The following is a 115,343-nucleotide window of genomic DNA, read 5'->3' on the forward strand; positions in this document are numbered from 1 at the left end:
GACCGAAGTCGTAGCTGCGGGCGGCGAGCAGCGGCTCGTACTGCGCGGCGAGATCCGGCGCGGCCCGCAGCGCGGGCACTGCGGCATAGGTCATCGAGACCGGACAGCCGTGGCCCGCCTCGGCCTGCGACCAGACATAGAACTTCGCGGCGCGCACCAGATGCGCCCCGGAGCGGCCGTCCGTCCAGGGGGCGGCGTGCAGCCCGTGCTCCACCGCGACCGTCATCAGCTGATGCCAGGCCGGATGGAAGGTGACCTCGTCGACGCGGTGCCCGAAACGGTCGTGGGTGTGCAGCCGTGGCGGCTGCTCCTCCGCCCAGCGGGCCTGCTCCTGCACCGCGGCGGAACCGGCCAGCGCGCCCAGCTCGGTCACCTCCCGCACGCCCCACTCGGCGCCCTCCCGGCGCAGCGCCTCCAGCAGGGCCGGCTCGTCCGCCGCGCTGAACCCGGTCAGCGGCGGGGCCTGATTCACGACTTCATGGGTGACGGTCATACCGTTGACGTTACAGAACCCATACAGCCGCGTGAAGGCTGTAATGCCCGATGGGGCCGCCCTCGCTAGAATTTCCTGCACATATGAACGACGACCCCACCCGCACCCTCGACGACGCCGAGGCCGCCGCGCTCGCCCTGCGCCCGCTCACCGCCCGCTCCATCGTGCTGAGCACCCTCCTCGGCCACCACCCGCCGCGGCTGCCCGCCCGCGCCCTGGTGCGGGTCGGTGAACTCTTCGGCATCGCCGAGGGCACCGTCCGGGTCGCCCTCTCGCGGATGGTGGCCGCCGGCGACCTGCGGCAGGCCGACGGCTCGTACGCCCTCACCACCCGGCTGCTGGCGCGCCAGACCCGGCAGGACGAGAGCCGCACACCGCGGACCCTCCCCTGGGACGGGGACTGGGAGATCGCCGTCGTCGCCACCCCGGAAGGCCGCCCGGCGGCCGAGCGCACCGCACTGCGCCAGGCCATGGCGACGCTGCGGCTGGCCGAGCTGCGCGAGGGCAGCTGGCTGCGCCCCGCCAACCTCGACCGGCCCCGCCCCGCCGTCGTCACCGACCAGTGCACCTGGTTCACCGGCGCCCCGGACGGCGACCCGGCCGCCCTCGCCGGCCGGCTGTGGGACCTGTCCGGCTGGGCCCAGCGGGCCCGCGCTCTGTCGGCCGCCCTGGAGCGCGCCGCCACCCACGCCGACCGCTTCACCGTCGCGGCGGCCGCCCTCCGCCATCTCCTCGCCGACCCCCTGCTGCCCGCCGCGCTCCTGCCGGACAACTGGCCGGGCGACCGACTCCGCCACGACTACGCGGAGTTCGAGACCGAGCTCAGCGATCTGCTGCGGCAGTACCTGGGCGGCTAGGTGTTCTGTCCCGGCGGGTTCGCCGCCGGGCCGGCTCAGCTGCCGGACAGCTTCTCCTGCAGCCAGTCGAAGACGACCTCGCAGTGCTGCTGCGGGGCCATCGGGGAGCAGTGCAGCTGCGCGCCGGTGGCCGCGGTGAGCTTCACATAGTCCTTGGGGGCCGTCAGCTTCTCGAACATCTGGCGCGGCTGCCCGGGGTAGAACTGCTCGAAGTCGTAGTCGAGCACCAGCGTCGGCATCGTGATGCGGCTCACCACGTCCGTGATGTCCAGCGACTTGATGAGGGTGGCCGGGGTCCAGAAGTCGGTGAACATCTTGCCCTGCCGGGCCGCGAGCATCGCCGGAACCGAGAACGGCTCGATGCGCTTCTTCATCGTCGCGGCCTCGGACGGCGACAGCCCGGGGACGACCTCCTTGTTCCAGATGCTGTTGGTCTTCGCCTTGTCCGGGGTGAGGATCTCCCGGATCTCCGGAGGGAAGCCCAGCCAGGGGGAGAGCACACCGGGCATCGCCACCAGCGCGGCGATCCGGCGCTCGAAGGCCGCGGCCCGCGGCGCCAGGTCCCCGGCCATGCTCAGCCCGGTCAGGGCGATCTTGCCGGTGTCCACGTCCCGGCGGGCGGACAGCCAGTCGACGAGCGGGGTGACGACGTTCTCCCAGCGCGGGGTGAAGACCACCTGGTCGACGAAGAGCAGCTGGCCCTGGCCGGGCCCGTCGTACACCAGGGCGTTCCAGCCGCGCTGGAGGGCGGCCGCCACGCCGTAGGTCCACATGTCGACGTTCTGCCCGTCGCTGCCGTTCGTGAGGATCACGGTGGGGCGCCGTTCGCCGGAGTCGTCCGGCCGGAAGAACCACACGGGCATCGGGGTCTTCCCGTACGGGACGCGCGCCGTCACCGGAACCGGGTCGCACCGTTCGCAGAACGCGTCCCAGGAGTCGCGCCCCGCCTGGTACAGCGCCTCCTCGCTGCCGGGGGAGTCGGAGCCGAGGACGAAGAACAGCGCCTGTGCGTAGTACTGCGCCGCCCGCAGCGCGCGGAAGCGGGTGGTCTCCTTCCCGGGCGTGCCGCTGCTGGGCGGCTGCCGCAGCCGGTCGCCGAGCTTCTTGAAGGTCTCGGTGTAGGTCTGCGCGGAGAGACCGGCCTCGTTCACCGTGTTCACGGCGGTGAGCACCTCGCCCACCTCACCTGCGCCGTAGCCGGACCCGCCGAGCGCCATGAGCGCGCCGAAGTTGAAGGCGGGGTCCTTGAAGAGCGTCATCACTCCGGGCGTGGGGTCGCTCGCCGTGGCGTAGGCGCGGGCCGTGCGACGTGCTGTGGGCTCCTTGGCGGGCGACCCGCTGCACCCGGCGGCCAGGAGGGCTCCCGCGCCGCCGACGAGCCCGGTCAGCGTGGTGCGGCGGGTGGGGCCGGAGGTGCGGTCAGCCGATACGTACGTCATGCCGCCCGAACGTACGAGCCGGGCACCCCGGCCCCCCTCTGCGACACCCGGGCTTCCCCCGAACGCCACGCCCCGCGGCCCCGGTTGCCGCCGGGCCGGGCGGACACCGGAACCCGCTCCCGGTCCGGGAGACCGTCGAGTACGATCAACGGCCCGGACGGCCCGAGTTGGCGCCCAGCGGGACGCGCGCCGCATCGGCAGGGGAGCGTTGGCGCCCAGGACCGCTCCGCCCTCCCGCCGTCCACTCTGGAGAGACACCCATGACCACTCCGCCGCCCCAGGGCGCGCCCCACGGCCAGGCACCCATGTACCCGACGGGTCAGCCCGCGGGGTATCCGCCGGGTCAGCCCATGGGGCAGCCTGCTGGCTATCCGGGGCAGCCCCAGGGCCAGCCGATGGGTCCGCCTGCGGGTCATCAGGCAGGGCAGCCCATGGGCCAGCCCGTGGGATACCCGGCAGGCCAGCCCCAGGCCTACGGGCACCCTGGCTACGCGCAGCCCGGCTATGCCCAGCCCGGCTACGCACCTCCCGGCTACGCGCAGGCCCCCGGATACCCGGCCGCCCAGGTCCCCGCCCCCGGGTGCCGGGGCTGCGGCTCACCGGCCGCGGAGAACTTCTCCGTCCGCGCCCACAAGGGGCTGCTCGTGGTGATGCACTTCCACAAGCTGGACGGCCCGTTCTGCCGGAGCTGCGGCCGCTCGGTCGTGCGGCAGATGACGACCAGGACCCTCTGCCTGGGATGGTGGAGCCCGCTCTCCCTCGTGGCGTTCACGCCGTTCACCCTGCTCTGGAACCTGATCGCCCACCTGAAGTTCAGCAAGCTGCCGCAGTCCGCGCCCGCGCCTGGCCGGCAGCCGATGGACGAAGGGGCGCCGGTGCTGCGCCGGCCGTTGGCCTACGTGGCGCTGATCCCGCTGGCCTGGGCGCTGTGGGTCATCATCGGGGCGATCATCTACTCCGGCTGACCGCCCGGAAGGCATCTGCGACAACCGGAGCAAACCTCGCAGGGTACCCAAAGCCGTTCAAAGTGCCCATTCGCGACGTCACCGACTTCACCGATTTGTCGCCATAGGTCGCCGCGAGAGTCCGGCGTTGGGCCGGAAATGCCGGGCTTGAGCAGGGTCGACTCGGGCCTGGCCAGGGCGTTCGAACGGCGGTTTGTATCCTCGGCAGGCAGCACGAAGCCCCGGGCGCCGTCCCGGGCGCCACCGGCCCGAGAGGAAACACCATGACCACCGAGCTGAGCGCCGATGCCCTGAGCGGGCTCCTGGAGAGGGCCCGCAAGGACTACCAGGACCTTGCGGGGCGCGGGCTCTCGCTGAATCTCACCCGGGGCAAGCCGGCGCCCGAGCAGCTCGACCTCTCCGAGGACCTGCTGAGCCTGCCGGGCGGGCGGCACACCGCCGCCGACGGCACGGACGTCCGCAACTACGGTGGTCTGCAGGGCCTGTCGGAGATCCGGGAGATATTCACCGAGGTGCTCCAGGTGCCGGTCGGGCAGCTCCTCGCGGCCGGCAACTCCAGCCTTGAGCTGATGCACGACTGCCTGGTGCACGCCCTGCTGAGCGTGCTGCCGGGGGCCGGGTCGCGGTGGGCGGACCAGGAGCGGATCGCGTTCCTGTGCCCGGTCCCGGGCTACGACCGGCACTTCGCGCTCTGTGAGCGGTTCGGGATCGACATGATCCCGGTGCCGATGACCGCCGAGGGCCCGGACATGGACGTCGTGGAGCGGCTGGCCGCCGAGGACCCGGCCGTCAAGGGCATCTGGTGCGTCCCGAAGTACAGCAACCCGGACGGCGTCTGCTACAGCGACGCGACCGTGGCGCGACTGGCCTCGATGACCGCAGCGGCGCCCGACTTCCGGATCTTCTGGGACAACGCGTACGCCGCCCACCACCTCACCGACGAGCCCGCCGAGATCGCCGACCTGCTCGCCGCCTGCGCGGACGCCGGGAACCCGGACCGCGCGTTCGTGTTCGGCTCCACCTCGAAGATCACCGCGGCGGGTGCGGGCGTCGCCTTCTTCGGCTCCTCGCCCGCGAACGTGGAGTGGCTGCTCGCCAACAACTCCAAGCGGTCCATCGGCCCGGACAAGGTCAACCAGCTGCGGCACGCGCTGTTCCTCCGGGACGCCGACGGGGTGCGGGCCCACATGGAGCGCCAGCGCGCGCTGCTCCAGCCGAAGTTCGAGGCGGTCGCCCGGATTCTGGAGGCGGAGCTGGGCGGCACCGGTCTCGCCCGGTGGACCGACCCCAAGGGCGGTTACTTCGTCACCCTCGAAGTGCCGGACGGCTGCGCCAAGGAGGTCGTCCGCCGGGCCGCCGAGGCGGGCATCGTGCTGACCCCGGCCGGCGCCACCCACCCGTACGGCGACGACCCGCGCGACGCCGTCATCCGGATCGCGCCCAGCTACCCGGGCCTCGCGGAGCTGGAGCAGGCCATCGAGGGCCTCGCCGTCTGCGTCCGTCTCGTGGGCTACGAGCAGCAGGCTGCCTAAGAGGTCCCCGCCGGCCGGCGCGGCTCAGACCGCGTCGGCCGGCCCCCTCCGCCGCCGCACCTCGTACCCGGCCAGCACCACGACCACCGTCAGCAGGCTCAGCCAGAACTGCGGCCGGCTGTCCGGCAGGAACGCCATCGCCCCGATCACCACGGCCAGCAGCGCGATGGTGAGCCGGCTGAGCCACGGGAACAGCCACATCCTCAGCGTCAGCCGCTCCGGCTCCGTACGCTCCAGCTTCCGCCGCATCCGCACCTGGGCGACCGCGATCGCCAGATAGACGAACAGGGCGACCGCGCCGTAGGAGTTGATCAGGAACTCGAAGACGACATCGGGCGAGATCCAGGCCGCGATCACCGACAGATAGCCGGCCGAGGTCCCGGCCAGCAGCGCCCGGCGCGGCACCCCGCTCGCGCCGACCACGGTGAAGGCGCGCGGCGCGTCCCCGTTGCGGGTAAGCGCGAACAGCATCCGGGAGGACGTGTAGAGCGCGGAGTTCAGGCAGGACAGCACGGCGATCAGCACCAGCGCGTTCATGACCGTGCCGGCCGCGGGCACCGCGAGCCGCTCCAGCACCGCCGCGTACGGACTCACCTCGATCGCCTTCGACGTCCAGGGCACCACGGCGACCACCAGGAACACCGACAGCACGTAGAAGGCCACCACCCGCAGCACGATCGAGCGGATCGCGTCCGCCACCGCCCGCTCCGGCTCGGCCGACTCGGCCGCCGCGATCGTCACGATCTCCGCGCCGGTGAAGAACCCGATGCAGGGCACGACGGCGGCCAGCACCGCGCCGACACCCTCGGGCGCGAACCCGCCGTGTGCCGTCAGATGGCCCAGCCCGCCGGGGGAGTGCGGCCACAGGCCCAGCACGAACAGCGCGCCGAGGAAGAGGAACACCACGATCGCCAGGATCTTGACCGACGAGAACCAGTACTCGAACTCGCCGTAGGAGCGCGCCGAGACCAGGTTCGTCGCGGTCAGCAGCGTCATCAGCACCAGACTGACCGCCCACAACGGCGCGCCGGGAAGCCACAGCTGGACGATCCGGCCGCCGGCCACCGCCTCGACGGCGACCACGATCACGAAGAAGTACCAGTACAGCCAGCCGACGGTGAACCCCGCCCGCAGCCCCAGCGCCTCGCGGACATGGGCGTAGAAGGACCCCAGCGCCGGACGCGCCACGGTCATCTCGGCCAGCATTCGCATGATCAGTACGGTGAGCACGCCGGCCGCCAGGAACGACAACACCGCGGCCGGACCGGCGGACCGGATGACCACCCCGCTGCCGACGAACAGCCCCGCCCCGATGACCCCGCCCAGCGCGATCAACCGCATGTGGCGGCGCTTGAGGCCCTGCCGCAGCCCTCCCGGCGCGGCCGGTGCCCCGTCCCGCGCCGTCCCGTCGTGCCGTACCGTCTCCGTGCTCGTGCTCATGCGGGCCGACGCTAGCGGGCCAATCCTGCGGCGCTGTTGCGGCAGTGTTTCCGCATCCGGGACGGTGGCCTGCCGCGGTCAGCGCGGCAGGACGCACACCGGGACCGGGGCGGTGAACGGCGCACCCGCGCGGCGCAGCGCCCCGGTCCTGGCGTCCACCGCGAACACCGTCACCGACCCCGACTTCTGGTTCGCCGCGAACAGCCACCGCTGGTCCGGCGAGAACGCGATCTGCCGGGGGAAGTCCCCGCCCACGGGCACGGTGTCCAGCAGCCGCAGCCGGGCCCCGCCCGCCTCCACGGCATAGCGGGTCAGGCTGTTGTGCCCGCGGTTGGCGAGATAGGCGAAGCGGCCGCCCCTGGTGACCAGGATCTGTGCGGGAAAGCTGGTGCCCGGACCGGTGCCGGTGGACTGCGGCGCGCCGGGCGTCAGCCGTCCGCTGCGGCGGTCGTAGCGGCAGACCACCACCGTGTTGTCGACCTCGTTCGCGAGGTAGGCGAAGCCGCCCGAGGGATGGAAGGTCAGGTGCCGGGGTCCGGCGCCCGGCCGCAGCGCCGCGTGCGAGAGCCGGGTGAGCCGTCCGGCCGAGGTGTCGAGCCGGTAGGTGTAGACGGTGTCGTTGCCGAGGTCCACGGCCAGCACATGGCGGCCGTCCGGGGCGGTGAGGATCTGGTGGGCGTGCGGCCCGTCCTGGCCGGGGCCGGGCGGCGGGTCGGTGTGGGTGACGAGATCGGTGCGCTCGCCCAGCGCGCCGGTGGCCGGGTCGACCGGATGCACGGCGACGCTGCCGGAGAGGTAGTTGGCGCTGAGCAGCCAGCGCCCGCCGGGGTGCACCGACAGATGGCAGGGGCCCGCGCCGCCGGTGGACCGGGTGCCCAGCACCGCCGGCCGGCCGTCCGGCCGCAGCGCCATCGCGGTCACCCCGCCCTCCTCCCGCTCATTGACCGCGTAGAGCGTCCGGCCGGACGGCGCCAGGGCGAGATAGGACGGGTCGGCGACGCCGGTGACCACCCCGCCGGCGGTGATCCGCCCGGTCAGGGTGTCGTACGTGCCGTAGCCGACGCCGGTGCCGCCGCGCCCGTCGGAGGTATAGGTGCCCAGGAAGAGCGGCCGGGTGCGCGGCGGGCGCGGCCCCGGGCGGCGGGCGGCGGTCTCGGCGGGCGGGGGGTCCTCCAGCGACCGCAGCCCCGTTCCGGCCGCCGCGGCCGCCCCCAGGCCCGCGACGGTACCGAGGAAGCGCCGGCGGCCCGTACCGGTCCCGGTCTGCTGTCCCGTGCCTTCTGCTCCCATGTCACACCTCGGTGCTCGTGGTCAGTGGTCCGTGCTCGGGCGGTCGTCAGCAGGGTGTCCCGTCCCGCCCCGCTCGGGCAAGCCGGGCACCCGCGGGGCGCGGCGCACGACGCCCGCGGGGTCTCTCCTCGGAGGGAGGACCCTGAGACTCCCGTACATCCTCAAGATGACCATGGACCCCCTGCGTAGCACTCCAGTCGTACGGCAACACCCATACGCGGACGGATTCGCCGCCCCCGTTTCCACTCGTAGGTTGTTGATCAAGGCACGGAGATGACGTGAGAGGGCCAGGATCTTATGTACGGCAAGGCATTCGCCCCGGAATACCAGGGCGAGTTGGGTGCGGCCCTGGGAGTGAACTCCTCCTACGAGGAGGTGCTGGAGAAGGCGAGCCGGGCACACGCCGACGCGGGCACCCCACTGGAGCGGTCCCGGGCGGCCCTCGCGGTCGCCGAGGCCAACCGCCGGCTCGGCCGGGTGACGGAGGCGGGCGACGCCTGGCGGGAGAGCTACCGCAGCGCCCGCACCGCCGGTGACGCGGGCGCCATGGCCTGGGCGTTGTGGAGCGGCGGCACCCTGGCCCGCCAGTGCGGCACCCTGCCGCTCGCCCGCCGGCTGCTCACCCACGCCGTGGCGCTGGCCGACGGCAGCGGCGACCGTCTCGCCCACGGCTACTCGCTCGCCGGGCTCGCCGAGACCGGCCGCATACAGGGCGACTACGCCGCGGTCGCCGAACTCCACGAGCAGCTGCTCGAACAGGGCCGGGCGCACGGCGAGGCCCGGCACATGGTCTGGGCGATGTCCGGCATAGCCCAGATGCACCGCAACACCGGCGGCTACGACAAGGCCCTGGAGCTGTTCGAGGAGTCCGCCCGGATCGCCGCCGAGGCCGATGACTTCCGCGGGCGCGCCTGGTCGCTGCGCGGCGTCGCCGATGTCCTGTCCGTCCAGGGCGAGACGGACCGGGCGCTGGATCTGCTGTCCGAGGCGGAGGCCATCTGCCGCGCCATGGACCTGGCGAGCGCGCTCGCCTACAACCACAAGATGCGGGCCAACGTCCTCTACCGGGCGGGCCGTTACGAGTCCGCGCGGGAGACCTACACCCTCTCGCTGCGGGAGTTCCGCGAGATGCAGGAGCCCCGCGGCATGGCCCTCTCCCGGCTCGGGCTCGTCAAGTCCCGCTCCCGCCTCGGCCGCGACCACGACGAGACCCTGGCCGAACTGGCCACCCTCGAAGAGGACTTCACCCGCATCGGCCTGCGCCACGCACGCGAGATGGTCATCGCCTTCCGCGCGGAGCTGACCGGGCCACCGGCGGCAGAAACTCCCGCTCCTCGACGCGATGCCACCACGCCCCGGTATCCCGCAGTTCCCGCCAGGTCGTGAAGCGGTAGCGGAAGACCCGGGCCCTGATCCGGGCCGGCGGCAGCTCCGGGAAGGGGTTGCCGCGCAGCAGTCGCAGCGTGTCCCGGTCGTTCTCCAGCAGCCGCGTCACGAACGGTACGAACCAGGCCCGTGCGTAGGCCGGTGACAGCGCGGCGAACCACATCAGCCAGTCCAGCCGCAGGTGGTACGGCGCGAACTGGCGCGGCAGCCGGCGCACCGCGCCCGGCTTGCCGTGGAACTCGTACGCGAGCCAGGTGGTGTCAGGACCGGTCACCGCGTCCGCCGTCCCCTCCACCACGATCTCCCGGCGCACCCGCGTGATGCTGCCGAACGCGCCGTACGAGTTGACCAGGTGCAGCGACTCGTACGACGTGTTCATCAGCTGCTGACGGGCCAGCAGATTGCGGGCCGGCCGGTAACTGAGCACCAGGACCCCGGCGGTGGCGAGGAGGACCAGGACCTCGAACCAGACGGGCGGCGCCGGGAACGGCGGGGCGTGCCGCGCCCACAGCGGGGCGGCGGCCGACATCGCCAGCGCGATGGTCACCCAGTTCAGCCAGGCGAAGTTGCCGGACAGCACCAGCCACAGCTGGGTGACGACCATCGCCACCGCCGCCCACCCGGCGATCGGCTGCGGGGTGAACAGCAGGACCGGCACGGCGAGTTGGGCCACATGGTTGGCAGCCACCTCGACGCGGTGCAGGGGTTTGGGCAGATGGTGGAAGTACCAGCTCAGCGGCCCCGGCATCGGCTGGGTCTCGTGGTGGTAGTAGAGGCAGGTCAGATCCCGCCAGCAGCTGTCGCCGCGCATCTTGATCAGCCCGGCCCCGAACTCCACCCGGAACAGCACCCACCGCAGCAGCCACATCACCGTCACCGGGGGAGCGGTCTCGGCATTGCCGAGGAACACCGCCAGCGAGCCCGCCTCCAGCAGCAGCGACTCCCAGCCGAAGCCGTACCAGGTCTGCCCGACGTTCACGATGGACAGATACATCGCCCACAGCACGGCCCACATCACCATCGACGCCCACAGCGGCACGGCGTCCGCGGCCCCCGCCGCCACCGCGGCGGCGAGCAGCGCCCCGCCCCACGACCACAGCGCGAAGAAGCGGTCCGAGTAGTGCCAGTGGAAGACCGAGGGCGCCGCACGGAACGGCACCCGCGCCACATACGCGGGCACCGGCAGCATGCCGCGCGCACCGACCAGCGCCCGGAACTGCCGTGCCGCAGCGAGGAACGCGACTACATAGAGAACGGCCAGCATGCGCTGGAAGACCAGCCGCCCCAGCCAGTAACCGGAATCGGAGAACCATGCCACCCGCCCATGGGTAGCACCGTGGCCGCGCGCCCTACGGCATGGCGCGCGGCCCCAGCGGCTGCATTGCTCGCTCACTTTCCAGCGTAGGGAACGGGGCGAATGCAGCAACCGCAGGGCCGTTCGGGTGAGTGAGGTGCATCACAAATTGCACCTCTTTCCCCGTCATTCACGGGCGGCGGTATTCGCACTTTCCGAGGACTTGACTTTCCCACCGGAAAACGTCGAGCGCGCCGCGTGCGGCGTCGTTACTCTGAGGGGCGACGGACGACCTTTCTGGGAGACGCCAACACCATTGGCCCGTCGCGGGAACGCCACAAACCTTGGCTGACCTCCCGGTTTGTGAAAGAGGCGCCACCGCGTCGGAACCAATACCTCGATGAAGGAGTGCGTGGTGGCTTTGCACAAGGCTCAACACAAGCAGCCCCGTCTGAAGCGGGGCGAGCGGCCAGGCCGGATCAAGGAAGTCCGCAACCTGGAAGTCTGGGACCGATGTGCCCCGGTGCGCCTGGCCGGCTGTGAGGACGATCCCGCCGAGCCGAACATCTTCCGCGGTATCGACTGATCGGCTGAACGCAGGTGTGACGCCGGCCCTGACCCCGGGGCCTCCTCCTCCGGGTCAGGGCTGGCGCCCGAGCAGGCACAGCAGCCGGGTGAGGTCATCGGCGTCCGCCGGGGCCTCCACCGCGGGGGCGAACAGCCCGGAGGCGGCGAGCCCGGGGGCGTACGGCTCCACCTCGCGCAGCGCCGCTGTCGCCAGCGGGCCGGGCAACCGCTCATCGGCGCCGATCGCACGGGACAGGTCCCAGGTGTGCACCACCGCGTCGGCCGTCATCTGCGTGCAGTACCCGGCAGCCGGGACCGCGCCGTAGGACAGCTGGACCGGGCGGTCCAGGGTGCCGCGCTCCGCGAACGCCGCCACGGCGGCCACCGCCGCGCGGTCCCAGGCCGCGGCCGGATCGTCGCCGAGCACCTCGCCGTCGTAGTCCGCTCCGACGTCCGTGATCGCGGCGCCGTCCCGCACCAGGCGGGGCACCCACAGCTGTTCGGCCGTGAGGTGGTTCACCAGCGCGCGCACCGGCCAGTCCGTGCACGGCGTCGGGGCGTCCCACTGGTCGTCGCGGACGGCGTGCACCCGGGTCCCGAAGAGCGCGAGAGCCTCCCCGTGGATGCGCCGGATCTCGTCGTGGTTCATGCTCCCCGAGCATAGGAGCGGGCACCGGCAACGGCGCCCCGGCGCGGGGCCGGTCACCTCGGGCGAGTGGTGACCCGAACGGCCCAACGGGGTGGACGATTTCGGGTTTCCCGGAGGTCGACCGGGCTGAGCTGATTCGGTACTTCACGTCGACCGGTGCGGACGAGGCGTTTGTGCGCCGGTTCCGTACGGGCCGCAACGCGAGTACGTCGAAAGAGCGGCCCTCCACGAAGGCGGGCAGCTGCAGGGATGCGAGCAGGTGCCCCGGACGGGCGGGAACGCGTTCCACGCGTCGCTGCACCCGACCGTCGTCGTACGCCTGTCACGCTGATCGCGGAATCACCCTGTTCGCCAGACGCCGGCCCGATTCACTGGATGCCGGCTCGTCTGCGATCGATGTGCCGGCGCGGTCGCCGGTGCCCGGCAGGTCCTTGGCGACCCGGCCTGCGAGTGCGCTCACCGGGCATCGACCGGGTGAGGACGCCGAGTGTGAGCAGAGCGAGCGCCGGCAGCGCGGCGACGATGATTCCCATCGGCAAGGCGTCGGTGGCGCCACCCGCGCCGGCCAGCGGAGCAAGTGCCCCGCCGAACATGAACTGGCTGAAGCCGAGCAGAGCGGCGGCCGACCCGGCGTGTCCGCCGTGGTCGGCCAGGGCCTGGGCCGCGGCGTTCGGCATGACCAGGCCCACGCTGGAGACCAGGACGAACAGGCCGATCAGGAGCACGGGCAGGGGTGCCCGTGTCAGCACCGCGCCCAGGACCGTGGTGCCACCGGCTGTCGCGCCCAGCAGACCGGCGAGCAGCAGCACGCGGGCGCCGGCCCGGTCCACCAGCCGGCCGCTGATCTGGGCGGCCGCAATGAGTCCGGCGGCGTTGACGGCGAACACGGCGCTGTACTGCTGCGGTGACAGGCCGTGGATTTCCTGCAGGACGAACGGCGAGCCGGAGATGTAGGCGAACATCGCCGCGAAGACCAGGCCGTTGGCCAGGACGTACCCGGTGAAGACCCGGTTGCTGAGCAGCTGCCCGAAGACAGCCGGCAGCGGCCGGCGTGACGTGGAGGACCGGGTCTCCGGCAGTCCTGCGGCGGAGGCCGCCAGCATCACGGCGCCGAGTACGGCCAGGCTCACGAAGATCCCCGGCCAGGCCGTGACGCGCAGTAGCTGGCCGCCGAGGACCGGCGCGAACACCGGCGCCAGGCCGGTGATCAAGGTCAGTGCGGAGAAGAGACGTGCGGTGCGGGTTCCGGAGGTGCGGTCGCGGACCATGGCGTTGGCGATGACGATGCCGAACGCCCCGCCGATGCCCTGGACCAGGCGTAGGCCGACGAAGGTCCGGATGTCGGGCGCCACCGCGCAGAGCGCGCTGGCGATCGTGTAGAGGGCGAGGCCCGCCAGCAACGGACGCCGCCGGCCGTAGGTGTCGCTCAGCGGCCCGGCGATCAGCTGCCCGATGGCCAGCCCGGCCAGGCAGGCGGTGATGGTGAGCTGGGTGGCCGCGGCGCCGGCGCGCAGGTCGCCGGCGAGGTCCGGCAGTCCGGGCAGGTAGCCGTCGATGGACAGTGGTCCCAGGGCCACGAGCGCTGCGAGCAGGACGATGAATCGGGTGTGCCGGCCGGCGGCGTCGTTGCTCATGGCTCAGTACGCCACGGTGATGCGGCGGCGGATCGCGGTGCCGCTCTCGATCGTGTCGGCCAAGGCGATCGCGTAGTCGGCGTACGAGATGCGGCTGTTGCCGTCGTCGTCGGTGAGCAGGGTGTCCCCGGCGCTGCGGTAGGCCCCGGTCCGCTCGCCCGCTCCGATGACCGCGGCGGGCGACACGTACGTCCAGTCGAGGTCGTGCACGCCGCGGTAGAGGTCGAGCGCTTCGGACTGGGCCTCGGCGTTGGCCTTCCACAGCGCGGGGAAGTCCGGGTCGTCCATGACCCGGGCGCCGGTCGGCGTGCGCAGGCTACCGGCACCGCCGATGGTGACCAGGCGGGTGACGCCGGCTCGGCGGAGTCCGTCGATCAGCGCACGGGCGGCACCGACGATCGTGGCGCGGTCGTTCTCCTGGCCGATCCGGGGGCCGACGGCCGACAGTACGGCGTCGTGGGAGGCGGCGAGGCCGGCGACCGCGGCGGCGTCTGTGACGTCACCGGTGGTCACGGTCAGGGCCTGGTGCTTGAGTCCGTCGACGTGGCCGGCTCGGGTGACCGCGGTGACGGTGTGGCCGCGACGCAGTAGTTCCTCGGTGGTGGGCCGGCCGATGTTGCCGCTGGCACCGAACAGGACGATCTTCATGTGTTGCTCCTTGTTTCTGATGGTCAGAGGACGGGCCGGCCGTCGGCGATGAGGGCCGCGGTGATGCCGCGCTCGTCGGCGGCGTGCTGGAAGCGCTGCTCGATGTCGGGTTGTTCGGTGTAGAACGGCGGGTTGTGGAACAGGCCGTAGTGCATGGCGCAGACGGTGCCGACGCCGAGTGCGACGGCGGCCTCGACGCCCTGCTCGGGGGTCATGGTCGCCGGGACGTTGGCCGCGTAGCCCTCGAAGTGGGCGATGACGCCGTTGACCGGGACGAACGCGACGTCGAACGGGCCGTGGTCGCGGGCGATCTGCCACCAGCTGCCGTGCCACTGGGTGTCGCCGCAGTGGATGACCCGCCGGCCGGCGCCTTCGACGACCCAGGCGACCTGGTCACAGTCGTTGCCGCGCCAGTCCAGCGAGGTCACCGGGGTGACGGTCAGCTTTCCGATGCGGCGTGACTGGCCCAGGTCCTGGGCAACGGGGGTGATGCCCACCTCGTGCAGCGCCGCCGCGCTCGGGGTGTGGCAGCCGATCGTGCCGGTGGCCGCGATCCGGGCGATCAGGTCGTGGTCGTAGTGGTCGGGGTGCAGGTGCGTGATGAGGGCGTGGGTGCCGGGCGGGGTATCGACCGGGTCGACCGGCCGGTGCGGCGGCCCCATCACCGGCGCCAGCGGAGCGACGTTCTCGAGCGGGTCGATCAGCAGGCAGGTGTCGCCGAGACGGATCTCGACGCCGGCCCAGGCCAGCCGACGCACGGAAAGGGTGGAGGTCATGGGCAGCGACGCTAGACCGCCGTTGTTGAGAAAGTCAACAAGGGAGTTTTGAATCTCAATACCGCGATGTAGGGTGGTGGCATGCGCACCTACGGGCAGTACTGCGGCATCGCGAAAACACTGGACACCGTCGGGGACCGATGGACCCTGCTGATCGTCCGTGAACTGCTCGCCCTGGGGCCGTGCCGGCACACCGACCTGCGCAACGGGCTGCCCGGGATCGCCAGCAACCTGCTGGTCGACCGGCTCCGCGAACTGGAGGGAGCCGGCCTGATCCACCGCGAGGCCGCCCCGCCGCCGGTGGCCACCACCCTGTTCTCCCTCACCGAGCGTGGCCGCGCGCTGGAGCCGGTGCTGCGGGAGCTGAGCCGGTGGGGCATGCCGCTGTTGCGTGAGCCGGGCGGCAGCGACACCTTCCGCACCCACTGGCTGGACATGCCCGCCCGGGCACTGACCGACCACCGCCCCGACCAGCCGGCAATCGCCCTGCAACTGCACGCCGACGGCAACGAAGACCTGGTCATCGAAGTCAAGGACGGCTCGGTGCACACACACGCCGGCCGGGTCGACCACCCCACCGCGTCACTGACCGGACCGCCGCACCTGCTGGCCGCGACCCTGCTCGGCGACCTCGATCTGAGCGCCGCAGTACAGCAAGGCCTGCGGCTCAGCGGCGAACGCGAGGCAGTACTGCGCATCCTGCCCCGCTGATCCGGGTGTGAGTAGTTGCCGGACAGAAAGTGCCGCTGCTCGTGCTCGATCCACAGCCGCACGGTGTCGTCCGAGACGGTGGTGAAGGTGTACATCTCGTCGTGGCGCGGCTGGATGCTGCCGGTCCAGCGGGTGCTGAAGCGGCCGGCGGGGGTCTCCGGGTCCGGTGAGCCGTCGAAGCGGTAGGACTTGTCACCGTCGGGTCGACGGTGGTTGCCACGGGCGGCTGTGCATCGCTCGCTCCTCGGGTCAGTTGGTCACGTACGTGCCTTCTGCGCCATCCCGCATGGTGCAGTCCCGGCACCCCTACCGGAAGCCCCAGGCGTAACAAACAGCGGAGCACCTTGGGGGCGCAGGCGCGGAATCGGGGGAGTTGGCGGGTGGCGGCCGGGGAGACCTCGGATCTAAGGCGGCCGGGGGGAAGGGCCGGGAAGGGAACCCCCGGTGGCCGAGGGCGTACTGACGTCGCATCAGCGCCCTGGCGGGGACCGCCGCTTGCCGGTTCAATGAGCCATCCGGTCGCACTCAATGGAGGCACCATGGAAGCCGTCGCCCGATCCGCCGCCGGTGCCCCGGCCATCCGCTGCGCGGGCCATGAACGCGACTATCCGGCCTTCCTCGAACGTGCCGCCCGGATCGCCACCGGACTCAAGGAATGGGGAGTTGAGCCCGGCGACCGGATCGCCGTCGTGCTGCGCAACGAGCCCGCCCACCTGGAGATCACCGCCGGCGCCGCCCTCCTCGGAGCCTCGGCGGTACCCGTCAACTGGCACTTCCGGCACCACGAGCTACGGCATGTGCTCACCGACAGCGGCAGCAAGGTGGTCTTCGTGCACACCGACCTGCTCGCCGCGGTGTCCGCCGCGCTCCCCGAGGGCGTACGGATCGTCGAGGTGGCCCTCCCGGCCGGGGTCGCGGCCGCCTGCGGGATCGCCCCGCCGCCGCCCACCGGCCGCCACCCGCTGCTCGACCACTGGCTGGAAGGCTGCGCACCACTGCGGGAACCCGCCGGGCAGCGCCCGCCCACCATCATCTACAGCTCCGGAACCACCGGACGCCCCAAGGGAGTACTCCGCGAACCCGTCGCCGCGGACCGGCTGGAGCAAGCCGTACAGCGGTTCCTGGAGTACTTCGCCGTCGCCCCCGGCGGCCGTACGCTCATCCCCGCCCCGCTTTACCACGCCTCGCCCAGCCAGCACGCCGTCCTCGCTCTCGCCGCCGGACTGGACATCACCCTCATGCCGCGCTTCGACGCCGAGGAGTTCCTCCGGCTGATCGAGCGGCACCGCATCGAGCAGGTCCAGGTCGTGCCCACGATGTTCGTCCGGCTGCTGCGGCTGCCCAAGGATGTCCGTGAGCGCTACGACCTGTCCTCGCTCACCTCGGTCGTACACGCCGCTGCGCCCTGCCCGCCGCACATCAAACACGCCATGATCGACTGGCTGGGGCCGGTGCTGCGGGAGTACTACGGCGGCAGTGAGACCGGCGCCGTGACCTGGTGCGACAGCGCGGAGTGGCTGGCCCACCCCGGCACCGTCGGCCAGGCCACCGGCACCTGCGGCATCGCCGTCCTCGGCCCCGACGGGACACCGCTGTCCACCGGCGCCACCGGCGACATCTACTGCAAACCCGGCGACGACTGGCCCCGGTTCACCTACCTCGGCGACCCGGACAAGCGTGCCGCCATGGAAGCCCCGGGCCTGCCCGGCTACGTCACCATCGGGGACATCGGCCACCTCGACGCGGACGGCTTCCTCTACCTCAGCGACCGCCGCAACGACATGGTCATCTCCGGCGGCGTCAACATCTACCCCGCGGAGATCGAGGGCTGTCTGCTCGCCCTCGACGGCGTCCGTGACGTGGCGGTCTTCGGCATCCCCGACGAGGAGTTCGGCGAGGTCCTCGCCGTTCACCTGGAGACCGAACCCGGCGTACTGCTCAGCGCGGAGACGGTACGCGCCCATGTCGGCGCGCGGCTCGCCGGCTACAAGGTCCCCCGGGCCGTGGTCTTCGAGGAGCGGCTGCCGCGCGACGAGTCGGGAAAACTCTTCAAACGGCGGCTGCGCGACCCGTACTGGGCGGGGCACGACGGCGCGATCTGAACACCGCGGTCCGAAAAGGCGTGCCCCGCCCGGCGGCCGCTGCCCTGGCTCAGCAATTCCCTCCGTCGAGGACCGGAATCAACTGCTCCTCCTCATAGGTGAGATGGTTTTCCACCTCCTCCGTGAGCCGCTCGACTTCGGAGAGCACCCGTTGCCGGTCCGCGTTCTCCTCGGAGATCACCCTTTGCAGGGCGGCGAGAAGGTCCGCGAGTTTCTCGTGCTCCTGACGCATACGCTCCAGGGCCGGCGCGAGTTCCGGATGATTCTCGCCGAGCATCGGAAACATTCCGGCGTCCTCACCGGTGTGGTGGTTGTGCAGGCCCTGGCACAGGGCGAGGCAGTTCATTCGGAGCTGGGCGCCGAGGCCGGGGCCGGAGGTGGCGATTTCCTCGCGGATCAGGGCGAGTTCCCGGCGGAATCCGTCGTGCACGGCCTTCAGCGCCGCCCCCACCGAGGCGGCGCTGATACGCGGCGGCCCGGCCGGAATCTCCTCCAGCGCCACCACGGGCAGCAGGCGGTCCGTCCTCTCCTGGTACTCCGACCATCCCGGATCGGCCTCGGCAGCCCGGGCGAAGGCACGGTCACGCGCGGCGCCCTCCAGCACCACGGCCTGCGCCTCGTAGGTGAAGACACCCGACTCGACGGTGACCCGGGGATGCGCCACCAGGTTGTGGTACCAGGCCGGATGCCTCGGTGCGCCGGCTGCCGAGGCGATGACCAGGACGCGTCCGTCGCTGTCGGGAAGGTAGCCGAGCGGGGTGGTGTGCGGGGCGCCGGACCGCGCCCCCGTAGTGGTCAGCAGAAGCAGCCGGCCGCCCTCGAAGGGGCCGCCGACCCGTCCGCCGTTGGCGCGGAACTCCTCAATGACCTGTTGGTTGAAATCGATTGGCATAGGCGGTGTTTTCTCCAGGCTGGAAGTACGGGTGAGCCCACGGAAGGAGCGTTACGCGGGCAGGATGAATTGACCACGGAGGAAAGACAGTCGTCGACCGTGGCGCGGAGCGCCGGAGCGCGGAAGAAGGAAACGGAAAGGGCGCGGAGACGCGAAAGAGGCACGCGTGCGGGGGTGGCGCGCGCAGAGAAACCCGTGCGCGGCGCCGATGATGCCGCAGGCGGAAGAAGAACGCGAAACGCGCGAAGACTGAAAGAGCGGAGGGGCGGGCCTCGTGTCACCCGCCGGACGGTCACGTGGTGACCGGGAACCTCACTCGCTCATGGCACATGGCCGACCCGGTAGTCACAGCGCTAAAGGTAATGCCACAAAGGGGCCGAGGCAATGGTGAATTGAGATTCGGTCAGGAGGGGGAGGTCAGGTTGTCTTGGGGAAGGCGGTGCGGAGCCAGCCATGAGATGCGGCCGAGCCGAGTGCGCGGCCGAGGAGCAGCGGCAGGCCGTCGGAGGGTCACCTGGTGACGGGCCCATCGCCCCGAGGGCAGCAAGCGTCCCAACTTGCTGGTCGAAGAGGTCGCCGTGCCGTCGCCGTGCCAGATGCCGGCCAGACCATGCGCCTATGAGGACACTGTGACGTCAGTGATCTTGGCGGTCACCTTCGTCGAACGGCTGGCGGTGGAGATGGCGACCGGGGTGTAGGTGAGTTGATCCCGGTCGGAAAGCTCCATCGTCTGGATGACGGGTCCACTCTCGTCGCCACGGATTTCGTAGGTGAGGGAGAGGGTCTTCTCCGGGTCCAGAGATGTTGCGCTGACGTACGACAGTTTCGGTTCTACCGTGATGTTGCACCCGGCACTGCCGAAGCACTGCTTCCTCGTGGTTTTCAAGGACAGCTCGAAGTCCGTGAATGTGGGGCTGTCGTTGTAGGTCTCCTCGGCGTCTTCGATCGACTCCGTGGGCTCCTCGGAGGGCGCCGCAGGTGCCGACGTGGCCGACTTTGACTTGGGGCCCGCGGCCTCCCCGCCAGAGCTGGAGACGAGCATTGCGGTGGTTCCGGAAGAGATTGCCGCGATGATCACAGCCCCCACGATTGCCCTGATCGCGGGGCGTCGGCGTGTGGATGTGGCCGGAGAAGGCGGGACTGGCGGCATCGGCGGCACCTCGGGGGTGGCTTCAGTCTTTTCGTCCACGGCATGGTTCCTTTCGACTCACGAGGCGCCATCTGGCTTTGGCATGTCGCTTGGACTCAGGACGACGCCAACAGGCTTGTCTCACTCGCAATCTGACGGGCCGGCCGTTCCATAGCCCGGCGTTCGGCGCTCCGGCCCGAGTCTCGTTGCCCTTCTCGGCTGCCCGTCGGTCACCACCAGCCGCCGCGACTGCGCCAGATCGGTGTGCACCGCCCCGTTGCTTTCCGGTGAGCCAGCACTCCGACGATGTAGAACGGCTTGAGGAGCCACCAACCCGCCCACACTTCGAAGACGAGGCACCACCACAGCAGCATGAACGGCGCGGCGACGCAGCCGGCTCCGCCGCCGCTGCTGTGCCCCCGCCCGCCGGTCAGCGGAATGCTGCCGCCGATGGAGAACGGCCCGGGAAGCGGGATGCGCCAGCGCAGTCGCATGGGCATGTTCCTTTCGTGGCTACTTGCCGATGTGGATCTTCTCGCTGTCGAGCAAAGCGGTGTGCGTCGTCGCGACCAGCATCAGCAGAACGAGCAGCAGCCCGGTCCAGTTCTTCGGGTCGTTGCCGGATACGGCGGTGGCGAAGACGAAGATGCCGACCTGGATCACCACGTAAACGGCCGCCAGCCACGGCTTGATGACGCCCTTCACGGCGGCCACGACGAATGGCACTGCGGCGAACAGACTGAGAGGCTGCGGGCGGGTCTCTGTGTCGAAGAGGTCCGGGGCCCGGCGGCAATGGCAGGCCGTGTCTTACCCCGGAGGTAATCGCCCCCACCCCCAACAACTGAAACCGTGGCATCCACCGGATCACCCACGCACCGGAAGGAAGCCCCATGACCGCGTACGCCGTTGCTCATCTCCGTCCCGCCGGGCCGCACCCGGAGGTCTTCGAGTACATCGAGAGGATGCAGGGGACGCTGGACCCGTTCGGGGGGCGGTTCCTTGTGCATGGTGCCGAAGTGGAGGTCAAGGAGGGGAGCTGGCCCGGGGCGCTTGTGGTGATCGGGTTTCCCGATATGGCGCGGGCCCGTGGGTGGTACGAGTCGCCGGCCTACGCGGAGATCCTGCCGTTGCGTACCCGTCACATCGACGGTGATGCGGTGCTGGTGCCGGGGGTGCCCGAGGGGTACGACCCGGCCGTCACGGCGGCGAAGCTGCGGGCGGCGGCGGGCTGACGAGGCGGGGCCGGGCCCGGGAGGGTGGCCGGTCCGGCTTGTGCAGGAGTCCCGTGATGAGGGCGGAATTGTCGTACCGACCGTGACCGGCCGCTCGCTCCCCCGCTAAGGTCTCAGCACCAGCGCAGGTGAAACCGCTTCCACAGGGTTCTGGGGGCCAGCCGCCCCGGGGGGAGGACACAGAGCGACATGAGCCGCCGTTCCCATGGGTTGATGGCCATCTGGGCCGAGGCGCAGCGGCAGCAGCAGCGCCGGGAGGAAGCCCAGCGCCGCGCGCGGGCCCAGCAGCAGCGCGACCAGGAACGGCAGGCCCGGGACGCCGAGCGCGCGATGGCCCGGATGCACCGCGAGCGGCAGGCGGCCTACCGGCAGCAGCGCGAGGCCGACGCCCGGCGCCGTACCGAGGAGCTGGACGGCCGGGTCGCCGTGCTGACCGGCCTCCTCGCGGAAGGCTGCCGGACCCCCGCGTTCACCCCCGACGCGCTGCTGCGCCCCGAGCACATCGAGGAGTTCGCGCCCGGCGCCCTCGCCACCCCGGTACCGATGCCCGACCCGGCGCGCTATCAGGCGCCGCCGGGCGACTGGCAGGTCGGCGACCGCCGCGACCGCGCCGAGGGCGAGGCCCGCGCCCGCTACGAGCAGGACCGGTATGCCGCACAGGCCGCCGAGAGCCGGCGGCAGACCCAACTCGCGGCCTACCGGCAGCAGTACGACCAGTGGGCCACCGGCACGCTCACCGGCATCCGGCAGCACAACGACGGGATGGCGGAGCTGCTGGACGGCCTGCGCGACGGCGACCCGGACGCCGCCGTGGAGTACTTCTCCGCCGCGCTCTACTCCTCCACGGCCTGGCCGGAGGGCTTCCCCCGGCAGCTCGCCGCCGCCTATGACCCGGCGGCCCGGCAGCTCGTCCTGGACTGGGAGCTCCCCGGCTACGACATCGTGCCGGCCGCCAGATACGTCCGGTACCTGCCCAGCGTCGACCAGGAGAAGGAGACCGCCCGGCCGGCCGCGCAGCGCCGGGCGCTCTACCGCGATGTGCTGGCCCAGAGCGTGCTGCTGGTGTTGCGCGACCTCTTCGCCGCCGACACCTACGGCACGCTGGACTCGGTGGCCCTGAACGGGTTCGTGGACGAGGTTGACCCGGTGACCGGCCGTCCGGCCCAGGTGTATCTCGCGAGCGTCATGGCGCCCCGCAGCGCCTTCGACGCCTTCCACCTCGCGCAGGTCAGCGCGGTGGAGTGTCTCACCGAGGGGTTGCGCGGGCAGCTCGCCGCGCGTCCCGACCAGCGGACCCCCGTACGCCCCGCACGCCTTCCGGGCGAGGTCGGGGGCGAGGTCGTCGCCCACGGCACGGACGGCGCACCGGATCTGTACGAGATGGACCCGGTCGCGTTCGAGAACCTGGTCGCCGAGCTGTTCCGCGCGATGGGCATGCAGGCCGTGACCACCCAGCGCTCCGGTGACGGCGGGGTCGACGTGGACGCGCTGGACCCCGACCCGATCCGGGGCGGCAAGATCGTGGTGCAGGTGAAGCGCTACCGGCACACCGTCCCGCCGACTGCCGTCCGTGACCTCTACGGCACTGTCCAGGCCGAGGGCGCCAACAAGGGCGTACTGGTGACGACCTCCCGTTTCGGCCCCGGCTCCCACACCTTCGCCAACGGCAAGCCGCTCAGCCTGATCGCCGGCTCCGAACTCGTCAACCTGCTCGGCCGGTACGGGCTGCGCGGGCGGCTCGGCACGGACGCGCCCGCCGGTCCCGCCGCGGCCGACGAGGCGCCGGACCACAACATCCTCGGCATGAACTGGTCCGGCGAGGTCGCCCTCGATGTCTGCGCCCTGGTGTGCAAGGGGACCAGCGTGCTGAGCGAGGACCAGTTCGTCTTCTACAACAACCCGCGCAACCCGGACGGCTCGGTCCGGATGCTGCCCGGTTTCGCGCCCGACCGGGCCGCGATGCAGGTGCGGTTCGAGGCGCTCCCGCCGGACGCCGACCGGCTGGTCCTGGTCGCAGCGATCGACCCCCAGGCCAACCCCGACGCCGATCTCTCCGGCTTCACCGACGCCCGTATCCGGCTGCTGGACGCGTCGGGGGAGGAGCTGGGGCAACTGGCGGTCTCGGAGGGGCGGCGCGGTGAGACCGCGCTGGTGCTCGGCTCGTTCCGGCAACGGACGGGTGGCGACTGGGACTTCGTGGGGGGCGGCAAGGGCTTCCCCGGTGGCCTGGAGGCGCTGGTGCAGGAGTACGGCATCGAGGTCGCCTGAGGGCGGACGCATCGAGGTCGCCTGAGGGCGGCCGCCACGGACCGCCTCCCGTCCCGCCCCGGTCCCGGCCGCCCGGTCAGCTCCGCCACAGCCGGGTGAGCAGGGCGTTCACCTCCGCGGGCCGGTCCTGGTGCGGCGCGTGCCCGGCGCCGCTCACCCGCACATGGCGGGCGCCGATCGCCCCGGCGAGGTACGCGCCGCAGGCCATCAGCGCCCGGCCGGAGAACTCCCGGTGGCCGGGGTGGGCGGTCTCCCAGGTCCCGTTGAGGACGGTCTTGGGCAGGGTGGCCGCCGCCAGCGGGCCGAGCGGCAACTCCGCGTCCCACACGGGACGTTCACGCATCGCCGACCGCACCGCGCGCAGCAGCCGCGGGGTCGGTTCGGGCACCGGCAGCCCGTACGGCTCGGTGGAGCGCCGCAGGTACTCCTCGGGGCCCAGCTCCTCGTCGAGGTCGCCGAACGCGGCGCGGATGCGCTCCAGCGCCGCCGCCACGGTCGGGTCGGCGGCCGCGGTGCGCAGCGGGGACGGCTCGATGAGGGTGAGCGACCGCACCGCCTCCGGGCGGGCCGACGCGGCCAGCATGGCGGCGGCCGCACCGTAGGAATGGCCGACCAAGTGGGCTCCGTGGTACAGAAGTCGGCCGATATCCTCGGCGTCGACCGTGTAGTCGCTCCGTTCGATGTCCGGGCTGTCACCGAAACCGCGCCGGTCGACGAGTTCGAGCCGGAACATCCGGGCCAGCGGCCGCTGTGCCGCGAAGCACTCCGTGCCCCAGCTCATCGTGCCGTGCACCAGCACCGCCCGCGGCGCCCCGGGCCCCGCCTCGTCCCACACCGTCACATGAACCGGCGTACGGCCCTGCGGGGAGTCACCGCTCACCGGGCCCGGGGAGTCACTGCTCATACAGCTGAGGCTAGGGCCTGTCCGGCGGTCGGTGTCGGGTTGACCGGACAGGCCCCAGCAGGCCGGACACTCGCCCCCCGGGTGGCGGCGTGGCCTCGACGGACTACCCGCATGGCGGTCGCTGGCGGCCGTGGTGCTGGTCAAGGCTGGCCGCAGTCTGACGGTGGTGGCCTGCGGCCGGGGTGCCGGTCGCGTTCCTGCTCCCGGGCGGCCCGGCCGGGGCGCGGCGGTTCCGGTCCGTGGCGCCGGGCCCGCCGGCCACCCACGCATGCGACGGACGGAGCGCGGCCGGCGGGCCGGTTCCGGGAACGGTGACGTGATGGTGCGGAGAGAGGGACGCCGATGGGGCGCGATGCCGGCGAGGCTGCGGTGGGGCGGACAGCTCCGGGCGGCCAGGAAGGCCGTCGCCACCTACCGCGGCCGGGCGGAGACCGACCCGGACCCGCGCTACCGCCTCGCGCTCGCGCGGTCCCTGTGCACCCTGGGCGAGCTGCTGGCGAAGGTGGAGCGCCCGGCCGAGGCCCTGCCGCACGCCGAGGAAGCCGTCGACCTCTGCCGTCCCCTGGCAGAAACCGAACTCGCCCGCCATCGCACCGTCCTCGCGGAGTGCCTGGGCACGCGCGCCGCACTGCTGACGGCACTGGTCCGGCCGGCCGCGGCGCAGGCCGCACGGGACGAAGCCACCGCCCTGACGGCGGAGCCCGGGGACCTCGTCGCCTTCTACCGTGACCTGGCCGGGGCCGACCCCGGCCGCCGGCGCCCCGCCCTCGCCGCCGCCCTGCACTACCAGGCCGTCCGGCGGAAGCAGGACGACCGGCGGCAGGAGGCCCTGGCCCTCGTCGAGGAGGCCGTCGCGCTCCGCCGCGAGGTGGCGGAGTCCGACGCGGACCCGCTCCGCCGGATCGCCCTCGCCCGGTCGCTGGGCTTCCTCGGCGAGCTGCTGGGCCAATTGGACCGGCCGGCCGACGGGCTGCCGCCCGTCGCGGAAGCCGTGGCCCTCCGCCGTGACCTGGCGGCGGCCGACGCGGACCCGCGCCGTGGCGTCGCACTGGCTCTGCTCCTGCGTGCCCGCTGCCGGCTGCTGCTGCAACTGGACCGGCCGGAGGAGGCACTGCCGTTCGCCCGGGAAGCCGTCCGCCTCTGGCGGAGGGTCACGGGGTCCGAAGCCGGCGACCTTCGCTACCGGGCCGGCCTCGCCGTGTCGCTGCACACCGTCGGTGAGCTGCTGGCGAAGCTGGACCGCCCGGCCGAGGCGCTGCCGCAGGCGCAGGAGGCCGTCGACCTCCACCGTGCCACCGTCGGCCTCCTCGGCAGCCACCGCCTCGCCGGTGCCCTGCGCACCCTCGGTGACGTGCTGGCGGCGCTGGACCGTCCGGCCGAGGCGCGGTCCGTACGGGACGAGGCGGCGGCCCTCGGGGACGCGGAGCCGGAGGCACCGTGAGCGGTCCGGCCCGCGGGCGGCAGCCGTGAGGCCGTATGGGGGAGAGCCACGGACATCGGCGTAGCGGGGCATTTCCGGTCATGTCCCTGCTGATATCTGTCGGGGATGAGCGCGTACACCCGGTATGCGGCAGCCGCCCTGCTCGCGGCGCTGGCCGTGGGCTGCACCCGACCGCACTCCGTCCCCCGGCCCGCCCCGCGGGCCACCCCGGAACCAGCCCCACGGGCCCATGCCGGCGCCCCCGTCACCGGGGCCGCCGGCCGGCCCTTCACCCTGGTCGCCGCCGGGGAGGTGCGCCCCGCCGACCCCGAGGTCCTCGCCACGGCCCGGCGCGACGCACCGCACGACGGGTACGACTACCGGCCGATGCTCAAGGGCGTGCGGCCGGTGGTCTCCGCCGCCGATCTGGCGCTGTGTCATCTGGACGCGCCACTGGGACCGCTGGCGGGGCCCTTCCCCGGTCACCCCGCCCCGCAGGCGCCCCCGCAGATCGCCACCGCGCTGAAGGCGACCGGCTACGACTCCTGTGCCACCGCCTCCCGCCACACCCTCGACCGCGGCGTGCCGGGCGTACGGCGCACCCTGGAGGCCCTGGACACGGTCGGGCTGCGGCACACCGGCTCGGCCCGGGACGCCGCCGAGGGCGCCCGTCCGGCGCTGCTGCGGGCCCCGGGCGGCGCCCGGGTGGCGCAGCTCGCGTACACCTTCGACGCCGGGGGCGGGCGCCGCCCGGCCTTCGCGCCGTGGACGGTGAACCGGCTCGACGCGCGGCGGATCGTCGCGGACGCCCGGGCCGCCCGCCGGGCCGGCGCCGATGTCGTGGTCGTCAGCCCGTACTGGGGCACGGAGTTCCGGACGGCCCCCGACGCCCGGCAGACCGGGCTGGCGCGGGCGCTCACCGCCGCCGGGACCGACGGCCGTCCCGACATCGACCTCATCGTCGGCACCGGCGCGCACACCCCCCAGCCGTACGAGAAGGTCAACGGCACCTGGGTCGTCTACGGCCTCGGCGACCAGCTCTCCGGCGCCGCCCAGCAGCCGCGCGGCAACGGGGGCACCCTCGCCCGCTTCCGGTTCGCGCCGCCGCACCACCCCGGCGGACGCTGGCGGGTCACCGCCGCCGAGTACCTCCCGCAACTCGTCACCCAGGGGAAGCGGGTACGGGTACGCGATCTCGCCACCACCCATGGGCACGACCGGGTGCGCGAGGACATCGGCAGGGCCGTGCTGAGCCGGGGCGCCGCGGCCGACGGGCTGACGGCGGGGCGCTGACCCCGCCGGTGCACGGCTACGGCGGGCCGTGCCCGATCATGGAGGGATGGCCGACTCGTACGTACGGGTGCGCGGCGCCCGTGAGCACAACCTCCGCACCATCGATGTGGACATCCCGAGGGACGCGCTGGTCGCGTTCACCGGGGTGTCCGGATCGGGCAAATCCTCCCTCGCCTTCGGCACCCTCTACGCCGAGGCGCAGCGCCGCTACTTCGAGTCGGTGGCCCCCTACGCCCGGCGCCTGATCCACCAGGTCGGCGCGCCCAAGGTCGAGGACATCACCGGACTGCCGCCCGCCGTCGCCCTGGAACAGCGGCGCTCCGCGCCCACCTCCCGCTCCTCCGTCGGCACCGTCACCACCCTCTCCAACACCCTGCGGATGCTCTACTCCCGCGCCGGTGACTACCCGGAGGGCACGGCGGAACGGCTCGACTCCGACGCCTTCTCGCCCAACACCGCGGCCGGCGCCTGCCCGGAGTGCCACGGCCTGGGCACCGTCCATCGCGTCACCGAGCAGTCCCTCGTCCCCGACCCGGCGCTCACCCTCCGGGAAGGCGCCGTCGCCGCCTGGCCCGGCGCCTGGCAGGGCAAGAACCTCCGCGACATCCTCGCGGCCCTCGGCCACGACCTCGACCGGCCCTGGCGCGAGCTGCCCCGGGCCGAGCGCGAGTGGATTCTGTTCACCGACGAACAGCCCGTGGTCACCGTCCACCCCGTGCGCGACGTGGGCCGCATCCAACGCCCCTACAAGGGCCAGTACATGAGCGCCAGGCGCTATGTGCTGCACACCTTCGCGGACTCCAAGAGCGAGACCCTGCGCAAGCGTGTCCAGGGCTTCATGGTCGCCGAGCCCTGCCCGGTGTGCGCCGGGCGGCGGCTGCGCCCCGAGGCCCTGGCCGTGACCTTCGCCGGCCACGACATCGCCACCCTCGCCGCCCTGCCGCTCGACGCCCTCGCCGCCCTGCTGCGCCCCACCGCCGCACGGGCCGACGACGAGGTGGCCCCCACCCTGGCCCGCGACCTGGTGGCGCGGATCGAGGTGCTCACCGAACTCGGGCTCGGCTACCTGAGCATGGACCGGCCCTCGCCCACCCTGTCCGCCGGTGAACTCCAGCGGCTGCGGCTCGCCACCCAGCTGCGCTCCGGCCTCTTCGGCGTCGTCTACGTCCTCGACGAGCCGTCCGCCGGACTGCACCCCGCCGACACCGAGTCCCTGCTCACGGTGCTCGGCAGGCTCAAGGCAGCGGGCAACACCCTCTTCGTCGTCGAGCACGACATGGACGTGGTGCGCCGCGCCGACTGGATCGTGGACATCGGACCGCGCGCCGGCGAGCACGGCGGACAGGTGCTGCACAGCGGGCCCGTCGCCGGGCTCGCCGACGCCGCCGACTCCGCCACCCGCCGGTACCTCTTCGACACCGCACCGCCCGCCGCACGCACGGTGCGCCGCCCCGCGGCCACCCTCACCCTGCGCGGCGTCACCCTGCACAACCTGCGCGGCCTCGACGCCACCTTCCCGCTCGGCGTCTTCACCGCCGTCACCGGCGTCTCCGGGTCGGGCAAATCGACGCTGGTGACCCGCGTCCTCGCGGAGGCCGTACGGGAACATCTCGGCGACCGGACGCCCGACACCGGTGAGGAGACGGCCGAGACCGGGCCGATGGCCCGCGCCCAGCTCGTCGGCGCCGAGGGACTGGCGGCGATCGACCGGCTGGTGCGCGTCGACCAGAAGCCGATCGGCCGGACCCCGCGCTCCAACCTCGCCACGTACACCGGCCTCTTCGACGCCGTACGCAAGGTCTTCGCCGCCACCGACGCGGCCCGCGCCCGTGGCTACACCGCCGGACGGTTCTCCTTCAATGTCGCCGGCGGCCGCTGCGAGACCTGTCAGGGCGAGGGCTTCGTCGCCGTCGAACTGCTCTTCCTGCCCGGTACGTACGCGCCCTGCACCGACTGCCACGGCGCCCGCTACAACCCCGGCACCCTGGAGATCACCTACCGGGACCGCACCGTCGCCGATGTCCTCGCGATGACCGTCGACACCGCCGCCGGCTTCCTCGCCGACCTCCCGGCCGCCGCCCGCAGCCTGCGCACCCTCCAGGACGTGGGCCTCGGCTACCTGCGGCTCGGCCAGCCCGCGACCGAGCTGTCCGGCGGCGAGGCCCAGCGCATCAAGCTCGCCACCGAACTCCAGCGGACCCGCCGCGGCCACACCCTCTACCTCCTCGACGAACCCACCACCGGACTGCACCCCGCCGACACCGAGGTGCTGCTGCGTCAGCTCCACGGCCTGGTCGACGCCGGGCACACCGTGGTGGTCGTCGAGCACGACATGGGGGTGGTGGCCGGCGCCGACCACGTCATCGACCTCGGCCCCGGCGGCGGAGCGGACGGCGGCCGGATCGTGGCCGCGGGCACACCCGCCGAGGTCGCGGATGTCCCGGGGAGCCGCACCGCCCCCTACCTGGCCCGTCGGAGGGCGCAGCCGGACGCCCGTTGACGGTCCGCTAATGTACGCAGGTCAGATCACCAGGTATCACCACCGCGCAGCACTGCGCAGCACCACGAAGGGGGCACCTCTCATGGCAGACATGGAGAAGGCCAGGGCGGCGTTCGACCGGTTCGACGCGGACGGCGACGGCCAGGTCACGCCGGAGGAGTTCAAGCACGCGATGGCCGAGATGGGCGACCCGTTCGTCACCGGCCCGGTCGCCGAGGCCGTCATCAACGCCAAGGACGCCGACCACAACGGCAAGATGTCCTTCGACGAGTTCTGGCAGGCCCTGCAGGCCTGACCCGCACCGCTCCTCAGGCCCCCTTCGCCTCCCGTTCGCCCGCGGCCGCGCGCAGCGCCGCCAGCCCGCGGGCGATCGGGGGCCGGCCCGCACTGCCCCGCCGGACCGCCGCCAGGAACCGCCGCACCGGCAGCGGCTCCCCGCGCAGCGGCACCCGGACGACCGGACACCGCTCCGGCACCGGCGCCAGCCGCGGCACCAGACAGATCCCGAAGCCGTGCGCGACCAGGGCCGCGACCGCGGACCAGTCCACCGCGTGATGGCGCACCCGCGGGGTGAAGCCCGCCGTGGCACAGGCCGTCAGCAGCAGCTGGTGCTGATCGTCCGGATCGCCCGCGCGAATCCAGCTCTCCCCGGCCGCCTCCGCCAGGGTCACCCCCCGCTCCGCCCGTCCGGCGAACCGGTGCCCGGCCGGCACCAGCAGATCCTGCGGCTCCGCCAGGACCGGGTGCTGACCGAAGCGCACATCGTCCGGCGGAGGGCCGCCCGGCGCCGGAATCACCACGGCGATGTCCGCCCGCCCGGCCAGCAGCAGCTCGAAGCGGTTCTCGCCCGGGTCCTCACCGATCTCCACCTCCAGCCGCGGCAGCTCCTCGCGCAGCCGCGCCGCCGCCGGTGCGATCACCCCGGCGATCGCCGTCGCCACCCCCGTGATCCGCAGCCGCCCGGCCACCCCGTCCACATGGCCCGCGAGATCCGCACGCGCCTCCTCCCAGCGCACGAACAGCGCGTCGGCGTGCCCGACCAGCGCCAGCGCCGCCGGAGTCAGACGCACCTTGCGGCCCGCCGGCTCCAGGAGCTCCAGCCCCAGCCGGGCCGACAGCTGCCGCAGCTGCTGGGAGACCGTCGACGGGGTCAGATGCAGCGCCTCGGCGGTCGCCGTGACGGTGCCCCGCTGATGGAGGACGCGGAGGGTCTGGAGCCGGGGATCGATCATGCGGGGAGCGTAGACGCACGGGCCCGCACCAACTGTGCGGATTTTCCGCACAGTTCCCTGCGGAAACATTCGATGGACCCCCACCACGGACCCGCCCGAAGCTGGGCGGCATGACCGAGATCCTCACCGATGCCTTTCTCCCGGGCCTGTGGGCGGGCTATGCGCTGGCCCTCCCCGTCGGCGCGCTGGCCGTTTCGCTGATGAGCCTGACCGCCCGTACGTCGTTACGGGTCGGTGCCGCGGCGGCGCTCGGGGTGGCGACCGCCGACGGCCTCTACGCGCTCGCCGCGGTGGCCGGCGGCGCCGCCCTCTCCCACGCACTGGCCCCGGCCGTGGTCCCGCTGCGCGTGCTCGCCGCCGTCCTCCTGCTCGGCATGGCGCTCCGCACGGCCGTACGGGCACTGCGCACGGGCGGCACACCGGACGGCCCCGGCCGGGACGTCCTGGGACGCCCCGGCCGGGCCTGTCTCGCCTTCCTGGGGCTGACATTGGTCAACCCCTGGGCGGTCCTCTACTTCTCGGCGCTGGTGCTGGCCGGCGGTGCGGACACCGCGGGCGCCGGTGTCGCCGGCCCCGCCGCCTTCGTCGCCGCCGTGGTCACCGCCTCCCTGAGCTGGCAGCTGTTCCTGGCCGCGGGCGGCGCCGTGCTGGGCAGGGCGCTGACCGGTCCACGCGGGCGGGCCGTCACCGCGCTGCTCTCCGCCGTGGTGATCTCAGGGATGGCGGCCGGGCTGCTGCTGGGCGGCTGAGCGGGTGCCGACCGGTGGGGCCCACGGGGGCGAGCGCCGAGATCGGTCCCTGCCATCGGTGCACCCGGCCCCGTCGAGGAGCCGGACGCACCGAATGGCGGGGGAGACGGCTCAGCGGGCCGCAGGCGCCGCGGAGGTGGCCGGTGTGTCCACGGGCCGCCGGTAGAAGTCGAGTTGGGTCACCCCGTGGTAGCCGTAGCTTTCGGGGTGCAGTTCGTGCAGTGCCACACCGGACCGGGGGAGCGGGCCCAGGAGGTCGGACAGCAGGGTGTCGGCCGCGGCGAGGAACGCGGCCTTCTCCGCGGCGCTGTTGGTGCCCGCGGTGAGACTCCCCTCCACATGGGCGTCGCGGCCCCCGGCCAGGGGCTTGCCGTCGACGTAATAGCGGCCCGGCGGCACCAGGTTGAGGTGGACGACGGTGCGCGCGGCGGACTTGCCCAGCTCCGTGACCGCCAGCCGGGTCAGGCCCTCGGCGAGGGCGCGCTGGACGTCGGTGGGGAGGTCGGGGTCGGGGACCGTGACCCGGAAGTACGGCATGGCTCTCCTCGGTCGGTGCTCGGGGCCGCCGGAGCCGGCGGCACGGAGCAAGCGTCACCGAGCCTGGCACCATGAGGCCAACACATCACCGTCATAGGGATATGAGGCCGGCGCATGCCCCTGAACCTGCCCCAGCTGCGGGCCTTTCTCGCCGTCGTCGACGCGGGCGGGTTCAGCGCGGCCGCCGACGAACTGGGCATGAGCCAGTCGGCGGTGTCGCACGCCGTCGCCTCCCTGGAACGCGAGCTGACCGCCCCGCTGCTGATCCGTGCCACCCCGGTGCGGACGACCGTGCTCGGCGAGCGGGTCCTGCCGCACGCCCGGCTGGCGCTGTCGGCGGTCCGGTCCGTGGAGCAGCTCGCGGCCGAGGCCGCCGGGACCATGACCGGCACCGTGCGGCTGGCCGCCACCCCGACGGTCTGCCAGGGGCTGGTCCCCGGCCTGCTGCGGCACTGGCGCGAGGACCAGCCCCGGATCACCGTGCGGGTCTTCGAGGGCGACAGCGGTGAGGTCGAGTCCTGGCTGGTGGAGGGGACGGCCGATGCCGCCGTCCTGATCGACCCGCCCCCCGGCCCGGGAATCCAGCTCGCCACCGACGGATACCGGGCCCTGCTGCCCCGGGACCACCCCCTCGCGGGCGAACCCGCCGTGGACATCGGCGACTTGGCGGACGACCCGCTCCTGATCTCGCCCAACGGCTGCGAGGCCCGGGTCCGTACCCTCCACCGCCTGGCCGGGCTGCGCTTCTCGCCCACGCACCGGGTACGGGACCTGGCGACGCTGATCAGCATGGTGCAGGCCGGTATCGGCGTGACCGTGCTGTCCGAGGTCTCCCGCGCGCTGGTCCCCGCCGACCTGGTCCTGCTTCCGCTGCGGCCCCGGGCCTCGCGCCGCCTCGTCCTGACCGGCCCGCCGGACCGCCCCTGGCACCCGGCGCTCCGCACCCTCGCGGAGTCGGCCGCCGGCCACCTGGCGCGGAACGCTGCCCGGCCGGCGGAGGGACAGCCTCTGCTCAGCGGCGGCGGCCGCTGAGCCGTCCCCGCGTCCCCGCCCGTCCCCGTTCCTCGCCTGTCACGGCCGGACGGGGCGGCGGAACAGCGCCGTCCACAGGAAGGGTTCGCCGAAGGACGGGGACTCCGGCGGCTCGTCGTGCATCCGGCGCAGCTCGATCTGGGTCAGGCCGGAGAAGATCCGGCGCAGCGACTCCGGGGTGTAGGCGAGGCCACCGTGGAGACCGGACCGGCGGTAGAAGTCGCGGTCGGGGAGTTCGGAGCCCATCGCGCCGGCCGCGAAGCAGGTGAGGGCGAGATGGCCGCCGGGGGCGAGCACCCGGTCGAGGAGGGCGAGGTAGCTGATCCGGCGGTGCGGCGGCAGATGGTGGAAGCAGCCGGAGTCGTGGACCAGGTCGTACGGCCCGTCGAGTGCGGTGTCCGGGGCGAAGGCGTCGCCGCAGCGGAACCGGATCTCGGCTCCGGCCTCCCGGGCGCGCTCCCCGGCCCAGGCGACGGCCGCCGGTGAGAGGTCGACGGCGTCCACCTCGAAGCCCAGCGAGGCGAGGTGGAGCGCGTTGCGGCCCGGCCCGCAGCCCAGGTCGAGGGCCCGGCCCGGGGTGATCAGCCCGCGTGCGAGGTAGCTGACCAGGTTCTCGTCCGGCTTCGCCACGAAGAACGGCACCGGCCGGCCGCGGTCCGCGTAGAAGCCGTCCCACCACGAGGCCGCCTGACCCGTCCAGCGGTCGTCCTCCGGCGCGAACAGCCCGTCCAGGAGCCTGAGTACGTCCTCCACGGTGCGGATGTGCCGGTCCATCCGGTCCCCCTTTCTCCTGCGGTGATCCTAGGGTCGGAGAGCGCAAATGCCCATCTCCGCAAGGGTGTTGGGATTTCCCTGGTGCCCGTCACGCCGCCGCCGTCGCCCGCCCGCGCCGGGCGGTGATCCGGAGCGAGGCCCCCGGACCTGCATCCTGGCCGGGGGCTGCTCGCCGTGCGGGGTCAGCCGGTCTGGAGCCACCAGATCAGCCAGGAGACGAGGGCGCCGCCGGAGGCGTAGGCGGCGCCCTTCAGTGCGTTGTCGAGAGCGAGGCGCAGGTAGCGACGGCTACGGCGGCGCCAGGTGGTCGTAGGGTGGGGAGCCGGACGTCCCGTGTCGGGAGGTTCGGGGGAGTGCTTGTTCAAGGGGTACTCCAGAAATCCAGTGAGTGTGCTGGTGAGGTCGCACCGCTCCGCCCGGGCGCCAACCACATGCGGAGCGGTGCGGCTCTCATTCCTTCGGGCCGCAGCCCCGGAAAGCCTCGATGGCGGCTCCTTCGCCGGTGGCCGGCTCGCCGAGCGCACGCGGGGTGAACGGCGGGCACAGGCTGTAGACCGGCCGGGAGCCCCGGCCCGACCGGGTCTTGAGGGTGTCGAACCACTCGTCCTCCAGGTGCACGAGGATGCCGTGCCGCGACAGTTCGCGGATGCCCTTGCCGACGCTGTCGGCGGAGATGCCGTACCAGTCGGGTATCCGCTCCTGGGGCAGGGTGAACGTGTGCTTCCGCTGAGCCGAGGCGATCAGGAGCATGGCCTTCCCCGGCAGGGAGAGCGTGTGGTGCCAGCCGTTGTCCCAGTACTCGTAGGGGAGTTGGAAGTAGGGGTCTCCCAGGCCTTCACCCGGGGACGTGTACGGCCGCCCGGAGCCGTCTTCGTGCAGCTTGGTGAGGGTCGACTTGCCGCCCTCGCCGCGGGCGCGGGTGATGAGCCGCAGCTCCCTGAGCACCTTCCAGGCGCGCGAGACGGCGGCCGTGCCCGCCGTCTCGTCGAAGATGCCCACCGACCGGGCCCAGGTCGTGGACCACTCGGTGACGGAGAAGTCCCCGCCGCTGGTGACGGCGCTGAGCAACAGGTAGAGGTCCAGGGGCCGTTTGGCGGAGCGCCGCACCAGCGCGGCCAGCGCGCCGGGGGACTTCGTGCCGTCGCGCTCCTCCCTCTGGAGGAAGGCCCGGCGGACGGGCACCGTACGGTTCGGGCGTCGGGAACGGTTGAGGAGGAGTCCGATGGTCTCAGGCTGCCCGAGCGGCGTAGGGCCTTGTACGGGAGGCGAGTTGAGACCGTGGTGCGTGGTCGTCATGCCGTCATCGTGGCACGGGGCTGATGCCGTTCGCCGGTTTGAGGAGACGCTGGTGGGGGCGTCGACTTGCCGTTTCGGCGGGTGCCTTACGATGCCCGGATGATGTCTCGTAGGACACCAGGTGAGATGTCATAGTGAGGACGACACCTCACTGTGGTGAGTTGCTGTGTGCCGGTGAACCGGCCGACCGTCGGGGAGAGCCTGACTCGTGAGCCGCTTGCCGCGGACTTGTCTTTGTCGGGAGCGCCCCCGCAGGCGGCGCCGCGTTCTTGAAGCCACCGTGCGGCCCGCGTGATGCCGTGCCGCAGCCCGCGCCCCCGGACCGGCCGGGCACCCCGAAAATCATGGGGGTCTGCCTTGCTCTCTTCAGGGGCCCGTGCCTCAATGGACAGCGATTCAGGTCACTGACTCACCGTCAGTTCCTGGCGTGAGTCGGCACGGGGGCCGTCGGCGGCCCCCGGGTGGCTGCCTGTCGTACCTCCCGCACCCTTCGACGGCCGGTGCCATGGACCTGCACCCCCTCACGAAGGCGGACCCCCCTCATGAAGCACCTCAGACCCGGCAAGCCCGGCTTCCGTACGGCACTCTGCGTCGCCGCCGCCACCGCGGGCACCCTCGCGATGGCCCCGGCCGCCCCCGCGGTGACCCCCGGCACCGCCACCCTCTCCTTCGACTGCGGCTTCTACGGCTCCGGCAAGGCCACGCTCACCGCGACCCAGAACGGCACGGCCGCGACCATCAGCCTCTCCACCTCGGCGATCACCTCGCCCATACCCCTCGGCGCGAACTCGGTGGCCTCCACCCTCACCCTCACCAAGAACGGCTCCGGCACCGCGGTGTTCAGCGGCAACGCCAACCCGGCGATCCCGGCCGGCAGCCCGGTCTCCACCGGACCGCTGAAAGGCACCGTCGCCAGTGGTGACAAGCTGTCCGCCACCTCCCTGAAGGTCGTGGTGCTGGGCATCACGGCCACCTGCAAGGCCACCTCCGCACAGTCCCCCGGCCCCTTCGTCTTCTGAGCGCGGGCGGGGACCGGCGGACGCACCCCCGCCGGTCCCCGCCGTGCCGGCCGCGCCCGGTCAGCGGGCGCGGCTCACTTCGGCCCCCGGTCGTCGCCCGCGCCGGACACCTCGTCCTGCGCCCGCGCCAGGTTCGAACGGCGGTAGGAGTAGGCGAAGTAGATGACCAGGCCGAGGAGGAACCACACCGCGAACCGGACCCAGGTCTGCCACGCCAGGAACGTGATCAGCCAGATCGAGAAGCACACCCCGATCGCCGGCACCACCGGCATCCCCGGCGTACGGAACGTCCGCGGCAGGTCGGGACGCTTGTAGCGGAGCACGATCACCGCGATGCAGACCACCACGAAGGCGAGCAGGATGCCGATGTTCGTCAGCTCGGCGGCCTCACCGATCGGCAGGAAACCCGCGATGGCCGCGGAGGCGAAACCGACGATCCAGGTCACCCGGGTCGGCACATGGTGTTTGGGGCTGGTCTTCGCGAACCACTTCGGCAGCAGACCGTCACGGCTCATCGAGAACCACACCCGGGTCACCCCGAGCATGAAGGTGAACATGACGGTCAGAATGCCGATGATCGCGCCGACCGCGATGACATCCGCGAGGCTGCTCAGCCCCACCGACTTGAACGCCGACGAGAAGCCGCTCTCCGGGTCGATGTCCTTGTAGTTCTGCATACCCGTCAGCACCAGGCAGGCCAGCACGTACAGCACCATCGAGATCGCCAGCGAATACATGATCGCCTTCGGCATGTGGCGCTGGGCGTCCTTGGACTCCTCCGCCGCGGTGCTCATCGCGTCATAGCCGAAGACCGCGAAGAAGACCGTGGCCGCACCGGTGAAGGCGCCGCTCGCCCCGAACGGGAAGAACGGCGTGTAGTTCGCGGTGTTGATGTGGAAGAAGCCGACCGCGATCACCACGACGACCACCAGGACCTTCAGGCCCACCACGACCGTCTCGAACCGCGCGGCGTTCTTGATGCCCAGGGTCAGCAGGTAGGCGATCAGCAGACAGAGCACCGCGGCGAACAGGTCCACCCGGTGCCCCGCCCCCGTGCCCGGTGCGCCCAGCATCCAGGCGGGCAGATCGACGCCCATCTCACCCAGCAGAAAGCCGAAATAGCCGGAGATCCCGATCGCGACCACCGCCACGATCGCGGTGTACTCCAGCAGCAGGTCCCAGCCGATGAACCAGCCCGCCACCTCACCGAGGACCGCGTAGCCGTAGGTGTAGGCCGAGCCCGCCTTCGGGATCAGTCCGGCGAACTCGGCGTACGAGAACGCGGCCGCCGCGCTCGCGATACCCGCGATGAGAAAGGAGACCAGCACCGCCGGGCCGGCCTTCTCGTTCGCGACCGTGCCGGCCAGCGTGAAGATTCCCGCGCCGATGATGCCGCCGACGCCGATGGCGGTCAGCTGCCACAGGCCGAGCGCCCGGGTGAGCTGCTCGCTCGCGGTGCCCTCCGCCTCTTCCATGTGTTCGATCGGTTTACGGCGCAATACGCCCTGTCCCGCGCGCAGGCCCATCGTCATCCCTCCGTACGCTCCGTCGTGGTCCGACGGCGGATCATCATGGACCCTCAGGAGCGACTAAGGAAGGCGACTCCCTAGTACTGCCGGGACTCGCCGGGAGACGTACACGGGAGAGGTGTTCAATCGGCGTCCTCCAGCCGGAACCCGACCTTCAGGCCGACCTGGTAATGGTCGATCTCGCCGTCGACGATATGGCCGCGGACCTCGGTCATCTCGAACCAGTCGAGGTTGCGCAGGGTCTCCGAGGCGCGCTTGATGCCATTCCTGACCGCGGCGTCGATGCTCTGCTGGGACGTGCCGACGATCTCGGTCACGCGATACGTGCGGTCGGTCACGGTGGTCTCCCTCGCCGGGGCGGCGGTCCGCCCGTCCACTTTCCACCGTGCCTCAGGGCGGCGCGCCCCACCAGCGGAGCGGCGGGGGACGGCCGGCGCCCTACGGAACCACGGTGACCGGCCAGCGCCCGGCCTTGACCAGCCGCACCGCGACCGAGCCCATGATGCGGTGCCCGGCCGACTCCGAGGCGCCGACCACCACTGCGTCGGCCTTCAGGTCGTCGGCCATCTGCACCATGCCGTTGTACGGGTCGCCCCGCAGCGTGTGGAACTCCCAGCGCACCTGGTAGATCCCCTGCAACCGCTCGGTCGCCCGGCGGATCTCGGTCATCAGCTCCTCGGCCACCTCGTTCGTGGCGTCCACGACGGGAGCGCCCATCGCCGCACCGGCCGGCAGCACCGGCTGGACGTAGACCAGTACCAGCTTCGAGCCCTGGCGCCGGGCCAGCCCCGCCGCGTAGGCGGCCGCGCGCCACGACGAGTCGGAGCCGTCGATGCCGACGACGATGACCTTCGGGCCGTCCGTTCCGCGCTCGAACCGCGCGGCTGCGTTCTCCTCCACACCCGTGAGGTTATCCGCACGGATGTACGGGCGGGTGTCCGGGCCGCGCCGCCGCCCGGCCCCGGTCAGGCGGGAGCCGGCGGCCAGCTGTCCGCCGCCAGCACGCCCAGCACGTACGCCCTCGCCACCAGCGCCGTACGGCCCTGCACCCGCCAGCGCCGGGCCAGCCGGGTGAGGTGGTAGTTCACCCCGTCGACCGTCAGCCCGAGCGCCGTACCGATCGCCGCGGTGGTCGCGCCGCCCGCGGCCAGCGCCAGGATGCGGGCCTCCACCGGGCTCGCCGCACCGCGCGGCACCGGCGGACCGGCCTCAGCGACCCGCAACAACGCCAGCAGCGCGGGCGGATGCACCGACGGATCACCCACCGGATCGATCGTCAGCTCCCCCTCCCGCTCACTCCCGTCCGAGCTGTCCCGCCAGCGCACCTCCACCGGATAGCGCGACCGGCGTCCCATCCGCAGCGCCTCGGTCAGCCGGTCCAGCTGCGCCTTCGCCCGCGGCTCGAAGAGATCCAGCAGATTGCGGCCCCGCAGCTGCCCCGGCGCGGCGCCCCACTGGGCGGCCATCGCCGGGTTGGCGATCAGCACCTCGCCATGGGCCCGGCACACCGCGATCGGGGTGGGGATACGGTCCAGCAGGATCAGGAAGTAGTTGCGCCACGGGCCGTCCGCGTACGGCCCGGCCGGGTCGGGCTCGGGGCGCTCACAGGCCGGCTTGACCACACCGTCGGCACCGGCACCCGACGTGCCGTCGGCAGTCCCGTTGTCCATTGACCTTCCTCCGGTCCGCATGCAAGAGCGAGCAGCGAGAAACCACTGCACAATCATGCAGTTGTCCGGGCGTGACCTGCGCGTGGGGGCCCTCACGCTGGAGACATGACCGACACCATCGCGCTCCACAGCGACGAACGCGCCGCCGATGACGGCATTCCGGTGGCCGACCTCACGGACGCCGGGCTCACCCAGACGCCCATCCAGCAGTCCATGGACCTCGCCCGCCTCCACGGCCCGGTCTTCAAGCGCAAATTCGGCGAGCGCGAGACGCTGTTCCTCTCCTCGCTCGACCTGGTCACCGAGCTCGCCGACGAAGCCCGCTTCAGTAAGGGCGTGTCGGTCGTCCTGGAGAACGTCAGAGAGTTCGCCGGTGACGGTCTGTTCACCGCCTACAACGACGAGCCGAACTGGGCCAAGGCACACGAGGTCCTGATGCCGGCCTTCGCGCTCGGCTCGATGCGCACCTACCACCCCGCGATGCTCAAGGTCGCCCGCCGGGTGACGGCCGCCTGGGACCGCCGGGTGGCCGACGGCACGCCCGTCCAGGTCGCCGAGGACATGACCCGGATGACGCTGGACACCATCGGGCTCGCCGGCTTCGGCTTCGACTTCGAGTCGTTCTCCCGCGGCGACGGCGCGCACCCGTTCGTCGAGGCGATGGTGCGCTGCCTCGAATGGAGCATGACGAAGTTCTCCCGCGACCCCGACGCCGACCACTCCGCGGCGGACGCGGCGTTCCAGGCCGACGCCGACTACCTCGCCTCGGTCGTCGACGAGGTCATCACCGCCCGGACGGAGAGCGGCGAGACCGGGGACGACGACCTGCTCGGCCTGATGCTCGGCGCCGGCGCCGACGGCGGGCCGGCCCTTGACCTCGCCAACATCCGCAACCAGGTCATCACCTTCCTCATCGCCGGCCACGAGACCACCTCCGGCGCGCTCTCCTTCGCCCTCTACCACCTGCTCAAGGACCCGCTCGCGCTGCGCATGGTCCAGCGCGAGGCCGACGAGCTGTGGGGCGACCAGACCGACCCCGACCCCACGTTCGAGGACATCGGACGGCTGCCGTTCACCCGGCAGGTCCTCAACGAGGCGCTGCGGCTGTGGCCCACCGCCGCCGCCTTCAGCCGGCAGGCCAAAGAGGACACCCTGCTCGGCGGCCGCTACCCGGTGAAGGCGGGCGAGCTGGTCACGGTGCTCACCCCGATGCTGCACCGCGACCCCGCCTGGGGCGACAACCCCGAGCTGTTCGACCCCTCCCGCTTCAGCCCGGAGGCCGAGGCGGCCCGCTCCCCGCACGCCTACAAGCCCTTCGGGACCGGTGAACGCGCCTGCATCGGGCGGCAGTTCGCGCTCCACGAGGCGACCATGCTGCTCGCCCTCCTCGCCCACCGCTACCGCCTCACCGACCACGGCGACTACCAGCTGCGCATCAAGGAGACGCTGACCCTCAAGCCCGACGGGTTCACCCTCACCCTGGCCGCCCGCACGCCCGCCGACCGGGCCGCGGTCCGCGCCGCGCTCGCCGTACTCCCCGGCGGCGCCGCGGCCACCGCGGACGACGCGGCCACCGACGAGGGGCTGCCGACCCGCGTCCCCCAGGGCACCGGCCTGCTGCTGTTGCACGGCAGCAACTACGGCACCTGCCGCGAGTTCGCCGAGCGGCTCGCCGACGAGGCCACCGGGCTCGGCTTCGCCGCCGACGTGGCACCGCTGGACGCCCACGCCGGCACGCTGCCCGCCGACCGGCCGGTCGTCATCGTCGCCGCCTCCTACAACGGGCAGCCCACCGACGACGCGGCCGCCTTCGTCACGTGGCTGAACACCGCGCAGGACGGTGCCGCGACGGACCTGCCGTACGCCGTCCTCGGTGTCGGCGACCGCAACTGGGCCGCCACCTACCAGCACATACCGACCCTCATCGACGACCGGCTCGCCGCACTCGGCGCCCACCGGCTGCTGCCGCGCGCCGAGGCCGACGCCTCCGGCGACCTCAGCGGCACCGTCAAGGAGTTCGCCGCGGCACTGCGCACCCAGCTGCTGACGCGGTACGGCGACCCGGCGACCCTCGGCGCCGGCGCACCCGCCGCCGAGGACACCGGCTACACCGTCACCGAGATCACCGGCGGCCCGCTGGACGCCCTCGCCGCCCGCCACGACCTCGTCCCGATGACCGTCACCGAGGCCCACGACCTCACCGCCGAGGGCTGGCCGCGTCCCAAGCGCTTCCTGCGGATCGCCCTCCCGGACGGCGTCGGCTACCGCACGGCCGACCACCTCGCGGTGCTCCCCGCCAACGCCCCGGAAGCCGTCGAGCGGGCCGCCCGGGCCCTGGGCGCCGACCCGGACACCGTCCTCGCGCTGCACGCCGGCCGCCGCGCCGGACGCGACACCCTGCCCGTCGACCGGCCCCTGACGGTGCGCCAACTGCTCACCCACCACCTGGAACTGGGCCGGCGGCCGGCGCCCGGCCAGATCGCCGTGCTCGCCGCCCACAACCCCTGCCCGCCCGAGCGCCTGGCCCTGGAGGCGCTCGCCGAGGACGACCCGCGCACCCTGATCGAGCTGATCGAGGCGCACCCGGCGCTGCACGGCGCGCTGCCCTGGCCGGTGCTGCTGGAACTGCTGCCGCCGCTGCGCACCCGGCACTACTCGCTGTCGTCCTCGCCCGCCACCGACGCCCGGCACGCCGACCTGATGGTCTCGCTGCTGCCCGGCGGCACCGGCTCGTCCTACCTGCATCGCGTACAGCCCGGTGACACCGTGCTCGCCCGCGTCCAGCCCTGCCGCGAGGCCTTCCGCCTGGATACGGCCGATGACACCCCCGTCATCCTGGTCGCGGCCGGTACCGGCCTCGCGCCGTTCCGCGGTGCCGTGGCCGACCGCGTCGCCGCGGGCCTGCGGTCCCCCGCACGGCTCTACTTCGGCTGTGACGACCCCACCGCCGACTTCCTGCACGCCGCGGAGTTCGCCGCCGCCGAGGCCGCCGGAGCGCTCTCCGTACGCCCCGTCTTCAGCGAACGCCCCGAGCACGGCCACCGCTTCGTCCAGCACCGGATCGCCGCTGAGAGCGCCGAGGTGTGGGAGCTGCTCCAGGCCGGGGCGCGGGTGTACGTCTGCGGGGACGGCAGCCGGATGGCGCCCGGTGTACGGGCCGCCTTCCGCGAGCTGCACGCCGCGCACACCGGCGCCGCACCCCAGGAGTCCGAGGCCTGGCTGCGCGAACTGACCGCCTCCGGCCGCTACATCGAGGACGTGTACGCGGCGGGCTGAGGCCTCGGGGCGCCACCCAGCGGGTGCCGCCCGCGCTTCCCCCTCCCCCTCTCCCCCTTCGGGGGAGGGGCGGGCAGTGGGGGACGTCTTACTCCTTCGCCGTGCCGCCCGCGCCGGAGGCTCCCGTGGTGTGGACCACGAGCAGCGCGATCCCGGCAAGGGTCACGTTGCGGGTGGCCGCTTCCAGCCCGTTCCAGCTCTTGGACTGCCACATGGCGAACCACTCACCGCCGATGGCGAGGAAGCCCGCGCCGAAGAGCAGCAGCAGCATCAGCAGGCCGACGGTGCTGACCAGCCGGGCGCGGGCGATCCCGCGTCGGCGTCGCATGCCCAGGAACCACAGTGCGGTGCCCCCGGCCAGCACCAGCGCGGTGAGCGTCTCCCAGGCGATGATGCCCATGTACGCGGCGTCCTGCCACCTCCGTGAGGTGATGGCCCGCCCCATCAGGTCCGGGTCCTTGAACGTGGTGTCCATGGCCAGGACGTGCCGGACGAACTGCTGGTTGGTGCCGAAGTCGGTGATGTTGCCGAAGGCGACGAGCGCGATGTAGAGCGCCACGATGCCCGTGAGCGTGGCGGCCGCGAGCGACAGTCCGGTGCGCGGTATCCAGCGGATGGAGCTTTTGTCGGACATGGGTCCTCCCCGGGTCGGTTGTGTGGTCTGATCTTTGCTTATCCGCCCTCACCCCGTGGTTCGCGCGGTCCCGAACTCCCGTACGCTGCTGCCCGGTCGACCGGGTGACCGACCGGCCGGCCGGCTGTCGGGCGCCTGGCCGGGCGGCCGTGGACCTAGGGGAAGCGGGGCACATGAACGGAAAGCGGTGTGTGGGAACGGTCGCCGTCGCGGCGGCCGCGGTGCTCGCGGCGACCGGACCGGCGGGCGCCGAACCGGCCGGCACGACATACGGCACCAGCACGTCCGTGGGCGTCCACAACGCCTATGAGAAGGAGAAGTACCCCTACTTCGCGGATGCCCTGGACTCCGGCGCCGCACTGCTCGAACTCGACCTCTGGACCAACGGACTGGGCAAGTCCTTCCGGGTCTCGCACAGCAACCCGCTGGGGAACAGCAGCAATTGCGAGGGCGCCGCGAACGCCTCGGAGCTGCGCACCAAGGACCGCAACCAGGACTTCGCCGGCTGCCTCGCCGATGTGCGGGCCTGGCACGAAGCGCACCCCGGCCACCGGCCGATCCTGTTCAAGATAGAGATGAAGGACGGCTTCAACGCCAAGGGCGGCCGTGGGCCCGCCGAGTTCGACGCGCTGGTGCGCGAGAAGCTGGGCGACGCCGTCTACGGCCCGGGCGCTCTCACCGCCGGGCACGCCACCCCCGACGAGGCGGTGCGGGCCGGCGGCTGGCCCTCGCGCGCCGACCTGGCCGGCAAGTTCCTGATCGAGCTGATACCCGGCACGGTCGAGGAGAAGAACCCGTTCGACAAGCTGTGGACCGACGTGGAGTACGCCGGCCACCTCAAGGACCTCGCGGCACAGGGGAAGCTGGACCGGGCGACGGCCTTCCCCGCGGTGCACGGCGCCGCTCCCGGCGACCCCCGCGAGCGCTACCAGGACCCCGCGTTGCGCCCCTGGTTCGTGGTCTTCGACGGTGACGCCGCGACCTACCTGAACGGCACCATCGACACCGCCTGGTACGACACCCGGCACTACCTGCTCATCATGACCGATGCCCACAACGTGCCGCCGGCCATCGACGGCACCCGCCCGACCGAGGCGGAGGCGCTGGCCCGGGTGAACCAGCTCGCCGCCGCCCACGCGAGCTTCGCCACCGCCGACTGGTATCCGCTGCCGTCCGTCCTCAAGACCGTGGTGCCACGCGGCGCCTGACACCGGACGCGGCGGCGGTCCCGGAGCCGGGCCGCGCGGCCCGTGGTCCCGGCTCCGCGATGGCCCGCCGGTAGAGCGCCGCCACATCGGTGCCGAACCGGCTGCTGTACGAGACGAGGTCGTCACCGCCCTCGTCGAGACCGCCGATCACCCCGATCAGCGCACCGGTGCCGGTGACCGGGTCGAGGTCGGTGAGCAGCGGTCCGCCGCTGGTCCCGTTCGGGAACCCCGGGCAGAGGAAACGGAGTTGGGCCGGGCCCTGGGCGTCCACCGTGTGCCGGCAGCTGACCGGTGCGTCCCGGTCCTCGGGATAGCCGGTCAGCTGCGCGGCGCGCCCGGCCGGGGCGTCGAAGCGGATGCGTTCGGCGCCGGTGAGGTCCGCTATCCGGCCGCCGGCCCCGCCCGCCCGGCGCACCCGTAGGAACGCCACATCGTGGTCGGGGTCCCGGTCGCTGATCCAGCGCGGATCGACCTGTATCTGGGTGGGCACCCACAGGCCGTACGGTGCGATGCCGTCGTGCAGACCGGGGGCGAACACCAGCCGGGTCCGGAAGCCGCCGTCGTGCACACAGTGCGCCGCGGTGGCGAGGAGATCGCCCCCCGGGGACTGCACCACGCTGGCCGTGCAGTGGTGGACGGGGGAGCCGTCGCCGTCGGGGGAGAAGAGCGCGCCGATCGCCGGCGAGGGCGCCGCCGGGGCCGCCAGCAGTGGCCGGGACGCGGACAGCGGGGCCGCCATGACGCTGCCGTGCCGTGCGGTCACCGGCGGGCCCGGCTGCTCCTCGTAGGGCCCGGCGAGCACCGCGGCGGCGGCCTGGTCACCGTCGGCCCGGGTCGCCAGATACGCGCCGGTGGCGGAGTCCCCGGCGGCCAGGAACGGATCGCGGGCCGGGGAGCCGAGCGCCAGCACCGTGCCGCCCATGACCACGGTCAGGACGCCGAGCGCCAGCGTCCACCGCAGCGGAACGCCGGGCCGGCCGCGGCCGGTGCAGGGCGTCCCGCCGGGACCCGGGCAGACCTCGGGCACCGGGGCTCCGGTGTCCTCGGCCGTCCCGCCGGCGTCGTCCGCCGGTATGGCCCCGCGTTCGCTCGTCTCCACCAGCCGCCGCCTCGCCGCATCAGCCGGTGCCACCCCGTCGGATGCAGGAGTGACACCGATCCAGACATTTCACCCAGTCTGATGCAGGGGTGGCCGCTGTGGTTCGCTCACCCGGGCGCTTCATTCCGGATCGGCCGCGCGGCCCACCGCGAAATCCCGTACCGGGCGGCCCGCCACGCCCGCTCTCCGGGGCCCGGCGGGCCGGGTGCGTACGGCGAGGCGACCGCGCCGCCCGGCCGTCTCCCGCTGGGCCGGTCAGGTGAACGGGGGAGTGCCGACGGGACCGCCGGCCGCGCTCACGCCGCCGGCCGCAGCCGCCGCCCCGCGAGGTTGTGCCCGATCAGCGTCCCGGCCAGGCCGGTCTCGTTCGGGAAGTCCATCGGCACGATGCCCAGGCCCCGCCAGCCGCTCCCTTCCGAGCCCGTCAGCAGTTTCTTGACCTGCGGGTTGAGGCGGTCCGCGTTGGAGCGGGGCGGGAGCAGGGCGGCGGTGCTGACGTAGTTGACGAACAGCTTGCCGGGCTGGGTGACGGCCTTGCGGAACTGGGCCTCGATCTTCGGGTACTTCCCGAACGGCTCCGCCATGTAGTCGTCCTGGATGTCGAACAGCTGCGGATCGCCGTAACGGACACCGCCCAGGCCGTCGGAGTCCGCCAGCAGCACGACCCTGCCGCGGGCCTCACCCAGCGTCGGCAGGCCGGCATCGAGCCGGAACAGCGACCGGTAGCCCTTGTCGTCCAGGTAGACGCCGAAGATCCGGCGGAACTCCTCGGCGGAGACCTCCGAGTACTCCTGCTTGACCCGCATCAGCACCGTCTCGGAGGGGTGCGCCCGGAGGAACGCCCGGCAGGCGTTGAGCACGTCGCCGAACATCAGCTCCTGGTAGAAGGCGCCGTGATGGATGGCGAAGACGTTGTCGATGGCTCGGCAGCGGACGTCCAGGAACCGTATGCCGGAGGCGAGTTGCTCCGCCACGGAGGTGTTCTGGCAGGCCACCCAGGGGCCGCCCCGCCGGGCACCGGAGTCATGGGTGCCGGGGATCGTCAGCCGCTGCACCGGGGTGCCGTCGCCGAGCGCCGACATCCAGTCCGTCACGGACACCGCGGACGCCCGGCGTTCCGCAGCGCCGGCCGTGAACTGCCCGCTGGCGGCGCCCGCCAGCAGCCCGGCGGCCGACAACCCGGCCGCGCCTCTGAGGAATCCCCGCCGATCCAGCACCGCTCCCATGCCGCTTCCCCTGCCCGTCGAGTCTGCGTGCGTGCGCACCGGCTGTCCGGCGCGTACGCGCGGTCGAGGCATGGAACCACATCGGGCGCGGACGCGGCACCCGGCCGGCGGACCCTGGGGTCACACCGGCCGGGGAGCGGGGGAGATCAGGCCCGGAAGGACAGCGACAGCGCGAAGCGGTCCGTGCTGTCCGTCCACCAGTTCTTCAACTCCAGCCCCGCCGCCGCGAGTTCGTCCCGCACGCGGTCCTGGCGGAACTTCGCCGAGACCTCGGTGCGCATCTCCTCGCCCGCCGCGAAGGGCACCGCCAGGTCCACTCCGGGAATCTTGACGGTCAGGTCCTTGCGGGCCCGGAGCCGCATCTCGACCCACTCCTGTCCGGCGTTCCACAGGGCGACGTGGTCGAAGTCCGCCGGGTCGAAGTCGCCGCCCAGCTCGCGGTTGATGACCTCCAGGACGTTCTTGTTGAACGCGGCGGTGACGCCCTGCGGATCGTCATAGGCGGCGACGAGCGTGGCCTCGTCCTTGACCAGGTCGGTGCCGAGCAGCAGCGCGTCGCCCGGGGACAGCATGGCGTGCACGGAGCGCAGGAACGCGGAGCGCTCCTCGGGGAGCAGGTTGCCGATGGTGCCGCCGAGGAAGGCGAGCAGCCGCGGGCCGGGTGTCCCGGGGAGTTCGATGCCCTGCTGGAAGTCGGCGACCAGCGCGTGCACGGTCAAGCCGGGGTGCTCGGTGAGCAGCGCCTCGCCCGCCGCGGTCAGCGCGGATTCGCTGACGTCGACCGGGAGATAGCTGTGCAGCCCGGTGAGCGCGCCGATGAGGTGGCGGGTCTTGTCGGACGATCCTGACCCCAGCTCGATCAGGGTGCGGGCCTGGGTGGCCGCGGCGATGTGGTCGGCGCGGGTGAGCAGGATCTCCCGTTCGGCCCGCGTCGGGTAGTAGTCGGGGAGCTTGGTGATGTCCTCGAACAGCTCGCTGCCGCGGGCGTCGTAGAACCATTTGGGCGGCAGTTGTTTGGGGGTACGGGACAGGCCCTGGGTGACGTCGGCGCGCAGCGCGGCCGCGGTGGCGTCGGCGGGGAGGGTGCGGGTGATGTTGAGGGGGCTCACGTGGCGGGCTCCTTGAGCGGGGTGAGGTGGACCTCGGTTCGGGTGGCGCGCAGCAGGGTGCGGTCGGGAACCTCGGTCCAGTGGGGGGAATCGTCGTACGGTTCGGAGGCGACCACCGTGCCGCCTTCGGGAAGGGTCCGGTGGCACAGCGTGTCGCCCCAGGTGGTGGCGGCGATGGTGGTGCCGTCGGTGAGCAGCAGGTTGAGCCGGGAGCCGGGCGCGGCACCGGCGACCGCAGCGACCGTGCCGGCCAGTGCGTCGCCGAGTTCGTCGCCGCGCGCCAGCCGGTGCAGGACCAGTGCCCACAGGAACGCGGCATCGCAGCGGGCCGGCAGCCGCAGCAGCTCCGCGGGTGGCAGCTCGGCGGCCAGTGGGGCGAGGGCGTCCGGCCAGCCGGCCACCGCGCCGTTGTGGCTGAAGAGGTACCGGCCGGTGGCGTACGGCGCGGCCGCGGCCTCGGCGTCCGCCCCGGCCACGGTGGCGTCCCGCACGGCGGCGAGCAGCGCGCCGGTGCGCACCACCCGGGCCAGGTCGGGCAGCAGATCGTCGCCCCAGATCGGCCCGGCCCGCCGGTAGCGCGCGGGCACCGGGTCGTCCGGCGCGTACCAGCCGACGCCGAACCCGTCGGCGTTGACCGTGCCGTGGCGCTGGCGGCGGGGTGCCCAGGACTGCCGGTAGAGGCTGTGCGGCGGGGTGAGCAGTACCTGTCCGAAGGGTATCTCCGGTCCCAGATAGGCAAGATGACGGCACATCAGACGCGGGCCTCCCGGTGCGGCGATGTCGCGGGCCTCATGCGCCCGCCGTCGGGTCGGCGTCCCGTGCGGTGCGGAACCCGGAGAAGATCTGCCGGCGGACCGGCAGGTCCCAGTTGCGGAAGGTGCCCCGGCAGGCGACCGCGTCGACCGCGAACGAACCGCCGCGCAGCACCTTGTACGCGTCGCCGAAGAACACCTCGGAGTACTCCCGGTAGGGGAAGGCGGCGAAGCCCGGGTACGGCATGAAGTCGCTCGCCGTCCACTCCCACACGTCGCCGATCAGCTGCCGCACCCCGAGCGGCGACTGTCCGTCCGGGTAGCCGCCGATGGGGGCGGGCCGCAGATGCCGCTGGCCGAGGTTGGCGTGCGCCGGTGTGGGGTCCTCGTCGCCCCAGGGGTAGCGACGGGACCGCCCGGTCGCCGGGTCGTGGCGGGCGGCCTTCTCCCACTCGGCCTCGGTCGGCAGCCGCCGGCCGGCCCAGCGCGCGTAGGCGTCGGCTTCGTACCAGCTCACATGCAGCACCGGTTCGTCCGGCGGCACCGGCTCGGTCACCCCGAACCTCCGGCGCAGCCACTGCCCGCCGTCGCGCTTCCAGAAGAGCGGTGCGCGCAGCGTGTGTTCCTGTACCTGCGCCCAGCCGGCCGGGGCCCACCAGCGGGGCTCGTCGTAGCCGCCGTCCTCGATGAACCGCTGGTAGGCGCCGTTGCTGACCGGTGTGGTGTCGATCAGGAAGGCGGGCACCAGCCGGCGGTGGGCGGGCCGCTCGTTGTCCAGTGCCCAGGGCTCGGCGGTGGTGCCCATGGTGAACGGGCCGCCGGCGACCAGGACTTCGGCCGGCAGGATGTCGTCGTCGGCGGCCGGCGGCTCGGGCGCGGTGAGCACGGCCGGCCCGTCCCGCAGCTGATGTGTGATGAGCATGGTCTCGTCGTGCTGCTGCTCATGCTGCGCGATCATGCCGAAGGCGAATCCGGAGTCGAGCAGCGGACCGCCGTGCAGGGGGGCGCTCTCCAGGATGTCCAGCACCCGGCCGCGGACCTCGTCGACATAGCCGTGCGCCTCGTCGGGGGCGAGCAGCGGCAGCGAGGGGCGCTTGGCGCGCGGGTGCTCGAAGGCGTCGTAGACGGAGTCGATGTCCGGGCGCAGCGGGTCACGGCCGCCGACGGTGCGCAGCAGCCACTGCTCCTCCTGGTTGCCTATGTGCGCCAGGTCCCAGACCAGCGGGGACATCAGCGGGGAGTGCTGGGCGACGAGGTCGGGGTGCTCGACGCAGGTGGTCAGCAGGCGGGTGCGGTCGCGGGCGGTGAGCAGCGCCGAGACCGCGCGCGCACGGAGGAGCTCGGGATCGGGGGTCACTGGCTGTCCTTCCCAACGATGAGGTCGCCCTCCGCGGCGTACAGGGCGTCGAGATGGTCGTCCGCGGGACAGCGGCCGCGCGCCACATAGCGCTCGGTGAACGCCGCGACCGCCGCGCACACCTCGGGGGAGGCCCCGAGGCGCGGCAGGGCTTCCTGTGCGGCGGCGAAACAGGCCACCGCGGCGCCGTGCAGCTCCGGGTCGGTCAGCGCTCCGCGGGCGGCGTGCCGCCACAGCGGGTTGCGCGGCGCGGGGCGGGAACCGGCCGTCTCCGTCAGCGACTTGACGATGCGGTACGCCCGCTCCGTCGCCTCCACGTCGTCGAACAGCGCGGCCGTGACCGCCAGCGGCACGATCCAGCCGGCGTCGCCCGGCTGCGCGTCGATCATGCGCAGCTCCAGATGGCCGCGCGGCCGTACGGGCGGGAAGAGCGTGGTGACGTGGTAGTCCAGGTCCTCCTGGGTGGGCGGCCGGGGGGCGCCGGTGCGGACCCACTCGCGGAAGGTCAGCCCCTCCGGGGCGTCCCAGTGTCCGTCCTCGGAGCGGATGCACATGACGGGGGCGTCCAGGACATAGCGCACCCAGGCGGTGCGCGGATCGGGTCCGGGGGGCGGGGCGAGGGTGCGGTCCGGGTCGAGCTGGGACCAGATGACCTGGCGGGTGGTGCGGTAGCCGGTGGGGCAGCCCTCACTGACCGGTGAGTTGGCGAACGCGGCGGCCAGCACCGCCCCCAGCAGATGGGCCAGCAGCCAGCGCCGTCCGTACCCGAGCGGCCCCGGTTCCTCGTGACCGGCGTCCACACACACCTGCACGGACGCGGTGGCGCACATCATGGACCGCCCGGCGGAGCCCCAGCGGTCGAAGTACGCCTCCATGGCGTTGTAGCGCGGGTCGGTCAGGACCCGGCGCGGCGGGTGCCAGGGATTGTGGCCGTGACCGGCCAGGCCCAGGCCCATGGCCAGCATGGCGGGCCGGACCAGCGCGAGGTCGGCGGTGACCGCCTCGATGCACTCTGTGAGGGAGGTGGCGGGCAGCGAGCTGAGCTCCAGCTGGCCGCCGGGTTCGAAGGTCAGCAGGGAGCTGAGCGGGAGGCCGCGCAGGGCGGTGACCGCGCTCCGCAGCCGGTCCGGTTCGACCGGACATCGGGGGTTGCGCGCATCGTGGACCAGCCATTCGATCTCCACACCGATACGGCGCGGCGGGCCCGTCTTGAAGCATATTCCGCGCAGGTGAGCTTCCAGCTCCGCTTCCGATACCGCAGGTCGTACGGGCATGGAATCCCTCCCTGGTGGGGTGCCGGCAGGTGTGCCGGTCTCCACCTAATCTGCTGCGCGCGGTGTGCTCAAGAGCGCCTGCGCACTGCGGACGGCGGGACGGGTCCCCACCGGGCGGGAGGGGCGGCCGGGCCCGGGGGCCCCGGGACGGTGCCGCGCCGCCTCCTCGGCGCCAGGACGGCCTTCCGGCCCGTCGCCCCGCCCCGGGACCGCGGCGGCGGGCGGCGGACGGGGCCCGAGCAGGGGTACGCCCGTTCGAGTGAGTGCGGCGCGGGGCGCCGTTTGCCGCCCCGGCGGCCCACGCACGAGGTGTCCGGCGTACGAGGTGCCCGGCGCACCCGGCCGCCGGTGTCACTGGCGGTAGCCCGCCAGGAAGCGTCCGATCCGGCTGATCGCCGCGTCCAGGTCATCGGCGCGCGGGAGGGTGAGGATGCGGAAGTGGTCCGGGCGCGGCCAGTTGAAGCCGGTGCCCTGCACCACCTGGATCTTCTCCCGCAGCAGCAGGTCGAGGACGAACTTCTCGTCGTCGTGGATCTTGTGAACGGCGGGGTCGAGGCGGGGGAAGGCGTAGAGCGCGCCCTTGGGCTTGACGCAGGAGACGCCCGGGATCTCGTTCAGCCGTTCCCAGGCCCGGTCGCGCTGCTCGTGCAGCCGGCCGCCCGGCAGCACCAGGTCCTCGATGCTCTGCCGCCCGCCGAGCGCGGCCTGGATGGCGTACTGCGCGGGTGCGTTCGGGCACAGCCGCATGGAGGCGAGGGTGTCCAGGCCCTCCAGATAGTCGGCGGCGTGCTGCTTGGGGCCGGAGACCACCAGCCAGCCGGAGCGGAATCCGGCCACCCGGGACGACTTGGACAGGCCGCTGAACGTCAGGCAGACCAGGTCGGGGGCGAGCACCGCGGCGTGGTGGTGGACCGCGTCGTCGTACAGGATGCGGTCGTAGATCTCGTCGGCGAAGACCATCAGCCCGTGGCGCCGGGCGAGGTCGAGCATGCCGTCCAGCAGCTCGCGCGGATAGACCGCGCCGGTCGGGTTGTTGGGGTTGATGATGACCATCGCCCGGGTGCGGTCGGTGATCTTCGAGGCGAGGTCGTCGAGGTCCGGCAGCCAGTCCGCGGACTCGTCGCAGAGGTAGTGCACGGGCTTGCCGCCCGCCAGTGAGGTGACCGCCGTCCAGAGCGGGAAGTCGGGGGCCGGGATGAGGACCTCGTCGCCGTCGTCGAGGAGGGCCTGCACCGCCATCGAGACGAGTTCGGAGACGCCGTTGCCGAGGTAGATGTCATCGACGCCGACCTGGGGCATTCCGCGCTGCTGGTAGTGCTGGGCGACCGCGCGGCGGGCGGAGAGGATGCCCCGGGACTCGGTGTAGCCGTGTGCGCGGGACAGGTTGCGCATCACGTCCTGCAGGATCTCGTCCGGGCACTCGAAGCCGAACAGTGCCGGATTGCCGGTGTTCAGCCGCAGCACGCTGTGGCCCGCCTCCTCCAGGGCGTCCGCGTGCTCGATCACCGGCCCGCGGATCTCGTAGCAGACGCCGGCCATCTTGCTGGACTGCTTGAACTGCATGCGGTGGCCTCCCGGTCCCTCGCTCACCGCGCGGCGCGGCAGCGCTCGTTGACTCCCTGCTTGGTTTTACCAAGCTGGCACTTGGAAAGTCCAACTTCTGTCTATGCTGGTGTCATGCCGCGCCGAAGCTATGACCAGTACTGCGCCGTCGCCCGTGCCCTGGACGCCGTCGGTGACCGCTGGACGCTCCTGATCGTCCGGGAACTGCTGGGCGGCGCCCGGCGCTACACCGATCTGCACGCCGACCTGCCGGGCGTCAGCACCGACATGCTGGCCTCCCGGCTCAAGGACATGGAACGGGACGGCCTGGTCACCCGCCGCCGGCTCGCCCCACCCGGAGCCGCCTTCGTCTACGAACTCACCGGCCGCGGGCACGCACTGCTGCCCGCGCTCACCGCCCTCGCCGACTGGGGCGCCCCCGCCCTCGACGAGCGGCGCCCGACCGACGCGGTGCGGGCCCACTGGTTCGCGGTCCCCCTCATGGAGCGGCTGGCCCGGCACTTCACCGACGGCGTCGACGTGGTCGACATCGCCCTCGACGAGGGGGAGTTCCATGTCGTCCTCCGGGGCGACGGACCGGACTCCGGCGCTCCGGACGGCGGGGCCCGTTACGCGGACGGCCCGGCCGAGCGCCCCGACATCCGGCTGCGGATGGACACCGCCGCCTGCGCCGCCCTCGCGTACGATCGGCTCTCCCTCGCACGGGGGATCGAATCCGGCCGGATCGCGGTCACGTTGCCCGAGGGGTCCGGTGAACGGCAGCGACGGAAGAGGACGACAACGGCATGACGACGCGCCCCCTGGCGGTCTTCGACCTGGACGGCACGCTCGCCGACTCCACCCACCGCCAGCATCTGCTGCAGCGCACCCCGCGGGACTGGCGGGCCTTCTTCGCGGCGGCCACCGAGGACCCTCCACTCACCGAGGGGGTGGCTCTGGCCCTGCGCAGCACCGAGGACTGCGAGGTCGTCTACCTGACCGGCCGTCCGGAGCGCTGCCGCCGGGACACCGTGGCCTGGCTCGCCCGGCACGGCCTGCCCGAGGGCAGGTTGTGGATGCGGCCCGACAGTGACCGGCGCCCGGCGCGGCACACCAAGCTGGAGATCCTCCGCCGCATCGCCCGCGACCGGGAGATCCGCCATGTCGTCGACGACGACGAACTCGTCTGCGACGCCTGCGAGAAGGCCGGCTTCCGGGTCGTCCGCGCCCGCTGGGCCGCCCCGTCCGACACCCTGCGCGACGCCCAGCAGCGGGCCGGGCGCACCTGACGCCCGGGGCCCCGCCCGGCCCGGCCGTGCGCAGAGCCCCGGCCGCCCCGCCTCCGGTCGCGTCCGTTCAGCCGAACTGACGGTACGTCAGGAACCGGACCGGGTAGCGCTCGGGAAATGGATCACGCATCAGGAACCCGGGCGCGTACCGGGCTCGCACTCCTGCTGACCGTGGCGCTGCTCACCGGGCTCTGGGTCCCGGCGCACGCGGCGCCCCAGGAACCCCGGAGCTCCGGGCGCACCGGCTCGGCCTGGCTCCCCTACTGGGGCGATGTCGACGCCGCCTACCGCGACGCCGTGCGCCACGCCTCCCAGCTGCACACCGTCAGCCCCTTCTGGTACGAGACCTCCGGCGACACCACCGTCAAGGGCCACCAGGGCGCCGGACGGCACGACATCATCGACGGACTGCACGACGCCGGGATCGAGGTCGTGCCCACCGTGACCGAGACCCTCGGCGCCCGGAAGATGGCCGCGCTGATGCACGACCCGCAGCGCCGCCAGGACCATGTCGACACCCTGCTGGACCTGGTCGACAGCCGTTCCTACGACGGGCTCGACCTGGACTACGAGGCGATGGCCCTCACCGGCGACCGGGAGGACCGCGACCGGGTGCGGACCGGCTACAACAAGCTCGTCAAGGAGCTCTGCGCGCGGCTGCACGACCTGGACAAGCAGTGCGTGGTCACGGTGCTCGCCCGGGTCCGCGGCAGCGGCCAGGCCTTCGACTACGAGCGGCTCGGCGGGTACGTCGACCGGTTCCGCATCATGGGCTACGACCTGCACTGGTCGGGTGGCGACGCGGGCCCGCTCTCCGCCCGGGACTGGTACGAGGAGTTCCTGCGCTACGCCACCGGCACCGTCCCCCGGCACAAGATCGAGGTGGCCTTCCCCGGCTACGGCTGGGACTGGGTCAGCGGTGTCACCGGCCATGCCGCGCATCTGACCTGGAAGGAGGCCGAGGCGCTGCGCGAGCGGGAGGACGCGGAGTACCGCTTCGACAAGGTCTCCGGCACCCCGCACTTCACCTACCGCAAGGACGGTGCGGAGCACGAGGTCTGGTACCAGGACGGACGCGGGGTCCGCGCGCAGCTGCCGCTGCTGCGGAAGTACGGGGTGCGGGGCACCGGCCTGTGGGCGCTCGGGTTCGAGGACCCGGAATTCTGGTCCGCGCTCCGCGACGCGTAGCCGCCGCACCACTACGGGGCCCTGGCGGGATCGTGCCGGGGCCCCGTAGTGGTGTGGCGGAGACTGTTCCCTGGGGGATACCGACCGCTTAGTATGTCGCTGGCGAGGGGGCCCCGTGCCCTCCGTCCCACCCGCGTATCCAAGTCTGTGGAGGCACCAGGTGAAGGCATGGCGCGTACACGCGAACGGTGAGCCGCGAGCGGTGATGCGGCTGGAGGAGGTGCCGGACCCGCAGCCGGGACCGGGGCAGCTGCTGCTGCGGGTGCGGGCCGCCGACGTCAACTTCCCGGACGCGCTGCTGTGCCGCGGCCAGTACCAGGTGCGGCCGCCGCTGCCGTTCACCCCGGGCGTGGAGATCTGCGGCGAGGTGCTCGCCGCGGGGGAGGGCGCGGACGCCGCGGCCGGGGCACGGGTGCTGGCCCAGCCGCCGCTGCCGGACGGCGGCTTCGCCGAACGCGTGGTCGTCGACGCGGCGACGGTCCGCCCGGCCCCCGAGGCCCTGGACGACGCCGAGGCCGCCGCGCTGCACATCGGCTACCAGACCGGCTGGTTCGGACTGCACCGCCGTGCCCGGCTCCAGGCGGGCGAGACGCTGCTGGTGCACGCCGCGGCGGGCGGGGTCGGCAGCGCCGCCGTACAGCTCGGCAAGGCGGCAGGTGCGACGGTGATCGGCGTGGTGGGCGGCGCCGACAAGGCCCGGACCGCCCGTGAGCTGGGCTGTGATCTCGTCCTCGACCGGCGCTCCGACGACCTCGTCGCCGCCGTGAAGGAAGCCACCGGCGGCCGCGGCGCAGATGTCGTCTACGACCCGGTGGGCGGCGAGGCGTACGCCAAGTCCGTCAAGTGCATCGCCTTCGAGGGCCGGATCGTCGTCGTGGGCTTCGCCGGCGGCGCCATCCCCACCCCGGCCCTCAACCACGCGCTGGTGAAGAACTACGCGATCCTGGGCCTCCATTGGGGCCTGTACAACACCAAGGACCCGGCCGCTGTCGACGCCTGCCACGAGGAGCTGACCAAGCTCGCCGCCCAGGGCGTCATCAAGCCGCTGATCGGCGGGCGCGTCCCGCTGGAAGAGGCCGCCGACGCCGTCCAGCGGGTCGCCGACGGCACCTCCGTCGGCCGGCTCGTGGTGGTCCCCGGAGCGGAGGAGACCCGATGACCGACGCCGACGACCTGCGCCGGCGCACCGCCGAGCTGCTCGCCGCACGCCCCCCGGCCACCACGGGGCGGCTGGACTTCCTGCGCGCCCGCTTCGACGCCGGGCTCGCCTGGGTCCACTTCCCCGAGGGCCTCGGCGGGCTGGACGCGCCCCGCTCCCTCCAGGCCGTCGTGGACGCCGAGTTGGCGGCGGCCGGCGCCCCTGACAACGACCCCGGCCGGATCGGCATCGGCCTCGGCATGGCCGCGCCCACCCTCCTGCGCTTCGGCACCGACGAGCAGAAGCAGCGCTTCCTGCGCCCCCTGTGGACCGGCGAGGAGGTCTGGTGCCAGCTGTTCAGCGAGCCCGGCGCCGGCTCCGACCTGGCGGCGCTGGCGACCCGGGCGGTGCGTGAGGGCGCGGGAGCCGACGGGACCGGGGGCGACTGGATCGTCGACGGCCAGAAGGTCTGGACGTCCAGCGCGCATCAGGCCCGCTGGGCGATCCTGATCGCCCGCACCGACCCCGACGTCCCCAAGCACCGCGGCATCACGTACTTCGTGTGCGACATGACCGACCCCGGCGTCGAGGTGCGGCCGCTGCGGCAGATCACCGGCGAGGCCGAGTTCAACGAGGTCTTCCTCACCGGCGTCGGCATCCCCGATGCCCACCGCCTCGGTGCGGTCGGCGAGGGCTGGAAGGTCGCCCAGACCACGCTGATGAACGAGCGGGTCGCCATCGGCGGCTCCCGCATCCCCCGTGAGGGCGGCATGATCGGCGTGGCCGCCGCCGACTGGCGCGCCCGCCCCGAACTGCGCACCCACGACCTGCACCAGCGGCTGCTGACGCTGTGGGTGGAGGCCGAGGCCGCCCGCCTCACCGGCGAGCGCCTGCGCCAGCAGCTGTCCCAAGGCCAGCCCGGCCCCGAGGGCAGCGGGATGAAGCTCGCCTTCGCCCGGCTCGCGCAGGAGATCAGCGGCTGGGAGGTGGAATTCCTCGCCGAGGACGGACTGACCTACGACGACTGGACGATGCGCCGCCCCGACGGCGTCGACTTCACCGGCCGCGAGGCCGGCTACCGCTATCTGCGCGCCAAGGGGAACTCCATCGAAGGGGGCACCTCGGAAGTGCTGCTCAACATCGTCGCCGAACGCGTGCTGGGGCTGCCGCCCGAGCCGCGCACCGACAAGGACGTCGCGTGGAAGGACCTCCCCCGATGAACGACGGGACCACCCTGCCCGGCGCCGACCCCGACCTCCTGTACTCCGAGGACGAGGACGCGCTGCGCGCCTCCGTACGGCAGCTGCTCGCCGACCGCAGCGATCCGGCCACCGTGCTCGCCGGCCTGGAGTCGGACGCCGCCTACGACACCGGCCTGTGGCACGCCCTCGCCACGGAGATCGGCACCGCGGGCCTGCTGGTGCCCGAGAAGCTCGGCGGGGCGGGCGCGAGCGCCCGCGAGGCCGCCGTCGTCCTGGAGGAGACCGGCCGCTCCGTCGCGCCCGTCCCCTATCTGACCAGCGCGGTCCTCGCGGTGACCGCCCTGCTCGGCTGCGACCACGACCGGCAGGACGTCGCCGCGGCGCTCACCGCGCTCGCCGAGGGCCGCACCGTCGGCGTGCTCGCGGTGCCGCTGCCCACCGCGCCCGGCGGGCTGCCCGGCCGGGCGTCCGTACGGGCCGACGCCGACGGGCGGCTGACCGGCCGGGTGACCTCGGTCGCCGACGCCGCTGCCGCCGGACTCCTGCTCGTCCCGGCCCAGGGCCCCGACGGCCCGGCCCTCTACGCGGTGGCGGCCGCGGCGGACGGGGTGCGCACCGACACCGTCACCCCGCTCGACCTCACCCGCCCTCTGGGCCACCTCAGCTTCGACGGTGCCCCCGGCCGCCTCCTGGCCCACGGGGACCGCGCCCGCGCCGCCGTCGACCGTGCCCTGCTCACCGGTGCCGGTCTGCTCGCCTCCGAGCAACTGGGCCTCGCCGAATGGTGTCTGGCGGCGACCGTGCGCCATACCGCCGAGCGCACCCAGTTCGGCCGCCCCGTCGGCTCGTTCCAGGCGCTCAAGCACCGGATGGCCGCCCTCTGGCTGGAGGTGGCCTCGGCCCGCGCCGCCGCCCGTAACGCCGCCGACGCCCTCGCCACCGGCAGCCCCGACGCCCCGGTGGCGGTGGCCGTCGCCCAGGCGTACTGCGCGCCGGTGGCGGTCCGGGCCGCGCAGGAGTGCGTCCAGCTGCACGGCGGCATCGGCATGACCTGGGAGCACCCGGCCCATCTCTTCCTCAAGCGGGCCAAGAGCGACGAACTCGCCCTCGGGTCGCCGGGGCGGCACCGGGACGCCCTGGCGGGGCTGGTCGGCATCCCCGCACCGTAGGCCGGGCAGGGTGGCCGCCGGCCGGCCGCGGCCGGCGGCCACCGGTCACTCGGTGATGGCGAAGGTCCGGGTGATGTCGCTGACCGCGCCGTCGCCGGCGGTGGCCACCTCCAGGAAGTAGCGGGGGCCCGGCGGCACCCTGGGCAGCGTCACGAGCGCCTCGCCGGTCCGCCCGGCACCGGCCCGGGTCGCGACCAGCGCCACCCGCTCCGATTCGACCTCGCCGGTCGCGGTGTGCAGCCAGATGTCCACCTGCTCGCCCGTGGTGTTGATCCAGGCCACCGCGAAACTGCCGTGCGCCTTGTAGTCGACGCCGGGCTCCGGAGCGGTCACCTCGATCCGCCCCGTCGTCGGCGAGGCGAACTCCTCGGGCCCGGAACTGGCGGCGGCGGTCGCGCCGAGGGCGGAGGTGGCGGCCCGCGCGGCCGAGCCGGCATGGCCGGATGCCGCGGCCATCGCCGTGCCGGCCGCGGGAGGGCGCTTCCCGGTGTCCGGGTGTGACGGTGCCAGGGAGATCACCAGCATGCAGCCGACGGCGGTGGTGGCGACGGCGACGGCCAGATTGGTGGCCATCGAGGTGGCCCTGCACATCGTTCCTCGTTTCCTCGGGGGGCGTGGCGAGCCCAACATCCCCGGCACTCCGGGCGCCAAAAACGACGCGCTGAGCGATCACCTGGATGGCCATCCCCGGCGCGACAGCACCCCCGGAGCAGGGGAGAATCCACCGCTCCGGACCACATCGGGTGGGGCTCCGGTGATGTCCTGAAAGTGCAGTTCGGGTAGCGTCGAACACATGAAGACCGCAACTCGTCGTGCGCTGATCGGACCAGTCCTCCTGCTGGTGGCCGCGCTGCTGGCGGTGGCCGCCGCGATGGCACCCCGTGCCCAAGCCGCCGGCGGACTCGACGAGGCCGCGGCGGCCCTGGAGAAGGGCCCGGTGTACGTCGATCCGCGCGCCGCCGACCAGCTCTCCGACGCCCAGGCCGACGCCCTGGCCAAGAAGATCAAGGACGCGGACAAGCCGATCTTCGTCGCGGTGCTGCCGCGGGCCGCCGAGTACCCGCCCGCCACCCTGCTCCAGAACCTGCGCACCAAGGTCGGCGTCAGCGGCGTTTACGCCGTCGAACTCGGCAACGGCTTCAACGCCGGCGCCGACCCCCGGGTGATGTCGCGCAACGCGGTGCAGAACCTCGTCGGATCGGTCAAGGGCTCCGCCTACCCGACCGTCAATGAGCGCCTGAACAGCTTCGTCGACACGGCGGCACGGTCGGCGCACGGCCGGGCCCCCGCTTCCTGGGGCGGCACCGGCGACAGCGGCTTCGGCACCGGCACGGCGATCGGGCTCGGGGTGCTGGTGGCCGTCGGCGGCGGTGGCGCCTACGCCATCGCGCGCCGCAACCGCAGGCGCCGGATCGAGGAGGAGCGGGCCGCGCTGGAGGACCTGCGGATCGTCGTCGACGAGGACATCACCGCCTTCGGCGAGGAGCTGGACCGGCTCGACTTCCACCCCGGTGAGACCGGCGCCGACGAGGCGATGCGCGCGGACTACAGCCGCGCGCTGGACTCCTACGAGAACGCCAAGTCGGCGATGGCGGGGGCCCAGCACCCCGGCGAGGTGCAGGCGGTGACCCAGGCCCTGGAGGACGGCCGGTTCTCGCTGGCCACCCTCGCCGCCCGCCGGGAGGGCCGGCCGCTGCCCGAGCGCCGGCTGCCCTGCTTCTTCGACCCGCGCCACGGCCCGTCCGTCGTGGACGTCCGGTGGGCGCCGGAGGGCGGCGCCGAGCGCACCGTGCCGGTCTGTGCCGCGGACAAGAGCCGGATGGACGACGGGCGGGAGCCGCTGGCCCGTACGGTCAGGACCGCGAGCGGCGACCGCCCCTACTGGGACGCGGGCCCGGCCTACGGCCCCTGGGCCGGCGGCTACTTCGGCGGCGGCCTGCTGCCCGGCCTCCTGGTCGGCACCCTGCTCGGCAACATGATGATGTCGTCCGCCGCCTATGGCGCCGACTTCGGCGGTGCGGGTGCCGAGGGCGGTGACTACTCCGGCTCCGACTTCAACGCCGGTGACTTCGGCGGCGGCTTCGGTGACGGCGGCGGTTTCGGCGACGGCGGTGGCTTCGGCGGGGGCGGCTTCGACGGCGGAGGCTTCTGAGGCTCAGCGCTCCCGGGGCGGGTCCGCGAAGTCCCGCCCGGCCCGCCCCGCCCGCTTGACGCCCAGGAGCCGCCGATAGCGCGCCCGTGCCGCGAAGTCCGGGTAGCGCCACACGACGGGCCGGCCGGCCTCCCGGCACAGGTGCAGGACCTGATCGGGGCCCAGGTGGACCCCCACGTGCGCACCGTAGCCCGGTGGCCGGTCCTCGGCCGGGCCGCCGTCGAACAGCACCAGGTCCAGCGGTCGCGGACACTCCACCCGGTGCGTCGCGACGGTGTCGGCCCAGAGCTCGGCCGAGCGCAACGGAGGGATCAGCAGGCCGAAGTGGCGCAGCACGGCGTAGGCGTAGCGCTGGCAGTTCGCGCCGCCGGCCAGGTCGTCGAAGGGGTCCGGCACGGGGCGGCCGGGGGCACCGGCCGCCCCGTCCACCGCGTGTGACGGGCATTCAGGTGTCGCCGCTCCCGGATGGCGGGCACCCGAGTAGGTCACGTTGCGCAGGGCCTCCGGGAGCTGCCGGAACGCCACCGTGCCGTGGGCGGTGGGGACTTGGCGGCCGTATTCGTCGAACACCCGGACATGATGCCCAAGGCTCCCTCGTGCCGCACGCCCCGGTGTCGAGCACCCTCACCACATCGGTCCGACGTGCACTCGACACCGCGAGGAGATCCCCGATGCAACGCCGCTTTCACAAGGCAGCTCTCTGGGGCGCGACCGTCGCCGCCGTCGCGGCGGCCCTCGGGCCGTTCAGCCCGGCGCACGGCGATCCCCGGCCCGGCCCGGCGTCCCGTCCCTCGCCCCGCGGCATGCTCGACGCGATGCGCCGCGACCTCGGGCTGACCGCGGTGCAGGTACGGACCCGGCTCGCGCAGGAGACGGACGCGCACCGCGCCGCGGCGGCCGTGCGCCGGGCGCTGAGCACCCCGCCCGCCGGGATGTGGTTCGACCGGACCACCGGCAAGCTCGTCGTCGCGGTCACCGGCGCCGCCGACGCCCAGGTGGTGCGCGCCGCCGGAGCGGTCCCCAAGACGGTGCCGCACAGCTGGGCCGCGCTCACCGCCCTGGTGCGGCAGATCACCGGCCGGGCCGGTGACGGTGTCCCCGGCGTCACCGGCTGGGGGGTGGACGAGCGCGCCAACGGTGTCGTGGTCCGCATCGACCGCACCCGGCACACCCTCCGGACCGTCCGCTTCGAGCACAGCGTCCGTGCGATGGCGGCGCGCTCGAAGATCCCGGTCACCGTCGAGCGCACCGACCAGACACCGCGTCAGCAGGGCGGCACGGTGGTCGGCGGGGAGCGCTGGATGCCCGGCAACGACGGCATCTGTTCCATCGGCTTCTCGGTGACCGGCCCGGGAGACTTCCAGGGCTTCCTGACCGCCGGCCACTGCACCCTCACCGCCGACCAGCCCGCGTACGGCAAGGACGGCAGCCGGATGGGGACCTCCAACGAGGGCGGCGGGCACAGCATCAACGGGCACGAGGGGGACTTCGGGCTGGTCGGGGTCGACCGGCCGGACTGGACGGTCAGCGCGAACGTGGCCGGGCAGGGCGGTGCGCCGGTCACCGTCACCGGCGCGCAGGAGGGCCTGGTCGGCATGTCGCTGTGCCACTCCGGGCAGAGCAGCGGCTGGCACTGCGGGGAGATCACCCGGGTCGAGCAGACCGTGGACTACGGCAACACGGTCATCGAGGGCCTGTCGTTCACCAACGCCTGCTCTGCGCCCGGCGATTCGGGCGGTTCGTATGTCACCCAGCCCAACGCCCCGAAGGCGCTGGGGGTGCACTCGGGCGGTGGTGCCGCCGGCTGCGGTGCCTTCGGCGGTGCCACCCTCACCATCTTCCAGCCGGTCGGCGAGGCCCTGGAGAAGTGGAACCTGCGGCTCAAGACCGGCAGCCCCTGACGTGTCCGTCCCCTCGCTGCCACCGGGCCCCGGTCATCGCCTCCGGGCCGGGGCCCGGTGGCAGCGAGCAGGCCGCCGGCCCCTTGACCACCCCACCTACGATGTGAAGCCAGTGGCCAATGAGGCCCGGGGGCCCGAGGGGGCGAACCGGTGTCTGCGGGGAGCGGGAGGCAGCACGTGACAGAAGCGGCGGAGCCGGCGGCCGGTACCGACGCGGCGGAGCCGTTCACCGTGGAGATCACGGTGCGCGGCTACGAGACGGACACCCAGGGCCACCTCAACCAGAGCGTCTATCTGCAGTACGCCGAGCACGCCCGCTGGTCGCTGCTCCAGGCGAGCGGCATCCGCCAGAGCACCATGGTGGAGCGCCGGGTCGGCCCGGTGACCGTCGAGACCACCATCCGCTACCTGCGGGAGCTGCGGGCCGGTGACGAGGTCGCCGTGAGCTGCGCGTTCGTCTGGGGCGCGGGCAAGACCTTCCGGATCGAGCAGACCGTACGCAAGGCCGACGGGACGGTGGCCGCCGAGGTGAGCGCCGTCTGCGGCCTGCTCGACCTCACCGAGCGCAAGCTGCTGAAGGACCCGCGGGCGGCCTTCCGCGAGCTGGCCGAGGAGCCCGCGCTGCTGGGGCTCGCCGACGGCTGACCGGCGCGGTCCACGGCGCCGCGCCGGCCGCGGCGCGGGGACACGGGGGCACCGGGCGCCGCCGACCCGAAGGGGTGAATCCGTTCATCCATTGCGATGCCAGGACGTCACCGCGGGCAGCGGGCTGATCCAGGTTGGAGCCGTCGGGGGGATCACCCGCGCCCAGCGAAAGGCTCCTCGATGGACACGCAGATCGTCCGGATCAAGATCCATCCCGCGATCGGCATAGCCCGGGTCGGCAACAGCGACCAGCCGCCGTTCATCGGCCCGGAGTCCCCGGACCAGCCGCCGCTGCCGCCCGGCTCGTACAAGGACGGCTCGGGCAGGGTCATCCGGCAGGCCGCCCGGTTCCGGGTCTACGGCTACAACCAGGCGGGGGAGGCCGTCCGGGAACTCAAGCTGGGCGAAGCGGGCGTGACCGAGATCAAGTGGTCGGTGCACCTGGCCAACAAGAAGGCCGCCTGGTACCAGTTCCACCTCGCGCTCGACATCCGTGAGGCCCTCAACCTGACCACCACCCAGCTGCGCCGGCGGAACTTCGACGTCACGGGAGCGAACCGCAAGAAGCTCGTCATCGACGCCGGGCGCAAGCAGATCCGCGCCTCCCTGCACGAGAGCGTCGCCCTCACCGGGAAGATCATGAACCGCGCGGTCCCGCTGGGGTCGATCGCCACCCAGACCGACGGCCGTCTGCTGGTCGTCGGCGGCGCCGGCAAGTCCGCCTCCTACGCCAACCCCGAGAAGCCGATCTCCGGTGTCGTCAACAACGACACCTGGTACGACGACGTGTCCGACGGCCCGGTCACGGCGGAGGTCACCATCGGGGGCGTCACGAAGACCGCCAGCCCGGCCTGGGCCGTGGTCGCCCCGCCGCACTTCGCACCCGGCGTGAAGACCGTCCGCACCCTCTACGACCTGCTCCACGACGTCTTCGTCACCGACCGGACCCTGCCCGCCGTGCAGCAGGTCTCGTACCCGGAGCACATCGAGCCGCTGCTCGGCCGGTTCTGCGATCTGCAGTGGGTCAACCACGGCTTCGCCGCCCAGTACGGCTGGGCGGGCCCGCACGACTTCCGCGACCCGGCCCTGCGCAAGCGGCTCAACGACCCGGGCGAGGCCGGCCGGGAACTCCGCCGCCAGGTCTATGTCCAGATGCGCGACTACGAGCGGGACGGCACCTCCCCGCTGCCCTGGCCCTGGCTCTATGGCGACGCCATGTCCAGCGGCAAGCCCACCTCCGTCCGCCAGCACATCAAGATCTCCGGCGAACAGGACCGGATGCTGGCCCGCTGGGCCGACGGCCGGTTCACCCCCGGCCCGCCCCGCAAGGGCCACCCGGACGTGGACGCGGCGCCGGTCGCCGCACAGCCGGGGCTGCTGGACCGGGGCGCACTGGAGAACTGCGCCGCCGACGCGTTCCACCCGGGCTGCGAGGTCACCTGGCCGATGCGCCACAAGACCCTCTACTCCGAGCCCTTCCGCATCCGGCACCGCGCCCCGAACACCCCGGAACCCGACTACGGGGACGTGCTCACCGTCCAAACCGCCCTGGGCAGCAACGGGCCGCTGCACGCACAGGAGCCGGGCGGCCTCACCCGCTGGATGGCCGCCCCCTGGCAGTGCGACGCCGCGAGCTGCCGCTCCGGCTACCAGGTGCGGTCCGGTCTCGGCCCCCGCTACAGCCCCTATCTGCCCACCTTCTGGCCCGCCCAGGTGCCCAACCACGTGCTCAAACACACCGACTTCAGCACCGTCAACACCCCGCCGAGCGGCTCCGACGACAGCGCCAGGGAGAAGGCCTTCGAGAACCGGGCGGTCTGGCTGCGCGGCCTGCGCGGCACCGACGTCAACAAGCAGCGCCGGCAGATGATCGACGACTGGTACAAGTTCGGCATCGTCGAGACGCACGAGTACACCGTGGGCGACGCCAAGTTCCCCCGCTACCTCCAGGTGGAGTCCGAGCCCGGCTATCCGCCCGCCCTCGACCGCGCCAACCTCGTCACCCTCCAGGTGCCCGAGGCGGGCGCGCCCCAACGGGCGGGCGTGGCCGAGGTCTGGACCGGCGAGGTCGCGGCCGAGTCCGTCGAGGCGATGCTGGTCCACCAGGCGCTCCAGGAGGTCAAGGAGGCGACCGGCCGGGACGAGTCGGAGTTCGCCGCCGGATACCTGGAGAAGCTCGATCCGTTCCACGGCGCCCCGTGAGCCCCGGCGCCGCCTACGACGTCGTGGTCGCGGGCGGCGGCCCGGCCGGCTGCGCCGCCGCGCTCACCCTCGCGCGGGCCGGCCGGACGGTCCTGCTGGCCGATGCCGGCACCGGCCCGCCCAAGGCCGGCGAGGCACTGGTGTCCGTGGGCCGGCTGCTGCTCGCCGACCTCGGTGTCGCCGGGCCCGTCCTGGGCAGCGGCCATCTGCCCTGCCACGGCACCCTGTCCGCCTGGGGCTCGCCCGCGCTGCAGGCCGTGGACTCGCTCCACGACCCGTACGGCCACGGCTGGCACCTGGACCGCCCGCTCTTCGACCGGCGGCTGCGCGCCGCCGCCCGCACGGCCGGCGCCGAGGTCGCCGAGCACACCGCCGTACGGAGCCCCGCCCGGCAGCCGGACGGCACCTGGCGGCTCACCCTGCGCGAGCGCGCCGGCGGGAGCGAGCGCACGGTGCGCTGCCGCTGGGTGGTGGACGCCACCGGGCGGGGCGCCGCGATCGCCGTCCGCTCCGGCGCCCGGCGGCACACCGGAGACCGGCTGACCGCCCTCCACCTCACCCTCGATCCGGCCCCGCGCATCCCCGCCGACGGCCGCTCGCTCGTCGAGTCCGACCAGGACGGCTGGTGGTACACCGCCCTGCTGCCCTCCCGGCACCGACTGGTCGCCTACTTCACCGACCCCGACCTGCCCGTCGCCGCGGCCCGTGGCGGCGAGCGGTTCCGCGAACGGCTGCTGGCCACCCGGCACCTCTCCGTCCGGGTACGCCCGCACGGCCTCACCGCCCCGCGCCCGCCCCGCCGCGCCGCCGCGTACAGCGCCCATCTGGACCGGGTGCACGGCGACGGCTGGACGGCGGCCGGTGACGCCGCAGCCGCCTTCGACCCGCTCAGCTCCCAGGGCATCCTCACCGCCCTCTACACCGGACTGAGCGCGGGCCGCGCCGTCGACGCCCGGCTGCACGGCGACCGGACGGCCCTGGACGACTACGCGGCCCAGGTCGGCACGGCCCGCACCGCCTACCAGCACGGCCACCGCGCCGTACACGCCCAGGAAACCCGCTGGCCCGACCGGCCCTTCTGGTCCAGGCGACAGCGGCAGCTTCCGGGCGGCCCGGCCCGCTGACGGGCGCTGTCCGCCCGGCTCACCCAGAGCTGGGGCACCCGGCACACCCGCGGGGGCAAGACCATCTGGTGCGAACAACTCCTCACGGCGGCCTGAGCCCGCCGCCCCGGGGAGCGCGTTCCGGGGAGGCCCGCACCATGCAGAACTCCCGGCACCCCAGGCGGAGTTCCCGGACAGGCTGTGACATTCCCCCACCCCTGCGCGCCTTCCCGCCGGGGCCGTCACCTGCGCATACTCCAGGACCGCCGCGCCGCGGACCGCCGTGCGGCGGGGGAGGTCGCAGGCGGACCGAATCGCAGGAAGACCGATGGGGGAGCTGATGAGGGACATGGCGTCGGACACGGTGCCGGCGGCGGCTGCGGGAACCTGGGCGCTCGGTGACCTGGTGGTCAACCGGCTCGGTCTCGGCGCCATGCGCCTGACCGGCAGCGCTGCCTTCCACCAGGGCACTCCCCGAGACCGGGACCAGGCGATCAGGGTGTTGCGCCGCGCGGTCGACCTCGGCGTCAACCACCTCGACACCGCGGACTTCTACTTCTCCCGGCTGCGCTCCGCCAACGAACTGATCAACTCGGCGCTGGCGCCCTACCCGGACGGCCTCGTCATCGCCACCAAGGTCGGCCCGGCCAGGGACGCCGCCGGCGCGTGGACCGCCCCCGCACGGCCCGACCAGCTGCGCGGCCAGGTCGAGGCGAACCTGCGCCACCTCGGCCGCGACCACCTCGACGTGGTCAACCTGCGCCTCATGGGCCAGGACTCGCTCGCCGAGCACTTCGGGGCCCTCGCCGAACTGCGCGAGGCCGGGCTCATCCGCCACCTCGGGATCTCCCAGGCCCGCCCGGAACACCTCGCCGAGGCCCGGACGATCGCGCCGGTGGTGTGCGTCCAGAACCGCTACGGCATCGACGTGCCCGGCGGCGCTGCGATGCTGCACGCGTGCGCGGCGCAGGGCATCGCGTTCGTACCGTTCTTCTCGATCGCCGGGGACGGACGCGAGGCGGGAGCCGTCCGTGCCGAGCACGACGAGGTCCATGCCGTCGCCCGCGCCCACGGGGTGTCACCGGCGCAGGTGCGCCTGGCGTGGGTGCTGCACCAGGGCCCGCATGTGCTGGCGATCCCGGGGACCGGCGACCCGGACCACCTTGCCGACAACGTGGCGGCCGGCGCGCTGCGGCTGACGGAGGACGACCTCACACTCCTCGACGCGATCGGCCGCCCGGCGGCCTGAGCCGTTTCACCGGCCCGGTACCACCGAGCTGTTGCGCCGCTCCCGCATCGTCTCCCCGCACGCCCGGGTCACAGCCAACCCCGGGGCACAGCGAGTCGGCTGAGGCACCGGGGGGTCGGGTTTCGGTCGCCGCCGTGGCGGCGGAGGGGCCCGGCGGGGCCGGTTCGTGGGCGGCGGGGAGCGGAGAGCCGCAGGTCGGCGCGGGGGTGTGCGGGGCACGGGGCGGTCCGGGGGGCGTCGTCGTGACCTTGGCGCAATCAACTACCGCCTGTTGCAGCTGCGTTGACAGTGCACGGGGGTGGCCTCACGATGCAACGCGGCATCAGCGGGCTACCCGCTGGTACCACAGGTGGCAGTGGTCAGCGTGTTCGCCCCCCGGCAGAAGGAGCGCCCGTGGTCCCCCGGCCCCCGTTCCCCGGCACCCCCCTCTCCAGAACGTCCGGCCCTGACGCCCCGCCCGCCGGCCCCGGGTCCGGCGGGCCCGCCGGACCCGGGCCCGCCGCTGCCGCCCGGACCGCCGGGAGCGCCCGCCCGGAGGACGCCGGCCGTGATCTGGTCGTGGCGCTCTCGCCGTTCGAGGAGCCGGGCGAGCGGATCGTCCTCGCGGCCGCCCGCGCTGGCGCGCTCGGCCTGCTGGACCTCGGCCGGGACCCCGGCCCGGCGCGCGCCGCGCTCGCCCGGCTCACCGGGGTCGCGTACGGCGTCCGGGTACCGGTCGGGTGCCCGCTGACGCCCGCCGATCTGCCCGAGGCGGTCGACACCGTGCTGCTCGCCGACCCGCGCGCCTGCGCCGCCCCCGAACCGCCGCCCGCTCCCGGCGGCGGACCGGCCCCGGGGCGTCCGGAGGACTGGTCCGGCGGTGGGCGGCGCCGCGTCTGGGCCGAGGTCACCACGCCCGGGGAGGCCGCGGCGGCGTGTGCCGCCGGGGTCACCGCGCTCGTCGCCCGCGGCCACGAGTCGGGCGGCCGGGTCGGCGAACTCACCACCTGTGTCCTGCTCCAGCGACTGCTGGCCGACCCGGCCGTGACCGTCCCGGTCCTCGCCGCCGGGGGCATCGGCCCGCACGCCGCCGCCGCGGCCGTCGCCGGCGGAGCGGCCGGGGTCCTGCTCGACTCCCAGCTCGCGCTGACCACCGAGGGCGTGGACCGGCTGCCCCCGGCGGTCGCCGCCGCGATCCGCGCCATGGACGGCAGCGAGACCACCCTCGTCGCGGGCCACCGGGTCCTCACCCGCCCCGACCTCCCGCCGCTCGCGGCCGGCGACGGGACCGGGGGAGCGGAGGACGGGACCGCCCGCCCGGCCCTCGACCCCGCTCGCCTGGGCGCCCGGAGCCTGCGGGACCAGCTGCTCCCCATCGGCCAGGACGGCGCGTTCGCCGCCCGGCTCGCGGCCCGCCACCGCACCACCGGCGGCATCGTGCAGGCCGTACGGGCCGCCCTCACCGGCCACCTCGACACCGCGGCCCGCCTCCGCCCGCTCGCCCCGCGGCCCGGCGCCCGCCATCTGCCCGTCGCCCAGGGGCCGATGACGCGGGTCAGCGACGAGGCCGGGTTCGCCGCCGCCGTGGCCGCCGAGGGCGGGCTGCCCTTTCTCGCCCTCGCCGTCATGGACGGCGCCCAGGTACGCCGGCTGCTGGCCGAGACCGCCGAGCGGCTCGGCGACCGGCCCTGGGGCGTCGGCCTGCTCGGCTTCGCCCCGCCCGAGCTGCGGCGCGAACAGCTCGCAGCGGTGGCCGAGTTCGCCCCCGAGTACGCCCTGATCGCCGGTGGCCGGCCCGCCCAGGCCGCGCCCCTCGAAGCCGCCGGGACCCGCACCTATCTCCACGTCCCGGCGCCCGGACTGCTGGAGCGCTACCTCGCCGAGGGCGCCCGGCGGTTCGTCTTCGAGGGGCAGGAGTGCGGCGGCCACATCGGCCCCCGGGCCAGCTTCCCGCTGTGGGAGGAGCAGACCGAGCGGCTGATCACCCATGCCCGCGCCCACGGCGGGACGGCCGAGGGGCTGGACGTGCTCTTCGCGGGCGGCATCCACGACGCCCGCTCGGCCGCCATGGCCGCGGCCGCCGCCGCCCCGCTCAGCGCACTCGGCGCCCGCGTCGGCGTCCTGATGGGTACCGCCTACCTCTTCACGGAGGAGGCCGTGGCCACCGGCGCCGTCCTCCCCGGCTTCCAGGACACCGCTCTGGCCTGCGACCGGACCGTGCTGCTGCGCACCGCACCGGGCCACGCCACCCGCTGTGCCGACACCGCCTACACCGAGGACTTCGCGGCGGCCGAACGGCGCCTGGCCGCCGACGGCACGGACTCCCGGGCCCGGTGGGAGGAGCTGGAGCGGCGCAACCTCGGACGGCTGCGGATCGCGAGCAAGGGCCTGCGGCACACGGACGGCGGCCCGCCCGCGCCCGTGGCCGAGCCCGAACAGCTCCGGGAGGGCCTGTACATGCTCGGCCAGGCCGCCACCGCCCGCCGCGCCACCACCACCCTCGCCGCCCTGCACACCGCCGTGACCGACGGCGCCACCGCACAACTTGCCGAGCGTGCACGTGAGTTCTCGCCACCCGCGGCGGACCGGGGCCCGGACGAGGCGCCACTGGACATCGCCATCGTCGGGATGGCCTGCTGCTATCCCGGCGCGGCGGACGCGGCCCGCTACTGGTCCAATGTGGTCACCGGCGTCGATTCCGTCACCGAGGTGCCCGCCGAGCGCTGGGACGCCGCGATCTACCACGACCCGGACCCCGCACGGGCCGGCGAGCGCACCCCCTCGCGCTGGGGCGGCTTCCTGCCCGACGTGCCCTTCGACGCCCTCGCCCACGGCATCCCGCCGGCCTCCCTCACCGGCATCGAACCGGTACAGCTGCTCGCCCTCGACGCCGCCGCCAAGGCCCTGGCCGACGCCGGATACGCCGGCCGTGACTTCGACCGGGCCCGCACCAGCGTCGTCTTCGGCGCCGAAGCGGGCACCGAACTCGCGGGCGCCTACGGGCTGCGCGCGCTGCACCCGTCCTACCTCGGCGACCTGCCGCCCGCCCTCGACGCCGAACTGCCCCGGCTCACCGAGGACTCCTTCCCCGGCGTGCTCGCCAACGTCATCGCCGGACGCATCGCGAGCCGACTCGACCTGGGCGGCGCCAACTGCACGGTGGACGCCGCCTGCGCCTCCTCGCTCGCCGCCCTCGACCTGGCCTGCCGCCAACTGCGCGACCACGACAGTGACATGGCGCTGTGTGGTGGCGCCGATCTGCACAACGGCATCAACGACTACCTGATGTTCGCCTCCGTACAGGCCCTGTCGCCCACCGGCCGCTGCCGCCCCTTCGACGCGGCCGCCGACGGCATCGCGCTCGGCGAGGGAGTCGGCTGCCTCGTCCTCAAACGCCTCGCGGACGCCGAACGGGACGGCGACCGGATCTACGCCGTCGTCAAGGCCGTCGGCACCTCCAGCGACGGACGGTCCCTCGGGCTGACCGCGCCCCGGCCCGAGGGCCAGCGGCGGGCCCTGGACCGCGCCTACCGGCGCGCCGGGATCAGCCCCGCCCAGGTCGGCCTCCTCGAAGCCCACGGCACCGGCACCGTCGTCGGCGACACCACCGAACTCGCCGTCCTCACCGAGCTGTTCGAGACCGCCGGAGCCGCCCCCGGCAGCTGCACCCTCGGCTCGGTCAAATCGCAGATCGGGCACACCAAATGCGCCGCCGGACTGGCCGGGCTGATCAAGGCCGCCCGCGCCGTGCACACCGGGGTGCGCCCGCCGACCCTGCATCTGACCCGGCCGGCCGAGCCGCACACCGGCCCGTTCCGCTTCGACACCGGACACGCCCGGCCCTGGCCCCTCCCGGCGGCGCGGCGCATCGCCGGAGTGAGCGCCTTCGGCTTCGGCGGCACCAACTACCACGCCGTGCTCGCCGGTTACGACGGTGCCCCCGAACCCGCCCACGCCCTGACCGAGTGGCCCGCCGAACTGTTCTGCTTCCGCGGCGCCGACCGCGCCGCCGCCGTACGGGCCATCGACCGCCTCGCCGCCCGCCTGGCGGAGAACGACCGGGCCGGACGCCCGTGGCCGCTGCGCGACCTCGCCGCCGAGACCGCGGCGGCGGACGGGCCGGTCCAGGTCTGCGTGGTGGCCGACGACCTCGACGACCTCGCCGCCAAGCTGACCCCGGCCCGCCGGTGCACCGCCGCCGAGGGCGTGTACCCGCGCGAACGGGACACCGGCCCCGGCCTGCTCGCCTTCCTCTTCCCCGGCCAGGGCAGCCAGCGCACCGGCATGCTCGGCGAGCTGTTCCTCGCCTTCCCGGCGCTCCGCGGCCTCCTGGACGCCGCCGATCCGGACTGTGTCGCGGCCATGTTCCCGCCCGCCGCCTTCACCGCCGAGGACCGGGCCGCGCAGCAGGCCGCCCTCACCGACACCCGCGTCGCCCAGCCCGCCCTCGGCCTCGCCTCCGCTGCCGCCCACCGGCTGCTCACCACGCTCGGGGTGCGCCCCGACTGCACCGCCGGACACTCCTACGGCGAGCTGACCGCCCTCTGGGCGGCGGGCGCCTACGACACCCGGGCACTGCTCCGGCTCAGCGCCCGCCGGGGCGAGGCGATCCTCTCCGCCGCCGGCGACGACCCCGGCGCGATGGCCGCCGTCGTGGCCACGCCGGACCGGGTACGGGAGCTGACCGGCGGCACCGGCGTGGTCGTCGCCAACCACAACGCGCCCGAACAGAGCGTCATCTCGGGCCCCACGGACGCCGTGGAAGCCGCCGTGGCGGCGCTGCGCACGGACGGCATCGAGGCGCGCCGACTGCCGGTCGCCTGCGCGTTCCACAGCCCGCAAATCGGCGCCGCCCGCGACACACTCGCCGCGGAACTCGCCGCGACCGAGGTGACCGCCCCCGCCTTCCCGGTCTGGTCCGGCAGCACCGCGCGCCCCTACGTCCGCGACGCGACCGCGGTGCGGGACACCCTCGCCGGCCAGGTCGCCGCACCGGTGCGCTTCGTCGAGCAGATCGAGGACATGTACGCCGCCGGCGTACGCACCTTCGTCGAGGCAGGTCCCGGCCGGGTGCTCACCGGCCTGGTCGGGCGCATCCTGGACGGACGTCCGCACACCGCGCTGGCCCTGGACGTACCGGGCGAGTCCGGACTGGCCCGGCTGCCACACGTCCTGGCCCGACTCGCCGCGGCCGGCGTCCCGGTCGACCCGGAAGCACTCTTCCACGGCCGTACGGAACCCCTGCCCGCCACGGCGCCCCGCCGCCCCGGCTGGCTGGTGAACGGCCACACGGTACGCACCGCCGACGGCGCCTGCCTGCCCGGCGGACTGCGCCCGGCACGACGGGTGGAGACCCGGACGGGCGATACGGGCGTGGTGCAGGCGGCGGGTGTGCCGTCCGGGGCGGGCGCGCCGCCGGACGGAGGTGTGGCCGCGGGAGAGACCGCTGCCCGCAACGCCGCCGTGCTGGAGTATCTGCGTACCACGCGCGAGCTGGTGGCGGCGCAACGGGACGTGGTGTTGCGGTACTTGGGGGAGGGCGGTGGGGGCGCCGGGACCGGTGAGGGCGTACGGGCTGCCGATGCCGCGCTCGTTCCGGGGGAGCGGACGGCTCTTGCCTACAGCGCACCTGGTGAGGCTGGGGTGGGGGCGGCCGGGGACGGATTCGGGAGCGGTGCCGGGGCCGGTGCCGGTGGCGGGTCTGTCGTCGCTGCCGACGCCACGGCCGGGCAGGCGCCGCCCGCCGGCGTGCCGCGGCCGTCGCTGAGTGCCGCCGAACTCCTCGACGCCGTACGGGAGATCATCCACCAGCGGACCGGGTACCCCCACGAGATGCTCGACCCCGGGCTCGACCTGGAGGCGGACCTGTCGGTGGACTCCATCAAGCGGGTGGAGATCATCGGTGCGCTGGCCGACCGGATCGGGCTGCCGCAGGACGCGGACGGGGCCTCGGAGTCGGCTGTGGAACAGCTCGCCCGCGTCAAGACCATCAGCGGCATCGTCGACTGGATCGCGGCCACCCGCGCCGAGCCCGCACCGGGGGAGCCGGTCACCCCGGTCACCCCGGTCGCACCCGTCATACCAGTTACGCCAGTCGCGGCCGCGCAGCCCGCGAGGCCCGCACCCGCGCCCGCTACGGGCCACCCGCCCACCGCCGGCGCACCGGCTGCCCTGGAGGACCCCGGTCCCGGTGCGGCCCCGCTGCGCCCCACCCGCTCCCTGGTGCGGGTCACCCCGCTCGGGCCGCCCGCCGCCCGGCCGCCCGCCGAGGTGGTGGCGGGCCGCGACGTCGTCGTGGTGGAGGACGGGCAGGGCGTGGCGCTGGCGCTCGCCGCGCTGCTGGAGAGCCATGGCGCGCGGGTGCGGACCGTTCCCGCCGAGCGGCTGGCCCGGTGCGTCGCCGACGGGGTCGGCGGAGTGGTGGACCTCAGTGCCCTGCGGGCGGGCGGCTCCGTACTGCCCGGACAGTTCGAGGGGTGGCGCACCGCCCTGACCGGCGGGGTCCGCAGCCTGCTGCTGGCCACCGCGGCCGGCGGCACCTTCGGCCAGGACGCCACCGCGGACGCCCCCGACCCGCTGCCCGGCGCCGGACTGCGCGGCTTCGCCCGTACGGCCGCCCTCGAATACCCCGACGTCCTGATCCGCGCCGTGGACCTCGACCCCAAGGACCGCCCCGAACGGATCGCCGCCCACCTCCTCGCCGAACTCTGCGCCCCCGGCGAACCGGTCGTCGTCGGCCGCACCAACGGCACCCGCACCACCCTGCGCACCGTCCCCACCCCGCTCACCGCCGGCCGGGCCGACCTCGGGCGGCCGCCGCTCGGCCCCGGGTCCGTGGTACTGCTGACCGGCGGGGCCCGCGGGATCACCGCCCGTACGGCCCTCGCCCTGGCCCGCGCCCACGGGTGCCACATCGAACTCCTCGGCCGGACACCCCTGGCGGAGGGTCCGGAGGACCCGGCCCTCGCCGACGCCCACGACCGCATCGCGCTGCGCGCCGCGCTCCTCGCCCAAGGACTGCGCCGACCCGCCGAGATCGAGGCGGCCGCCGGCGCAGTCCTGGCCCGCCGCGAGATCGCCGCCACCCTCGCCGCCCTGGAGCCGCCGGCCGCCTCGGTGCGCTACCACGCGGCCGATGTCGCCGACGAGGCCGCCGTGCACGCCGTGGTGCGGGACATCCGGGCCCGGCACGGCCGCCTCGACGGGATCGTGCACGGCGCCGGCACCCTGGCGGACAAGCTGCTGCGGGACAAGGACCCGGCCTCGTTCGCCCGGGTCTTCGCCACCAAGGTGGACGGCGCCCGCCATCTGCTGTCCGCGGCGGGCGACGACACCGGCTTCCTCGTCCTCTTCGGCAGCGTCGCCGGGGTCTTCGGCAACCGCGGCCAGGCCGACTACGCCGCCGCCAACGACGCCCTGGACACCCTCGCGACGGCCTGGTCGGCCCGTACGTCCCGGCGCGTCCTGGCCGTCGACTGGGGCCCGTGGGCGGCCGAGGGCGGCGGCATGGTCACCCCCGAGCTGGAGCGGGCCTACGCGCGGCGGGGCATCCCGCTCCTGGACCCCGACGCCGCGGCGGCCGCCCTCCTGGACGAACTGGCGCACGGCACGGCGGCCCAAGTCGTACTGGCGGCGGAGGCCGGCGGGAAGGCGGCCGGCGATGAGTGAGGCCCGGGCCCGGCGGACCGGCCCCCGGCCCACGGACGCCGCGATCGTCGGCATGGGCGCGCTCTTCCCCGGCGCCGAAGACCTCGCCGCGTACTGGCGCAACCTGGTGGCCGGCACGGACTGCATCACCGAGGTGCCGCCCGGCCGCTGGGACCCGGAGATCTACTACGACCCGGACGGCGCCCAAGGTCCCGCCCGCAGCGACCGGTTCTACTGCCGGCGGGGCGGCTTCCTGGACGACCCGGCCGACTTCGACCCCACCCGCTTCGGCATCATGCCCGCCGCCGTCCACGGCGCCGAACCCGATCAGCTGCTCGCCCTGCGCACCATCACCGACGCCATCGCCGACGCGGGCGGTCAGGAACGGCTGCCCGCCGACCGCTCCCGCATCGGTGTCATCCTCGGCCGCGGCGGCTTCATGGGCGTCGCCACCGCACGCCTCGACCAGCGGGTCCGTACGGCCCACCAGCTCGCCGTCACCCTGCGCGAACTCGCCCCGGAATGGGACGAGTCGAGGATCGCGGCGGTGCGGGAGGCCTTCCAGTCGCGCCTCGGCCCCGAACGGCCCGAGGCCTCCATCGGCCTGGTCCCCAGCTTCACCGCCGCCCGCACCGCGAACCGGCTGGACTTCCGCGGCCCCGCCTACACCCTCGACGCGGCCTGCGCCTCCTCCCTGCTGGCCGTGGCGCAGGCGGTCGACCTGCTCGCCGCCGGCCGCTGTGACCTCGTGGTCGCCGGAGCCGTGCACCACTGCCATATCGCCACGCTGTGGAGCGTCTTCACCCAGCTGCGGGCGCTCAGCCCCACCGAGCGCATCCGCCCCTTCGACCGCCGGGCCGACGGCACCCTGCTGTCCGAGGGCACCGGGGTCGTCGTCCTCAAACGCCTGGCCGACGCCGAGCGCGACGGCGACCGGGTCTACGCGGTCATCCGCGGCACGGGAGTGGCGGGGGACGGCCGCGCCGCCGGACTGATGAGCCCGCGGGCGGAGGGCCAGGCCGACGCGCTGGAGCAGGCCTGGGCGGCCGCCGGGCTGGACCCGGCGCACCCGGCGGCGCTCGGCCTGCTGGAGGCCCACGGCACCGGCACCCCGGTCGGCGACGGCGTCGAACTCGACACCCTGGCCCGGGTGTTCGGCCCGCCCGGCGCGGGTGTGCCGCCGGTCGGCCTGGGCTCGGTGAAGTCGATGCTCGGCCACACCATGCAGGCCGCCGGTATCGCCGGACTGATCAAGGCGGCCCTCGCCGTCCACCACCGGACGCTGCCGCCCACACTGCACCTGGACGAGCCGCACGAGGCCCTGGGACGGACCCGGATGCGCCCGGTCACCGAGGCCGAGCCCTGGGAGGCCGGCCCGGCCCCGCTGCGGGCCGGCGTCAACGCCTTCGGCTTCGGCGGCATCAACGCCCACGCCGTCCTGGAGGAGGCCCCGGGGCGCGGCGGCTCGGCAGCACCACCTCCGGCCGGGGGGTCGGCGTGGGGGAGGGCCTCGGGGGCGGCGGGCCCCGCGGCGGTGGTCCCCGCGCGGACGGCCTCGCTGCGGACGAGCGAGCCGGAGCGGACCGTCCTTCTCGCTGCGGATTCCCCCGGCCAACTGGCGGAAGCCTTACGAGACATGGCGGAGCACGGCACCACGGCGGCCACCGCCGGGACGCCCGGCCCCGCCGCCCCCGGGCCCGTGCCCGACGGCCCCTGTCGGCTCGCCCTGCTCGATCCCACCCCGCGGCGCCGTGCCCTGGCCGCCAAGATCCTTGCCCGTGCGCTGCCCTGGCGGGGCCGTGGCGAGGTGTGGTTCACCCCGAGCCCGCTCTTCGGCCCGTACGCCCGGGAAGGAGGCGCACGGCTCGCCTTCCTCTTCCCGGGGCTGGAGGCGGAGCCACCGCCCCGGGTCGACGACATCGCCGACCGGATGGCGCTGCCCCGCCCCCCGGTCTCCGGCGGCAGCGGCCTGGTCGAACGCGCCGTGGACACCCTCGCCGTCGGCCGGCTGCTCGCCCGCGTACTGGACGAACTGGGCGTGTCCGCCGACCTGTTGACCGGTCACAGTCTCGGCGAGTGGACCGCCATGGTGGTCGCCGGCATGTATCCGCCGCAGGCCGTGGACGCCTTTCTCGGCTCGCTGCGGCCCGGTTCCCTCGCCGTACCCGACCTGGTCTACGCGGCCCTGGGCTGCGGGGCCCCGCAGGCGGCCGACGCGCTCGCGGGCCTGGAGCGGATCGCGGTCAGCCACGACAACTGCCCGCACCAGTCGGTGATCTGCGGTGCGCCGCAGCCGCTGGCCGAGGCCGTACGCCGACTCGCCGGACAGGGCGTACGGGCCCAGGAGATGCCCTTCCGCTCCGGCTTCCACACCCCGATGTGGGCCCCCTACCTGCACCAGACCGGCACCGCCTTCGAGGCTCTGCCCCTACGGGACCGGCGGCTCCCCGTTTGGTCGGCGACGACCGCGGCCCCCTTCCCGGAGAGCCCCACCGCGATCCGCCGGCTGGTGCTGCGGCACCTCCTGGAACCGGTCCGCTTCCAGGAGCTGACCAGACGGCTGTACGGGGCCGGCGTCCGCGGCTTCGTCCAGGTGGGCGCCGGCAGTCTCACCGGCTTCGTGTCCGACACCCTCCACGGGCGGGACCACCTCGCTGTCGCGGCGGCCGACTCCCGCCGCGACGGCCCCGCACAACTCCGCAGACTGGCCGCCGCGTTATGGACCGAGGGCCTGACCCCACGCTGGGACCGCCTGACGGCCCCGGAGCGGCGCGGGTCCGGTGCGGTGCTGGGGGGCGTGGTGGGCGGCCCCCAGGATCGCGCCACCGGCCGCTCCATGGGCCTCGCCACGGACCGCCCCGCAGCTCGCGTCCTGTCCCTGGCCCCGTCACCGTCACCGTCCCCGGCCCCAGCCTCAGCTCCACTCCCGGCCCACCAAGGCTCCGGTGCGGCGATCTCGCTCGACCTCGGCTCGCCGCTGATCAGCCTGGGCGAGCGGACGCCGGGGAGCCCGTTTTCTGTGCATGCCGCTCCACCCCCACCCCCGAACCCACCCCCCGCCCCCTCCCCCGAAGGGGGAGGAGGGGGAGGGGGCGGGGGAGCGCTCCCGCACCCTTGGCCAAGCATCGCCGAGCCCCTGCGGCAGGCCCTGGACACGGTCCTCGCCGAAACCCGGGACGCCACCCGCACGGTCGCTGCCGCTGCCGCCGCCGCAGACCTCCGCAGCACCGCCACAACCGCACCTCGCACGGCCACCGCACCCCACGCCCCCGCGCCCGCGCCCCACCACGCCGCACCCTCCCCAGCGCCCCACAACGCCATCACCGCTCCCACCCCTCACCCCGCAACTCCCACCACAACCACCACCCCCCACCACACCACCCGCACCCTCTCCCTCGAAACGCTCCCGTACGTGCGGGACCACTGTGTGTACCTCCAGCCCGAGGACTGGCCCGAGCCGGCCGACCGCTTTCCCGTCGTCCCTATGACGACGCTGCTGGAACTCGCCGCCGAGGCGGCCCGGGAGACATGTCCCGGTCGTGTCGTCACCGGCTACTCCGAGGTGCGGGCGCTGCGCTGGCTGGCCGTCGCCCCGCCCGTCGAGCTGACCGTCGACGCCGTCCCGGGCGGGGACGGGCGGGTGCGGGTGCGTCTCGGTGACTACGCCACGGTCACGGTCCACCTGGCGGCACAGCACCCGGCCCCGCCGCCGCCCGACCCGACGGGGCTGGCGTCCGGCCGGGCGGCGCCGGTCAGTGCGGAGGCCCTGTACCGGGACCGGTGGATGTTCCACGGGCCCGCGTTCGCCGGGGTCCACGAGGTCCGTACGCTCGCCGCGGACGGCATCCGCGGCACCCTGCGCGCCCTGCCCGCGCCCGGTGCCCTCCTGGACGCCGCCGGGCAGCTCCTCGGCCACTGGATGCAGCTGAAACTGAGCGGCGACCGCCTGGTCTTCCCCGCGACCCTGGACCGCGTACGGCTCTTCGGGCCGCCGCCCCGAACGGGCGCGCTCCTGACCGCCACCGCCCGGATTCGTGAGGTCACGGCCGGATCGGTGCGCGGCGAGGTGGAGCTGTGCGCGGCGGACGGCGGTGTGTGGGCGCGGCTGGAGGGCTGGACGTACCGGCGCTTCGGGGCCGATGAGCGGGTGTGGCCGATGAAGTTCACCCCGGAGGTGTGCGGCATCGGCGAACCCCGGCCGGGCGGCTGGTGCCTGGCCCGGCGCCGCTGGTCGGACCCGGCCTCGCAGGAGCTGGTCATGCGCCGCTATCTTGGCGCGGCCGAGCGTGCCCACTACGAACGGTGCGCGCCGCGCGCCCGCACGGCCTGGTTGCTGGGCCGGATCGCGGCCAAGGACGCCGTACGGGAGCTGTTGTGGGAGTCGGGGGCCGGGCCGCTCTTCCCCGCCGAGATCCCCGTCGGCACCGACCGGGACGGCCGTCCCTGCCCTGAGGGCCCGCTTGCCCAGGGCCTGCACCTCTCGCTCGCGCACCAGGACCGGATCGCCGTCGCCCTCGCCCATCGCGCGGGACCCGTCGGGATCGGTGTCGAGCGCGTCATGGACGATCCGGAGACCCCCGGCCGGATCGTCCTCACCCCGGCCGAACGCCGCCTGGCGGACGACCTCCACGCCCGGCACACGGCCGGGGACACCGGCCGCGGCTACTGGCTCACCGCGCTGTGGTGCGCCAAGGAAGCCGCGGCGCAGGCGACGGGCGGCGGCCTCGGCGACCGTCCGGAGGCGTGGGCCGTCTCGTCCGCACCGGGCGGCGCGCTGCGGGTGGTCTCCCCGGACGGCGGACGCCATCTCGTCCGCCTCGACTCCGTCGACGATCTGTCCGGGCGTCATGTCGTCGCCTGGACCGGGCCGTCCGAGGACCGTACGGACACCGACACCCCCACTCCCACGGAGGCCACCCATGGCAGCTGACCCGCTCCCCGAGCGCACCGGGACGATCCTGGCCGAGATCACCGACATGCTGGTGAGCGTCGTCGGCGACGAACTCCTCGTCGTGGGTGACGTCACCTGCGCCACCACCTTCAACGACGATCTGGCGCTGGAGAGCATCGAGTTCGTGGCACTGGCCGAACTGCTGCAGCAGCGCTACGGGACCGGGGTGGACCTCCTCGGCCTGCTCGCGGAGAAGGACATCGACCAGATCCTGGCCATGACGGTCGGCGAACTCGTCGCCCATGTCGACCGGGTCACCGCCGCCGACCGGGCCTGCGCGGGCTGACCGCGCCATGGCCCTCACCCCCGCGGGCGGTCTGCGCCTGCACACCCAGCGGCTGCCGGGCCACGGCGGCTCCCGGCCCGACGCCCCCGCCGTGGTGTTCCTGCACGGCCTGGTGATGGACAACCTGTCGAGCTTCTACTGCACCCTGGCCGGCCCCGTCTCGCGCGCCGGGCACGAGGTGCTCCTCTACGACCAGCGCGGGCACGGCCGCAGCGACCGCCCGCCCAGCGGCTACGACCGGGACACCTCGGTGGCCGATCTCGTCGCCCTGCTCGGCTCCCTGGGGCTCGACCGCCACCCGGTCCATCTGGTCGGCAACAGCTACGGCGGCGCCCTGGCGCTGCACACCGCCCTCGTCCGGCCGGACCTCGTCGCCTCCGTCGTCCTGATCGACTCCCATCTGACCGGTGACTGGACCGAGGACATGACCGACACCCTCACGGTGGCGGCCCTCGGCCTCGAACACCGGCGGCTGGGCGAGCAGCTGGCCGCGGCCGGGCGGCGCAAGGAGGCCAAGCTGACCGCCGCCGCCGACGCCCTGCTCAACGGCACCAGCCTCATCGAGGACATCGCGGCGGGCACCCCCTTCACCTCCCGCGACTTCGCCCGGCTGCGCCGCCCGGTCCTCGCCGTCTACGGAGAACACTCCGAACTCCTGCCAGGGGCACGGGAGTTGGCGGCGGTGGCGCCGGACTGTGCCCTGTGTGTGCTGCCCGGCGTCGGGCACACCGTGCTCAGCGAGGCCACCGGGGCGCTGTGCGACGCGCTGCTGGACCGGCTCGGCGCACCGGCCGGGGCGGTGGCGGCCCGATGAGAGTGCTGTTCGTCGTCCCGCCGCTGACCGGGCACGTCAACCCCACCCTCGCCGTCGCCGCCGAACTCACCGCGCGCGGCCACCAGGTCGCCTGGACCGGCCCCGCCGCCGCCCTGGCACGGTTGCTTCCGCCGGGCTCCCGGCTGTACCCGGCGGGGGATCACGGCCCGGCCGGCGGCCCCGACCTGGGCGGCGCCCGGTGGCGTGACCTGCGGGGCATCGCCGCCCTGCGCTTCCTGTGGGCCGAGGCCCTCATCCCGCTCGCCCGCGCGATGCTCCCCGGCGTGCACACCGCCGTCGAGGACTTCCGGCCCGACGTCGTGGTCGCCGACCAGCAGGCCCTCGCCGGACCCGTGGTGGCCCGCAGGCACGGCCTGCCCTGGGCGACCTCGGCGACCACCTCGGCGGAGATCGTCCGGCCGTTCGACGACTTCCCGAAAGTGGGGGAGTGGGTGACCCAGCGCATCGCGGCACTGCTCGCTGAATGCGGAGCACCCGGCGGCTGGGACCCGCGCTTCTCCCCGCACCTCGTCCTGGTCTTCTCCACCCCCGCGCTCATCGGCGACGCCGGCCCGGGACCCGCCGCGGCGGGCGCGCGGGACACGGTCGGCGGGCCCGGCGGCGCCGCGGGGCGGTATCCGGCGCACTACGCCTTCGTCGGCCCCGCCTTCGGCGCCCGGCCGCCCGCCGGCGACTTCCCGTGGCGCCGGCTCGACCCCGGGCGCGCCCGGGTGCTCGTCTCGCTGGGCACCCTCAACCGCGCGGCGGGCGCCCGCTTCTACCCCGCGGTGCTGCGCGCCGCGGACGCCCTCGCGGACCGGGCGCAGCTGATCCTGGCCGCCCCGGGCGACCTCGCCGGGGACATCCCGCCGCACATGCTGCACCAGGAGTACGTCCCCCAGCTCCGCCTGCTGCCGCACCTGGACGCGGTGGTGTGCCACGGCGGCCACAACACCGTGTGCGAGGCGCTCGCCCACGGGCTGCCGCTGGTGGTGGCGCCCGTACGCGACGACCAGCCGATCGTCGCCCGCCAGGTCGCAGAGGCCGGCGCGGGGGTGCGGGTGCGCTTCGGCCGGGCGCACGCGGACGAGGTGCGCCGGGCCCTGACCGCCGTGCTGGACGACCCGGCACACCGCCGCGCGGCCCGCCGGATACAGGCGTCGTTCGCCGCGGCGGGCGGCGCCGCCACCGCCGCCGACCGCCTGGAGAAACTGCCGCCCGGACCGCGCCCCGCCCGGTCCGCACCCGGCACCGCCCTGTCCGAGAACGAGAAGGGACCGTGAGCCAGATGACGCGAGCGCACCGTTCGGGACACCGCACGCGATGGGCGGCGGCCGCCGCCGTGACGGCCCTGGGCGCGGGCACGGTCCGTGCCCGCCGCAGGCTCGCCGCGCTGCCGGTGCTCGACCCCGCCGGGCCGCACGAGGCGGCCGGGCCGCAGGACCCGGCGCTCCCCGGCTGGCAGCTGCTCACCGCGCCCGGTGTCGTGGCCGACGAGGCGACCCTGCACGCCGCGGTCGCCCACGCCACCCGCGAGGGACTGCGCGTCGTGGACCTCGTCCCGGCCCACCTGGACGCCGAGAGCGTGCTCGGCCTGCTGCGGCTGCTCGACCCGGCGGCGCACCGCGCGGACCGGTGCGCTCCCGGCCACGGCGCGGGCCACGCCCTGCTGGTGGCCGACGACGTCCACCGGCGGGCCGGGCTCGACGCCGGGGAGCCACCGCAGTCGGTGGCCGGCCTGATCCGCCTGCTCCGCACCCTCAAGGAGTACGCCCCGGACGCCACCGGCTGGGCCGTCGCCCCCGGCCTGCGCGCGCCGCACCCCGACCCCGCCCGGCGCGCCGAGGAGCTCCGCGCCCGGGGCCTCCCGCCCGCCCTGCTGTCCGCCGCGCAACTGGCGGGGCTGGCCCTGCTGGCGAAGTGCGTGCTCTCGGAGCCGCGTTGGGGCGCGGCGGCGACCGCCCTGTACTGGCTGCAGCCCGCCGCCGTGCTGAGCCCGGCCCGCGGTCTGCGCCCCGCCGGACTGGCCCGCGCCACCGCGTCCCGTCCGCTGCGCTCCCTGTCCGCCGCCCTGCGCACCCTGGCCACCCCGCCCGCCGAGCCGGCCCGGCCCACCGGCACCCCGGCCCGGCACGCCGCGTACACCGCCGAACTCGCGGCCGGCACCGACCGCTTCTTCGAACCCCGCCGCGCCGACTGCCCCTGGTGCGCGGCCCCCGACCCCGTCGTACGGGTCCGGATGCCCGACCTGCTCCAGGCCAAGCCCGGCCGCTTCACCCTGGAGGAGTGCCGGCACTGCGGCCATGTCTTCCAGAACCCCCGCCTCACCCTGGAGGGACTCGACTTCTACTACCGCGACTTCTACGAAGGCCTCGGCGGCGAGGGCGCCTCACTGGTCCTCGGCCGGATGAACGCCACCTACCGCGACCGCGCCGAAATGCTCCGGCCCTTCACCACCCCCAGGGCCTGGCTCGATGTCGGCACCGCAGCGGGGCACTTCTGCAACGCCGCCCGCGGTGTCTGGCCCGGTACCCGCTTCGACGGACTGGACATGGGCGGCGGGGTCCACGAGGCCGAACGGCGGGGCTGGATCTCCACCGCCTACCAGGGCCAGTTCCCCGATCTCGCCGACCGCCTCGCCGGACGATACGACACCGTGAGCATGCACCACTATCTGGAACACACCCGGGACCCGCGCACCGAACTCGACGCGGCCGTCAAGGTCCTCGCCCCCGGCGGCCATCTGCTGATCGAACTCCCCGACCCCGAGGCGCGGATCGCCCGGCTGCTCGGCCCCCACTGGCTGCCCTGGTTCCAGCCCCAGCACCAGCACCTGATGCCGGCCGGCAACCTCAAACAGGCCCTGGAGGCCCGGGGGTTCACCGTCCTCGCCGAGCAGCACGGCCCCTCTCACCAGAGCAACGACTTCCTCGGCGCCGTCGCCCTCACCGCGAACCGGATCGCCCCCGACCCGTACGCGCCGTGGGCCACCGTCCCCGCCACCCGCGGCCGCGCCGCCGTCCGGAGCGCCGTACAGGCCATGGCGGTTCCCTGCTACGCCGCCGCCCTCGGCCTGGACGCCGTGCGCTCCGCGGTCGCGCGGGCCACCGACGGCGGCAACGCCTACCGGCTGCTCGCCCGCAAAGAGCTGGGATGACCGAGATGGACCTGGCCCGCCGCACCGCGGCGGACCCCCTGCTGCGGCTGCTCGCCCACGGCTTCGCGACGGCGTACCACCGCCGGCCCGCGGCCGTGTGGCGGGCGCCGTACGCCTTCCGGCTCACCGCACCCGCCGCCCCGCCCGGCACCGGTACGGCACCCCGGACCGGCTGGGTCGCGGCGGCCAACTGGCAGGTCGCCGCGGCCGTCGCCCCGCGCGAGGACGGCATCCTGCGCTGCGGCTCGCCCCAGCACCCGGCCGAGACCGCCGAGCTCCCCCTCACCGGACCGGCCGCCGAAGCCCCCGGCTGGGCGGCCCGCCCGTACGCCGCGCTGCGCGCGCTCGCCGCCACCGGAGTCGGCCGGGACGGCGCCGATCTGCACCTCGACGCCACCCTCCCGGAGAGCGTGGGGCTGTCCGTCGCCGAACCGCTGGAGTGCGCGGCCGCGCTGGCGGTGGCGTCCGTGCACGCCGACCGCGGCGGCCGCCCGCCGGCCCGGGTCCAGCTGGCGCGGCTGCTGGCCGCCGCCGTGCCCGGCGACGACGCGCTGCGCCGGGCCGTGCTCTTCGCCCGGGCCGGGCAGCTGCTCGCCGCCGACGGCCGGACCCGGCCGCTGTGCGCCCCGGACGGCGGCCCGCGGCCGAGCCTGCTGCTGGTGACCGCCCGGCTCGCCCCCGGCGGCCCCGCGGCCGGTGACACCACGGCCACCGCGCTCGCCACCGCGGTCCACGACGCCCTGCGCGCCGGTGCCTGGTCCGCCTCGTGGCCCGGACGGCGGCCGGGCCGCAGCGTCCTGCTGCTGATGCCGCCCGGCCGGCGCGCCGCGGTCCGCGCCGCGGTGGTCGCCGCCTGCCGCCGAAGTGACCTGCCCGTACCGCGCTTTCTGCGGATCACCGTCGCGGACGCGGCCCGACGCGAGGACTGACACCCGGCACCCACCCGCTCCGCACCCACCCTGCTCCGCACCCCCGACCGGGCCCGCCCCCACCGGGCCCACACCCCCCTCGGACAAGGAGCTGACCCCTGATGAAACGACCAGCGATCCACCTGCGCAGAGCGCTCGTCGCACTCCTCGGCACACTCGGCCTGCTCGCCGTCGCCTCCGCCGCCGACGCCCGGCCCGCCCGGACCGCGCTGCCGGCCTACGACCACGTCGTGATCGTGGTCTTCGAGAACAAGCAGTACGGCGAGATCATGGGCAACTCCCAGGCGCCCTACCTCAACCAACTCGCCCGGGACGGCGCCGAACTGACCTCGATGAAGGCCCTCACCCACCCCAGCCAGCCGAACTACTTCAACCTCTTCTCCGGCGCCACCCAGGGCATCACCGGCGACGGCTGCTACACCCCGCAGTCGCTGTCCGCGCCCAACCTCGCCCAGGAGCTGACCGCGGCCGGCAAGACCTTCGCCAGCTACAACGAGGGGCTGCCCAACGAGGGCTCCACGACCTGCTCCAGCGGCCGGTACGCGCAGAAGCACAACCCCTGGTTCGCCTTCAAGAACGTCCCCGTGAACACCGGCAAGACCTTCGCCCAGTTCCCCAAGGACGACTTCACCCAGCTGCCGACGCTGTCCTTCGTCATCCCGGACATGTGCAACGACATGCACGACTGCGCGGTCGGCAGCGGCGACACCTGGCTCCGGAACAACCTCGACTCCTACGCCCGGTGGGCCAAGGACCACAACAGCCTGCTGATGGTGACCTGGGACGAGGACAACTACCTCGGCTCCAACCGGATCGCGACCGTCTTCCACGGAGCCCATGTCAAACCGGGCGCGGTCAGCGGCGACTACAACCACTTCAGTCTGCTGCGGACCTTCGAGGACATGTACGGCACCGGCCACGCGGGCAACGCCGCCACCGCCACCCCCGTCACCGCGGTGTTCGACACCGGTGACACCGAACCGCCCGGCGACGGCCTCGAACTCGCCACCCCCGGCCCGCAGACCTGCGCCTTCGGCCGGTCCTGCAGCATCCAGCTGACCGCCACCGGCGGCACCTCCCCGGTCACCTATCGCGCCACCGGCCTGCCCCTGGCCCTGAGCCTCGACGCCTCCGGCGGCCGGATCACCGGCAGGTCCTGGCAGACCGGCAGCTTCCCGGTCACCGTCACCGCCACCGACGCCAGGGGCGCCACCGCCACCGCCACCTTCCCGCTCACCGTCAACTGGTTCTGAGCCCGCGAGACTTCCCCGGCCGGCCGCCGCCGGGGGAGGGGACAGCCGGAGTTGTAGCGGAGATCGACTTCCGCACGGAGCGAAGCGGAGGGGAACGATACGTTCAGGTGGCCATCGGAGCCGGGCCGGCGATCCACAGGTGATCACCGCCCGGCTCTCTCCGTCACCACCAGAAGGCAAGTTCTTGGCTCACCACCCACTCCACCGCCTGATACCGGCGTCCCTCGCCCTGACGACGGTGTGCGCGGCGCTGCCCACCGGGACGGCGTACGCGGCGGACACCCCGCCGACACCTCACCTGGACTCCATCGAGCGCTCCCTCCGCGACACCTCACCCGGCCTCGAAGGCTCGGTGTGGGAGCGCACCGACGGCAACCGGCTGGACGCCCCGGACGGCGACCCGGCCGGCTGGCTGCTGCAGACCCCCGGCTGCTGGGGCGACGACCGATGCAAGGACCGTACGGGCAGCAAGCGGCTGCTCGACAGGATGACCCGCAACATCGCCGACGCACAGCACACCGTGGACATCTCCTCGCTGGCCCCGTTCCCCAACGGCGGGTTCCAGGACGCGATCGTCGAGGGCCTCAAGGCGTCCGTCCGGGCGGGACACTCGCCCAAGGTGCGCATCCTGGTCGGCGCCGCCCCCATCTACCACCTCAATGTGGTGCCCTCCCGCTACCGCAACGAGCTGATCGACAAGCTCGGCCCCGCGGCCGGGAAGGTCACGCTCAACGTGGCCTCGATGACCACGTCCAAGACGTCGCTGTCCTGGAATCACTCCAAGCTCGTGGTGGTCGACGGGAAGACGACCCTCACGGGCGGGATCAACGGCTGGAAGGACGACTACCTCGACACCACCCACCCCGTGTCGGACGTGGACATGGCGCTCCGCGGCCCGGCCGCCCGCTCGGCCGGGAAGTACCTGGACACGCTGTGGGACTGGACCTGCCGCAACGTGACCGACCCGGCCAAGGTGTGGCTCGCCACCTCGAACGGGGCCTCCTGCATGGCGTCCCTGGAGAAGGACCGGGCCGCCGCCCCCGCCGAACCGGCCGGTGACGTCCCGGTCCTCGCGGTCGGCGGTCTCGGCGTGGGCATCAAGGAGTCCGACCCCTCCTCGGGCTACCACCCGGACCTGCCCACCGCCCCCGACACCAAGTGCACGGTCGGGCTGCACGACAACACCAACCACGACCGCGACTACGACACGGTCAACCCCGAGGAGAACGCGCTGCGTTCCCTCATCGCCAGCGCGCGCAGCCACGTCGAGATCTCCCAGCAGGACCTCAACGCCACCTGCCCGCCACTGCCGCGCTACGACATCCGGACCTACGACACCCTCGCGAAGAAGCTCACCGACGGGGTGAAGGTCCGCATCGTGGTCAGCGACCCCGCCAACCGCGGGGCCGTCGGCAGCGGCGGCTACTCCCAGATCAAGTCCCTGGACGAGATCAGCGACACCCTCCGCGCGCGTCTGGTGGCCCTCACCGGCGACAACGAGAAGGCCTCGCGGGCGATGTGCGGCAACCTCCAGCTCGCCTCGTTCCGCAGCTCCGACAGCCCCACCTGGGCCGACGGCAAGCCGTACGCACTGCACCACAAGCTGGTGTCGGTGGACGACGCGGCGTTCTACATCGGTTCCAAGAACCTCTACCCGGCCTGGCTCCAGGACTTCGGCTACATCGTCGAAAGCCCGGCCGCGGCGAAGCAGCTCAAGACCGAACTGCTCGACCCGGAGTGGAAGTACTCCAAGGCCGCGGCAGCCACCCCGGCCGGGTGCTCCGCCCACGGGACGAACTGACCGCCGGCGCCCGCGCACGACAGGAGGCCACCCCCGCACCATGGGGGTGGCCTCCCGCCGTCGCGCGCCCGCCGTGACCGGGCCCGGATGCCGTCAGCGGCGCCGCACCAGCGGGAACGGCAGCGTCTCGCGGATCGACAGACCGGTCAGGAACATGATCAGCCGGTCCACGCCGATGCCCAGACCACCGGTCGGCGGCATCGCATACTCCAGCGCCTGGAGGAAGTCCTCGTCCAGCTCCATCGCCTCCGGGTCACCGCCGGCCGCCAGCAGCGACTGGGCGGTCAGCCGCCGGCGCTGCTCGACCGGGTCGGTCAGCTCCGAGTAGGCGGTGCCCAGCTCGGTGCCGAACGCCACCAGGTCCCAGCGCTCGGCGAGCCGCGGGTCCTTGCGGTGCTGCCGGGTCAGCGGCGACACATCGGTGGGGAAGTCCTTGTAGAACGTGGGGAGCTGGGTCTTCTCCTCCACCAGACGCTCGTACATCTCCAGCACGAGGTCACCGCGGCCCATCTCCGGCTTCACCGGCACCGCCGAGGCGGCGCACAGCCGCCGCAGCCGGTCCGGCGCGGTGTCCGCGTCGACCTCCTCGCCGAGCGCCTCGGAGAGCGCGCCGTAGACGGTCTTCACCGGCCAGATCCCCGAGATGTCGTGCTCGACGAGCCTGCCGTTCTCGTCCGCCTTACGGGCGGTGGCGCTGCCGAACGCGGCGACCGCCGCGCTCTGGATCAGCTCCCGGGTCAGGTCGAGCATCACGTCGTAGTCGGCGTACGCCTGGTACGCCTCCAGCATCGTGAACTCGGGGTTGTGCTTGTAGGAGATGCCCTCGTTGCGGAACGTCCGCCCCATCTCGAAGACCTTCTCCATGCCGCCCACACACAGCCGCTTGAGATACAGCTCCGGCGCGATCCGCAGATACAGGTCGAGGTCGTAGGCGTTGATGTGGGTGTGGAACGGCCGGGCGTTGGCGCCACCGTGGATCTGCTGGAGCATCGGCGTCTCGACCTCCAGGTAACCCCGGTCGACCAGCCCCTGGCGCAGCGCCTGCACCGCCCTGCTGCGCGCCCGTACGTTCTCCCGGGCGTCCGTCGAGACGACCAGGTCCACATACCGCTGGCGGACCTTGGCCTCCGGGTCGGACAGCCCGCGCCGCTTGTCGGGCAGCGGCCGCAGGCACTTGGCCGTCAGCCGCCACCCGCTGACGAACACGGTCAGCTCACCGCGGTCGCTGGTGCCGACCTCGCCCTCCGCCTCGACATGGTCACCGAGGTCGATGTCCGAGCCGAAGCGGTCCAGCAGTTCCTTGCCGCTGCCGTCCCGGGTCAGCGCGATCTGCAGATCGCCCGACCAGTCGCGCAGCACCGCGAAGAGCACCCCGCCGTGGTCGCGGGTGAGCAGCACCCGCCCCGTGATGCTGACGGTCTTGCCGCTGCGCGCCCCGGGCGTCAGGTCCGGGTACTCGTCGCGGACCTGGCCCAGGGTGTGCGTCCGCTGCACGCCCACCGGATACGGGTCGGTGCCGGCCTCCCGCAGCCGCTCCAGCTTGCGGTGGCGCACCCGCACCTGCTCGGGCAGCGCGGCCAGCTCCTGCTCGTGGCGCTCCTCCTCGGTGGCCGGGGCGGTCTGCACCAGGCCGAGTTCGTCCAGCGACGGCAGGCCCGCGGTACTGGCCGGGGCCAGCACCCGCTTCTTGTGCCCCTTGCCCCACAGCTTGCCCAGGCTCGGCACGGCCACGAAGCCCTCGGCGATACCGGAGGCCAGACCGATCCGGGCCAGCGCGCCGGCGTCCGCGTAGCACAGGAACCGCGGGTACCACTCCGGGTTGTACTTGGCGTTGGAGCGGTAGAGGGCCTCCAGCTGCCACCACTTGGAGAAGAACAGCAGCAGCCGGCGCCAGAACTTCAGCACCGGACCGGCACCGATCCGGCCGCCCTCCTCGAAGGCGGACCGGAACACCGCGAAGTTCAGCGAGATCCGCCGCACGCCCATCGCCCCGGCCTGCGCACAGAGCCGGGCCACCATGAACTCCATGACGCCGTTGGGCGCGGAGCGGTCGCGTCGCATGACGTCCAGCGAGATGCCCTCCTTGCCCCAGGGCACGAAGGACAGCAGCGCGATCATGTTGCCGTCGCCGTCGAACGCCTCGGCCAGCAGGCAGTCCCCGTCCTCCGGGTCGCCCAGCCGGTCCAGCGCCATCGAGAAGCCGCGCTCGGTCTCGGTGTCCCGCCAGGCGTCCGCCCGGTGGATGACCTCCTGCATCTCCTCGTCGGTCAGCGCGGAGTGGCGCCGTACGCGGAAGGTCGCGCCGGTCCGCTCGACGCGGTTGACGGCCTGGCGGGTGACCCGCATCTCCCGGCCGTCCAGGTCGAAGTCCTTCACGTGCAGGATCGCCTCGTCGCCGAGCTGCAGCGCCCCGAGGCCGCTGCGGGCGAACGCCTTGGCGCCGCTCTCGCTCGCGCCCATCACGGCCGGCTGCCAGCCGTACCGTCCGGCGACCTCCAGCCACGCCTCGATGGCCTGCGTCCACGCCTCCCGGTCACCGACCGGGTCACCGCTGGCCAGGCAGACGCCGGCCTCGACGCGGTAGGTGACGGCGGCCTTGCCGCTGGCGGAGAAGACCACCGCCTTGTCGCGGCGGGAGGCGAAGTAGCCGAGCGAGTCCTGGCTGCCGTAGCGGTCCAGCAACGCCCGGATGCGGGCCTCCTCGTCGCCGTGCAGCGCGGCTTCCATGCGCTGCGAACGGAAGAGGGTGGCCGCGGCGTTCAGCAGCGCCAGCGCACCGAGCAGGCCGAGGACGGCACTGATCCAGTGCGGCGGATGGCCCTCGACGAGATGGCCGCCGACCAGCCCGCCGCAGACGCGGTTGGCGGTCCACAGCAGCCGGTTGGCGGCGCCGGGCTCCAGAGTGCCGGGGGCCAGCGCCACCAGTCCCCAGCCGATCAGCACCGCCGCCACGAGCCCGCCGCCCAGCACCAGGAGGGCGCGCAGGAACGCACCGCGCCGGGTGATCGCGTAGAACTCGCGGTGCGAGACGAGCAGCAGCACCAGCGCCGCGGCACACAGCACCAGGGAGAAGGCGAACTCCCAGTACCCGGCGGCCAGGAACAGCGCGTCGGCGAGGGTGACCAGCACCATGTAGGCCACCACGAACCACAGCGCCACCCGTTTCCTGGCGGTCATCGCCGCGCCCAGGAGGAAGAGGAACGCCGCATACGCGAAGTTCGGCGCCACCGGGATGGTGAGGGTGTCCAGCCAGTAGATCACCGGGTGGAGTCCGCGCCGGAGCGGCCCGATCAGCGCCGTCAGGGCACAAAACAGCCCCAATACGCTGAAGATGATGGCGAAGCCATTGGGGACACGGCGCCGGAAGCGCCGCCACCCCGTGAGTTGATCCTGGTCCTGCACGGTGCTCATTCCGTCACACTAGGCTCTGAAAGGGGTCAGCTGCTCGACGCGCGGGCGCTGTTTCTCTGTCCCGGGGATCAGCCGTCATGCCGGTCTCCGATCCCGGTGGTGTGCTCGTCTTTCCCTCGTACGGAGGAGGTGAGGACCCCGGCGGGGTCACCCACGTGGACCTTGCCACAAACCCGTCCCGGGTCCGAGTCGGTGCAACTCCGGCTGATGGTGAAGTTCAGGTCATAGTCGCCGGAGAAGTAGCGGCCGCCGCCGGAGTCCACCCCGTCGAGCTCCGCCCGTAAGGTGACCTCGGTGCCCGGCTTCCAGCGCTGTGCGGGTGCCCAGGTCACCTGGTCCTTGCCGTTGCGGTCCGTCGCCCAGTCCCACGAACCGGCCGGCCGGTCGCCGGCGGTGACGTTCAGCCGGCGCTGCACCGCGGCCCGGTCGGTCACCGGGTGCTCGAAGGTGAGGGTGAGCAGCCGGTCGACGGTAACCACGGCGTCCCGGGGGCCGGGGTCGAGCACCACCGTGTTGAGCCGGGCCGGCCGCGCGGTGGTGAGCGACTCCTTGGTCGCGGCGACGCCGCCCTGGTCGCTCCTGGTCCTGGCGACGACGGAGTACTTGGTGGCCGGGGCGATCTTGGCGCTGGAGGTCCAGACCGTGCCGCCGTCCCCGAGCCCGCCGGGCAGCCGCCGGCCCCTGGGGTCGGTGACGGTCACCTCGGTCAGTACCCCGCCCTTCGCGGTCACCGTGAGCTTGTCGCCGGCCTGCACGGTCCTGGTGCCGTCGGACGCGCCCAGCGCGACCTTCACCGGGTCGGCCACGGGGGCCGGCGCCGCGAAGCCCGCGCACCCGCTGAGGGTGCCCGCGCCGACCGCCGAGGCCAGGGCGAGCGCGGCGCGCCGTGGCCGGAACGGCCCGCGGCGGGGGAAGGGGAACTGGCTCATCTCGGGCTTTCCGTCTGCGGTGGGGGGCGGCGGTGTCGGCCGCTAAGACGGCCGGGCGACACAGTTCGTTGCAGGGAGTGATGTGATCCACGCCACGGCGGCGAGGGTGTGTCCTCCGGCTCGTGCCGCCACCGGCGTCCGGCGCCGCACCACCGGCCCGTGACCCGCAGTGATCACCCGATCGGAGCACCCGGGCCAGAACCGTACATACCCTGAAATACGCCAAACTGGCCACCCCTTGCCGCCCGTTCGGGCGGCGGTAGAGGAGGTGTGCGTCCCATGGCGATTTCCATCTCGGTCGTGCTGCTGCTGGTGGTCCTGACCGTGATCTTCCTGCGCAGCGGCAAGCTCAAGTTCTCGCACGCCCTGGTGTGTGCGCTGCTCGGCTTCTACCTGGCGAGCAGCAGCCTCGCCCCGGACATCCACCAAGGGCTGTCGGGCGCCGCCGACGTGGTGAGCAGCCTGCGGCCGTGACGGCGGCGGCCCACCGGGCCGGGCCGCTCAGGCGGCGGAGAACACCCCGAGCGCGTTGGGCACCGGCCGCTCCGCGCCCCCCGACGGATGGTTGCGGACCGTGGCCCCGTACGCGTCGCCGGTGACCAGCGTCGAGGACCCGCCGCCGTCCAGATCCATCGCCTCCCGCGCGCCCAACTGCGCCATGACCTCCGCCAGTTCCCGCACGGTCAGGCCGGTCCGGCCCGGCGCCCCGTCCAGTGCCATCAGATACAGCACCCGTCCGCCGGCCCCGATCCCGGCGGACGTGCGCACCGCCACGGCGCCGGTGTCCAGACCGGCCACCGGCGCACCGCCCCGCACGATCGGGAAGCCGCCCACCGCGCAGCGCAGCCGTCCGTTCCCCCGGCCGGTGAGGTACGAGCTGACGCTCACCGGCTCACCGATCCGCAGCGCGCGCAGCTGCCGCGCCCCCTCCTCCCGGCCCACCAGCACCACGCTGCCCGCCGGCACCCCGCCGGCGCCCGGGACCTCCCCGACCGCCGTCACCCGGCCGTGCCGGACCGTCACCTCCGCGGTCTCCGCGCTGCACGGCGCCGCCCGGTCGGTGTCCGTGCCGCAGGTGGCGCGCACCCGGGACGCCGGACCCCACTGCGCGGTGTAAACGCCGATCCCGCCGACCGGCAGCGCGTACTGGTTCAGTCCGCGCAGCGGTAGCGTCCCCTCGCCGGTCAGCACCGCGCCGCGCAGGGTGAGCCGGTCCAGCCGGGCGCGGCGGTCGTAGCCGACGCCGAGCACGTCCTCGGTGGTCGCGCCGGGCGGCAGCACCGGTCCGAACCGCTGGCCGTCGGGCACCGCGCCCTTCAGGTGCCGCCCCGCGGCCACCGCCGGGCCGACCGCGGCGCCGGTGGGCTGCACACCCGGGTGCTGGGTCTCGGTGATGTTGAAGAAGTCCCCGTTGACCGCCCCCACCGCCCGGCGCTCCGCGGCGAGTTGGGAGACCGGCGACCGCGCGCCGACCGCGCCCGGGTAGAGCAGGTCCACCGTGACCCGCGGATCGGCGAGATCGACGGTCAGCAGATGCCCGTGCGCGGTGCCGCGCGGCAGCGTCAGCCGGAACTCCCCGTACGCCACACCGGGCGCCACGTCCGCCGCACCGAAGCGGCGGAGGAGGCTGTCGGCGGCGGTGGCCGCGGCTCCGCCCGCCACCCCTCCACCGGCCAGCACACCCCACGCCACCAGCACCGTCAGCACCGCGCGCACCCGACCGCATCGCCGCTTCACGATCCCTCCTGACGTCCCGTCAACTCTCCCAGATACGGGAGGCGTTCACCATGGCCCGGAGGCGTCATGAAGCGGTACACCGGCGGAACGGCCGCCGTGTCGCCGCGCCGGGTCATCCGGCGTGCTGCCACGAGACGTCGTTGACCAGCTGGAGATAGCGGGCCCAGTCCCAGAACTCACCGGGGTCGGTGTGGTCGGTGCCGGGGACCTCGACATGGCCGATGATGTGCTCCCGGTCCTTGGGGATGCCGTACCGGTCGCAGATCGCGGCGGTGAGCAGCGCGGACTGCGTGTAGAGCACGTCGGTGAACCACGTCGGGTCGTCGATCCAGCCCTCGTGCTCGATGCCGATGCTGCGGGTGTTGTAGGTCCAGTTCCCGGCGTGCCAGGCGACGTCCCGCTCGCGGACGCACCGGGCGATGTGGCCATCGGCGGACCGTACGACATAGTGCGCTGCGGCCTTGTGCTTCGGGTCCTGGAACAGCTTCAGGGTGTCCTGGTAGGTCTCCTGGGTCACATGCACCACGACCCGCTCGACCGGGTACTGCGCCGGCCGGTCGGCGGCGGTGAAGTTGCCCGGGCTCGCCGGGACCCACTGGACCGGGGGGTAGGTGCCGCCGAGCGGGGTCCGCCGGTGTGTGGCGGCGGCGGTGGGGGCCGTGGTGAGGGGGGTGAGGGCGGCGGACGCGGCGAGCGCGGCCGCACCGGTCAGCAGCCGCCGGCGAGCCGGGCGGTGGGGGGCGGGCTCCATGTGAACTCCTGACAGGGACCGAGGGGTGGTCGCGTACATGTCACGCACATGTGGTGCGTTCATGATGCGCAACAGGGCACGCCCTGCCAAGGGAATGGCCGTTCTGCCAATGGCTTGACCAAAGGCAGAACGGCGCAGGTCAGAAGCGACGGGATACCTGATCGGACGTCACCCGGGTGCCACGCCAGCGACCCTGACGGCCGTTCGGGTCCGGCACCCGGGTGCGTCACCCGCCGGTCAGTGACCGATCTCGACGTCCTCCAGGATGCCCAGCGCGTCCGGCACCAGGACCGCCGCCGAGTAGTAGGCGCTGACCAGGTAATTGATGACCGCCTGGTCGTTGATGCCCATGAAACGCACCGACAGTCCCGGCCGGTACTCGTCCGGGATGCCGGTCTGGTGCAGCCCGACCACGCCCTGGTTCTCCTCGCCGACCCGCAGTGCCAGGATCGAGCTGGTCTGCTCCGGGGTGACCGGGATCTTGTTGCAGGGGAGCAGCGGAATGCCCCGCCAGGCACGGACCGCGGTGCCCTCGACCTCCGCGGTCGTGGGGTAGATGCCCCGGGCGTTCCACTCCCGCCCGATGGCCGCGATCGTCCGCGGATGCGCCAGCAGGAACTGGGTCTTGCGGCGCCGGGAGATCAGCTCGTCGAGGTCGTCGGGGGTGGGCGGACCGCTGCGGGTGTGGATGCGCTGCTTGAGATCGGCGTTGTGCAGCAGGCCGAACGAGGGGTTGTTGACCATCTCGTGCTCCTGGCGCTCCCGCAGCGCCTCCACGGTCAGCCGCAGCTGCTGGTCCAGCTGGTTCATCGGGTCGTTGTAGAGGTCGGCGACCCGTGAATGCACCTTCAGCACCGTCTGCGCCACGCTGAGTTCGTACTCCCGCGGCGCCAGGTCGTAGTCGGCGAAGGTGCCCGGCAGGGCCGGCTCACCGACATGGCCGGCGGCCAGCTCGATGGCCGCCTCGCCGTGCTTGTTCTGCGCCGGCACCAGCGCCGCGCCGACCTCCGCGAGATGGGCCCGCAGCGGCTCCGAACGGCCCAGCACCTCTTCGAGATCGCTGCGGTACAGCGTCAGCGCGGTCACCCGGGTCACCGCCCGTACGGAGTGCTCCCACTCCGCGTCCGCGGTCACCAGCGCCGCCGCACCGATCGCGTCACCGTCGGCCAGCACCCCCAGCACGGTCTCGTCGCCGTACTTCCCGGCGCCGACACGGTCGAGCTTGCCGTGGGCGATCAGCACGATCCGGTCCGTCGGCCCGCCCGCCCGGGCCAGTACATCGCCGGGTGCGAACTCCCGCTGGACGAAGCGGTCCGCCAGCGCCTCCAGTGCCGCGGTGTCAGCGAAGCCGCGCAAGGGCGCCAGCTCGCGCAACTCCTCCGGAATCACCCGGACTTCGGAGCCGGTCGAGACGAACTCCACCCGGCCGTCGCCGAGGGTGTGGGTCAGCCGGCGGTTGACGCGGTACGTGCCGCCGGAGACCTGCGTCCAGGGCAGGACGCGCAGCAGCCAGCGGGAGGAGATCCCCTGCATCTGCGGCACGGTCTTGGTCGTGGTCGCCAGCTTGCGCGCCGCCGCGGTGTCCAGGCTGGAACGGGTCTGCTCGGACGCCTGCGGGCCGGACGTCGGGTCCACCGATGTGGTCATGAGGAAGGCTCACCTGTTCTTGTCTGTGCTGTGCTGAGACCGGTGCGGCGCGGAGCAGGAGTCCGCGCGTCGGGGCGGCGGGAGAAGCCGCTCCCGGGGCGCACCGGTATTCCGCCGGTCGTCGTTCAGTGGCCGATCTGTACGTCGTCGAGAACACCCAGGGCATCGGGCACCAAAATGGCCGTGGAATAGTAGGCGCTGACCAGATACTTGATGACCGCCCGGTCGTCCAGGCCCATATAACGCACCGAAAGGCCCGGCTCGTATTCATCGGGAATTCCGGTCTGGTGGAGGCCGACGACGCCCTGCTTCTCCTCTCCGGTACGCATCAGCAGAATGGAACTCGTCCGCTCCTTCGTCACCGGGATCTTGTTGCACGGGAAAATCGGCACCCCGCGCCAGGAGGGCAGCGAATGCCCCATGAAATCCACCGCCGTCGGATACAGCCCGCGGGCGCTGCACTCCCGGCCGATGGCGGCGATCGCCAGGGGGTGGGCGAGCAGGAAGCCTGGGTCCTTCCAGACCGTCGCGAGCAGCTCGTCGAGGTCGTCGGGGGTGGGCGGGCCGGTGCGGGTGTGGATGCGCTGCTTGAGGTCGGCGTTGTGCAGCAGGCCGAACGAGGGGTTGTTGATCATCTCGTGCTCCTGGCGCTCCCGCAGCGCCTGGACGGTCAGCTTGAGCTGCTCCTCGACCTGGTTCATCGGGTCGCTGTAGAGGTCGCCGACCCGGCTGTGGGTGCGCAGCACCGTCTGCGCGACGCTGAGTTCGTACTCCCGGGGCGTCACGTCGTAGTCGACGAAGGTGGCGGGGAGGGACGGCTCACCGTGGTGGCCGGAGGCGAGGGAGACCGCCGACTCGCCGCTTGCGTTCACCGGCTGCGCGGTGCCCTGACGGGCCGTCGTCAGATGCTCCCGGAGCCCGGGGGAGCGGTCGGCGACCTCCTGCGCGGCCTGCCGGGGCAGCGTCATCACGGTCACCCGGGTCACCGCGCGGTAGCTGAACCGCCAGGTGGCCTCGGGGTCGGTCAGCGGCTCGTCGCCGAGGTGGTCCCCGCCGGCCAGCGCCTCCAGCACCGTGTCCTCGCCGTATTTGCCGGTGCCGACGCGGTCCACCCGGCCGTGCACGATCAGCACCAGCCGGTCGCCGGGACCGCCGGCCTCGCAGATCAGCTCACCGGGCGCGTACTCCTGCTGGGTGAAGCGGTCGCCGAGCGCCGTCAGCACCTCGGTGTCGGTGAACTCCCGCAGGGCGGGCAGCTCGCGCAGCTCATCGGGGATGATCGCCACATCGCTGCCACTGGTGTCGAAATCGATCCGCCCGTCGCCGAGGGTGTAGGTCAGCCGGCGGTTCACGCGATAGGTGCCACCGGACACCTGCACCCAGGGAAGCAGCCGCAGCAGCCACCGGGACGTGATGCCCTGCATCTGCGGTGCGGTTTTGGTGGTGGTCGCCAGATTCCGCGCCGCGGTGGTACTCAGGCTGGAATTCTGAGCTTCTTCCGCAGTGCCGTGCAGCGATTCGTCGGCAATTGTCACCGTGCCACCTATCTCTTCGAAGAGTGCGATGCGGCCCGCCCCGAAACCCCGTCTTAGGGCGGTTCCGCGGCAACCCGCCGAACCGAAGGTAGTCGTGCTGTTTTTATCGGCACAATCGCTCGATGGGGTGGCATGGAATTCCCGCACCCTGGAAAGGTTTAGCGGGTTCAATTCCGGGGAGAGTGTGCCGGGGTGCGGGAATGGAGGGGATCGTCCAGGACGGCCTGGAGCGCGGCGTGCGCCGCCCCGAGCAGCGGCCCGTCGGCGCCCAGCCGGGACACCGTCACCCGTGGCCCGCCACCCCGCCCGGCCCCCGGCGGCAGGCCATCGCCCGCGACCGCCGTCCGCAGCGCCAACTCCCGCTCCAGGGACGGCAGTACCCAGGGCGCCAGCCCGGCCAGCGCACCCCCGAGGACCACCGCCTGCGGATCGAGCAGATTCACCGCCCCGGCGAGCGCCACCCCCAGCGCCGCCCCCGCCTCGTGCAGCGCGCGGACGACGGCGGCGTCCCCGTCGGCGGCACGGCGCGCCAGCAGACCGATACGGGCACCGGGCCCCGGATGCGCCGCCGCCTGCCCGGGAGTGAGCCCGCCCGCCCGCAGCACGGCCGGTTCCCCCGCGTACTGCTCCAGACAGCCACGGCCGCCGCAGTCGCACGGCACGCCGTCCGGATACACCGGCACATGCCCCAGCTCCCCGGCGAACCCCCGGGCGCCCCGCAGGAGTTGGCCGTCCACGACGACCGCCGCACCGATCCCGGCCTCCGCCGACACATGCACGAAGTCCGGCGGCGGGGCCGACCCGCCGTCACCCCCGCCCAGCCGGAGTTCGGCCAGCGCCCCGAGGTTGGCCTCGTTCTCGACGGTGAGCGGGAGGGCCGGGCCGCCGCCGCCCGGGGCCGTCGCCCCGGCGAGCCCCGGCGCCAGATCGGCCGCCCGCCAGCCGAGGTTGGGGGCGTGCACCACCGTCGTCGTCCCACGGGCCACCAGACCGGGCACCGCGACCGTCAGCCCGGCCGGCCGCAGTCCCTCGGCCGCGATCTCCGCGGTCACCTCGGCCAGCAGCGCGGACAGCTGCCGCAGCACGGGCCCGGGAGCGCTGTGCCGGTTCGCCGCGTCGGCCGCCACCCGGGCCCGGACCCGTCCGCGCAGATCGACCGCGCACACCGCCAGGTGGTCGACGCCTATCTCGGCCCCTATCCCGGCCGGGCCGCGGTCGCTGACGGCCAGTTCACTGCCCGGCCTGCCCCGGCCGCCGGTCGCCGTCCGCCCCGCCTCGACCAGCAGCCCGGCCCGCAGCAGCTCGTCGACGAGCGGGGCTACCCCCGCCCGGGTCAGCCCGATACGGGCCGCGACCGCGGCCCGGGACAGCGGCCCGTGCCCGGCCACGGCCCGCAGCACCCGGGCCAGATTGCGCCGCCGGATGCCGTGCTGGGTGTCACCTCCGGCCGCGGTCACCGCAGCAGCGGCGCGCCGTCGGCCAGCGTCGCCGTCAGCCGCTCCCAGGCGGCTTCGTCCCGTGACCGCGCCTCGTACTCCGCACCGCGCGCCGTGCCCCAACGACGGGCCACCGTCGCCGGGTCCTCCTCCAGCAGCAGCCCCGCCGCCTGCGCCGCCGCCCCGAGCGCCACCAGCTCCCGTGCCTCGGGCACCACCACCGGACGGCCCGACAGCCGGCGCACGGTCTCCCGCCAGGCCCGGCCGCGCGCCCCGCCGCCGATCAGCAGCAGCGGCGCATCGGGCGCGGCGTCCGCGTCCAGTACCCGGTCCAGGGCCTGCAGCAGGGTGAACACCGCGCCGTCGTAGGCGGCCTGGAGCAGCTGGCCGGCCGTGGTGTCGTGCCGCAGCCCGTGCACCAGGCCGGAGGCGCCGGGAAGGTTCGGGGTGCGCTCGCCGTCGAGGAACGGCAGCATCACCACACCGCCGCCCTCCGCCACGTCCTCCCGGTCGCGCCCCAGCAGCGCCGCCACCCGGTCCACGGCGAGCGTGCAGTTCAGGGTGCAGGCCAACGGCAGCCAGTCGCCGCGGGCATCGGCGAAGCCCGCCACCGTCCCGGTCGGATCGGCGGGCCGGCGGGCGGAGACCGCGTAGACCGTCCCCGAGGTGCCCAGGCTCAGCACCGGCCGGCCCGGCGGCAGCCCCAGGCCGAGCGCGGCGGCCATGTTGTCCCCCGTGCCGGCGGCCACCAACGCGCCCTTGGGGAGCGGCAGATCACCGGCGTGCACGGTCCCGGCGGCCTCGCCGGGCAGCGCCACCCGGGGCAGCAGCGCGGGGTCCAGCCCGACATGCGCCAGGACCTCCGCGTCGTAGGACTCGGTGGACGAGGCCCACCAGCCGGTCCCGGACGCATCGCCGCGATCCGTGACGGCCTCGCCGGTGAGCCGCTCGGTCAGGTAGTCGTGCGGCAGCCGCACCGCGGCGGTGGCGGCGGCCGCGGCCGGCTCGTGCTCCCGCAGCCAGGCCCACTTGGCCACCGTGAACGCCGGGCCCGGCACGCTCCCGAAGCGGTCCGCCCAGGCCCGCGCGCCGCCCCGTTCCGCGATCAGCCGCTCGCTCTGCGGTGCCGCGCGTACGTCGTTCCACAGCATCGCCGGACGCACCGGCGCACCGGCCGCGTCCAGGGCCACCAGCCCGTGCTGCTGCCCGCCGACGGACACCGCCGAGACCTGCCGCGCCGCCTCACCGCACTGCGCCAGCGCCTCACCCAGCGCCTGCCACCACTGCCGCGGGTCGCTCTCCTTGGCGCCGGCCTCGCCGCTGACCGTGTGCGGCGCCTGGCCCCGGGCGAGGACCGCACCGGTCACCGCGTCCACGACCAGCGCCTTGGTGGACTGGGTGGAGCTGTCCACCCCGACGACCAGCGGTCCCGCTGCCTGTGCGCCCATCGTGTGCACTCTCCCTCGGCGGCCCGTCATCCAGGTCTCGTTCCAGGGGGTTCCCCGGCGTGCTGTCGCATATTAGTTTGGCCGCGGCAGAATTTGTAAAGTGCCCTGACGAAATGATCGAGGGAGCCGCGATGAGCCGTCAGCCCACGCCCGGGGACAAGTTCAGCTTCGGCCTGTGGACCGTCGGCTGGCAGGGCCGGGACCCCTTCGGCGACGCCACCCGCCGCGCCCTGGACCCCGTCGAGACCGTGCACCGCCTCGCCGACCTGGGCGCGTACGGCGTCACCTTCCACGACGACGACCTGATCCCGTTCGACGCCGGCGGCACCGAGCGCGAGGCGGCCGTCAGCCGTTTCCGCCGGGCGCTGGACGCCACCGGCCTGATCGTCCCGATGGCCACCACCAACCTCTTCACCCACCCCGTCTTCAAGGACGGCGCCTTCACCGCCAACGACCGCGACGTCCGCCGCTACGCCCTGCGCAAGACGCTCCGCAACATCGACCTCGCCGCCGGACTCGGCGCCCGCACCTATGTCGCGTGGGGCGGACGGGAGGGCGCCGAGTCGGGCGCCGCCAAGGACGTACGGGCCGCCCTGGACCGGATGAAGGAGGCCTTCGACCTCCTCGGCCAGTACGTCCTGGAGCAGGGCTACGACCTGAGGTTCGCCCTCGAACCCAAGCCCAACGAGCCGCGCGGCGACATCCTCCTGCCGACCGTCGGCCACGCCCTCGCCTTCATCGAGCGGCTGGAACACCCCGGCCTCTTCGGCGTCAACCCCGAGGTCGGACACGAGCAGATGGCCGGGCTGAATTTCCCGCACGGCATCGCCCAGGCACTGTGGGCGGACAAGCTCTTCCACCTCGACCTCAACGGCCAGAGCGGGATCAAGTACGACCAGGACCTCCGCTTCGGCGCGGGCGATCTGCGGTCCGCGTTCTGGCTGGTGGACCTGCTGGAGACGGCCGGCTACGACGGGCCGCGGCACTTCGACTTCAAGCCGCCGCGCACCGAGGACCTGGACGGTGTCTGGACCTCGGCGGCCGGCTGCATGCGCAACTATCTGATCCTCAAGGAGCGCGCGGCGGCGTTCCGGTCCGACCCGGCCGTCCAGGACGCGCTGCGGGCCGCGCGCCTGGACCAGCTGGCCCGCCCCACCGCCGAGGACGGCCTGGCCGGTCTGCTCGCCGACACCACCGCCTACGAGACCTTCGACGTCGAGGCGGCGGCCGCCCGCGGGATGGCCTTCGAGCATCTGGACCAGCTGGCGCTGGAGCATCTGCTCGGGGCGGTGTGAGGGCCGTACCCGGTCCGCTCAGCGGAACAGTCCGCGCAGGAACGCGATCTCGGCGGCCCGCTGCTCACCGCCGCCGCTCTCGTGGCCGTTGAACCGCCATATCTTCAGTTCCTTCGCGCCCGTGTAGTGATGGAACGCGGCGAAGCCGGTGGACGGCGGCACCACGTCGTCGCGCAGCGCGGTGCCGAAGAGCGCCGGGGCGGTGGCGCGGGCCGCGAAGTTCAGGCCGTCGAAGTGGTCCAGGGAGTGCAGCGCGGTGTCGGTCCGGCAGCGTGCCCCCGCGAAGTAGCGGGTGAGTTCGCCGTAGGGGCCGGCGTCGGTGATCTCGATCGCGCGGCGGATGTGCGTCAGGAACGGCGCGTCGATCAGCGCCCCCGCCAGACCGGGGACCAGGCCCGTCATCGCCAGGGCCAGGGCGCCGCCCTGGCTGTGGCCGGCGACCACGATCCGGTCGGTGTCCACCGCGTCATGTCCCCGCGCCGCCTCCACGGCCCGTACCGCGTCGGTGAACAGCCGCCGGTAGTAGTAGCCGTCGGGGTCGAGCAGCCCCTGGGTGAGCTTGCCGGGTACGCCCGGGTTGCCGGAGCCGACCGGATCGGGGGTGTCACCGGGCCGGTTGGGGCCGCTCTGGCCGCGGGTGTCCATGACCAGCGTGGCGTAGCCCGCGGACGGCCACAGCAGCCAGTCGTGCGGCAGCAGCCGTCCGCCGCCGTAGCCGAGGTACTGCACGACGCACGGCAGCGGCCCGGTGGCCGCGCGCGGGAGCAGGAACCAGCCGCGGACGGGGTGCCCGCCGAAGCCCGCGAACGTCACGTCATGGGTACGGAGCAGGGCGAGTCCGGCATCGACCTCGGTGAAGCGCGCGTCGAGGTCATGGGTGCGGGCCTCGACGAGGGTGCGCCGCCAGAACGCGTCGAAGCCGGCCGGCTCGGGACGCGGCGGGCAGTACGCGTGCAGCTCCTCCAGGGGAAGGTCGGTGAACAAGGAAAACCTCCGAGCCGTAGGCTGGCTTGTTGTCTGTCGCCAACGGTGCCCAGGGTCCGGACATTTCAGACGTGAATTGTTCCAGGTTGGTCACCGAGTCCCGTAAATCCGAGTGAAGAAGCGATCATTTCCGCCATGAGCTTTCCGCCGCCGCCCAACCAGCCGAACCAGCCGCCCCACGCCGCCCCGGGCGGTTTCGGCCCGCCGGCCGGCGGCTACGGGCCGGGCGGTCCGGCACAGGGCGGCTACGGCCCGGGTGGCTACGGTCCGCCCCCGGGCGGCAACCAGGCGCCCGGCGGCTACGGCCCGCCCGCGGGCGGCTACGGCCCTCCCGGCCCCGGCGGCCCCGGTGGTCCCGGCGGCTGGCAGCAGCCGCCCGGCCCGCCCGGCGGCGGCAACGGCAAGACCATCGCCGCGATCATCGGCGGCGGCGTGATCGTGCTGGCCGCCGTCATCACCCTGGTCGTGGTGAACACCGGCGACGACAACGGCAACCACCGTGCCCAGCCGTCCGGTTCGAGCGCCGCCGCCAGCCCGTCCGAGAGCACGTCCCCGACGCCCTACGACGAGCCCACGCCCACGGACGAGCCCACCGGCGCCCCCACCGACGGTGACTTCGCGAGCAGCCTCCCGTCGCCCCCCGCCGGCAAGATCCCCTTCTATCTGCTGAAGGTCGGCGACTGCTACGACCGCCCGGCGGACAACAGCGCCAACAACGACGAGGCCTCCTGCAACGGCCCGCACGACGCCGAGGTCGTCTCCCTCCACCGCCTGGGGTCCGGGCTCACCACCGAATCGGACATCAAGAACAAGGCGGCGTCGCTGTGCCGCAAGGAGCTGGGGCGCAAGGCGTCCCAGCAGCCCGCGGGCACCGCCGAGGGCACCCACATCGAGTACCCCAACCTCAACGGCTACCGGCTCGGCATCAAGTCCGTCAGCTGCAGCCTGACGGGCAACAGCACCGGCACCAAGAAGCTCACCAAGCCGCTGTCCTGAACCACCGCTGAGGCCGGCGGACCACTACGGGGCGGCCGGCGCCCCGTAGTTCCGTCCCGTTCAGCGGTCCACCCGCTTGCCCGCCGCGCCGCTGTCCGGGGCCTCGCCGACCTCGGCCGCCGCCGGATCGAGCACCCGCGCCAGGAACGTCCTGGTCCGCTCGTGCTGCGGGGCACCCACCACCTGCTCCGGAGTGCCCTGCTCGACGATCACCCCGCCGTCCATGAACACCACCCGGTCGGCGACCTCCCGGGCGAAGCTCATCTCGTGGGTGACGACGAGCATCGTCATCCCCTCCTGCGCCAGCGACCGCATCACCGCCAGCACATCGCCGACCAGCTCCGGGTCCAGCGCCGAGGTCGGCTCGTCGAACAGCATCAGCTCCGGGTCCATCGACAGCGCCCGCGCGATCGCCACCCGCTGCTGCTGCCCGCCCGACAACTGCGCCGGATAGGCCGCCGCCTTGTCGCTCAGCCCGACCCGTTCGAGGTTGGCCCGGGCGATCCGCTCCGCCTCGGTGCGGTCGCGCCGCAGCACCCGCCGCTGGGAGATCGTGAGGTTCTCCAGCACGGTCAGATGCGGAAAGAGGTTGAAGGACTGGAAGACCATCCCGATCCGCCGCCGGACCCGGTCGATGTCCACGTCCGGGTCGGTGACCTCGGTGCCGGCCACCACGACCCGGCCCGCGCTCGGCTCCTCCAGCAGGTTCACACAGCGCAGCAGGGTCGACTTCCCGGACCCCGAGGGCCCGATGACACACACCACCTCGCCGCGCGCCACCGAGAAGTCGATCCCGCGCAGCACCTCCAGCTCCCCGAAAGCCTTGCGCAGGCCCTGGACGTCGATGGCCTTCGTGCCCACCGTCTCCGGTGCCGCCTGCTCGGTCGTCACGCCGCTCACCTGGCCTTCGCCGTACGGGCCTCCAGCCGACGGACCAGCTGTCCGAGGGGGAGGGTGATCACGAGATAGAGCAGCCCGGCGATCAGGATCGGGGTCAGGCTCTTGTGCTCATTGAGCGCGTCCCGGCCGAAGTTGGCCAGCTCGAACTGGGTCAGGGACAGACCCAGCAGATACACCAGCGAGGAGTCCTTGGTCAGCAGGATCAGCTCGTTGGTCAGCGGCGGCAGCACGATACGGAACGCCTGCGGGATGACGATCGAGGCCATCGCCCGCCCCTGCGACATCCCCAGGGAACGCGCCGCCTCCGTCTGCCCCTTGGGGACGGCCTGGATACCGGCCCTGATGGTCTCCGCCATATAGGCCGCGCCCACCAGCCCCAGTGACAGCATCACGGTGATGTTCATATCGAGCGCGACCTCGAAGGCCAGCGGCACACCGAAGCCGAGCGCGATGAAGACCAGCAGACAGGGGATACCGCGGAAGAACTCGATATAGGTGACCGCGATCCAGCGGTAGGGCGGCACCGACGAGAGCCGCATCAGCGCGAGCACCAGCCCCAGCGCCAGCCCGAAACCGAAGCCGAGCAGGGTGTAGAGGACGGTGTTCACCAGCGCCGTGGTGATGATCTCGGGGAAGAGCGCCTTCGCGACCTCGACGTCGAAGAACGCCAGCCGCAGCTGGTGCCAGTCGGCGATCAGCGCGAAGACCACCACGGCGGCGACCAGGACGCCGTACTGCGCGCCGCGGATGGCCCGCGCGCGCTGTCTTTTGGACACAGGCATGACGGGCGGCCTCAGCTCTGCGGGGTGGTGCCGAACCACTTCTTGTAGATCCGGTCGTAACTCCCGTCGGATTTCGCCTTCTTGATCGCCGCGTTGATCTTCTTGCGCAGCGCGTCATTGCCGGTGCGCACACCGATGCCGTAATGCTCACCGGTGTTGAACTCCGCGGTGACCTTGGTGTCCGGGTTCTGCTTCACATAGTCGAAGAGCACCCCGTTGTCATTGATGCCGGCGGCGACCTGGCCGGACTTCACGGCGGTCAGCAGCAGCCCCAGGTCCTCGAACTCCACCAGCTCGACGCCCTTGCCGTGCTCCTTGGCGTAGATCCCGCCGGTGGTGGCCTTCTGATAGCCGAGCTTCTTGCCCTTGAGATCCTCGATCTTCTTGAAGGGCTTGTCCTTCTTCGTCAGCAGTGCCTGGGTGGCGTTGAAATACGGGTCGGAGAAATCCATGACCTTGTCGCGGGCCGGCGTGATCGTCATGCCCGCGGCGGCCAGGTCGCACTTGCGGATGGTGAAGTCCTGGCCGGTCTCGATGCCTTCGAAGGGCGTGTTGACGATCTCCTGCTTGACGCCGAGATCCTTCGCGACCAGGTCCACCAGGTCCACGTCGAACCCGACGACCTTGCCGTCCTTCTTCACCTGGAACGGCGCGTACGGAAGGTGGGTGCAGGTCTTCAGGGTGCCGGAGGAGACCAGTTCCAGACCGCCGGAACCCTTCTTCCCGTCGGACTTGGTGCTGCTGCACCCCGCCAGTACGACGACGGCCGTGGCGACGGCTATGACAGGCAACGCGGAGCGAGCGGACACTGGTCCTCCAGAGCGGATACAGATCATCCAAGCCGTGCATGCTGCGATGTGGGTGCATCCTGCCACCGGCCCGGGGCTCTGTCCCCGCCGCTTCGGTTGCGTCTGTGTAACGCCTTCGGCCCGCGTCCGGACCGGCGGGCGCCGCCCGGTCCCGCTCGCGGGCCGCCGCTCAGCGGCCGAGTGCGGCCGCCAGCGCGGCGATGGCGTCCGGTCCGACCCGGCAGCAGCCCCCGATGAGCCGGGCCCCGTCCGCGGCCCAGCCGGCGACCCGGTCCGCGCTGAACGCCGGGCTGCCGCACCACGCCCGCGCCGCGGCGTCCCAGCTCTCCCCGCTGTTGGGATAGACCACCACCGGCTTCCCGGTGACCTGCGCCGCCGTCCGCACCGCGCGGTCCGCGTCGTCCGGCGCGCAGCAGTTCACCCCCACCGCGATCACCTCGTCGGCGTCCGCCGCCACTGCGAACGCCTCCGCCAGCGGCTGCCCGGCCCGGGTACGGTCCCCCGCGACGCTGTACGACAGATAGGCCGGGACACCCAGCCCCCGCACCGCCCGCAGCAGCGCCCGGGCCTCCTCGGCGTCCGGCACCGTCTCCAGCGCCAGCACATCGGGCCGCGCCGCCGCCAGCACCTCCAGCCGCGGCCGGTGGAACCGCTCCAGCTCCGCCACCGACAGGCCGTAGCGGCCGCGGTACTCGGAGCCGTCGGCCAGCATCGCCCCGTACGGGCCCGCCGAGGCGGCCACGTACAGCGGACCGGGGACCCCGCCGGCCCGCGCCCGCCCGGCCGCCTCGCGGGCCAGCTCCACGCTCCGGGCCAGCAGCTCCGCGGCCCGCTCCGCACCGGTGCCGCGCCGCGCGAAGCCCTCGAACGTCGCCTGGTAGCTGGAGGTGATCGCGACCTGCGCCCCGGCCTCGTAGTACGTCTGATGCGCCCGTACGACGGCCTCCGGCTCCTCGGCGAGCAGCCGCGCGGACCACAGGGCGTCGCCGAGGTCGTGCCCGTCGGCCTCCAGCTGGTTCGACAGCCCGCCGTCGAGGACGACCGGCCCCGCGGCGAGGGCGTCGGCGAGCGGCGGGGACGTGCTGACCATGGTGCGGAGCCTCTCGGTGCTGCGGGACGCGCGGGTCTCCCCGCCTCACCGGAGAGCGTAGTGCCCGGGTGGTGCGAACCCCCTGGCCGGCGCCGGTGCGCACGGCCTGTGTGCCGACCGGGCGGTGCCGCCGGCGCACGGACCGGCTCGACGATCAGTCCAGCGACGAGAACACGAACGAGAAGCGTGCCGGAGCCGCCTCCAGCCGGTGCTCCGGCAGCACCCCCGGCCCGCACGACTGGCTGCCGATGCCGTGCTGCGCATGGTCGAGATGCACCCACAGGCCCTCGCCAGGACGCAGATCCGTGGTGTGGCGGGCCGCGGCCAGTTCCTCGGCCGACCACCGGCGGGCGGTGAGGAAGAAGTCCGGATCTCCCTCGATCCGCAGGCCCGAGCCGTCCGTACGCGTCAGCTCCGCCCAGCGCACCCCGGGCCGCGCACCATTCTCCTGCGGCCGGACATACGGCGTCTGCAGCGCGTCCACCGGCATCGACCAGCGGCTGATGCGGGCGGCGGCCCGGGTGTCCGGATAGCCCTCGCCGGGCCCGCCGCCGAACCAGGTGGCGAGGCCCAGGCTGCCGCACACCCGCATCCGCACCCCCAGCCGCGGCAGCGGAACCGGCCAGTCACCTTCCGGATCGACGCTCAACTCCAGCCGCAGGAGGCCCTGTTGAGCCGTCCAACGGTAGACCGTGCGCAGTGCGAGCGGCCCGCCGGCCGGGGCGACCCGGGTGCGGACCACCAAGGAGTCCGGGCCGGTCTCGACGGCATCGACACGGTGCCGCATCCGGTGCAGACCGAGCCGCCGCCACTCGGTGGCCGGCCGGGCCTCCGGCTGCCAGGGCGCGGCCTCGTCGTTGTCGGTCGGCGCCCGCCACACGTCCAGCCGGGGCCCGCCGATCCGCACACCGTCCAGATATTCCAGGGTCCCCGTGGCGGCGTCGAAGGTTCCCGGACCGAGCACGAGCACATTGCCCTCGCCGCGGCGCGGGACCGCGGTGGCCGCCGGGGGAGCGGCGGCCGGGCGGGGCGCGGCCGGCAGCTGGCCCCAGGCGACCTCGTGCCCGGCGGGTGCCCAGGCGGTGTCCTCGCCCAGTACGGCCTGCACCGTCCAGAACGCCTCTCCGTCGTCGCCCGTATCGGACGGCGGCTCCGAAAGCTCCACCACGGCCGACTCGCCGGGCGCCAACGGCGGTACCTCCAGCCACCCATGGCCGCGCGGCCCGCCGTCCACCTCGTAGACATAGCGGAACTCCAGGTGGCCGAGGCCGGCGAAGTCGTGGAGATTGGTGATCCGGAACGCACGCCCCACGCCGTCGTCCGAAGCCGGCTCGATCCGCACCGGTTCGATGACCTTCTTGAACTCCAGCAGACCGGGGGAGGGCACCCGGTCGGGCAGTACCAGCCCGTCGCAGACGAAGTTCCCGTCGTGCAGCTCCTCGCCGAAGTCCCCGCCGTAGGCGTGGAACACCTCACCGGCGGGCGTCCGCTGCCGCAGCCCGTGATCGATCCACTCCCAGACGAAACCGCCCTGGCAGCGCTCGTACCGCTCGAACAGCCGCTGGTACTCGCTCAGTCCGCCCGGACCGTTGCCCATGGCATGCGCGTACTCGCACAGCACGAAGGGCAGCGACCGCCGCCGGGCGTCCAGCTCCGGATCGGCCAGCGGTTCCTCCGCGCGCCGCCCGATGCGCTCCACCTCGGCGTGATCGGCGTACATCCGGGAGTAGACATCGGTGTCGGCGCAGCTGCGGTCGCCCTCGTAGTGCAGTGGACGGGACGGGTCCCGCGTACGCATCCAGGCGGCCATCGCGGACAGCCCGCGCCCCGTGCCGCACTCGTTGCCCAGGGACCACAGCACGATGCTCGGGTGGTTCTTGTCCCGCTCGACCATCCGCCGGGCCCGGTCGAGCAGCGCCGGCTCCCAGCGCGCGTCATCGGCCGGATTGTCCCGCCAGCCCTGCTGGGCGAACCCGTGCGTCTCCAGATCGCACTCGTCGACCACCCACAGGCCCAACTCGTCGCACAGGTCGAGGAAGGCGGGGTGCGGCGGATAGTGGCTGGTGCGCACCGCGTTGATGTTGTGCCGCTTCATCAGCAGCAGATCGCGGCGCATCGTCCCGGGGTCGAGGGCGCGCCCCGAACGCGGGTGGAACTCGTGGCGGTTGACGCCGCGCAGCAGGATGCGCCGGCCGTTGACCTTCAGCAGCCCCTCCTCGACGCACACCGTGCGGAAGCCGATCCGCAGCGGAATCCGCTCGCCGGGGGTGACCAGCTCCCCGTCGTAGAGGTGCGGTTCCTCGGCCGTCCAGGGACGCACCGGGACCGTGGCGCTCTCCCCGGTCGCCAGATCCAGGCCGAGCGCGGGGACGGTCACCCGGCCGGCCGGCGTGCACTCCACCCGCAGGGTGCCGTGGCCCGTGACGTGGTCGAACCCGGCGTGCACGAAGTGGTCGGCGACCGCGCCCGGAGGACGGCGCCGGAGCAGGACGTCCCGGAAAATACCGGGGAGCCACCACTGGTCCTGGTCCTCCAGGTAACTGCCCGACGACCACTGGTGGACCCGCACCGCCAGCACGTTGCCGCGCGGCCGCAGCAGCGGCCCGACCTCGAACTCGTGCGGCAGCCGGCTGCCCTTGAAGTGGCCCAGCTCCACCCCGTTGAGCCAGACCCGGGCACAGGACTCCACCCCGCCGAAGTGCAGCACGGCGGACCCCTGCCCCCACCCCTCGGGCAGGTCGAAGAGGCGCCGGTGATCGCCTGTCGGGTTCTCGTCCGGCACCCGCGGCGGATCGACCGGGAAAGGGTAGGCGGTGTTGGTGTAGACGGGCGCCGTGCCGGATTGCGGCCGGTCACCGCCCCCGTACGAGCCCTCGGCGGTGAAGCTCCCCTGGAGCGGCCAGTGGCCGGGCACCCGCAGCTCCTGCCACCGCGAGTCGTCGAAGTCCGGCCGGGCGAACGCCTCGTCGCCGGCGGTGGCGGACGCCGAGAGCCGGAAACGCCAGCTGCCGTGCAGCGAGATCCGGGCGGCGTCCGAGTCCGCGTACCAGGCGCGGGGCGGCAGGGCCCCGCTGCCCGGTGAGCGGTCCTCGTAGTACGGGAGGGGCGGTGCGCTGTCCGTCGCGCCGGGGTTCCGGGCGGGCGGCGCGGACGACGTGGGGTGCGGCGGGATGCCGGTCACTGGTCCTCCTGCTGCGGGCGACGTGCCGGGCGGTGGGGGATCGCCTCAGCGAAGCACGCGCGGCGGCGCGGCGCAGCCGGATGGGCAGGATTGGCCCACACCGCACGGCGCGGCCCGCCGTCAGCGGCCGGCCGCCTCACCCCCGTCGCGCTCCTGCGCCGGCCACCACACCAGCGCGCCCGCCGGATCGTCGGAGGCCGGCCCCGCGGGCTCCCACCGCCCGCCCTCCTTGCGGTACGGCCACCAGCGGCCGTCCCGCCCGTAGCGCAACTGGGCCGCGCCGCCCACGACCGTCCAGCGGTTACCGGCGGCCCGAAGCCGCGGCCGGGCCCCGTCGTCCTCCCACGCGGCCGCCAGCCGGACGGTGGCCCGCGCCAGCGCCCCGGGCTCCGGCGTCCACTCCTCCTCCAGGGCCGCGAGCCCCGCCGCACCGCCCAGCTCCCAGGCCCGCACCGCCGACGCCATGCTCCGCGGGTCACGCCCCGAACCGGCCGCCAGCCGCGCGGATATGGCCGCCCCGGCACCGGCCGCCGCCATCCGCACCGCATCCTGGGCCGGCGTCAGGGCGGGCGGCGGGGGACCGTCCGGATGCCCGTCGGCCGACGCGTCCGCCAGCATCCGCCGGGCCCGCGCCGCCGCGTCCCCGATGAGGAACTCCAGCGCCGCCACCTCCACCCCGGGCGCGGGCGGGGTGCCGCCGCCGAGCACCGGCGGGGCACCCGGCGCGTCGACCGGCGGGGGCGGTGCGGGCAGCGGCGGCAGAATGTCGCGCGCCGCATACGCCTCGGCCGCCGGCACCCCCGCTTCCCCGGTGGCCGGCCCCGCCGCCCGCGACGCACTGCGCGCCGGCAGCTCGTCCAGCAGCTCCCGCTCGGCGCGGCCGCGCACCAGCAGCAGGACGAACGGGTCCTGGTCCAGCAGCCGCGCCAACTGGTAGCACAGGGCCGCCGAATGAGCGCAGTGGTCCCATGCCCCACAACTGCACTCCGGCTCCAGATCACCGATGCCCGGAAGGAGTTCGATCCCGGCCGCCGCGGCGTCCTCGACCAGGGCCGGCGGCATGTCACGGTCCAGCAGCGCCGCGATGTGCCCGGCCCGGTCAGCGACCATGTCCAGGAAGCGGTCCCACTCCGCCGCGCTCAACTCCTGCAGCAGCACATCGGACCGGTGCCGGGTGCGGTCACCGTCCTGGACCACCGCGGTGATCCGGCCCGGACGCACCGTCACCGCGCCGACCGCACCGGCCCGCGCGTGCCGCCGCCCCAGCTTCAGCTGCGCGGCGTCCAGCGCGGTGTCCTCCAGCGCCTTCAGCCACGCCTGCCCCCACCAGCTCCGGGCGAAGGCCCGCCCACGGGCCGCCGGCAGCGCCTCGAACGTCCGCTCAGCGGCCACGACAGCCCCCTCGTCCCGATCCATCAGCCCCTCGTCTCCCGTGTTCATCGCTCGTTCCCCCGCAGTGCGACCAGCTCCGCCAGCTCGGCGTCGGTGAGTCCGGTCAGCGCGGCCTCGCCGGACCCCAGCACCGCATCGGCCAACCGCTGCTTACGGGCGAGCATGTCGGCGATCCGGTCCTCGATCGTGCCCTCCGTGATGATCCGGTGGACCTGCACCGGCTGCGTCTGCCCGATGCGGTAGGCGCGGTCGGTGGCCTGCGCCTCGACGGCCGGGTTCCACCAGCGGTCGAAGTGCACGACATGCGAGGCCCTGGTGAGGTTCAGCCCGGTGCCCGCCGCCTTCAACGACAGTAGGAACACCGGCACTTCGCCGTCCTGGAAGCGCCGCACCATCTCCTCGCGGCGCGCCACCGGCGTCCCGCCGTGCAACAGCTGCGTGGGCACCCCGCGCGCCGCCAGATGTCCCTCCAGCAGCCGCGCCATCTGTACATACTGCGTGAACACCAGCACGCCCGCCTCCTCGGCGAGCAGGGTGTCCAGCAACTCGTCCAGCAGCTCGACCTTCCCCGAACGCCCCGCGATCCGCACCGCTCCCGTCGTCCCGCCGCCCTCCGCCGGGACACCCTCCTTCAGGTACTGCGCGGGGTGGTTGCAGATCTGCTTGAGCGAGGTGAGCAGCTTGACCACCAGCCCCCGGCGGGCGAACCCGTCCGTCCCGGCGATCTCGTCCAGCCCCTCGCGCACCACGGCCTCGTACAGCCCGGCCTGCTCCGTGGTCAGCGCCACCGCACGGTCGGTCTCCGTCTTGGGCGGCAGCTCCGGCGCGATCCCCGGATCGGACTTGCGGCGGCGCAGCAGGAACGGCCGCACCAGCCGGGCCAGCCGCTCGGCCGCCGCCCGCGCCTCCGGGGACGCCGCCGCACCGCCCTCGATGGCCTGCGCATAGCGCGTACGGAACCGGCCCAGCGGCCCCAGCAGCCCCGGAGTCGTCCAGTCCAGGATCGCCCACAGCTCCGACAGACCGTTCTCCACCGGGGTACCGGTCAGCGCCACCCGGGCCCTGGCGGGCACGGCCCGCAGCGCCCTGGCGGTCGCGGAGAACGGGTTCTTGACGTGCTGCGCCTCATCGGCGACGACCAGCCCCCAGCCCACCTCCGCCAGCTTCCCGGTGTCGAGCCGCATCGTCCCGTAGGTGGTGAGCACGACCTCGCCGTCCGCGAGCTCCGCCAGACTGCGCCGCCCGGCGTGGAACCGGCGTACCGGTGTACCCGGCGCGAACTTCTCGATCTCCCGTTGCCAGTTGCCCATGAGGGAGGTGGGACAGACGACCAGGGTGGGGCCGGCCGACGCGGGCACGGTCTGCCGGTGCAGATGCAGGGCGATGAGCGTGACCGTCTTGCCCAGCCCCATGTCGTCCGCGAGACAGGCGCCCAGCCCCAGCGAGGTCATCCGGTGCAGCCAGCCGAGTCCGCGCAGCTGGTAGTCGCGCAGCGTCGCGGTGAGCGCCGCCGGCTGCCCCACGGTCGCGCCGTCGCCGCCCTCGGGGTCGGCGAGCAGGTCGCGCAGCCGGGCCAGCCAGCCCGAGGCGGCCACTTCCACCCGGCCGCCGTCCCCGTCCTCGGCACTGCCGGTGAGTGCGGCACCGAGCGCGTCGAGCGGCGTGACCCTGCGTTCCCGCCGGTCCCGTGCGGCCCGCACCGCCGCCGGATCGATCAGCACCCACTGACCGCGCAGCCGCACCAGCGGCCGCCCCGCCTCGGCGAGCCGGTCCAGCTCCGCCCGGTCGAGCGTCTCGTCCCCCACCGCGAACCGCCAGCTGAACGACAGCAGCGCATCCGCCGACAACAGCGACGGCAGCCCCGCGCCCCACCCCTCCGTCCCGTCTCCGTCTCCCGTGTCCGGTGGCCCCACCACGGCCCGCGCGGTCAGGGTGCGCGCCAGCTCCTTCGGCCAGTGCACCTGCACCCCCGCGGCGGCCAGCGCCCCGGCGGCGGGGCCGAGCAGCTCGGCGACCTCCTCATCGGCGAGTTCCAGCGCATCGGGCACCGCCGCGGACAGCAAGGGGGTCAGCGGCGCCCAGACGTCCGCCGCCCGGCGCAGGGTCAGCAGCGTGTCCAGCCGGGCCCATGTCCCGAACGCCTGCCCTGCCGCCGAGGCCCCCGCCCACACCTCCGCGGCGTCCCCGACCAGCGTCGGATCGGTCAGGCTGTGCACCTGCAGAACGGCC

The 115,343-nt window shown here is 73.6% G+C and carries 91 protein-coding genes (2 of these 91 only partly in view); 42 read left to right on the forward strand and 49 right to left on the reverse strand.

What is annotated here, in order from left to right; all coding sequences use genetic code 11:
• Positions 1-493, reverse strand: the start of a protein-coding gene (locus tag ACGFN2_RS00825) for an acyl-CoA dehydrogenase family protein (protein WP_393356451.1). The gene continues 1,160 nt to the left of window position 1, outside the view; the window shows 493 of its 1,653 coding nt (coding positions 1-493); its start codon is at positions 491-493; the stop codon falls past the left edge of the window.
• An 83-nt stretch (positions 494-576) separates the two neighbouring features.
• Here ACGFN2_RS00825 and ACGFN2_RS00830 point away from each other — a divergent pair, with 83 nt between their 5' ends.
• Positions 577-1,350 (forward strand): PaaX family transcriptional regulator C-terminal domain-containing protein, encoded by a 774-nt coding sequence (locus tag ACGFN2_RS00830; RefSeq protein ID WP_393356453.1) that lies wholly within the window; start codon positions 577-579, stop codon positions 1,348-1,350.
• 35 nt (positions 1,351-1,385) lie between these two features.
• On the opposite strand, the gene ACGFN2_RS00835 is transcribed toward ACGFN2_RS00830, so the two are convergent.
• Positions 1,386-2,789 (reverse strand): alpha/beta hydrolase family protein, encoded by a 1,404-nt coding sequence (locus ACGFN2_RS00835; protein WP_393356455.1) that lies wholly within the window; start codon positions 2,787-2,789, stop codon positions 1,386-1,388.
• Between the two features lie 431 nt (positions 2,790-3,220).
• On the opposite strand from ACGFN2_RS00835, the gene ACGFN2_RS00840 reads away from it, so the two are divergent.
• Together ACGFN2_RS00840 and ACGFN2_RS00845 are read left to right on the forward strand one after the other, a co-directional pair.
• Positions 3,221-3,754 carry a hypothetical protein gene (locus ACGFN2_RS00840; RefSeq protein WP_393356457.1) on the forward strand — a complete coding sequence of 178 codons (534 nt, stop codon included), beginning with the start codon at positions 3,221-3,223 and terminating at the stop codon, positions 3,752-3,754.
• A gap of 263 nt (positions 3,755-4,017) precedes the next feature.
• The gene (locus ACGFN2_RS00845) at positions 4,018-5,286 is read left to right on the forward strand and encodes an aminotransferase (RefSeq protein WP_362610537.1); all 1,269 of its coding nucleotides are present in this window, start codon (positions 4,018-4,020) and stop codon (positions 5,284-5,286) included.
• Between the two features lie 24 nt (positions 5,287-5,310).
• Here the strand turns inward: ACGFN2_RS00845 and ACGFN2_RS00850 are convergent, their stop codons facing one another.
• Both ACGFN2_RS00850 and ACGFN2_RS00855 read right to left on the reverse strand, forming a co-directional pair.
• Positions 5,311-6,726 (reverse strand): amino acid permease, encoded by a 1,416-nt coding sequence (locus ACGFN2_RS00850; RefSeq protein ID WP_393356459.1) that lies wholly within the window; start codon positions 6,724-6,726, stop codon positions 5,311-5,313.
• Between the two features lie 78 nt (positions 6,727-6,804).
• Positions 6,805-8,016: a lactonase family protein gene (locus tag ACGFN2_RS00855; RefSeq protein ID WP_393356461.1), complete on the reverse strand. Its 1,212-nt coding sequence runs from the start codon at positions 8,014-8,016 to the stop codon at positions 6,805-6,807.
• A 297-nt stretch (positions 8,017-8,313) separates the two neighbouring features.
• Here ACGFN2_RS00855 and ACGFN2_RS00860 point away from each other — a divergent pair, with 297 nt between their 5' ends.
• Positions 8,314-9,402, forward strand: a complete 1,089-nt coding sequence (locus ACGFN2_RS00860) for a tetratricopeptide repeat protein (protein ID WP_362610545.1) — start codon at positions 8,314-8,316, stop codon at positions 9,400-9,402.
• On the opposite strand, the gene ACGFN2_RS00865 is transcribed toward ACGFN2_RS00860, so the two are convergent.
• The gene (locus tag ACGFN2_RS00865) at positions 9,296-10,720 is read right to left on the reverse strand and encodes a lipase maturation factor family protein (RefSeq protein WP_393356463.1); all 1,425 of its coding nucleotides are present in this window, start codon (positions 10,718-10,720) and stop codon (positions 9,296-9,298) included. The genes ACGFN2_RS00860 and ACGFN2_RS00865 overlap by 107 nt on opposite strands.
• A gap of 391 nt (positions 10,721-11,111) precedes the next feature.
• Between ACGFN2_RS00865 and ACGFN2_RS00870 the strand changes: the two genes are divergently transcribed.
• Positions 11,112-11,282: a hypothetical protein gene (locus tag ACGFN2_RS00870; RefSeq protein ID WP_362606768.1), complete on the forward strand. Its 171-nt coding sequence runs from the start codon at positions 11,112-11,114 to the stop codon at positions 11,280-11,282.
• A gap of 54 nt (positions 11,283-11,336) precedes the next feature.
• Here ACGFN2_RS00870 and ACGFN2_RS00875 read toward each other — a convergent pair whose 3' ends face one another.
• From ACGFN2_RS00875 to ACGFN2_RS00890, 4 genes are all read right to left on the reverse strand, one after another.
• The gene (locus ACGFN2_RS00875; RefSeq protein ID WP_393356465.1) at positions 11,337-11,912 is read right to left on the reverse strand and encodes a TIGR03086 family metal-binding protein; all 576 of its coding nucleotides are present in this window, start codon (positions 11,910-11,912) and stop codon (positions 11,337-11,339) included.
• Positions 11,913-12,280: 368 nt separating this feature from the next.
• The gene (locus ACGFN2_RS00880) at positions 12,281-13,546 is read right to left on the reverse strand and encodes a multidrug effflux MFS transporter (protein WP_393356467.1); all 1,266 of its coding nucleotides are present in this window, start codon (positions 13,544-13,546) and stop codon (positions 12,281-12,283) included.
• A 3-nt stretch (positions 13,547-13,549) separates the two neighbouring features.
• A complete protein-coding gene (locus ACGFN2_RS00885) occupies positions 13,550-14,194 on the reverse strand; it encodes an NAD(P)-dependent oxidoreductase (protein ID WP_385461798.1) in 645 nt (214 codons plus the stop codon).
• Between the two features lie 23 nt (positions 14,195-14,217).
• A complete protein-coding gene (locus ACGFN2_RS00890; RefSeq protein ID WP_393356469.1) occupies positions 14,218-14,970 on the reverse strand; it encodes an MBL fold metallo-hydrolase in 753 nt (250 codons plus the stop codon).
• Positions 14,971-15,051: 81 nt separating this feature from the next.
• Between ACGFN2_RS00890 and ACGFN2_RS00895 the strand changes: the two genes are divergently transcribed.
• A complete protein-coding gene (locus ACGFN2_RS00895; RefSeq protein ID WP_393356471.1) occupies positions 15,052-15,681 on the forward strand; it encodes a winged helix-turn-helix transcriptional regulator in 630 nt (209 codons plus the stop codon).
• 539 nt (positions 15,682-16,220) lie between these two features.
• Positions 16,221-17,783, forward strand: coding sequence for an AMP-binding protein (locus ACGFN2_RS00900; RefSeq protein ID WP_393356473.1), 1,563 nt, complete (start codon positions 16,221-16,223; stop codon positions 17,781-17,783).
• A 49-nt stretch (positions 17,784-17,832) separates the two neighbouring features.
• Here the strand turns inward: ACGFN2_RS00900 and ACGFN2_RS00905 are convergent, their stop codons facing one another.
• The 4 genes from ACGFN2_RS00905 to ACGFN2_RS00920 form a co-directional block, all read right to left on the reverse strand.
• Positions 17,833-18,675 carry a nitroreductase/quinone reductase family protein gene (locus ACGFN2_RS00905; protein ID WP_393356475.1) on the reverse strand — a complete coding sequence of 281 codons (843 nt, stop codon included), beginning with the start codon at positions 18,673-18,675 and terminating at the stop codon, positions 17,833-17,835.
• A 616-nt stretch (positions 18,676-19,291) separates the two neighbouring features.
• Entirely contained in the window at positions 19,292-19,864 is a 573-nt protein-coding gene (locus tag ACGFN2_RS00910; RefSeq protein ID WP_393356477.1) for a hypothetical protein, read from the reverse strand.
• 170 nt (positions 19,865-20,034) lie between these two features.
• A complete protein-coding gene (locus tag ACGFN2_RS00915) occupies positions 20,035-20,298 on the reverse strand; it encodes a hypothetical protein (protein WP_393356479.1) in 264 nt (87 codons plus the stop codon).
• 19 nt (positions 20,299-20,317) lie between these two features.
• Positions 20,318-20,530, reverse strand: coding sequence for a hypothetical protein (locus ACGFN2_RS00920; protein WP_393356481.1), 213 nt, complete (start codon positions 20,528-20,530; stop codon positions 20,318-20,320).
• A gap of 164 nt (positions 20,531-20,694) precedes the next feature.
• On the opposite strand from ACGFN2_RS00920, the gene ACGFN2_RS00925 reads away from it, so the two are divergent.
• The gene (locus ACGFN2_RS00925; protein WP_362606730.1) at positions 20,695-21,036 is read left to right on the forward strand and encodes a DUF1330 domain-containing protein; all 342 of its coding nucleotides are present in this window, start codon (positions 20,695-20,697) and stop codon (positions 21,034-21,036) included.
• 213 nt (positions 21,037-21,249) lie between these two features.
• Positions 21,250-23,304 carry a restriction endonuclease gene (locus ACGFN2_RS00930; protein ID WP_393356483.1) on the forward strand — a complete coding sequence of 685 codons (2,055 nt, stop codon included), beginning with the start codon at positions 21,250-21,252 and terminating at the stop codon, positions 23,302-23,304.
• A gap of 76 nt (positions 23,305-23,380) precedes the next feature.
• Here ACGFN2_RS00930 and ACGFN2_RS00935 read toward each other — a convergent pair whose 3' ends face one another.
• Entirely contained in the window at positions 23,381-24,208 is an 828-nt protein-coding gene (locus tag ACGFN2_RS00935; protein ID WP_393356485.1) for an alpha/beta fold hydrolase, read from the reverse strand.
• A gap of 352 nt (positions 24,209-24,560) precedes the next feature.
• Here ACGFN2_RS00935 and ACGFN2_RS00940 point away from each other — a divergent pair, with 352 nt between their 5' ends.
• The 4 genes from ACGFN2_RS00940 (at position 24,561) to ACGFN2_RS00955 (ending at position 29,716) form a co-directional block, all read left to right on the forward strand.
• Entirely contained in the window at positions 24,561-25,649 is a 1,089-nt protein-coding gene (locus ACGFN2_RS00940; RefSeq protein ID WP_393356487.1) for a tetratricopeptide repeat protein, read from the forward strand.
• 105 nt (positions 25,650-25,754) lie between these two features.
• The gene (locus tag ACGFN2_RS00945; RefSeq protein ID WP_393356489.1) at positions 25,755-26,921 is read left to right on the forward strand and encodes a CapA family protein; all 1,167 of its coding nucleotides are present in this window, start codon (positions 25,755-25,757) and stop codon (positions 26,919-26,921) included.
• A 46-nt stretch (positions 26,922-26,967) separates the two neighbouring features.
• Positions 26,968-29,421, forward strand: coding sequence for an excinuclease ABC subunit UvrA (uvrA, locus tag ACGFN2_RS00950; RefSeq protein WP_393356491.1), 2,454 nt, complete (start codon positions 26,968-26,970; stop codon positions 29,419-29,421).
• Between the two features lie 82 nt (positions 29,422-29,503).
• The gene (locus tag ACGFN2_RS00955) at positions 29,504-29,716 is read left to right on the forward strand and encodes an EF-hand domain-containing protein (RefSeq protein ID WP_362606713.1); all 213 of its coding nucleotides are present in this window, start codon (positions 29,504-29,506) and stop codon (positions 29,714-29,716) included.
• A gap of 13 nt (positions 29,717-29,729) precedes the next feature.
• On the opposite strand, the gene ACGFN2_RS00960 is transcribed toward ACGFN2_RS00955, so the two are convergent.
• Positions 29,730-30,653, reverse strand: coding sequence for a LysR family transcriptional regulator (locus ACGFN2_RS00960; RefSeq protein WP_393356493.1), 924 nt, complete (start codon positions 30,651-30,653; stop codon positions 29,730-29,732).
• A gap of 110 nt (positions 30,654-30,763) precedes the next feature.
• Here ACGFN2_RS00960 and ACGFN2_RS00965 point away from each other — a divergent pair, with 110 nt between their 5' ends.
• A complete protein-coding gene (locus ACGFN2_RS00965; RefSeq protein ID WP_393356495.1) occupies positions 30,764-31,402 on the forward strand; it encodes a LysE family transporter in 639 nt (212 codons plus the stop codon).
• Between the two features lie 111 nt (positions 31,403-31,513).
• Here ACGFN2_RS00965 and ACGFN2_RS00970 read toward each other — a convergent pair whose 3' ends face one another.
• Entirely contained in the window at positions 31,514-31,939 is a 426-nt protein-coding gene (locus tag ACGFN2_RS00970) for a 4-oxalocrotonate tautomerase family protein (RefSeq protein ID WP_393356497.1), read from the reverse strand.
• 114 nt (positions 31,940-32,053) lie between these two features.
• Between ACGFN2_RS00970 and ACGFN2_RS00975 the strand changes: the two genes are divergently transcribed.
• Positions 32,054-32,971 (forward strand): LysR family transcriptional regulator, encoded by a 918-nt coding sequence (locus tag ACGFN2_RS00975; protein ID WP_393356499.1) that lies wholly within the window; start codon positions 32,054-32,056, stop codon positions 32,969-32,971.
• A gap of 39 nt (positions 32,972-33,010) precedes the next feature.
• Here the strand turns inward: ACGFN2_RS00975 and ACGFN2_RS00980 are convergent, their stop codons facing one another.
• The 3 genes from ACGFN2_RS00980 to ACGFN2_RS00990 form a co-directional block, all read right to left on the reverse strand.
• Positions 33,011-33,745 (reverse strand): class I SAM-dependent methyltransferase, encoded by a 735-nt coding sequence (locus tag ACGFN2_RS00980; RefSeq protein WP_393356501.1) that lies wholly within the window; start codon positions 33,743-33,745, stop codon positions 33,011-33,013.
• 182 nt (positions 33,746-33,927) lie between these two features.
• Positions 33,928-34,110, reverse strand: coding sequence for a hypothetical protein (locus ACGFN2_RS00985; RefSeq protein ID WP_393356503.1), 183 nt, complete (start codon positions 34,108-34,110; stop codon positions 33,928-33,930).
• A gap of 85 nt (positions 34,111-34,195) precedes the next feature.
• Positions 34,196-35,041, reverse strand: coding sequence for a hypothetical protein (locus tag ACGFN2_RS00990; protein WP_393356505.1), 846 nt, complete (start codon positions 35,039-35,041; stop codon positions 34,196-34,198).
• Between the two features lie 542 nt (positions 35,042-35,583).
• Between ACGFN2_RS00990 and ACGFN2_RS00995 the strand changes: the two genes are divergently transcribed.
• Positions 35,584-36,060 carry a hypothetical protein gene (locus ACGFN2_RS00995; protein ID WP_393356507.1) on the forward strand — a complete coding sequence of 159 codons (477 nt, stop codon included), beginning with the start codon at positions 35,584-35,586 and terminating at the stop codon, positions 36,058-36,060.
• Positions 36,061-36,134: 74 nt separating this feature from the next.
• Here ACGFN2_RS00995 and ACGFN2_RS01000 read toward each other — a convergent pair whose 3' ends face one another.
• The 4 genes from ACGFN2_RS01000 to ACGFN2_RS01015 form a co-directional block, all read right to left on the reverse strand.
• On the reverse strand, positions 36,135-37,586 hold the full coding sequence (locus ACGFN2_RS01000; RefSeq protein WP_393357150.1) for an amino acid permease: 1,452 nt from the start codon (positions 37,584-37,586) through the stop codon (positions 36,135-36,137).
• Positions 37,587-37,711: 125 nt separating this feature from the next.
• Positions 37,712-37,927: a dodecin gene (locus ACGFN2_RS01005; protein ID WP_362606684.1), complete on the reverse strand. Its 216-nt coding sequence runs from the start codon at positions 37,925-37,927 to the stop codon at positions 37,712-37,714.
• A 100-nt stretch (positions 37,928-38,027) separates the two neighbouring features.
• Positions 38,028-38,489 carry a universal stress protein gene (locus ACGFN2_RS01010; RefSeq protein ID WP_362606681.1) on the reverse strand — a complete coding sequence of 154 codons (462 nt, stop codon included), beginning with the start codon at positions 38,487-38,489 and terminating at the stop codon, positions 38,028-38,030.
• A 65-nt stretch (positions 38,490-38,554) separates the two neighbouring features.
• Entirely contained in the window at positions 38,555-39,259 is a 705-nt protein-coding gene (locus ACGFN2_RS01015; protein WP_393356510.1) for a PAS domain-containing protein, read from the reverse strand.
• 105 nt (positions 39,260-39,364) lie between these two features.
• On the opposite strand from ACGFN2_RS01015, the gene ACGFN2_RS01020 reads away from it, so the two are divergent.
• A complete protein-coding gene (locus tag ACGFN2_RS01020) occupies positions 39,365-42,535 on the forward strand; it encodes a cytochrome P450 (protein ID WP_393356512.1) in 3,171 nt (1,056 codons plus the stop codon).
• A gap of 88 nt (positions 42,536-42,623) precedes the next feature.
• Here the strand turns inward: ACGFN2_RS01020 and ACGFN2_RS01025 are convergent, their stop codons facing one another.
• Positions 42,624-43,169, reverse strand: coding sequence for a DUF2165 domain-containing protein (locus ACGFN2_RS01025; RefSeq protein ID WP_393356514.1), 546 nt, complete (start codon positions 43,167-43,169; stop codon positions 42,624-42,626).
• Between the two features lie 173 nt (positions 43,170-43,342).
• On the opposite strand from ACGFN2_RS01025, the gene ACGFN2_RS01030 reads away from it, so the two are divergent.
• A complete protein-coding gene (locus ACGFN2_RS01030) occupies positions 43,343-44,377 on the forward strand; it encodes a phosphatidylinositol-specific phospholipase C domain-containing protein (protein WP_362606670.1) in 1,035 nt (344 codons plus the stop codon).
• Here the strand turns inward: ACGFN2_RS01030 and ACGFN2_RS01035 are convergent.
• The 7 genes from ACGFN2_RS01035 to ACGFN2_RS01065 all read right to left on the reverse strand — a co-directional run bounded on the left by ACGFN2_RS01035 (position 44,349) and on the right by ACGFN2_RS01065 (position 52,757).
• Positions 44,349-45,476 carry a trypsin-like serine peptidase gene (locus tag ACGFN2_RS01035; protein ID WP_393356516.1) on the reverse strand — a complete coding sequence of 376 codons (1,128 nt, stop codon included), beginning with the start codon at positions 45,474-45,476 and terminating at the stop codon, positions 44,349-44,351. The genes ACGFN2_RS01030 and ACGFN2_RS01035 overlap by 29 nt on opposite strands.
• Positions 45,477-45,772: 296 nt before the next feature.
• Complete coding sequence (locus ACGFN2_RS01040) at positions 45,773-46,702, reverse strand: phosphatidylinositol-specific phospholipase C (protein WP_393356518.1); 930 nt, start codon at positions 46,700-46,702, stop codon at positions 45,773-45,775.
• A 146-nt stretch (positions 46,703-46,848) separates the two neighbouring features.
• Entirely contained in the window at positions 46,849-47,811 is a 963-nt protein-coding gene (egtD, locus tag ACGFN2_RS01045; protein WP_393356520.1) for an L-histidine N(alpha)-methyltransferase, read from the reverse strand.
• A complete protein-coding gene (gene egtC / locus ACGFN2_RS01050; protein WP_393356522.1) occupies positions 47,808-48,563 on the reverse strand; it encodes an ergothioneine biosynthesis protein EgtC in 756 nt (251 codons plus the stop codon). Before egtC ends, egtD begins: the two co-directional genes overlap by 4 nt.
• Positions 48,564-48,600: 37 nt before the next feature.
• Entirely contained in the window at positions 48,601-49,920 is a 1,320-nt protein-coding gene (egtB, locus tag ACGFN2_RS01055) for an ergothioneine biosynthesis protein EgtB (protein WP_362606658.1), read from the reverse strand.
• A complete protein-coding gene (egtA, locus tag ACGFN2_RS01060; protein ID WP_393356525.1) occupies positions 49,917-51,194 on the reverse strand; it encodes an ergothioneine biosynthesis glutamate--cysteine ligase EgtA in 1,278 nt (425 codons plus the stop codon). The genes egtB and egtA overlap by 4 nt, the downstream gene beginning before the upstream one ends.
• Positions 51,195-51,545: 351 nt before the next feature.
• Positions 51,546-52,757 carry a pyridoxal phosphate-dependent aminotransferase gene (locus ACGFN2_RS01065; RefSeq protein ID WP_393356527.1) on the reverse strand — a complete coding sequence of 404 codons (1,212 nt, stop codon included), beginning with the start codon at positions 52,755-52,757 and terminating at the stop codon, positions 51,546-51,548.
• 114 nt (positions 52,758-52,871) lie between these two features.
• On the opposite strand from ACGFN2_RS01065, the gene ACGFN2_RS01070 reads away from it, so the two are divergent.
• The 6 genes from ACGFN2_RS01070 to ACGFN2_RS01095 all read left to right on the forward strand — a co-directional run bounded on the left by ACGFN2_RS01070 (position 52,872) and on the right by ACGFN2_RS01095 (position 58,722).
• Positions 52,872-53,546: a helix-turn-helix domain-containing protein gene (locus ACGFN2_RS01070; RefSeq protein ID WP_362606650.1), complete on the forward strand. Its 675-nt coding sequence runs from the start codon at positions 52,872-52,874 to the stop codon at positions 53,544-53,546.
• On the forward strand, positions 53,543-54,025 hold the full coding sequence (locus ACGFN2_RS01075) for a hypothetical protein (protein WP_393356529.1): 483 nt from the start codon (positions 53,543-53,545) through the stop codon (positions 54,023-54,025). The genes ACGFN2_RS01070 and ACGFN2_RS01075 overlap by 4 nt, the downstream gene beginning before the upstream one ends.
• Positions 54,026-54,142: 117 nt before the next feature.
• On the forward strand, positions 54,143-55,213 hold the full coding sequence (locus ACGFN2_RS01080) for a glycosyl hydrolase family 18 protein (RefSeq protein WP_393356531.1): 1,071 nt from the start codon (positions 54,143-54,145) through the stop codon (positions 55,211-55,213).
• Positions 55,214-55,373: 160 nt separating this feature from the next.
• Entirely contained in the window at positions 55,374-56,372 is a 999-nt protein-coding gene (locus ACGFN2_RS01085) for an NADPH:quinone oxidoreductase family protein (protein WP_362606645.1), read from the forward strand.
• Positions 56,369-57,571 (forward strand): acyl-CoA dehydrogenase family protein, encoded by a 1,203-nt coding sequence (locus ACGFN2_RS01090; RefSeq protein ID WP_393356534.1) that lies wholly within the window; start codon positions 56,369-56,371, stop codon positions 57,569-57,571. The genes ACGFN2_RS01085 and ACGFN2_RS01090 overlap by 4 nt, the downstream gene beginning before the upstream one ends.
• Positions 57,568-58,722: an acyl-CoA dehydrogenase family protein gene (locus tag ACGFN2_RS01095; RefSeq protein WP_393356536.1), complete on the forward strand. Its 1,155-nt coding sequence runs from the start codon at positions 57,568-57,570 to the stop codon at positions 58,720-58,722. Before ACGFN2_RS01090 ends, ACGFN2_RS01095 begins: the two co-directional genes overlap by 4 nt.
• A 45-nt stretch (positions 58,723-58,767) precedes the next feature.
• On the opposite strand, the gene ACGFN2_RS01100 is transcribed toward ACGFN2_RS01095, so the two are convergent.
• Entirely contained in the window at positions 58,768-59,313 is a 546-nt protein-coding gene (locus ACGFN2_RS01100; RefSeq protein WP_393356538.1) for a hypothetical protein, read from the reverse strand.
• A 202-nt stretch (positions 59,314-59,515) separates the two neighbouring features.
• Here ACGFN2_RS01100 and ACGFN2_RS01105 point away from each other — a divergent pair, with 202 nt between their 5' ends.
• A complete protein-coding gene (locus ACGFN2_RS01105) occupies positions 59,516-60,874 on the forward strand; it encodes a hypothetical protein (protein WP_393356540.1) in 1,359 nt (452 codons plus the stop codon).
• Positions 60,875-60,877: 3 nt separating this feature from the next.
• Here the strand turns inward: ACGFN2_RS01105 and ACGFN2_RS01110 are convergent, their stop codons facing one another.
• Positions 60,878-61,444 (reverse strand): cell wall hydrolase, encoded by a 567-nt coding sequence (locus ACGFN2_RS01110; RefSeq protein WP_393356542.1) that lies wholly within the window; start codon positions 61,442-61,444, stop codon positions 60,878-60,880.
• Positions 61,445-61,545: 101 nt separating this feature from the next.
• Here ACGFN2_RS01110 and ACGFN2_RS01115 point away from each other — a divergent pair, with 101 nt between their 5' ends.
• The 14 genes from ACGFN2_RS01115 (at position 61,546) to ACGFN2_RS01180 (ending at position 88,791) form a co-directional block, all read left to right on the forward strand.
• Positions 61,546-62,775 carry a S1 family peptidase gene (locus ACGFN2_RS01115; protein WP_393356544.1) on the forward strand — a complete coding sequence of 410 codons (1,230 nt, stop codon included), beginning with the start codon at positions 61,546-61,548 and terminating at the stop codon, positions 62,773-62,775.
• Positions 62,776-62,952: 177 nt separating this feature from the next.
• Positions 62,953-63,420 carry an acyl-CoA thioesterase gene (locus ACGFN2_RS01120; protein WP_393356546.1) on the forward strand — a complete coding sequence of 156 codons (468 nt, stop codon included), beginning with the start codon at positions 62,953-62,955 and terminating at the stop codon, positions 63,418-63,420.
• Positions 63,421-63,600: 180 nt separating this feature from the next.
• Positions 63,601-65,622: a LodA/GoxA family CTQ-dependent oxidase gene (locus ACGFN2_RS01125; RefSeq protein ID WP_393356548.1), complete on the forward strand. Its 2,022-nt coding sequence runs from the start codon at positions 63,601-63,603 to the stop codon at positions 65,620-65,622.
• Positions 65,619-66,746: an FAD-dependent oxidoreductase gene (locus ACGFN2_RS01130; RefSeq protein ID WP_393356550.1), complete on the forward strand. Its 1,128-nt coding sequence runs from the start codon at positions 65,619-65,621 to the stop codon at positions 66,744-66,746. Before ACGFN2_RS01125 ends, ACGFN2_RS01130 begins: the two co-directional genes overlap by 4 nt.
• Before the next feature lie 328 nt (positions 66,747-67,074).
• Complete coding sequence (locus ACGFN2_RS01135; RefSeq protein WP_393357152.1) at positions 67,075-67,974, forward strand: oxidoreductase; 900 nt, start codon at positions 67,075-67,077, stop codon at positions 67,972-67,974.
• Positions 67,975-68,367: 393 nt separating this feature from the next.
• Complete coding sequence (locus ACGFN2_RS01140) at positions 68,368-75,621, forward strand: SDR family NAD(P)-dependent oxidoreductase (RefSeq protein ID WP_393356552.1); 7,254 nt, start codon at positions 68,368-68,370, stop codon at positions 75,619-75,621.
• Complete coding sequence (locus tag ACGFN2_RS01145; RefSeq protein ID WP_393356554.1) at positions 75,614-80,530, forward strand: beta-ketoacyl synthase N-terminal-like domain-containing protein; 4,917 nt, start codon at positions 75,614-75,616, stop codon at positions 80,528-80,530. Before ACGFN2_RS01140 ends, ACGFN2_RS01145 begins: the two co-directional genes overlap by 8 nt.
• On the forward strand, positions 80,520-80,837 hold the full coding sequence (locus tag ACGFN2_RS01150; RefSeq protein ID WP_362606608.1) for an acyl carrier protein: 318 nt from the start codon (positions 80,520-80,522) through the stop codon (positions 80,835-80,837). The genes ACGFN2_RS01145 and ACGFN2_RS01150 overlap by 11 nt, the downstream gene beginning before the upstream one ends.
• A 7-nt stretch (positions 80,838-80,844) precedes the next feature.
• Complete coding sequence (locus ACGFN2_RS01155) at positions 80,845-81,651, forward strand: alpha/beta fold hydrolase (RefSeq protein ID WP_393356556.1); 807 nt, start codon at positions 80,845-80,847, stop codon at positions 81,649-81,651.
• The gene (locus ACGFN2_RS01160) at positions 81,648-82,934 is read left to right on the forward strand and encodes a glycosyltransferase (RefSeq protein WP_393356558.1); all 1,287 of its coding nucleotides are present in this window, start codon (positions 81,648-81,650) and stop codon (positions 82,932-82,934) included. The genes ACGFN2_RS01155 and ACGFN2_RS01160 overlap by 4 nt, the downstream gene beginning before the upstream one ends.
• Before the next feature lie 5 nt (positions 82,935-82,939).
• Positions 82,940-84,808 (forward strand): class I SAM-dependent methyltransferase, encoded by a 1,869-nt coding sequence (locus ACGFN2_RS01165; RefSeq protein ID WP_393356560.1) that lies wholly within the window; start codon positions 82,940-82,942, stop codon positions 84,806-84,808.
• Positions 84,805-85,737 (forward strand): galactokinase, encoded by a 933-nt coding sequence (locus ACGFN2_RS01170; RefSeq protein ID WP_393356562.1) that lies wholly within the window; start codon positions 84,805-84,807, stop codon positions 85,735-85,737. Before ACGFN2_RS01165 ends, ACGFN2_RS01170 begins: the two co-directional genes overlap by 4 nt.
• 101 nt (positions 85,738-85,838) lie before the next feature.
• Positions 85,839-86,990 (forward strand): alkaline phosphatase family protein, encoded by a 1,152-nt coding sequence (locus tag ACGFN2_RS01175; protein WP_362606598.1) that lies wholly within the window; start codon positions 85,839-85,841, stop codon positions 86,988-86,990.
• A gap of 184 nt (positions 86,991-87,174) precedes the next feature.
• Entirely contained in the window at positions 87,175-88,791 is a 1,617-nt protein-coding gene (locus ACGFN2_RS01180) for a phospholipase D-like domain-containing protein (protein WP_393356565.1), read from the forward strand.
• A 93-nt stretch (positions 88,792-88,884) separates the two neighbouring features.
• Here ACGFN2_RS01180 and lysX read toward each other — a convergent pair whose 3' ends face one another.
• Together lysX and ACGFN2_RS01190 are read right to left on the reverse strand one after the other, a co-directional pair.
• On the reverse strand, positions 88,885-92,202 hold the full coding sequence (lysX, locus tag ACGFN2_RS01185; RefSeq protein ID WP_393356567.1) for a bifunctional lysylphosphatidylglycerol synthetase/lysine--tRNA ligase LysX: 3,318 nt from the start codon (positions 92,200-92,202) through the stop codon (positions 88,885-88,887).
• A 68-nt stretch (positions 92,203-92,270) separates the two neighbouring features.
• The gene (locus tag ACGFN2_RS01190; RefSeq protein WP_393356569.1) at positions 92,271-93,131 is read right to left on the reverse strand and encodes an Ig-like domain-containing protein; all 861 of its coding nucleotides are present in this window, start codon (positions 93,129-93,131) and stop codon (positions 92,271-92,273) included.
• A 279-nt stretch (positions 93,132-93,410) separates the two neighbouring features.
• Between ACGFN2_RS01190 and ACGFN2_RS01195 the strand changes: the two genes are divergently transcribed.
• Positions 93,411-93,605: a hypothetical protein gene (locus ACGFN2_RS01195; RefSeq protein WP_018088533.1), complete on the forward strand. Its 195-nt coding sequence runs from the start codon at positions 93,411-93,413 to the stop codon at positions 93,603-93,605.
• A 27-nt stretch (positions 93,606-93,632) separates the two neighbouring features.
• Here ACGFN2_RS01195 and ACGFN2_RS01200 read toward each other — a convergent pair whose 3' ends face one another.
• The 6 genes from ACGFN2_RS01200 to xylB all read right to left on the reverse strand — a co-directional run bounded on the left by ACGFN2_RS01200 (position 93,633) and on the right by xylB (position 101,685).
• Positions 93,633-94,868, reverse strand: coding sequence for a phosphodiester glycosidase family protein (locus ACGFN2_RS01200; protein WP_362606587.1), 1,236 nt, complete (start codon positions 94,866-94,868; stop codon positions 93,633-93,635).
• 112 nt (positions 94,869-94,980) lie between these two features.
• Complete coding sequence (locus ACGFN2_RS01205) at positions 94,981-95,619, reverse strand: N-acetylmuramoyl-L-alanine amidase (protein WP_362606585.1); 639 nt, start codon at positions 95,617-95,619, stop codon at positions 94,981-94,983.
• Positions 95,620-95,856: 237 nt separating this feature from the next.
• Complete coding sequence (locus ACGFN2_RS01210) at positions 95,857-97,266, reverse strand: family 2B encapsulin nanocompartment shell protein (protein WP_393356572.1); 1,410 nt, start codon at positions 97,264-97,266, stop codon at positions 95,857-95,859.
• 125 nt (positions 97,267-97,391) lie between these two features.
• The gene (locus tag ACGFN2_RS01215; RefSeq protein ID WP_393356574.1) at positions 97,392-98,801 is read right to left on the reverse strand and encodes a family 2B encapsulin nanocompartment shell protein; all 1,410 of its coding nucleotides are present in this window, start codon (positions 98,799-98,801) and stop codon (positions 97,392-97,394) included.
• A gap of 167 nt (positions 98,802-98,968) precedes the next feature.
• Positions 98,969-100,258: an ROK family protein gene (locus ACGFN2_RS01220; protein ID WP_393356576.1), complete on the reverse strand. Its 1,290-nt coding sequence runs from the start codon at positions 100,256-100,258 to the stop codon at positions 98,969-98,971.
• Positions 100,255-101,685, reverse strand: coding sequence for a xylulokinase (xylB, locus tag ACGFN2_RS01225; RefSeq protein ID WP_393356578.1), 1,431 nt, complete (start codon positions 101,683-101,685; stop codon positions 100,255-100,257). The genes ACGFN2_RS01220 and xylB overlap by 4 nt, the downstream gene beginning before the upstream one ends.
• A gap of 131 nt (positions 101,686-101,816) precedes the next feature.
• Here xylB and xylA point away from each other — a divergent pair, with 131 nt between their 5' ends.
• On the forward strand, positions 101,817-102,980 hold the full coding sequence (xylA, locus tag ACGFN2_RS01230) for a xylose isomerase (RefSeq protein WP_362606573.1): 1,164 nt from the start codon (positions 101,817-101,819) through the stop codon (positions 102,978-102,980).
• 18 nt (positions 102,981-102,998) lie between these two features.
• On the opposite strand, the gene ACGFN2_RS01235 is transcribed toward xylA, so the two are convergent.
• Positions 102,999-103,964 (reverse strand): acetylxylan esterase, encoded by a 966-nt coding sequence (locus tag ACGFN2_RS01235; RefSeq protein ID WP_393356581.1) that lies wholly within the window; start codon positions 103,962-103,964, stop codon positions 102,999-103,001.
• A gap of 135 nt (positions 103,965-104,099) precedes the next feature.
• On the opposite strand from ACGFN2_RS01235, the gene ACGFN2_RS01240 reads away from it, so the two are divergent.
• Positions 104,100-104,960 carry a hypothetical protein gene (locus tag ACGFN2_RS01240; protein ID WP_362606568.1) on the forward strand — a complete coding sequence of 287 codons (861 nt, stop codon included), beginning with the start codon at positions 104,100-104,102 and terminating at the stop codon, positions 104,958-104,960.
• Positions 104,961-105,020: 60 nt separating this feature from the next.
• On the opposite strand, the gene ACGFN2_RS01245 is transcribed toward ACGFN2_RS01240, so the two are convergent.
• From ACGFN2_RS01245 to ACGFN2_RS01275, 7 genes are all read right to left on the reverse strand, one after another.
• Positions 105,021-105,851, reverse strand: coding sequence for an amino acid ABC transporter ATP-binding protein (locus tag ACGFN2_RS01245; protein WP_393356583.1), 831 nt, complete (start codon positions 105,849-105,851; stop codon positions 105,021-105,023).
• Between the two features lie 5 nt (positions 105,852-105,856).
• Positions 105,857-106,642, reverse strand: a complete 786-nt coding sequence (locus ACGFN2_RS01250; protein ID WP_393356585.1) for an amino acid ABC transporter permease — start codon at positions 106,640-106,642, stop codon at positions 105,857-105,859.
• 11 nt (positions 106,643-106,653) lie between these two features.
• Positions 106,654-107,451, reverse strand: coding sequence for a basic amino acid ABC transporter substrate-binding protein (locus ACGFN2_RS01255; RefSeq protein ID WP_362606560.1), 798 nt, complete (start codon positions 107,449-107,451; stop codon positions 106,654-106,656).
• A gap of 169 nt (positions 107,452-107,620) precedes the next feature.
• A complete protein-coding gene (gene mmuM, locus ACGFN2_RS01260; RefSeq protein WP_362606557.1) occupies positions 107,621-108,541 on the reverse strand; it encodes a homocysteine S-methyltransferase in 921 nt (306 codons plus the stop codon).
• A 154-nt stretch (positions 108,542-108,695) separates the two neighbouring features.
• Positions 108,696-111,722, reverse strand: coding sequence for a glycoside hydrolase family 2 TIM barrel-domain containing protein (locus ACGFN2_RS01265; protein WP_393356588.1), 3,027 nt, complete (start codon positions 111,720-111,722; stop codon positions 108,696-108,698).
• 120 nt (positions 111,723-111,842) lie between these two features.
• Positions 111,843-113,162 (reverse strand): SWF or SNF family helicase, encoded by a 1,320-nt coding sequence (locus ACGFN2_RS01270; RefSeq protein WP_393356590.1) that lies wholly within the window; start codon positions 113,160-113,162, stop codon positions 111,843-111,845.
• On the reverse strand, positions 113,159-115,343 hold the 3' portion of the coding sequence (locus ACGFN2_RS01275; RefSeq protein WP_393356592.1) for a DEAD/DEAH box helicase. Its footprint extends 794 nt past the window's final position; only the last 2,185 of its 2,979 coding nucleotides appear in the window; its start codon lies off the right edge, out of view; its stop codon occupies positions 113,159-113,161. The genes ACGFN2_RS01270 and ACGFN2_RS01275 overlap by 4 nt, the downstream gene beginning before the upstream one ends.

Source organism: Streptomyces sp. NPDC048612, assembly GCF_043199295.1.
In the GTDB taxonomy this organism is placed as follows: Bacteria; Actinomycetota; Actinomycetes; order Streptomycetales; family Streptomycetaceae; genus Streptomyces.

Excerpts from the sequence above, each read along its gene's own strand:
- egtA (WP_393356525.1), bottom strand. The coding sequence starts at position 51,194 with ATGCCCGTACGACCTGCGGTATCGGAAGCGGAGCTGGAAGCTCACCTG.
- ACGFN2_RS00840 (WP_393356457.1), top strand. The coding sequence starts at position 3,221 with ATGGGCCAGCCCGTGGGATACCCGGCAGGCCAGCCCCAGGCCTACGGG.
- ACGFN2_RS01105 (WP_393356540.1), top strand. The coding sequence starts at position 59,516 with ATGAAGACCGCAACTCGTCGTGCGCTGATCGGACCAGTCCTCCTGCTG.
- ACGFN2_RS01190 (WP_393356569.1), bottom strand. The coding sequence starts at position 93,131 with ATGAGCCAGTTCCCCTTCCCCCGCCGCGGGCCGTTCCGGCCACGGCGC.
- ACGFN2_RS00980 (WP_393356501.1), bottom strand. The coding sequence starts at position 33,745 with ATGGACCGGCACATCCGCACCGTGGAGGACGTACTCAGGCTCCTGGAC.
- ACGFN2_RS01000 (WP_393357150.1), bottom strand. The coding sequence starts at position 37,586 with ATGGGCCTGCGCGCGGGACAGGGCGTATTGCGCCGTAAACCGATCGAA.
- ACGFN2_RS00860 (WP_362610545.1), top strand. The coding sequence starts at position 8,314 with ATGTACGGCAAGGCATTCGCCCCGGAATACCAGGGCGAGTTGGGTGCG.
- ACGFN2_RS00875 (WP_393356465.1), bottom strand. The coding sequence starts at position 11,912 with ATGAACCACGACGAGATCCGGCGCATCCACGGGGAGGCTCTCGCGCTC.
- ACGFN2_RS01210 (WP_393356572.1), bottom strand. The coding sequence starts at position 97,266 with ATGACCACATCGGTGGACCCGACGTCCGGCCCGCAGGCGTCCGAGCAG.
- ACGFN2_RS01160 (WP_393356558.1), top strand. The coding sequence starts at position 81,648 with ATGAGAGTGCTGTTCGTCGTCCCGCCGCTGACCGGGCACGTCAACCCC.
- ACGFN2_RS00975 (WP_393356499.1), top strand. The coding sequence starts at position 32,054 with ATGCCCCTGAACCTGCCCCAGCTGCGGGCCTTTCTCGCCGTCGTCGAC.
- ACGFN2_RS01065 (WP_393356527.1), bottom strand. The coding sequence starts at position 52,757 with ATGCAGTTCAAGCAGTCCAGCAAGATGGCCGGCGTCTGCTACGAGATC.
- ACGFN2_RS01020 (WP_393356512.1), top strand. The coding sequence starts at position 39,365 with ATGACCGACACCATCGCGCTCCACAGCGACGAACGCGCCGCCGATGAC.
- ACGFN2_RS00925 (WP_362606730.1), top strand. The coding sequence starts at position 20,695 with ATGACCGCGTACGCCGTTGCTCATCTCCGTCCCGCCGGGCCGCACCCG.
- ACGFN2_RS00940 (WP_393356487.1), top strand. The coding sequence starts at position 24,561 with ATGCCGGCGAGGCTGCGGTGGGGCGGACAGCTCCGGGCGGCCAGGAAG.
- ACGFN2_RS00835 (WP_393356455.1), bottom strand. The coding sequence starts at position 2,789 with ATGACGTACGTATCGGCTGACCGCACCTCCGGCCCCACCCGCCGCACC.
- ACGFN2_RS00930 (WP_393356483.1), top strand. The coding sequence starts at position 21,250 with ATGGCCATCTGGGCCGAGGCGCAGCGGCAGCAGCAGCGCCGGGAGGAA.
- ACGFN2_RS00830 (WP_393356453.1), top strand. The coding sequence starts at position 577 with ATGAACGACGACCCCACCCGCACCCTCGACGACGCCGAGGCCGCCGCG.
- ACGFN2_RS01165 (WP_393356560.1), top strand. The coding sequence starts at position 82,940 with ATGACGCGAGCGCACCGTTCGGGACACCGCACGCGATGGGCGGCGGCC.
- ACGFN2_RS01100 (WP_393356538.1), bottom strand. The coding sequence starts at position 59,313 with ATGTGCAGGGCCACCTCGATGGCCACCAATCTGGCCGTCGCCGTCGCC.
- ACGFN2_RS01125 (WP_393356548.1), top strand. The coding sequence starts at position 63,601 with ATGGACACGCAGATCGTCCGGATCAAGATCCATCCCGCGATCGGCATA.
- ACGFN2_RS00850 (WP_393356459.1), bottom strand. The coding sequence starts at position 6,726 with ATGAGCACGAGCACGGAGACGGTACGGCACGACGGGACGGCGCGGGAC.
- ACGFN2_RS01195 (WP_018088533.1), top strand. The coding sequence starts at position 93,411 with ATGGCGATTTCCATCTCGGTCGTGCTGCTGCTGGTGGTCCTGACCGTG.
- lysX (WP_393356567.1), bottom strand. The coding sequence starts at position 92,202 with ATGAGCACCGTGCAGGACCAGGATCAACTCACGGGGTGGCGGCGCTTC.
- ACGFN2_RS01115 (WP_393356544.1), top strand. The coding sequence starts at position 61,546 with ATGCAACGCCGCTTTCACAAGGCAGCTCTCTGGGGCGCGACCGTCGCC.
- ACGFN2_RS00880 (WP_393356467.1), bottom strand. The coding sequence starts at position 13,546 with ATGAGCAACGACGCCGCCGGCCGGCACACCCGATTCATCGTCCTGCTC.
- ACGFN2_RS00915 (WP_393356479.1), bottom strand. The coding sequence starts at position 20,298 with ATGCGACTGCGCTGGCGCATCCCGCTTCCCGGGCCGTTCTCCATCGGC.
- xylA (WP_362606573.1), top strand. The coding sequence starts at position 101,817 with ATGAGCCGTCAGCCCACGCCCGGGGACAAGTTCAGCTTCGGCCTGTGG.
- ACGFN2_RS00995 (WP_393356507.1), top strand. The coding sequence starts at position 35,584 with ATGAAGCACCTCAGACCCGGCAAGCCCGGCTTCCGTACGGCACTCTGC.
- ACGFN2_RS01145 (WP_393356554.1), top strand. The coding sequence starts at position 75,614 with ATGAGTGAGGCCCGGGCCCGGCGGACCGGCCCCCGGCCCACGGACGCC.
- ACGFN2_RS01095 (WP_393356536.1), top strand. The coding sequence starts at position 57,568 with ATGAACGACGGGACCACCCTGCCCGGCGCCGACCCCGACCTCCTGTAC.
- ACGFN2_RS00970 (WP_393356497.1), bottom strand. The coding sequence starts at position 31,939 with ATGCCGTACTTCCGGGTCACGGTCCCCGACCCCGACCTCCCCACCGAC.
- ACGFN2_RS01075 (WP_393356529.1), top strand. The coding sequence starts at position 53,543 with ATGACGACGCGCCCCCTGGCGGTCTTCGACCTGGACGGCACGCTCGCC.
- ACGFN2_RS01270 (WP_393356590.1), bottom strand. The coding sequence starts at position 113,162 with ATGAACACGGGAGACGAGGGGCTGATGGATCGGGACGAGGGGGCTGTC.
- mmuM (WP_362606557.1), bottom strand. The coding sequence starts at position 108,541 with ATGGTCAGCACGTCCCCGCCGCTCGCCGACGCCCTCGCCGCGGGGCCG.
- ACGFN2_RS00895 (WP_393356471.1), top strand. The coding sequence starts at position 15,052 with ATGCGCACCTACGGGCAGTACTGCGGCATCGCGAAAACACTGGACACC.
- ACGFN2_RS00945 (WP_393356489.1), top strand. The coding sequence starts at position 25,755 with ATGAGCGCGTACACCCGGTATGCGGCAGCCGCCCTGCTCGCGGCGCTG.
- ACGFN2_RS01015 (WP_393356510.1), bottom strand. The coding sequence starts at position 39,259 with ATGGACAACGGGACTGCCGACGGCACGTCGGGTGCCGGTGCCGACGGT.
- ACGFN2_RS00935 (WP_393356485.1), bottom strand. The coding sequence starts at position 24,208 with ATGAGCAGTGACTCCCCGGGCCCGGTGAGCGGTGACTCCCCGCAGGGC.
- ACGFN2_RS00890 (WP_393356469.1), bottom strand. The coding sequence starts at position 14,970 with ATGACCTCCACCCTTTCCGTGCGTCGGCTGGCCTGGGCCGGCGTCGAG.
- ACGFN2_RS01040 (WP_393356518.1), bottom strand. The coding sequence starts at position 46,702 with ATGGGAGCGGTGCTGGATCGGCGGGGATTCCTCAGAGGCGCGGCCGGG.
- ACGFN2_RS01150 (WP_362606608.1), top strand. The coding sequence starts at position 80,520 with ATGGCAGCTGACCCGCTCCCCGAGCGCACCGGGACGATCCTGGCCGAG.
- ACGFN2_RS01250 (WP_393356585.1), bottom strand. The coding sequence starts at position 106,642 with ATGCCTGTGTCCAAAAGACAGCGCGCGCGGGCCATCCGCGGCGCGCAG.
- egtC (WP_393356522.1), bottom strand. The coding sequence starts at position 48,563 with ATGTGCCGTCATCTTGCCTATCTGGGACCGGAGATACCCTTCGGACAG.
- ACGFN2_RS00885 (WP_385461798.1), bottom strand. The coding sequence starts at position 14,194 with ATGAAGATCGTCCTGTTCGGTGCCAGCGGCAACATCGGCCGGCCCACC.
- ACGFN2_RS00960 (WP_393356493.1), bottom strand. The coding sequence starts at position 30,653 with ATGATCGATCCCCGGCTCCAGACCCTCCGCGTCCTCCATCAGCGGGGC.
- ACGFN2_RS01080 (WP_393356531.1), top strand. The coding sequence starts at position 54,143 with ATGGATCACGCATCAGGAACCCGGGCGCGTACCGGGCTCGCACTCCTG.
- ACGFN2_RS01070 (WP_362606650.1), top strand. The coding sequence starts at position 52,872 with ATGCCGCGCCGAAGCTATGACCAGTACTGCGCCGTCGCCCGTGCCCTG.
- ACGFN2_RS01135 (WP_393357152.1), top strand. The coding sequence starts at position 67,075 with ATGGCGTCGGACACGGTGCCGGCGGCGGCTGCGGGAACCTGGGCGCTC.
- ACGFN2_RS00855 (WP_393356461.1), bottom strand. The coding sequence starts at position 8,016 with ATGGGAGCAGAAGGCACGGGACAGCAGACCGGGACCGGTACGGGCCGC.
- ACGFN2_RS01205 (WP_362606585.1), bottom strand. The coding sequence starts at position 95,619 with ATGGAGCCCGCCCCCCACCGCCCGGCTCGCCGGCGGCTGCTGACCGGT.
- ACGFN2_RS01025 (WP_393356514.1), bottom strand. The coding sequence starts at position 43,169 with ATGTCCGACAAAAGCTCCATCCGCTGGATACCGCGCACCGGACTGTCG.
- ACGFN2_RS01155 (WP_393356556.1), top strand. The coding sequence starts at position 80,845 with ATGGCCCTCACCCCCGCGGGCGGTCTGCGCCTGCACACCCAGCGGCTG.
- ACGFN2_RS00845 (WP_362610537.1), top strand. The coding sequence starts at position 4,018 with ATGACCACCGAGCTGAGCGCCGATGCCCTGAGCGGGCTCCTGGAGAGG.
- ACGFN2_RS01175 (WP_362606598.1), top strand. The coding sequence starts at position 85,839 with ATGAAACGACCAGCGATCCACCTGCGCAGAGCGCTCGTCGCACTCCTC.
- uvrA (WP_393356491.1), top strand. The coding sequence starts at position 26,968 with ATGGCCGACTCGTACGTACGGGTGCGCGGCGCCCGTGAGCACAACCTC.
- ACGFN2_RS00955 (WP_362606713.1), top strand. The coding sequence starts at position 29,504 with ATGGCAGACATGGAGAAGGCCAGGGCGGCGTTCGACCGGTTCGACGCG.
- ACGFN2_RS01240 (WP_362606568.1), top strand. The coding sequence starts at position 104,100 with ATGAGCTTTCCGCCGCCGCCCAACCAGCCGAACCAGCCGCCCCACGCC.
- xylB (WP_393356578.1), bottom strand. The coding sequence starts at position 101,685 with ATGGGCGCACAGGCAGCGGGACCGCTGGTCGTCGGGGTGGACAGCTCC.
- ACGFN2_RS01030 (WP_362606670.1), top strand. The coding sequence starts at position 43,343 with ATGAACGGAAAGCGGTGTGTGGGAACGGTCGCCGTCGCGGCGGCCGCG.
- ACGFN2_RS00965 (WP_393356495.1), top strand. The coding sequence starts at position 30,764 with ATGACCGAGATCCTCACCGATGCCTTTCTCCCGGGCCTGTGGGCGGGC.
- ACGFN2_RS01170 (WP_393356562.1), top strand. The coding sequence starts at position 84,805 with ATGACCGAGATGGACCTGGCCCGCCGCACCGCGGCGGACCCCCTGCTG.
- ACGFN2_RS00990 (WP_393356505.1), bottom strand. The coding sequence starts at position 35,041 with ATGACGACCACGCACCACGGTCTCAACTCGCCTCCCGTACAAGGCCCT.
- ACGFN2_RS00900 (WP_393356473.1), top strand. The coding sequence starts at position 16,221 with ATGGAAGCCGTCGCCCGATCCGCCGCCGGTGCCCCGGCCATCCGCTGC.
- ACGFN2_RS01090 (WP_393356534.1), top strand. The coding sequence starts at position 56,369 with ATGACCGACGCCGACGACCTGCGCCGGCGCACCGCCGAGCTGCTCGCC.
- ACGFN2_RS00905 (WP_393356475.1), bottom strand. The coding sequence starts at position 18,675 with ATGCCAATCGATTTCAACCAACAGGTCATTGAGGAGTTCCGCGCCAAC.